Genomic DNA, 82,818 nt, shown 5'->3' with positions numbered 1-82,818 from the left:
ACGGCGAGCTCGATATGCGCACCCCGCTCGAGGTTGAGCAGGCGTACTACGCTGACCTCGAATCAGCCCAGCCGGCCCCTGCCAGACAAGGCTCCCGATAGGAACGAAAGTCAGGCCGATTCAGCCCTTGATCGTCCTCGCTCCGTTCGCTCTCAGGACCGAGTCCAGTTTCGGAATGAGGGTCGGCGTCCTCATCCTCGCGCTCGGCCTCGCCTGGGCGACCAAACTCCTTGTGGAGGACCGCGGACAGCGGTGGCGACGCTGGGCTGATTCGACTCGGCGCGCCATGGGATACATGGTGGTCGGGGTGGCGGTGGTGGTGGCATTGGCGCTGAGCCTCGCCGGCGGCTACGCAATCCGTTCTCTGAACGATGCGCCGCCCGAGGTGGTATCCACGGCTCCCTGCGTCGGTCCTCGGGCGCTCGAAGCGGGGGGGACCTGCGCCGACCCCTTCGGGCCGGCGCCAGATACCGTGATGACGACGCGGAATGAGTACTTCTACGCGCCGCCGGAATGCGACGAGGTCGTCGACGCGCTACCGGGAGTCGACGCAGGAACGTCGCAGGTATGCGACTTCAGGAGTGGCGCGCAGGGACTGGAGGTCTGGCTCGTCGGCGACTCCCATGCGCAGCAGTGGCAGGGTGCCGTGTTCGACCTCGCACGAGTCAACGGCTGGCGGGTGACCACCAGCTACCTCGGCGGGTGCCCCGCCGCCGATGTGGCGTTCCGCGGATTCCGCGTGCCTTGGAGTGAGAGCGATGTTTCCACCTGTCGTTCATGGTCGCGTGGGATCAGCGACGCGATCATCGCCGAAGCGCCGGACCTGGTCTTCACTTCGATGGCTGCGCGGCTGCACGTGATCGACGACGACGGCTCCGGGCGGTCCTCGATCGACCAGTATGCCGAGGGGCTTCGCAAGGACTGGGTGCGCTGGACGGCGGTCGATTCGACGGTTGTCGTTCTCGGGGACCCGCCGTTCAACCAGGAGGTCCGCAACCCAGACTGCGTCGCCGTCAACCGAGGTGCTCCGATCGAGTGCGCTCGTCCTCGAGAGCAGGCTCAGCCGGAGGACCCACTCCTCGCGGCCGCGGATCCGGCAGCAGTGCCCGGGGTGGTGCCGATCGACATGACGGACCGCTTCTGCGATGCGGAGTCGTGCTACGCGGTGGTCGGCGGAGTTCCGGTCTACTATGACGCCGACCACTTGAACCTCGAGTACGCCCGGATGCTCGGGCCGACGATCTGGTCGGCATTGCAGTCAGCGCCCGGGTCGCCGCTCGCGCCCTGACAGCTTGCGCGAAGGACCCCGTCGAGCGTGTCGCGGAGGGCCGGGTACCCTGGAAGGCGCCCATCCCCCCGTAGTCTCGGCCCCCGTCGAGCTTTTTGCATGAAAGCCACGACCATCATGGATCTTCTCATCGTCGGCTCCGGCTTCTTCGGCCTCACCATCGCCGAGCGCGCCGCGACCGCAGGCCGTAAGGTGACCGTCATCGATCGACGTCATCACATCGGTGGCAACGCGTACAGCGAGAACGAACCCGAGACCGGGATCGAGGTGCACCGATACGGCGCGCACCTCTTCCACACGTCGAACGCGACAGTCTGGGAGTACGTCAACCGATTCACCGCCTTCACCAGCTACGTGCATCGCGTCTACACCAACCACCGGGGCGTGATTTATCCGCTGCCGATCAACCTCGGCACGATCAACCAGTTCTTCCAGTCTGCCCACGGCCCCGATGCCGCCCGCCAGTTGGTGCACGAGCTCGCGGGGGAGTACGACCCGAAGAACGCACAGAATCTCGAAGAACGGGCGATCGGCCTCATCGGACGGCCCCTTTACGAGGCGTTCATCCGCGACTACACCGCGAAGCAGTGGCAGACCGACCCGAAGGACCTGCCGGCAGAGATCATCAGCCGTCTTCCCGTTCGATACACGTACGACAACCGGTACTTCAATGACACATGGGAAGGGCTCCCTGTCGACGGCTACACCGCATGGCTCGAACGTATGGCTGATCACCCGAATATCGAGGTGAAGTTGTCGACGGATTTCTTCGACGAAGCCCAGCCTCTGAACAAGCGGGCCACGGTCGGTCAGGTTCCGATCGTGTATACCGGGCCGATCGACCGCTACTTCGATCACGCGGCGGGTGAACTTTCCTGGCGCACCCTCGACTTCGAGGAAGAGGTTCTCCCGATCGGGGACTTCCAGGGGACCTCGGTGATGAACTACGCCGACGCAGACGTGCCGTACACGCGGATCCACGAGTTCAAGCACTTCCATCCGGAGCGCTCGGACAGCTACCCGTCGGACAAGACGGTCGTGATGCGCGAGTACTCTCGCTTCGCCACGCGGGACGACGAGCCCTACTACCCCGTCAACACCGCCCAGGATCGAGCCGGCCTCCTCGCGTATCGAGACCTCGCCGAGGGGGAGAGGGACGTACACTTCGGCGGACGCCTCGGAACCTACCAGTACCTGGATATGCACATGGCCATCGGAGCAGCGCTGTCGATGTGGAACAACCGTCTCGCGTGACGCCATGACGGTCCTCGAGCGCGAGCAGCGATCCCGCGGACAGGGGCGCGTGAGCAGCACGCCCTACCGGGCTGATATCGACGGTCTTCGTGCCCTCGCGATCGCGCTCGTGGTGGTCTACCACGTATGGTTCGGGCGCGTTTCAGGTGGCGTCGACGTCTTCCTGATGATTTCGGCGTTCTTCATGACTGCCTCCTTCGCGCGGCGGGCTGAGTCCGGAACGCCAGAGCCGGTGTTCGGGTACTGGGCGCGTCGGTTCGCGCGCCTTCTCCCCGCCGCCGTTGTCACGATGATCGGCATTCTCGTCACGGTATCGATCGCGTTTCCCACATCCTCATGGCCCGAGATCTGGAGCCAGACCTGGGCCTCGCTTTTCTATTGCCAGAACTGGGAGCTGGTCGCGTCAGCTGCGGACTACTACGACCGGGACACGCTGAGCCCGCTGCAGCACTTCTGGTCGCTGTCCATCCAAGGACAGGTGTTCCTCCTCTGGCCCCTTCTCATGATCGCGGCCGTCGCGATGGGACGAGTATCCTCAGCAAGCGTGCGGCGGTCGATGACGGTGCTGTTCACCATCATCTTCTGCGCATCGCTCGCGTACTCGATCATCTTCACGGCGACCGACCAGCAGGCGGCCTACTTCAACACCTTCGCTCGGCTCTGGGAGTTCGCCTTGGGGTCTCTGCTCGCCTTGGGCGTCGCGCGGGTCCGACTCCGGCGTTGGGTGGCGATCATCCTCGGATGGGCCGGGATCGTCGGTCTCGTCTCTTGCGGAGCGGTATTGGACGTGCAAGGCGGCTTCCCCGGCTACCTCGCCCTGTGGCCCACGCTCAGCGCAGCCGCAGTGATCATCGCCGGCACGTCCGGTGCTCCGGGCGGCCCGACACGCTTGTTGTCTTCATGGCCGCTCAGACGCTTGAGTGCGATCGCGTATGCGCTCTACCTCGTTCACTGGCCCATCCTCGTGACATGGATTCTCTTGTCCGGCACGAGCTCCGTGAGCCTGTCGGATGGCGCCATCATCGTCGGCCTTTCCATCGTGATCGCCTTCATAGTGACGTATGGGGTGGAGAGTCCGGTGCGCCGCCTCACCCGAGCGAGTCTCCGCCGCGCGATCGCCGTGGTGGTGGCGAGTGTGCTGGTCGTCGCTGTCCCGCTGGTGAGTTGGGAGACGGCCGAGGCGCAACGCGTAGCGTCGCTTCCCATCGGGGACCACCCGGGGGCTCGGGTCCTGATGCCCGGAGGATCCGAACTCGACGTCGAGGCGGATGAGATCATTCCGATCGGTTCCGCCCTCGAATCCGAATGGGTCACGCTTGAGGGCGAATGCACTGATGACCGCCGTCCGACGGTATCCCTCCTCGCGGAGACTTGTCGGGAACGTACGGCTGAGTGGCGTTCGAACGCAACGGTGTTCGTGATCGGAGATTCGCATGCTCAGCAATGGGCGGGTGCCCTCACCCCCATCGCGGAGCAAGAGGACTGGACGGTTGTCGCGCTTCTGAAGGGGGGCTGTTCGTTCGCCCCGGAGGAACCTGTTCTGGGAAGCGCCGAGGAATGCGAGCAGTGGCGGGAAGCGGCGCTCGAGTTCGCGCTTTCCCAGCAACCCGATCTGGTGTTCGTGATGGGTACGAAGACGGCGGCGGAAAGCGACGACGAACGCGTGCTTCGCGGTCTGAACGAGTACATCGACCCCCTGGTGGACAACGGGGCGGGCGTCGTTCTCCTCCGTGACAATCCGCGTTTCAGCGAGGACATGTTCGCGTGCATCGAGCTGCGGGGAAGCGAAGCGCCGGAATGCCGTCGCAACGCCGGCGATGTCCTTGCGGCGAGCAACCCGGCGGCGAGGGAGGAGCGGAATGGTGTCGCCGTCACGGATCTCACGCCGTTCCTCTGCCCCGACGGCCTATGCCTTCCGGTGATCGGCGGGGTCGCGGTCTACATCGATCACGGCCACATCGGCCAGACGTACGCAGAATCGATGGCTCCCGCATTGCGCGAACAGATCGAGGGATTCCTGAGCCGCCGGGGACTGTGACGCGCGAGCGGCGTCCTAGACTCTGACGGTGAGTTCTGCACCCGTCGGCGAACCGGGGTCGCCCCGACGCTACCTCCACTCGCTGTGGTTGCTCTCCGCCAGAGATCTGAGGGTGCGGTACTCCACGAGTGCTCTGGGCTACCTCTGGTCTGTCCTAGACCCTTTGGTCATGAGCCTCATCTACTGGTTCATCTTCACCCAGGTCTTCCAGCGGAGCGTCGGGCATGAACCGTACATCGTCTTCCTGATCACCGCGCTCCTGCCGTGGGTGTGGTTCAACGCAGCAGTCTCGGACTTCACGCGTGCGTTCAACAAGGACGCGCGGTTGGTCAGATCGACCTCGATTCCCCGATCGATCTGGGTCAATCGCGTCGTGCTGAGCAAGGGGACGGAGTTCCTCCTGTCGCTTCCGGTCTTGGTCGGCTTCGTCGTCGTCGCGGCCTTGACCAGTGAAACGCCGGTGGAGATGAACTGGGGTCTGCTGCTCTTCCCCGTCGCCATCTTGTTGCAGGCGATGCTTCTCGTGGGTATCGGCTTGATCATCGCTCCGCTCTGCGTCTTGTACTCCGATTTGGAGCGCACGACGAAGCTCGTTCTACGGGTACTCTTCTACGCGTCACCGATCATCTACTCGGTCTCGGACTTGCCGGGTGTCTTCCAGGAGCTCGCCGCCTTCAACCCCCTATCGGGAATCTTCACCCTCTATCGCGTCGGCTTTTTCCCGGAGGTCTGGGACACCCTCAGCGTGGTCGTCGGCGCAGGGATGAGTGTGCTGCTGCTTCTGATCGGAGTGGTGACTTTCCGACGCCTCGAGCGTCCCGTGCTGAAGGAGCTGTGATGACTGAAGTCGCCATCGAGGTCGACGGCCTCGGTGTGAAGTTCCGACGCAACCGGCGCGGGCGCCGCAGTCTCAAGGACCTCTTCGCCGACTCCTCCCGGCGTGCGCGTCCGGACGAGTTCTGGGCCTTGCGGGACGTGTCGTTCGACGTGAAGCCGGGCGAGTCCATCGGGGTCGTCGGGCGGAATGGGCAAGGAAAGTCGACGCTGCTGAAGCTGGTGGCGGGGGTTCTGCTCCCTGACGAAGGCCGAGTGACCGTGAATGGCGGTGTCGCACCGCTCATCGAAATCACCGGCGGCTTCGTCGGAGACCTGACCGTCCGAGAGAACGTGCGCCTGACCTCCGGGCTTCACGGCATGTCGCGCGGCGAGGTGTCGCGGCGGTTCGATGGGATCATCGATTTCGCTGAGATCGAGGACTTCGTCGACACGCCCTACAAGCATCTGTCGAACGGGATGAAGGTACGCCTCGCTTTCGCGGTCGTGTCTCAACTTGAAGAGCCCGTCCTTCTCGTGGACGAAGTTCTTGCCGTCGGCGACAAGGCCTTCCGTGAGAAGTGCTACCGACGGATCGACCAGCTTCTCGGCGAGGGGCGGACGCTCTTCTTCGTGTCACACAATGAGAGAGATCTCCGACGCTTCTGCGAACGGGGTCTTTATCTCGACCGACACCGGCTCGCGATGGATGCCCCGATCGCCGACGTTCTCGACCGCTACAACTCTGATCACCCGTCCGGCTGATCAGACCTGACGCCACCGGAGGCGGGTATCCGTGGAGCTCGTTGCGCACTGCATGAGGACCCCGCCGCTTGTATACCCGTACCATCCCGCGATATCTCTCGCGCAGAATGCGCCGGCCGATACCGTCCCCTCGATCAGCGGCGACGGCGGCGGAGCACACGTGTTGCCGGTGAGCGGCGCGGTGCCCCCGTTCTCCATGCGGTAGATGAATGCGGCCATCTCGGAGCGCGTCACGTTCTGGTACGGGCGATACTCGTAGCAGCCGTGGCCCACGTCCCACCCCGTCGAGATCCCGCGAGACGCCAGCCATAGAATCTCCGCGGAGAACACCATTCCCGGGTAGGACACATCGCGGAACGGACTCTCCCCTGGGGAGTATTCCGGGCGCCCCTGGAACCGGTGCAGGAAGGTCGCCATCACGTCGCGGGACGTGGAAAGGAACGGCCGAAACTCCGACCCCCGGGGGGTGGCCCACCCCTGCGAGATTCCGCTCTCGGCAAGCCATGCGATCTGCTTGTAGAAAACGAACTCCGTCGGCACATCGACGAAGGGCGACACCGCAGGCGGTGTGTAGTCCGGCTGTCCTGCCAGTCGGTACAGGAACGCCGCCATTTCCCCCCGACGGATCTGGATGTTCGGCCTGAACTCGTAAGTGTCTGGTCCGACCTGCCATCCGGTGCTGATTCCTTGACTTGCAAGCCAGGCGATCTGCGTCTCGAACACATGACCAGCCGTGTCAGTAAAGGTGATGGGGGTATCGAGCGGGTCTGCGGCAGAGTGAACGACGGCCGCAGTCGCAACCTCGGTGGCGCCAGCGCTCACTGAGGCGTTCGGGACCAGGAGAACGGTGGCGAGGATCGCGCTGGTGATCGCGGCCAGGCGTGTTCCAAGGGACATGGATCGGCCTTTCTTCATGGTCACAAGCGGCAAGAGCTGGAGGTGATGGGCAAGGTTCCGCCGTTCTCCATACGGAACAGGAAGGCGGCCATCTCCGAACGCAGGACGTTCTGCATCGGACGGTACTCACGGCAACCGGCGCCGACATCCCAGCCGGTCGAGATCCCCTCCGCAGCAAGCCAACGAATCTCGGGATAGAAGACGCGTCCTGCAGCAACGTCCCGGAAGGGAGAGGCCCCTTCGGGGGAGTAGGCGGACTCTTCCTGGTAGCGATAGAGGAATGCCGCCATCACGTCGCGGGCAGTCGAGGACTCCGCCCGGAACTCGACGCCCCGCGGGGTGTCCCAGCCTCGGGAGATCTCCTCGGCCGCCAGCCATGCGATCTCCTTGAAGAACACATGGTCCGTGGATACGTCGACGAACGGTGACTTCGCGGGCACGTTGAACTCCGGCTCGCCGGCGAGTCGATAGAGGAAGGCGGCCATTTCTCCTCGGAGAATCGGCTGCTGAGGACGGAACTGGACACTGCCATCGGGCATCGTCCAGCCGCGAGTCACACCCGTCGATGCCAGCCAGGCGATCTCGGCGTAGAAGTCGTGGCCTGCCGTGTCCGAGAACGGGGCACCCCCGAGCGCACCATTGATTCCGCTCGCTTCGGCTCCGGATCCGACCACGATGGGCGTGGCGCTGGCGAGCGACTGCTTCCCACGCCACCACTGCTCCGCTGCGGAGACCTCGGTGGTCGCGAAGTCGGTTTCGAATCCGACGGTGTACGTGCCGGAAGGCACTGCGATGCGGTAGGGAGTCAGCCCATCGGTATTGGTGTCGAATCGTGCCGCAGGCTTGCGGGCCCATTCGTTCCCGACCCGCTCGTACACCAGGGCGCTCGCGAGGATCCCGTCGATGGGAGCGTTGCTCAATCCCGCCGTGATCACGGTTCCGGACAGGACGGCGTCCGGCTTCCGCGCGACCAGACGCAGGTTCTGCTTGGTTTCGCCGACCTTGATTGTGATCGAGGACTGGGACCCGAAGCGCAAGAACTGCGACGACGTCGTTCGTAACGTCTCCGTCTCGCTGTCCCACTCCGATGTCTCGATTGCCAGCCGGTACGTGCCGGGGGCGAGGTTCGACATTTGGAAGGGGATCATGTCGGCGTACATGGGGTCGCCGAATCCATAGAACTCTGTGAGTCCAGTCGTGTCTGTGAGGCGCAACCCGAAGCCGCTATTCGGGAACATCTGACGCAAGGAGGACACATCCACCTCGCCACTGATCGCGCCTCCGTAGTCCAAAGCTGCGTCGACACTGCTGCGGTTGCCGGCCGTGGTGCTGACGATCGTCGCGTCGGCAACGCTGAACGCGTCGTCGTAGTACTCGGCCCCTAGATTCAGTTCGACGGTTCCTTCGTCAGACCAGTAGGAGAATGCCGAGAATCGGACGTGATAGTCACCGGCGGGAAGCCGGTTGATCGTATACGCGCCGGTGAGCGGATCGACCGACTGGCCGACAGAAACCGCCGGGAGAGTGGCGTGCTGAGCCGACACGTAGACACCGCGCAGCCAGTCAGCGGGGGCGTCACTAGGGAGTGAGACGGTTCCGGAGATTTCCGTTCCTCTGGAGAGGCTCGCGTCGATGCCTGACTTGCTCTCCTGCGTCACGTCGACGCGGTTGGCCTGGCTCGGAGAGATCGCGTTCTGCCAGTACTGCGTGACGAGGTTGGCACACGTATCTCCGGGCGGACAATACGAATCCGCGGCGAACTTCACCTCGTAGGTGTCCGGAGCGAGTCCGACGATCGCGAACATGCCTGTCTCAGGATCGACCTTGCTCGACGCGTAGGTGATCCCGGATGCGCTGACGGTGATGTCCTCGATCCACTCCGGGTCCGCATCGCTCGGAAGTGTGACCCGGCCTGAGATCGATCGACCTTCTGAAAGTTCTGCGTCGATCCCCTCGACGTCGCCTTCGCTGAGGTCGATCGACGAAGCCGCGCTCCAGTCGGCCGCGTTGTCGAAGTACTCGGCGACCAGGTTCGGGTGTTCGTAACTGCCGTCCGCCCAGTAGCTGGTGGCCTGAAACTGCACCTTATAGCTACCGGAGGGAAGGCCGACCAGTTCGTATGCGCCAGTCGAGGGGTCGACGAAGGTGGAGCTGTAGCCACCTCCGGATCCATCGGCGCTGTTCGCACTAACCATCACGCCATTGAGCCATCCGGTCGGCACGCTCTCGGGGAGTGTGACAGTACCCGAGAGCGACCGTCCTGAGGACAAGGAGGCGTCAACCCCGCCTGCGTCCTCCGTTGTCACGTCGACGAGCGTTGCGTCCGCGTACCGCGTCGTGCCGTCGAAGTACTCGGCAACAAGGTTCGGGGTGACACGCTCATCCCCGACCCAGAAGGACGAGGAGTAGAAGTGCACGCGGTACGCGTCCGGCAGGAGGCCGGTGATGGTGTACTGACCGGTCTCAGGGTCGACGGATGCCGATTGGCTCGCGCCGCTTCCGGCCGAAGCATTCACGGTGACTCCCTGCATCCACGCGGCCGGGACATCCTGTGGGAGTTCGACGACGCCGCTGATCGACCTCCCTTGGGCGAGCGTCGCATCGACTCCGTCGATATCTGTCGAGTCGACGGAGATCAGCTCTGCGGCCGTCCAGTCCGTTGTGTCGTTGAAGTACTCGGGGATGAGGTTAGGGGTGATCACCCCGTTCTCGGTCCACGTCGGGTCGGCCGAGAACTGGAGTCGATATGCATTCGCCGGGAGGTTGGGCAGAGCGTACTCGCCGGTGACGGGGTCCAGCTCCGCGGAGTAGTAGTGCTCTCCATCGATGGATTGGGCTGAGACCTGCACGGTTCCGAGCCACTCGGCTGGTGCGCCCGCTTCGAGAGTGACAGTGCCCGAGATCGTCGGCCCGGACGGGGCGTCTCCGGGATCAGACGGCTCCGCCGCGGCTGACGGCGCGAGCCCTGCGGCGACGAACGAGATGGCGACGGCGAAAGCTACGCCGCTGAGAGCGCGAAGGCGCATCGGTTTCCTCCTGTGGACGCATCGAGCGCCCCCCAATTGGCACCGATTCGCTCAACGTAGCAGAGGATCGCGACAGGCTTCGAGCGAAGATTGCCGTTCAGGAATGTGCGGCTGTCAGACTCCCAGCGGCGGCATCGGCTTCCACGCCCGGTCCCGCGAGATCTTCCCGCCGTCGCGCAACCCGCGGAAGAGATTGGACGTCCCCCGCACGGTCCGCTCGACGAAGAAGAGCCGGATGAGCTCCTTGCCGAAGGTCAGCGCCGTGCCGATCGCGAACGGCACCGGACGGTAGACACCGAGCTCGCGGTAGTAGTGCTTGATGTATGCCCGATTGCGCATGATGTAGTAGCGATACGCGTTGCTCGAGGCGTTCATGTGGCGGATGCCCATGTCCCACTGCTTGATCTCGCGCGTCCTGCGGAGGACGAATTCATCCACGATCACCGACGTCGTCTGACGCGACGCGAGCCAGCCGTAGAGCTGGTCGTCCCAGTAGATGAAGAACCGGGGGTCGGGCAGGCCGATCCGCGACACGATGTCGCGGTGGATGAACATCCCCTCGAAGCATCCGGAGTTCATCTCCTTGTACCCCGAAGCATCGAAGCCGGCGGGAGCAAAGGGGATCGGGATGCCGAGCGGCTCGGCCACGCGGTACTGCCAGTAGAACTCGCTGCCGTCGTAGTCGTAGCGGCGTCCCTGAATGCTCTGGAAGCGCGGAGCCCACTTGCCCATCTTCGCCAGGCCGTCGGGGATGACCTCGACGTCGTCGTCCATGAGCCAGATCCAGGTGGAACCGATCTCGTGGGCGACGCGCATGCCCTCGCTGAAGCCGCCGGATCCGCCGGTGTTCGTCTCCATGCGGCGATAGACCAGCTCGGCACCGATCTTGTCGCGGAAGGACTCCACGACGTCACCGGTGTCGTCGGTCGAGGCGTTGTCGATGATGACGACGTGTCCGGGCTTCGGGTCCATCGACGCGATGCTCCCGAGGAGCCGCGTGAGCAACCCCGAACGGTTGTAGGTGACGATCGCGATCGTCGCCGACGCCGGATCGAAGGTCTGGGCTGCCTGGACGGCGCGCGAGGAGGACTTTTCAGGCATGGCTCATGAATACTACCCGCGTCGCCTTCACAGCCCCGGTGCGGCGGGCGGAAGGCTCGGGTCGAGGCGCTCGCCGATGCGCTCGCGCCACGAGCGGGACTGTCCGGCGCGGACGGCGCAGAGGACGAGCATGAGCCAGCCGAGGCCGGTGAGGGTGAAGCTCTCGAACATCGAGTCGACGAGGAGGGCGACGAGGATGAGGGGCGTCCAGGCGTAGACGACCGAGCGGCGTTCGGTCGCCACCAGCCACGAGCGCACCAGCGCGATGCCGGCAAGGGCGAAGAAGAGGAGGAGGCCGAGCCATCCGAGCTGAAGGAGCACGTCGAAGTAGGCGTTGAGCCCGGTGGCGTGTTCCGAGCGCAGAGCGAAGTTCAGCGCGTTGAAGGGGAACTCGCCGTCCTCCCACGGGCCGTACCACCCCCACCCCTGGACGGGGCGGAAGCGCAGGTAGTCGACCATCAGGTTCCACAGGTCGACGCGCATCGAGAAGTCGGTGCCCGCGCCGAGGAGCGCGACGATCGGATGCCGCAGCGCGTAGCCGACGGCGATCCCCACGACGACCACCCCGCCGAGGCTGAACTGCACGGCACGTCGGCGGTCGGGGCGGACGCGGCGCACCAGCACCAGCGCGAGGACGGCGAGACCGACGGCGACGGCGAGGACGAGAACGGTGGGGGAGTCGCTGAACGCGGCGAGCGACCCCGCGAGGATCACCGAGGCGACCGACGCCCCCGTGCGCACCGACTGCGTGCGGTACTCGATGAGGAAGGTGATGAGGGCGAGCACCGCGACGAAGCCGAGCAGGTTGCGGGTGCCGAAGATGCCCTGGACCGGTCCGAGCGAGGCAAGATTCCCCTCGACGGCGAGGAAGCGGAAGGGGGTGTCGAGGAGGATGCCGGAAAGGATCTCCACGCCCAGCGAGATGCCGAGGAGCGTCCGCAGCACGTCGCCGAGCGCGCGGACGGTCTGCAGGGTGTCGCGGATGTGGCCGATGACGACGGCGAGGAGCCCGATCCCCGCGAGGGCGAGGGCGTTCCGCAGCGTGGCGGCGGCATCCGTGCTCCAGACCGCGCTGATCGTCGCCCACGCGATGAACGCGAGCACCGTGAACGGGACGAGCCGCAGCAGCGCGATCTCGTCGCGCCGCGCGATGAGGATCCCGATGCCGAGGAGGCAGAGCCCGGCGACGATCGTCACGTACGTGGTCGGGCTCATGAGCCGCTCGATCGCGAACGAAGAGAACACCGCCGCGAAGACGGTGAGCGTGTAGGCGCGGGCGAAGGATGCCGAGGCGAGGAGAGTCGTCACCCACCCGGAGGAGGGGGTGCCCCCGCCGCTCACGGGGCCTGCTTCGCCGGTTCGCCGCGCTCGATGGCCGCGCTCTGCTCGGCGGGGCCGACGCCGACGTGCGGCGACTGCTTGATCTTCGCGCCGAACATGACCACGAACATCCATCCCCACAGCAGCAGCGGCGTGGACTCGGCGAAGCCCTGGACGAGCACCACGGCTCCCACGAGCGTCGGCAGGAGGGTGAGCGCGGAGTAGGGGCGGTCGGCGCGGAGGTCCCAGCGGGGGCGGTCGACGGCGAAGAACCACGCCCGCCACACGAAGGCCAGGTACACGAGCCCGAGCAGGGCGACGCCGATCGCACCGAGCTGCAGGTAGACGTCCACCCACACGTTGTGGGCCTGCATCACCGTCTGGCCGTGGTCGACGATCCAGCGGTCGAAAGCCGGGTCGGAGGGGAGCCACGGCGTCGCGAAGCCCCACCCGATCACGGGGTGCTCGTTCGCGCGGGCGAGCACCTGCTCCCAGATCTGCTCGCGCCCGGTGAGGTCGGAGTCGCGCCCGAGCGCGCCGAAGATCGCGTCGCGGAGGGTCCACAGCGTGATCCCGCCGCCGATCGCGATCACGGCGTAGGCGATGTAGTAGCGGGTGCGCTCGCCGGGGCGGCGTGCGCGGCGCATGAGCAGCACGGTGACGAGCACGACGACGACCATCGCGCCGGCGACGAACGCGGTGGCCGACGAGGAGCGCACCAGCAGGTAGGCCGACACGGCGATCCAGATCCAGAGCGTGACCCGTCGGGGCGCGCGGGCACCCAGGCGCACCGCGAAGACGATGATGGCGAGGAGGGCGACCGATCCGAGGAGGTTGGCGTTGCCCATGATCCCCTGGATGCGTCCGCCGTCGAACAGGTTGTCGCGCGACCAGTACAGGATCGGATCCGCCGCGGGCTCGCTCGGGATGACGAAACCCGGGAGGAGCGGTCCGCCGATGAACAGCGACACCCAGAGCTCGAAGGCGAGTGAGAGGCCGATGACCCACTTCAGCGCCGACGCGACGGCGCGCACGAGCTCGGCCCACGTCAGAACGGTGCCGACGAAGAGGGCCTGCACGGTGGTGATGTACAGCAGCAGCAGCGTCAGCGCCGTCGTCCCCGGCCATGCCGACCAGAGGAGGGAGGCCGTCGCCCACGCGACGTAGGCCACGGCGAACCACGGCAGGCGCCGCCACTGGACCGGCGGCCGGACGATGATCCAGAGGATCACCGACAGGATGCCGGAGGCGATCGCCCCGACCGCGGCGACGGTCTCACCGAAGGCGTTGACCCACGCGGTGCCGCCCAGGGCGAGCACGAGCACGAGGATGCACCAGCCGCGGAGCAGGAGGTGTCCGGTTTTCTCGCGCACCGGAGCGGTCGGCGGTGCCGACGCGGGGTGCTTCGAGTGGACGGCCATCGCCCCTCAGGGTACCCCCGCCGCCCGCGCCCACCCTGCGCGCGCGACGGGCGCGCGAGGACCCGCGCAATAAAGTGGGGGCATGCTGGCACCCCTCCGCAATGAGCCGCGCGATTACGCCTGGGGCTCGACGACGCTGATCGCCGAACTCGAGGGACGCGAGCCCTCCGGACGCCCCGAGGCCGAGGTGTGGTTCGGCGCCCACCCCGGCGACCCGGCCGAGACCCCTGACGGGCGCCTCGACGAGGTCCTGGGGGCGACGGATGCCCAGGAGCAGGCGCTGCCGTACCTGCTGAAGCTCCTGGCGGCGGGGTCGCCGCTGTCGATCCAGGCCCACCCGTCGCGTCCGCAGGCGATCGAGGGCTTCGCGCGGGAGGAGGCCGCCGGCATCGACCGTGACGCGCCCACGCGCACCTACCGCGACGCGAACCACAAGCCCGAGCTCATCGTGGCGGTGAGTCCGACGTTCCGGGCGCTCGCCGGCATCCGTGACCTGGACGCCACGCGCCGCTTCATCGCCGAGCTCGGCCTGTCTGCGGCGCCGCTCGCCGAGCGCCTGGCCACGGCGGTCGATTCGCTCGCCGACGTCATCGAGTGGGTGCTCGCGCCCTCCTCCGACGGCGACACCCGCGCCGTCATCGACGCCGCCCTCGCGGCGACGTCGGAGGAGTTCGCCGCCGAGCTCGCCCTCGTGGCGGAGCTCGAGGCGGCATACCCCGGCGATCCCGGGATCGTCGTGGCGATGCTGATGAACCTCGTCGAGCTCCGCGAGGGGGAGGGGCTCTTCGTCCCCGCCGGCGTCCTGCACGCCTACCTGTCCGGACTCGGCGTCGAGCTGATGGCCGCGAGCGACAACGTCCTCCGCGGCGGGCTCACCCCGAAGCACATCGACATCGATGAACTCCTGGGCGTCCTGGACGCCCGGCCCTCCGCCGCGCCCACCGTCGCCGCCGAGACCGTTTCGGCCGGGATCGTGCAGTACCCGGTGCCGGTGTCCGACTTCGCTCTCGTACGCGTCGACCTCACCGGCGACGACGTCGTGCTTCCGGCATCCGGCGATGCGATCGCGCTCGCCGTCGCGGGCGACGTGGAGGTCTCCTCTGCGGGATCGGATGCCGTGCGCCTCCGCCCCGGACAGGCGGTGTTCGCGAGCGCCGACGAGGGGCCGCTGACCCTCCGCGGGACCGGCACCGTCTTCGTCGCGACGCCGGGACGGTGAGGTCGGACCGTTATCGAACGGTTCGACACGCCCGGCGCGTCGCAAAGGTTCAATACCGGGTTGAGGATTTACTATCCGCGACTTGACCTCCGGGAATGACACGGGTGTAATTACTCAAGCGCAAAACGCGTGATGGGGGATTCCCAGGGGGGAGAACGAGAGATGACGACTTCGCACTATCGTTCCGGCGTTCCAGAAGACTGGTTCGTCGATCCGGTCAACCTCGGTGTGCCGGGCGTGCGCCGACCGGCCGTCGAGGACGAAGAGAACGCCCTCGCCTGGCAGACCGACGCCCTGTGCGCCCAGACCGACCCCGAAGCCTTCTTCCCGGAGAAGGGCGGATCGACCCGCGACGCCAAGCGCGTGTGCACCACGTGCGACGTGCGCACCGAGTGCCTCGAGTACGCGCTGGCCAACGACGAGCGATTCGGCATCTGGGGCGGCCTCAGCGAGCGCGAGCGTCGCAAGCTCAAGCGTCGCGCGAGCTGAGCGGCAGCCGCTCCCGCCGGTACCGCGCTCTGCGCGCCACGGCGCGTGCGCCACGACCCCGTGCCGCCGCCGCCTAGGCTTTCCCCGTCATGCCCCTCCGAGTTCACGCCCTCCTCGTGGTGCGCCCCGACGGGCGCACGCCGGCCGCGTACCACCTGCGCCGCACCCTGGCGTCGCTGCGTGCACAGACGCGCCCGGTCGATGTCCTCACGATCGTGGTGTGCGGCGATGACCCCGGCGTCCGAGACGTCGTCTCGGCGGCCCCCGCGGAAGGCGTGATCACGGCGCCGGCATCGACCCGCTACGCCGAAGCCGTCGCTCTCGCCACCCGGCGCCTGGACGGCGATGCGGTGTGGCTCCTCGCCCAGGACACCGCCCCCGAACCGGATGCGCTCGAGCGCCTCGCCGGCATCCTCGAGCTCTCGCCGACGGTCGCCTACGTCGCCCCGAAGGTCGTCCGCTGGGACGACCGGACCGAGATCGTCTCGCTCGGCGTGACGATGACCCGCGGGGGACGGGCCGTGGGCGTCTCGGACGGCGAGCTCGACCAGGGCCAGCACGACGCGCGCGAGGACGCCCTCGGCGCCGATGTCCGCGGCATCCTCGTCCGGTCCGACCGCTGGCGCGCGCTCGGCGGCCTCGACCGTGCGCTCCTCGGGGCCGACGAGGGCCTCGACCTCGGCATCCGTGCGCGTCTCGCCGGCGATCGGGTGTCGCTCGTCTCCAGCGCGGTCGTGGCCACCGCCGGCGACGGCGTCGCGGGTGAACCCGAGCCGCTGACGGCCGGTCGACGTCGTGCCGCGGCCCTGTCGTCGCGCACCGCGCAGCTGCACCGCCGCCTGGCCTACGCGCCCTGGTTCGTCGTGCCGCTGCACTGGCTGTCGCTGCTCCCGCTCGCCGCGGTGCGCTCGCTGCTGCACCTCGTGCGCAAGGACCCCGGTCTCATCGTCCCCGAGTGGGCCGCGTCGATCCTCGTCACCGTGCGCCTGGCCGCCGTCTTCCGGGCGCGGCGCCGGATCGCGAAGAACCGCATCACGTCGTGGCGGCAGTTGGACCAGCTGCGGATGTCGCGCGCCGAGTTCCGCGAACGACTCGACCATGAACCCGTCGACGACCTCGTCGCGGGCGCGCACCGCCGCGGCGAGCTCCGCTTCTTCTCGGGTGGCGCGCCGTGGCTCGTCCTCGGCGCCCTCGTGGTGTCGATCGCCGCGTTCCCGGCGCTCCTGGCCTGGCCGGTCCTCGGGGGCGGAGGAGTGCTGCCGCTGAGCGCCGACCTCGGCCAGCTGTGGGCGCAGACGCGCTTCGGGCTCCGCGCCGAGGGCTTCGACACGATCGCGCCTGCCGACCCGTTCGCCGCCGTCGTCGCGATCGTCGGATCGTTCACGCCGTGGGCGCCCTCGCTGTCGCTGGTGATCCTGTGGGTCGCCGCCCTCCCGCTCGCCGCGCTGGGCGGCTGGTTCGCCGCGACCCGCCTGACCGAGCGGTCGTCGCTGCGCATGGTCGCCGGCGTCCTGTGGGCCCTCGCCCCGACGTTCCTCGCGGCGCTGACCACGGGGCGTCCGGCGGCCGTGCTGCTGCACCTGCTCCTCCCGTGGCTGTTCGTCGCGGGGTCCGTCGCGCACCGCTCCTGGACCGGCGCGGGCATGGCCTCGCTCCTCGTGGTCGCCGTCGCGGCGGCATCCCCCTCTCTCGTCCCCGCGCTCGTGGTGCTGTGGTTCCTGGCGATGCTCGTGGTCCTCACCGCGCTCGGCGGCCGCGGCGCCAGCCGGCTGGTGTGGGTCATCGTGCCGCTCGTCGTCTTCGCCGCGCCTCTGATCTGGCGCGCGATCGCCGACGGTGACGGGTGGGCGCTCCTCGCCGACCCCGGCGCGGTGTGGACGGGAGCGCAGGTGGCCGCCGATGCGGCGGGCCGCACCCTGCTCGTGTTCGGCATCCCCGCGCCGGATCTCCTCGGCTGGACGTCGTTCCTCGGTGACGTCCCGTCCTGGTGGGTTCCGCTCCTCGCCGCCCCGGTGCTGGTCCTCGCTCTCCTCGCCCCCGTCACCCGTCGGTGGCCGCAGGGCGTCGCGATGCTCGTGATCACGACGCTCGGCCTCGGCACCGCCTTCGCCGCGGTGGGGATCGCGGTGTCGTTCGCGCAGTCCATCCCCGTGGCGATCTGGCCGGGAGCGGCGCTCAGCCTCGCCTGGCTCGGGCTGGTCGGCGGAGCGACCGTGACTCTCGAAGCAGGGCTGCCCGCCCCCGCACGATGGACGCGGGTCCTCGTCGGTGCGGCGGCGTGCCTGAGCATCCTCGTCCTCGCCGTTCCTGCCCTCACCGCCGTCGCGCGCGGCACCTCGAACCTCACCGACGGCCCTGCCTCGACCCTCCCGGCCTACGTCAGCGCCGAGGGGCGCGGCGACCCGAATGTGGGCACCATGATCCTCACGCCGCAGAACGACGGCGGCCTCTCGGCGCGCGTCGTGTGGGGCGCCACCGAGACCCTCGACGGTCAGGCGACGTCGCTGCGCACGCGCACCACGGCCGCGCCCGCCGACGTCCTCGTCGCCGAGATCGCCGCCGACCTCGTCACGTCGTCGGCGGACGGCGCCGTCGAAGCGCTCGCCTCCCGCGGCGTCGGGTTCGTCCTCCTCGCCTCGGCCGCGCCGCCGGAATCCGACGTCGCGCGCGGTACCCGCCTGTCTGCGGCGAACGCGATCGCGCAGCGCGGCACGCTCGACGGGGTCGGCGAGACCGCCCGCGGCACGCTCTGGCGCATCACCCCTGAGATCACCCCGCGCAAGGCCGAGCCGACCGCGATCCGCGACATCGCCACGGGGATCGCCATCTCGCAGCTCGTCGTCGTCGGCATCGCGCTGCTGCTGGCCGTTCCGACCGCCGCGTCCCGGCGAGAGGCGCGCCGGACACCGCGCACCGTCGGCCCCACGACAGGAGCATCTGCATGAGCGAGGGACGGGGTCGCCGCGCCGCCCGCACCGGCGCGCGCCTGATCGGCGGAGGAGCGGTGGCGGCGGGTGTCGTGGTCGCCGTGGTCGCCGGGCTCACCGCGCCGTGGCCGACGATCCAGCGCGAGCCGGCCGAAATCGCCGCGGTCCCCGCGCCCGCTCCCGTGGTCCTCGCCTGCGGCGGAGGGCTCCTCTCTCTCGGGCGCGACCCCGTCGCCGCCGACGGGCTGAGCATCGCCGCGGCGGCGTCGGTCACGGCGGGCGCGCGCGCGGAGGTCGCCGTTCCCGATCCCGTCGCGCTCGATGCGCCGTTCCTGACCGAGGGCGACGGAGGTGCGGCGTTCACGGCGCTCCCCGAGGGCCGCACGCGCGCCGATATCGCCGCCGCCTCCTCCGCGCAGATCGCCGAGCCCGACCTCGCCGGGTACGCGGCATCCGCGTGTCGTCCGCCGCTGCTGGAGTCGTGGCTCGTGGGCGGCTCGGCTGCCACAGGAGCCGCCGACCTCGTGGCGCTGAGCAACCCGGGGGACGTCGCCGCGACCGTCGAGCTCGCCGTGTTCGGCGCGGAGGGACTCACCGTCCCGCCCGGCGGCGCGGGCGTCGTGGTGCCGCCGCGTTCGCAGGCCGTCGTCCCGCTCGCCGGCCTCGCCATCGGCGAGGAACGCCCGGTCGTGCGCGTGCAGGCGACCGGTGCGCCGGTGCAGGCGTCGCTGCAGTCGAGCATCACGCGCACCCTCACCGCCGGCGGCGTCGACCAGGTCGGCGCCCTCGCGCAGCCGGCGACGGACGCCGCGATCCTCGGCGTCACGGTCACCGGCGGAACGGTCGACGCGGCCCAGGTGCCCACCCTCGTGCGTGTGCTCTCGCCGTCCGCGGACGCCACGGTCCGCGTGACCGTCACGCCCGTGGGATCCCCGGCCCCCGCCCTCACCCCGACCGAAGTCGACCTCGTCGCCGGCGAGCCGCTCGAGGTCGACCTCGGCGGGCTCGAGAACGGCACCTACACCGTCGATGTCGCGGCCGATCAGCCGGTCGTCAGTGCCGTCTGGCAGGCCACGGGCTTCGAGGCGGGCGACGACTTCGCGTGGTACACGCCCGCGCCGCTCGTCGACGTCCCGAGCGTCTTCGCCACTCCGGCAGGCCCCGAACCGGTGCTGACCCTGCAGAATCCCGGCGACCAGGACGCCACGGTCGTCCTCGCCGCCGCGGACGGCGGTTCCCGCGTCGAGGTCATCGTCCTGGCGGGGGAGAGCACGACCCTGCGGTTGGCTCCGCAGACCGTGTACACACTGGACGCGGCATCCGTGCCCATCCGTGCGGCGGTGTCGCTCTCAGGTGACGGTGCCCTTGCGGGCTACCCGGTGTGGCCGGCGGATGCCGCGGCTCCGCCGATCATCGTCTACCCCTGAGACGGGGCGTCGCGTCAGTGGAAGCGGTCGTGACCGAGATCCCACGGATCACGGTCGAGGTACTGCGCGGCGGCACGGAAGACGGCGCCTTCGACGATCATGCGCCGGTGCAGGTCGTCGTCGCGGTGTGGGTGGCCGAGGCGCTCGATCGGCAGCCGGTAGAGCACGATGCGTCGCTCGTCCGATAAGACGCTCCAGCGCGGGATGCCGTCGGCATCCGCCGCCGTGGGCATGTCGGCGATCTCGAAGCGGACCTCGCGCAGCTCGGGCCACGCCGAGCGGAGGAACTCCACCGCGGTGCCGACGGCGAGGTCGAACCGCTCAACGCGCGTGTCCAGCGGCGGGAGCGGGGGACGGACGACGGCGCTGCGGCCCTCGCGTCCGTGCCGGCCGTGCCGGGAGCGACGGGCCGGAGTCTTCTCCGGGGTGCGCGTACGCCGCCATGCCATGGACACAGCCTACGTCGTGCGGCGCGGCATCCGTCCGACCCGGGTCCTCCGCGACTAGGGTCGAGGCGATGCGCGAGAGACTGTGTTCCAAGGTCGGGTGCGCCCGCGAGGCCGTGACGACCCTGACGTACGACTACGGCGACCAGATGGCGGCCCTCGGCCCGCTGGGAGCGGGCAACGACCCGCACGCCCACGATCTGTGCGCCATCCACACCGACCGGTTGTCGGTCCCGCGCGGATGGGTCGTCGTCCGCCACGAGACGCTGCGCGTCTGACGCACGCCGCCGGCCCCGATCCGGCGCGTGGGAGAATGGCGGAATGTCCATCGACACCGCCGCCGCTCCCGCTGTTCCCGCCCTCGACTTCGAGGTCGCCGATCTGAGCCTCGCCGAGGCCGGACGCCACCAGCTCCGCCTCGCCGAGAACGAGATGCCGGGCCTCATGGCCCTCCGCGAGGAGTTCGGTCCGCTGCAGCCCCTGAAGGGCGCGCGGATTGCGGGGTCCCTGCACATGACGGTGCAGACCGCCGTCCTCATCGAGACGCTCGTGAGCCTCGGCGCGCAGGTGCGCTGGGCCAGCTGCAACATCTTCTCCACGCAGGACGAAGCCGCCGCGGCCGTCGTCGTCGGCCCGACCGGCACGATCGACGCTCCCGCCGGCGTGCCCGTCTTCGCCTGGAAGGGCGAGACGCTCGAGGAGTACTGGCGCTGCACCGACCGCATCTTCGACTGGAGCGCCGAGGGCGCCGACGGTCCGAACCTCATCCTCGACGACGGAGGAGACGCGACGCTCCTGGTGCACAAGGGTGTCGAGTTCGAGCGCGCGGGGGCGGTGCCGGATGCCGCCGCAGGCGACTCCGGCGAATACCGGGTCATCCTCGACATCCTGCGCGCGAGCCTCGCCCGCGATCCGCAGCGCTTCACCCGCATGACAGAGGGACTCATCGGCGTCACCGAGGAGACCACGACCGGCGTCCACCGCCTCTACGAGCTGTTCGCCGCGGGCGACCTGCTCTTCCCCGCGATCAACGTCAACGACTCGGTCACCAAGTCGAAGTTCGACAACAAGTACGGCATCCGCCACTCGCTTCCCGACGGGATCAACCGCGCGACCGACGTCCTCGTGGGCGGGAAGGTCGCCTTCGTCGCCGGATACGGCGATGTCGGCAAGGGGGCGGCCGAGGCGCTCCGCGGTCAGGGCGCGCGGGTCATCGTCAGCGAGGTCGACCCGATCTGCGCACTCCAGGCCGCGATGGACGGCTACCAGGTCGCGCGTCTGACCGACGTCGCCGACCAGATCGACATCCTCATCACCGGAACCGGCAACAAGGACGTCGTGACGGTCGATGACCTGCTGTCGCTGAAGCACCTCGCGATCGTCGGCAACGTCGGCCACTTCGACAACGAGATCGACATGGCCGCTCTCGAGTCGCTCCCCGGCGCCGAGCGCATCGAGATCAAGCCGCAGGTGCACGAGTGGCGGCTGCCGAACGGCCGCAGCGTCCTGATCCTCAGCGAGGGACGTCTGATGAACCTCGGGAACGCCACCGGCCACCCATCGTTCGTCATGAGCGCGTCCTTCACCAACCAGGTGCTCGCCCAGCTCGAGCTGTACACCAAGCGCGAGGAGTACCCCACCGGGGTCTATGTGCTCCCCAAGCACCTCGACGAGAAGGTCGCGCGCCTGCACCTCGACGCGCTCGGCGTGCAGCTCACCGAGCTCACCCGTGACCAGGCCGCCTACATCGGCGTGCCGGTCGAGGGGCCCTACAAGCTCGAGCACTACCGCTACTGACGCCTGCGGAGAGCCCCGGGCACAGAGTCCGGGGCTCTTCGTTCGTGCAGCTCAGCGTGCCGGGAAGCCCCGCGGCGGGTCGCCGGCGTGCCGGGCCAGGGTGTCGACGCGCTCGGCGCGCAGCTGCAGCGCCCGCTCCTCGCGCTCGCGACGGACGGCGGTGATGCCGCGCAGCACGGTCTCGGCATCCATCGTGGGAAGCGGTGAGACGAACGCGCGCGACTCCTCGACGAGGGATGCGGCGAGCCGCGCACGCACGGCCGGATCGAGGTTCGGAGCCGACACCGCGAACCTCGCGATGCGGCGCGCGAGCGGGTCGGGGAGGCGCGCGACGTCGGCGATCTCGGCCCACGCGGCCAGCGGCGGCGGGACGGGGAGCGGGGCGTCGACGAGCTTCGGCGTCCGCGTGCGCTCGGAGTAGGTGCCGGCCAGCAGATCGCCGAGGCGCTGCGACCGCGGCGTGAAGGCCCCCACGATCGCCGCGAGTGCGCCGAAGGTGAACCACAGCTCGAGGACGCCGGTGAGCGCCCGGATGAAGGCCTGACGGAATCCGGATGCCCCGCCGTCGGCGCGGACGATCCGCCCGCCCACCGCGAGTCGGCCGAGGCTCCGCCCGCGCGTGGTCGTCTCGACGACGGTGGGGAGGACGACCAGGACGAGGACCACCATCACGATGGTGAGGATCGGCACGACGGTCTCTTCCACGACGCCGGCGCCGACCATCCAGGACGCCACGAGCGCGAAGAGCAGGAGGAGCACCAGGCTCGCCAGCATGTCGATGAGGACGCCGAGGGCCCGCAGGAAGAAGCCGACGGGCTGGACGTCAAGGGCGACGGCCTCCCCGGTGAGCACCTCGTCCTGGTGGATCTGGACGAGGATCGGGTCGGCGGCCATGGGTACAGTAAATCAAATGGACCTCGACGCCCTGACCTCCGCCCGGCGCGAGGAGTGGGCGCGCCTCGACGCCCTGAGTCGACAGCGCCACCTCACCGGAGCCGAGATCGACGAGCTCGTCGAGCGGTACCGCGCGGCATCCGCGGACCTCGCCGATCTGAAGACCTCCGCCGGTCGCACCACACAGGGCGACTACCTCTCCACCGTCCTCGCCCGCGCCCGGCTGAAGCTCACCGGTGCGCCGGAGAACGTCATGCGGCAGATCCCGCGCTTCTTCGTGCTCCAGCTGCCCGCGGCGCTGTACCGCGTGCGCTGGACCACGCTCGTGATCGCGCTCGCGTTCATCGCCACAGGCGCGGTCGTGGCGTTCTGGGTCTCGGGCGACCCGGCGCTCGTGGCGAGCCTCGGGCCGCAGCTCCAGCTCGAGCAGTACGCCGAAGAGCAGTTCACCGATTACTACAGCGAGAACCCCGCGGCCGTCTTCGCCGGGACGGTGTGGACCAACAACGCCTGGATCGCCGCCCAGTGCGTCCTGTTCGGCATCACCGGCATCTGGCCGCTGATGGTGCTGGTGCAGAACGCCGTGGGCGTCGGGACCGCCGCCGCCGTCATGCTCGCCTTCGACCGGGGTGACGTGTTCCTGCTCTTCATCCTCCCGCACGGGCTGCTCGAGCTCACGTCGATCTTCGTCGCGGGGGCGGCGGGTCTGCACATCTTCTGGGCGTGGGTGGCGCCCGGCCGGCGTTCGCGCGGAGAGGCCCTCGCCGCGGCCGGACGATCGCTGGCCACCATCGCCATCGGGCTCGTCATCGCGCTCGCCGTCTCGGGCCTCATCGAGGGTTTCGTGACCGCGCAGCCGTGGCCGTGGCCGATCAAGATCGGCATCGGCGCGGCCGCCCTCGCCCTGTTCCTCGTCTACATGCTGGTCGTGGGGCGACGTGCCGTCCGGCTGGGGGAGACGGGCGATCTCGAAGAGGCCGACGCCGGCACCCCGACCCTCGTCGCCGGGTGATCCGGCATCCGCTCTTCTTTTGATCTGATCAAAAAAGCGGTACGATGTCGGGGTGCATGACGACCACTCCGGACCCGACGCGAGCGCCGTTCTGCGCGACGCGGGCCTGAGAGTCACCGAGTCGCGACGAGCGGTGCTCGACGCGCTCGCGGCACGCCCGCACTCCTCCGTCGACGAGCTCTTCCCGCTCGTCGTCGAGCGGATGCCGGGCGCCAGCCGCCAGTCGGTGTACAACGCCCTCGGCGACTTCACCGACGCGGGCATCGCCCGCCGGATCGAACCGGCCGGGCGCGCGGGGATGTACGAGCTCCGCGTCGGCGACAACCACCACCACCTCGTCTGCTCGCGCTGCGGCGCGGTGGAAGACGTGGACTGCGTCGTCGGCGAAGCGCCGTGCCTGACCCCCTCCCACTCCCGCGGGTTCACCGTGGCCTCCGCGGAGGTCACGTTCTGGGGGGTGTGCCCCGCGTGCGCGGGCGCACCCGCCACCTGAACCGGCATCCGTCACCCCACCCCTCGAGGAAGGAACACCATGTCCCATCACGATGAGGCCACCGCCGGCGTCGGCGGAGAGGTCGAGCCCGAACAGTCCGTCACCGTCACCGACGAGCCCGAGGCCGCGGCCGGCGGCTGCCCGGTCGTCCACACCTCGATGCCCCACCCCACCGCGGGCGAGGCCAACCGCGTCTGGTGGCCGAACAAGCTGAACCTGAAGATCCTCGCGAAGAACCCCGCCGTGGCGAACCCGCTCGGCGAGGACTTCGACTACGCCGAGGCGTTCGCGAAGCTCGACCTCGCCGCGGTGAAGAAGGACATCGAAGAGCTGATGACCACCTCGCAGGACTGGTGGCCCGCCGACTTCGGACACTACGGCCCGCTCATGATCCGCATGGCGTGGCACTCCGCGGGCACCTACCGCGTCACCGACGGCCGTGGCGGCGGCGGTGCGGGTCAGCAGCGCTTCGCGCCGCTGAACAGCTGGCCCGACAACGTCAACCTCGACAAGGCCCGGCGCCTCCTCTGGCCCGTGAAGAAGAAGTACGGCCAGTCGCTGTCGTGGGCCGACCTCATGATCCTCGCCGGCAACGTCGCGCTGGAGTCCATGGGCTTCAACACCTTCGGCTTCGCCGGCGGACGCCCCGACGTCTGGGAGCCCGACGACGACGTGTACTGGGGTGGCGAGACGGAGTGGATGGGCAGCGACCAGCGCTTCACCGGATCCGACCGCAAGCTCCGTGGCCCCCTGGGCGCGACCCACATGGGCCTCATCTACGTCAACCCGGAGGGTCCGGAGGGCAACCCCGACCCGCTCCTCGCGGCGCACGACATCCGCGAGACGTTCGGCCGCATGGCCATGAACGACGAGGAGACCGTCGCCCTCATCGCCGGTGGGCACACCTTCGGCAAGACCCACGGTGCGGCGTCCGACGCGCACCTCGACGTCAACCCCGAGGCCGCCGGTCTCGAGGAGCAGGGCCTGGGCTGGAGCAACTCCTACGGCACCGGCAAGGGCGACGACACGATCACCTCGGGCCTCGAGGTGACGTGGACCTACCACCCGACCCGCTGGGACAACGAGTTCTTCCACATCCTGTTCGCCTACGACTGGGAGCTCACCAAGAGCCCGGCCGGCGCGCACCAGTGGCGTCCGAAGAACGGCGGCGGCGCCGACATGGTTCCCCTCGCCCACGACCCGTCGCAGCGTCGCGAGCCGCGCATGCTGACCACCGACCTGGCGCTTCGCATGGACCCGGCGTACGAGAAGATCTCGCGCCGCTTCCTCGAGGACCCGGTGGCGTTCGGCGACGCGTTCGCGCGCGCGTGGTTCAAGCTGACCCACCGCGACATGGGCCCCAAGGCCCGCTACCTCGGTCCCGAGGTCCCCGCCGAGGACCTCATCTGGCAGGACCCGATCCCCGCGGTCGACCACGTCCTCATCGACGACGCCGACGCGGCGGCGCTGAAGGCGCAGATCCTGGACTCCGGGCTGACCGTGGCCGAGCTCGTCTCGACCACGTGGGCCGCGGCATCCACCTTCCGAGGCAGCGACAAGCGCGGCGGCGTCAATGGCGCGCGCGTGCGGCTCGCCCCGCAGAAGGACTGGGCCGTCAACAACCCCGCCCAGCTGCAGAAGGTGCTCGGCGTGCTCGAGGGCATCAAGGCCTCGTTCGACGCCGACCGCACCGACGGCAAGAAGGTGTCGCTGGCCGACCTCATCGTGCTCGCCGGCAACGCGGGCGTCGAGAAGGCGGCGGCGGATGCCGGTGTCGAGGCCCAGGTGGTCTTCCACCCGGGTCGCACCGACGCCTCGATCGAGCAGACCGACGTGGAGTCCTTCGACTGGCTCGAGCCCGTCGCCGACGGGTTCCGCAACTACTACGGCCCGCTCGCCGAACTGCCGGCGGAGTACCTGCTGGTCGACAAGGCGAACCTCCTCACCCTCAGCGCGCCGGAGATGACGGTCCTCGTCGGCGGGCTCCGCGTGCTGGGCGCCAACTACGACGGTTCGCAGCTCGGGGTCTTCACCGAGCGTCCGGGAGTCCTCTCGAACGACTTCTTCGTGAACCTCCTCGACCTCGGCACCACCTGGAAGCCGCTCGACCCGGGAGCGCACGCGTTCCAGGGCACGAAGGACGGTTCGGGCGAGCTCGTCGGCATCGGCACGCGCGCCGACCTGCTGTTCGGCTCGAACTCCGAGCTGCGCGCGCTCGCCGAGGTCTACGCCTCGGACGACGCGAACGAGAAGTTCGTGCGCGAGTTCGTCAAGGCCTGGGGCAAGGTCACCGAACTCGATCGGTTCGACCTGCGCTGACACCGCGCCGACGTCTGATCGACACGAAAGGCCCGCCCCGGATCCCCCGGGGCGGGCCTTTCGTCGTTGGCAGGGCGGAGGGGCAGGCGCGGGCCGGGCCCGTCAAACCCCGGGGCGATTCTCGGCGTGTCGGCCCTCTTCGGTTGCGTTTCGCACGATTTCTCCCGCGTTCTTCACCGAGGGCTGTCGCGCGGGGCTACTTGACGCGCGCTTCCTTGGGAGCCGGGGGCACCGAGCCCTTGGGCTCGAAGAGCGCGCGGTGCAGGAGGCCCGCGACGAGCGCGCCCACGATCGGGAAGACGAGGAACACCCACAGCTGGAGGAGCGCCTCGCCGCCGCCGTACAGGGCGGTCGCGATGGACCGGGCAGGGTTCACCGAGGTGTTGTCGATCGGAATCGAGGCAAGGTGGATCAGGGTCAGGGTGAGACCGATCGCGATGCCGGCGAAGCCCGCCGTTCCCCGCTGCGGGTGGGTGACGCCGAGGATGATCAGCACGAAGATCGCGGTGAACAGGATCTCGGCGATGATCGCCGCCCCCAGACCGAAGCCGCCGGGGGAGGCGCCGCCGAAGCCGTTGCTGGCGAAGCCGCCGTCCTGCGCGGCGGTGAGCCACCCCTCCGGTCCGAACAGGCCGATGAGGACGATGAGCGTCGTCCCGAGCGCCCCGCCGATGATCTGGGCGATGATGTAGCCGGGGGCGTCCTTCCAGGCGAAACGTCCCGCGGCGGCGAGCCCCACGGTGACCGCGGGGTTGAAGTGGCCGCCCGAGATCGGGCCCCACGCGTAGATGCCCGCGAGGATCGTCAGGCCGAAGGCCAGCGAGATCCCGAGCACTCCCACGACCTCGCCGGCGACGAGCGCCGTACCGATCGCACCGAAAACCAGCAGAAACGTCCCCAGGGCCTCCGCGACGAGCTTGGTGGCCGTAGACGGGGTGGTTGCGGCATCCGACATGGCGGACTCCTTTCCTCGTCGTGAGAGTACCGAGGCGCCCAGGTTTTTCCCAGACTCGGCGCGCGAAATGACCTCGCGTGTCGGTGCCCAGCTACAGGCGGCCGGCGGCCTTGAGGGCGAGGTAGCGGTCGGCGATCCGCGGGGGGAGGTCGTCCGGTGAGCCGGCGATCGCATCGGCCCCCGCACGGACGACCGCCGCGGCCACCGCGGCAGCATCCCTCTCGGCGCGCGCGGCGGCCGCCTGCGCATAGAGGTCGTCGACATCGGGACGGTCGGGAACGGATGCCACATCCTCGGTCACCGACCCCACGAGCACCACCGCATCGCGGGTCAGCGCCGGCAGCGTCGCGAGGAACCCGCGCGCAGCGCCCACGGCGTCCTGTGCGGTCAGCAGCACCACGAGCGAGGGGCGGGAGGTGAGGGCGCGGACCTGCGCGATCGCGGCGTCCCAGTCGGTGTCGATGAGCTGCGGTTCCACCGGTGCCATCGCGTCCACGAGCGCGGGCAGGAGCGCGGGGCCGTCCACGCGGCTCACCCGTGCACGGACGGCGCGATCGAACATGACCAGGTGCACGTGATCGCCCGCGCGGGTCGCGAGCGCCGAGAGCAGCAGGGCCGCCTCCATCGCGGCATCCATGCGCACGCCGTCGCCGACGCGCGCGGCGGAGGTGCGCCCGGTGTCGATGACGATGACGATGTGCCGGTCGCGCTCGGGCCGCCAGGTGCGGAGCATCGTCGTGCCCGCGCGTGCGGTGGCGCGCCAGTCGATCGAGCGGACGTCGTCGCCGCGGACGTACTCGCGGAGGCTGTCGAACTCGGTGCCCTGTCCGCGCACCTGCACGCTGGTGTTGCCGTCGAGTTCGCGCAGACGCGCGAGGCGCGAGGGCAGGTGCCGGCGGGCGTGGAAGGGCGGGAGCACCCGGATGACACCGAGGGCGTCGAGGCGGCGCTGGCGTCCCGCGATCCGCAGCGGCCCCTCCGCGCGGACGACGACGAAACGCGAGGTGAGTTCGCCGCGGCGGCGGGGGAGCAGTGGGATGCCGAGGGTCCTCGCCTCGCCGGCGGGGATGTCGATGCGCGGTCGATCGGCCGGCGCGCCCGCGGTGGGCTGCCAGGCATCCCGCACGCGGCCGCGGATGCGCCGCGATCCGGTGTTGCGGAGGGTCAGGTCCGTGGCCACCGGCGTGCCGAGACGCGCCCTGCTCGGCAGGGAGCGCTCCACGCGCAGGTCGCCGGGATCGGGGGCGGCGAAGGCGTCGACGAGGGTCACGGCGACACACAGGAGCAGCCACGCCCCGGCGGCGATCCAGGCGTCGATGCCCGCGAGCGACAGCAGCACCACCGGCACGGCGCCGGCGGCGACGAGCAGGGGGAGGCGGGCGGTGACGAACACGGCGGATCAGACGGGGACGCGGGTCTGCTGCAGCACCGACGTGAGGACGGCGTCGACCGAGACGCCCTCGAGCTCGGCATCCGCCCGGAGACGGATGCGGTGGCGCCACGTCGGCACGAGCATGGTCTGCACGTGGTCGGGGGTGATCGCGGGATAGCCGCCGAGCCACGCCCACGCTTTCGCCGCGGCGAGGAGGGCCGTGGTCGCGCGGGGGCTCACACCCACCTGCACCGAGGGGCTCCGGCGCGTTGCCTGGGCGAGGTCGACGACGTAGCCGAGCAGATCGTCGGAGACGTCCACCCGCGCCGCGGCGCGCTGCGCGGCGTGGACCTCGTCGATGCTCGCGGCGCGCACGAGGCCCGCAGCGGCGAGGTCGCGCGGGTCGAAGCCGCTCGCGTGGCGGCGGAGCACCGTCATCTCGGCCTCGCGGGACGGCGCCTCCACGATGAGCTTCAGGAGGAACCGGTCAAGCTGCGCCTCGGGGAGCGTGTAGGTGCCCTCGTGCTCGATCGGGTTCTGCGTGGCCGCGACGAGGAACGGATCGGGGAGGCGTCGCGAGACCCCGTCGGTCGACACCTGGCGTTCCTCCATCGCCTCCAGGAGGGCGGACTGCGTCTTGGGCGGGGTCCGGTTGATCTCGTCCGCGAGCACGATGTTGGTGAACACCGGTCCGTCGCGGAACTCGAACTCGCCGGTCCGCGCGTCGTAGACGAGCGAACCCGACACGTCGCCCGGCATCAGGTCCGGGGTGAACTGGATGCGCTTGGTGTCCAGGCCCAGGGCGGTGCTGAACGCGCGCACGAGAAGCGTCTTGGCCACCCCCGGCACACCCTCCAGCAGCACGTGGCCACGAGCCAGCAGCGCGATCAGGAGCCCGGTGACGGTGCCGTCCTGTCCGACGACGGCCTTGCCGACCTCGGTGCGCACGCGGTTCATGGCCTCGCGGAGCGCCGCGTCGTCGACAGCGACGGATGCCGCGGCGTCGGCGGCGGGGGTGAGCGGGGAATCGGTCACGGGGTGTTCCTTTCCGGTCGGACGGCCGCGTGCACGGCCTCCTCGAGGTCTCGCAGGGACGCGGCGACGGCGACGAAGCGCTCGTCGGTGCCGGGGAGGTCGTCGATCAGGATGCCGCGGGCGACGCCGCGGTCGGTGCCGGTGCGCAGCGCCGCGGCATCGGCTATCTCCGCAGCGGAAGCCGCGGGGCCGAGGCCGAGCGCGCGGGCCAGGCGCCGGAGGGCTGCGATCCGCAGCTCGTCGAGAGCGTGGGTGCGGTCGCGCGTCTGGGCGTAGAGTCGCGCGCGTCCCTGGGTCGTCTCGGCGGCGCGGACGGTCACGGGAAGCCGCTCGGCGACGAGCGGGCCGAACCGGCGCCCCTGCCAGATCGCCGCCGCGACGCCCGCCGCGAGGAGCAGCACGATGACGGGGCTCACCCACGGGGGAGTGAGCTCGCCGAGCGACAGGTCGCCGGGCGCCAGGTCGGAGTCGGCGACGTTCGGGACGTACCAGACCGCCACCGGGTTCTGCCCGAGGAGAGCGAGCGACAGGGCGGCGTTGCCCTCGGCGGCGAGGTTCTCGTTCGTCATGATCGACCGGCCATCCACGGCGCTGCGCGAGGCGTCGCCGTCCGCGGTGACGAGCAGGGCCTGGGCGTCGTCGACCGGATAGCAGGCGGTGGCGGCATCCCCCGCGAGATACAGGACTCCGGGCGTGATCGCGCCGGCGCGCTCTGCGGCGGGCAGCGCGCAGGCGGGGGCGACCGCGTCGCCGTCGGCGACTCCGCCGGGTGCGGCATCCGCGAGGAACATCGACAGGGTGCGCGAACGCGGCTCGATCAGCACGACGTCCGCGGCCTCGTCGGCGAGGGCCTCCAACGCCTCATCCGACAGGGCGGGGGCGTCGGGCAGGACGAGAGTCGCCGCCCCGGCCGCGAGCAGCTCGGCGGCGTCGTCGCGCGACCGGGCGACGCGCACGTCCACACCCTGCTCCCGCAGGATCTCCACGACCGCGCGGGTGCCCTGGGGTCCTGCCGACTCCGGGTCCAGGACCCCGCGCTGGCTCCACTCGGACAGGCTCGAGATCGCGGCGCCGGCCGCCCCGACCAGGAGCAGGACGAGCGCGATCACGACCCACGTGCCGATGCGCCGTCCGCGCGTGGTCGTCCGCTCGGAGACGGATGCCGCGCTCATGCCGGGACCACCGCGGCGGTGCGGGGGGTGGCGCGGCGGATCTCGTCGTCGACCTCGCTCACGCGGCGGTACGCCTCGGCCGACCCGGGCTTCCGGAGGTAGCGGACGTCGTCGAAGTCGTCGGCGACCCGATCCAGGCCCTCGCGGGAGGCGGGGAAGGATGCCGATGCCGCGCGCGCGAAGGCGTGCACCGTCGCACCGGGCGGGAGGTCGACGACCCCGCGCTCGAGGCATGCGCGCGCGAGGGCGCGGAAGCGCAGGACCACCGCGGCGTCGAAGTCGCCGGCGCGGGCCCCCTCTTCCGCTGCCCGTCGGAGGTCGTCCGCGGATCGGTCTTCCCGCTCTCCGAAGAGGATCGTCGGCGCCGCGGGTGCCCGAGGGCGCCGGCGCGGCATCCCCCACACGGCGAAGGCGGCGCCGATGAGGAGGACCGCCACGATCGCCGCGACGAGCGCGACGGTCGGGCCGAGGCCACCGTCCAGCGGCGTGGAGAAGAGGTCGGTGAAGAAGTCCACGACCGCCCGAGCGGCACGATCGAGCGGTGTCGGTTCGGCGATCCGATAGGCGGGGTCGGCGAGCTCGCGCTCGGCCCACTCCCGTGCCTCGTCCCCGTCGGGGAGGAGCGGCGGCACGGCCGTGACGGTCAGCGGCGGCCTCACTCGCGCGGGGCCTCGGATCCGGAGGTGCCCGGAGCCGCCCACTGGGTCGGTGCCGGCGCGGCCGGAGACTCCGGCGCCGACTCCGGTGCCGGCGCGGCCGGTGCCTCCGGCGCCGGGGGAGCGGGCGCCGCTGCCGGTGCGTACCCGGCGGGGGGTGCGTACGTCGCACCCGGGGCCGTGTACCCCGCGCCGGGATATCCGGCCGCGGGCGGGTACGGCGCGGCACCGGGCACGGGCGCCGGCGCCGCCGCACGCGGGGCGATCTCGCGTCCGATGTGGGCCCGGTAGGGGTCGCCGAGGCCTGTGGCACCCGCATCTCGCTGCTCGACGTAGGCCATGAGGTCGAGGTCGAGGCCCTCGCGCCGCATCCGTGCGTCGATGTAGATGAGCGCCGTCGCGGTGGAGGTCACCACAACCGCGACCGCCTGGATGAGGAGGGTGAGCACCTGCGCGAGGAGCAGCGTCACGATCGTGCCGATGATCACGGCCGGGGCGGGGTCACCCGTGGGGGAGATGATCGTCGTCAGGCCGCTGGAGAGAAAGGTGAAGGGGATCGAGATGACCTGTCCCACGGCTCCGAAGACCAGCGAGATGAGGAAGATCACGCCCAGGGCGGGCCAGAAGCGTCCCTTGGTCAGGCGCCAGGACCGGCCGATGGCCCGACCGATCGTGGCCTGCTCCATGAGGATGACCGCCGGCACGAGGAGGAGCTTGATCGTCAGCCACCAGACGAGCGGGATCATCCCGAGCACGATCAGGATGCCGAGGATGACCGCGACCGGAACGGCGACGAGCGCGAGCGAGACGATCACCAGCGCCACGATCGCCAGCGCGCCGACGATCACGACGAGGATGAGGGCGGTGTAGCCGATGAGCCGCCAGGCGACGGGCTTCACCCGCTGCCACAGCTGTCCCAGGCGCAGCTTCTCGGCGACGGCTGCGTGGGTGACCTCGGTCACCACGATCGCCTGCACCAGAACCCCGAGGGCTCCGGCGGCCAGACCCAGCACGAGGGAGGCGATGGCGGTGATCGCGATCGAGCCGACGAGAATCGTCTCGAACTCCTCGCTTCCCGGTCGGACCGTGTCCAGGCGGGCGAAGGTCGCGAACGCCACGCCGCCGATGGCGACGAGCACGACGAGATAGGCCACCGTCTGCACGACCAGGGCGAACCCGAGCAGCACGCGCGGGTTCTGCCGCAGCGCCGTGAACGAGCGGCCGAGGATCGTGCCGAAGGAGAGCGGATGCAGGGGGATGATCCCCGGGCGAGAAGCCGGCGTCCAGGCCGGGTACGCGGTCACGGTGCCCCCTTGTGCATGGTTTCCCTGTGCTCGGATCCCGTCCTGTCTCGGGGACCGGACGGGTGGTCCTATCGTGTCACACGCGCCGCGGCCGCTCGGCGACACCGGCCCGGTGTGCGGCGGGTATCCAGACGGGTCGACTACTCTGTGACAAGCGCACGGGGACCGCTTGATCGGCGACCCCGCCGAACGTGGAGGACGAACCCGCGAGATGACCTCACGCATCCTGGTGGTCGACGACGACACCGCCCTCGCCGAGATGATCGGCATCGTCCTGCGCACAGAGGGTTTCGAGACGGCGTTCTGCGCGGACGGCGGGCAGGCGGTCGAGGCGTGGCGCACCGAGAAGCCCGACCTGATCCTCCTGGACCTGATGCTCCCGGGCATGGACGGGATCGAGATCTGCACGCGCGTGCGCGCGGAGTCCGGCATCCCTATCATCATGCTCACCGCGCGCACCGACACCGCCGACGTGGTGAAGGGCCTGGAGTCCGGCGCGGACGACTACATCGTCAAGCCGTTCAACCCGAAAGAGCTGGTCGCCCGCATCCGCACGCGTCTGCGTCCGGCCGGTCAGCCCGCGAGCGACACGCTGCGCATCGGCGACCTCACCGTCGATGTCGCCGCGCACGAGGTCCGGCGCGGTGACGAGGTCATCCCGCTCACGCCTCTGGAGTTCGAGCTCCTCGTGGCCCTCGCCTCGAAGCCGCAGCAGGTCTTCTCGCGCGAGATGCTCCTCGAGCAGGTCTGGGGCTATCACTACAAGGCCGACACGCGACTGGTGAACGTGCACGTCCAGCGCCTGCGCGCCAAGGTCGAGCTCGACCCCGACAACCCGCGGATCGTCACGACGGTGCGCGGTGTGGGCTATCGAGCGGGCACGGTCGTGTGAGGTGACGCTGTCGTCCACCCCGGGCGCGGCTCCCGCGGGGACCGTCACCACCGGGGTGATCACCACCGCGACGCCCCTCAGCCGCCGTGTGCGATGGCGGGTGTGGTGGCGGAACCTCCGGACCCTCTGGCGACGGAGTCTGCGGTTCCGCACGATCCTGGTGACGCTCGGTCTCACGGCGCTCGCGGTGACCGTGGCCTGCGTCTGGATGGCCCTGGCGATCCAGAACGAGCTCTTCGAGTCGCGCAAGGACCAGGTGCTGCGCGACGCCCAGCGTGCGACCGTCGCCGCGCAGCGGACGATCGACGCGTCGGTGCAGGGTGACGGCGTCCAGCTGCAGAACGTCTGGACGGTCGTGCGCAACACCCTGGCACAGCAGTCGGCGAGCACGGTCAGCGCGGCGTTCCGCATCGGGCCGCCCACCGCCGACGCCCCGCAGGACTTCACCTCCCTCCTCGGCATCGAGGACATCGTCACCGACGGCCTGCGCGATCGGGTGCAGCTGGATCCGGATCAGCAGTGGTGGCAGTCGGTGGCACTCCCGGCCGGTGACGGCACCACGGTCCCCGGCATCCTCGTCGGGCAGCAGCTGTCCGTCCCCGAGATCGGTCCGTACGAGCTGTACCTCGGCTACGACCTCGCCGGCGCACCCCAGACCCTGGGCTTCGTGCAGAGCACCCTGTGGATCGTCGGCATCGGGCTGGTGCTGCTCATCAGCGGCATCGCATGGTTCGTCCTTCGCTCGGTGACCACGCCGATCGGCGAGGCCGCCGACACCAGCGCGAAGCTCGCCGCGGGCGAGCTCGGTGTGCGGCTTCCGGTGCGGGGTGAGGACGAGCTGGCGACGCTCGGGCGCTCCTTCAACGCGATGGCCGACAGCATCGAATCGCAGATCAAAGAGCTCGCCGATCTCTCCCTCGTGCAGCAGCGCTTCGTGTCGGACGTCTCGCACGAACTGCGGACGCCGCTGACGACGATCCGCCTGGCCGCGGACATGATCAACGACCGACGAGAGGAGTTCGATCCGGCCACTGCCCGCGCCGCCGAGCTCCTGAACGCCCAGGTCCAGCGCTTCGAGACCCTCCTGACCGACCTCCTGGAGATCTCGCGCTACGACGCGGGGTCGGTGCAGCTGGAACTCGAGCCGACGAGCCTCGCCCATCTCGCGGAGGATGTCATCGCCTCGATGCAGCAGCTCGCCGACCAGAACGGCACTGACGTCCGTCTGGTCGCTCCGGGAGGATATTCCCCGGTCGACATGGATCCGCGCCGGGTGCGCCGGGTGGTCCGCAACCTCCTCGGCAACGCCATCGAACACGGGGAGGGCCGTCCCATCGTCGTCACCGTCGACAGCGACCAGCAGGCGGTGGCGCTCGGGGTGCGCGACTACGGTCTCGGCATGAAGGCCGCGGATGCCGAGCGGGTCTTCGACCGGTTCTGGCGCGCCGATCCGTCCCGGAAGCGGACCATCGGCGGCACGGGTCTCGGACTGTCGATCTCGCTCGGCGATGCGCGCCTGCACGGCGGCGACCTGGCGGTGTGGACCGAGGTCGGCCGCGGTTCGCACTTCGTCCTCACCCTTCCGCGGCGCGGAGGAGTGCTCACCGGGCCTTCGCCGATCGCGCTCGATCCCGGTGACGACTCCGCGGCTCCGCTCGACGCCCTCGGCGGCACGCAGCCGATCGACGTGCTCCTGCCCGACGGTTCCCAGACGGAGGGCGCACGATGACCGCGGGACGTCGCCTCTTCGCGTGGCTCGGCGCCGCGCTCCTCGCCGTCGTGCTCACCGCGTGCGCCGGTCTCCCCACGAGCGGCCCGGTCAATCCGGGACGCGCGCCCGGTGAGGCCGAGGGGTCGCAGGAGGTCTTCTTCCGGCCGGTCGGTCCGCTTCCCGGCGCGACGCCGCAACAGATCGTCGAGGGCTTCATCCGCGCCGGGTCCGCCCCGGGCGCGGGCGCCCGGTGGGAGCGCGCGCGGGAGTTCCTCGCGCCAGGCTTCCGGTCGGCGTGGCGTCCGTCGGCGGGTGTGATCATCGACCTCGAGAACGACCGCGTGCCGGTCGAGACGGGGGAGGGCCTCGTCTCGGTCTCGTTGACGGTGGTGGGCACGACCGACGCCCGCGGCTCGTACCAGCAGGCCGACGAGGCGGCGACCACCCTGTCGTACGAACTCGCCCAGCAGGACGACGGCGAATGGCGGATCACCGCCGCCCCGGACGGCGTGGTTCTCGACCGCGCGCTGTTCCCGAGCGTCTTCCACGAGTACGCGGTGATGTACTTCTCGCCCGGGTGGGAGTACCTCGTCCCCGACGTGCGGTGGTTCCCCACCACGACCGCCGCGACGAGCATCGTCGACGCGCTGGTCAACCGCAGCAAGAGCGACTGGCTCGACGGCGCCGTGTTCTCCGCCTTCCCCGAGGGCGTCGAGGCCCGGCCGACGGTGCCCGTGTCCGCGGGCGTGGCCGAGGTGGAGCTCACCGAGAGCGTCCTCGCGTCCGACACGCAGGCACTCGATCGGATGCAGGCCCAGCTGGAGGCGAGTCTCGCGACGGCGAACGTCACGGCCGTGCAGATGAGCGTCGACGGCACGCCGCTCGAGGCGACCGCCGCGCCCGTCCGCTCCACGCGCATCCCCGGCGCCCCGCTCGTGCTGACCGAGCTCGGCTTCGGCTACCTCGCCGGTGACGAGCTCGAGCCGGTCGCGGGACTGAGCGACGTGATGACGACGGTAGACCCCGTGGCGATCCAGACCTCCGCCGATCGCGACCTCGCCGCGCTTCTGCTCCGGACCGGCGAAGTCGCGCGCGTCCGCGACGATCGGACCAGCGTGGTCCTCGACGAGCGCGCGGGTCTCCTCGACCCCACGATCGGTCCCGGCGGCGGGGTCTGGAGCGTCCCGCGCGAGGACCCGTCGGCGCTGCGCGTCTTCCCCCTCGCGGGGGAGCCGATCGATGTCGAGGGTGCGTTCCCCGACGCGACCGGCATCGAGGCCTTCTCGCTCTCCCGCGACGGCACGCGACTCGCCGCCGTGGTGACCGCGGGAGGCCGGTCCGTGCTGTGGGTAGCGGGGGTCGGGCGCGGTGCCGACGAGGGCACCATCGTCCTGGACGAGCCCCTGCTCCTGTCGGTCCTCGGCGGGTCGGGCGTCGACGTCGCCTGGCTCGACGACCAGACCGTCGGCGTCCTCGTGCGACAGGACGACACGACCGTCGTCCTCGAGCAGGCCGTGGGGGGTCCGGGTACGACGGTGGTGGCGCCACGGGACGCAGCCTCCCTCGCCGGCGGAACGTCGCTGTCGAATGTGCGCCTGCGCGGCGAGGACGGCGCGCTGTACGTTCGGCGCGGGTCCACGTGGCAGCAAGCGGCAGCCGGCATCCGTGTCCTCGCGACGCAGCAGGGCGCACCCCAGTAACCCTTCACCGGCGCCCTCCTCCCCAGGCGCGGCCCCGGCGCTCCGAGGCCGCGTTCTTCCACGGATGCCGCACCCGCGCGGCGTGAGGAGCACACCGGGCGCGAGGCTCGGCGGATGGATGCCCCTCGATGGTCCGCGACGGTGCGCGGCGCGCTCGCCGACGCGCTCACCCTGCTGCTCCCGGTCGAGTGCGCCGGGTGCGGCGCCGAGGACATCGCCCTCTGCGCGACGTGCGAGGCCGCCCTCGCGCCCGCCGTGGTGCACGGGCGCGTGCCCGGTACCGACCTCGTGCTGGCGAGCGCCCTGCGGTTCGAGGGGGTCCCCGCGCGCGTGATGCGCGCGTTGAAGGAGGAGGGGAGGACGTCGATCGCGCGCGCGCTGGGACCCGCTCTCCGTGCCGCCGTCGAATCCGTCGCGCACGACGCGACGGTCTTCGCGCCCATGCCGACCTCGCGAGCGGCGTTCCGGCGCCGCGGCTACCGGGTTCCGGAGCTTCTCGCCCTCCGCGCCGGCCTCCCGATCCGGCGCTGCCTGCGGCTCGCGCGGGCGACCGCGGATCAGCGGGGGCTCGACGCCGAGGGGCGACGCCGGAACGTCCGGGGAAGTCTCGTGGCGGCGGGTGTGCGGGGGCTGTCGGTGATCGTCCTCGACGACGTGGTGACCACCGGCGCGTCGCTCGAAGACGCGGTGCGGGCCCTGCGCGCGGAGGGCGCCCATGTCGTGGCAGCGGTCGCCCTCGCGGCGACACCGCGGCGTCACCACGCCGTCGCCCGAGACGGGGCGGGCGGATTCGGCGCATCGGAAACTGCCAGGTGACTTCGGCCTCGCGCGGCACTAGCGTGGAGTGCACAAGGCGACTGAAGGTCCGCCCTTGACCGGGAGGACCGGAACAAGGAGGTCAGGGATGGAAACCAGCATCGTCGGCGTGGGTGTGAGCATCACCGAGCGATTCCGCTCGGTCGTCGAAGACAAGGTCACCCGGATCGAGCACCTCGCTCCCCGCGCGCAGCGCGTGGACGTGAAGGTCACTCACCGCGCGTACCACAATGGTCGGGTCGAGGACGACACCGTCGAACTCACCGTGACCGGCAAGGGACCCATCGTGCGGGCGGAGGCCACGGACGGGGACAAGTTCACCGCCCTCGATCTCGCCGTGGACAAGCTGTGCGAGCAGCTGCGTCGCGCGAAGGACAAGCGCATCGACGCGCGGAACCACCCGCGCGGGGCGAAGTTCGAGAAGGAGAGCGGCGAGCTGCACGGCATCGACGTGCAGCCGGCATCCGTGGAGATGCTCCGCGCCGTGGCCACCGGGGAAGTCCCGGTCGTCGCTGCGGAGGAGGAGGCGGATTACACCCCGGTCGTCATCCGCACGAAGAGCTTCGACGCGGAGTGGATGACCGTGGAGGATGCCGTCGACCGCATGGAGCTGGTCGGGCACGACTTCTTCCTGTTCATCGATGCCCGGAGCGACCAGCCGAGTGTGGTGTACCGCCGCAAGGGATGGGACTACGGTGTCATCGCGCTGACGACGCAGACGGCCCCGGAGGTCGTGGCGTCCTGACAACCCGCGTGTGCCCCGGCCGTGTGCCGGGGCACACGCGCGTCGGGGCGTGGACGCCCGGACGGTACGCCGACGCCGGGGTCAGTCGAACATGCCGTCCAGGAGGCTGCCGATCACGAGGCCGCCGAGGAGGCCGCCCATCACGCCCGAACCGCCGTCGCGGCGTCCGCCACCGCCCCAGCCGGGTCCGCCGCCCCACGAGTCGGGGTTCTGCGGACGGGATTGGTCGATGTCGCGCTGGGCGAGCTGCAGCGCTTCGCCGGCGAGGAACGCCGCGCGCCGGGCGTGCGCCATCGCGGGCTCGCGGTCGTCCTCCGCGATCGTCACCGCGGTCGACGCGCTCGTGCCGAGGGCGCGATCGAGGTCCTGCCGGACGCGCTCGGCCTCGGCCAGGCGGGTCCGGGCGTCTGCGCCGATCCATCCGCGGTGGCCCGCGATGACGTCGCGTGCGACGGCGAGCTGACGGTCGGCGTCGTCGATGGCATGCCGGACGTGCTCGAGAGGCGGGATCGGGCGCGCGGCGCGCTCGCGGGCGGCGGCGATGGCGGCATCCAACCCGGAATTGGCCTCGCGGAGGCGGGACAGCTGCTCGAAGGGGTCCGTGTTCACGCCCGCCGCGGGCAGGGCGGCGAGGGCGGCCTGCAGATTCCCGATCGCGGTGCTCACCGCGGGGGAGTGCGGTTCACGCAAGGCCACGGCGATGTCCTCGCGCGAGTCCTCGATGATCGCGGCGAGGAGGGATTCGGCCCGGAGCGCTTCGACCTCGAACGTCTCGACCGCATCGATCAGGGTCTCGGCGCGACGCACCGATTCCGTCGCCGCTTCGAGGGCCATGTTGGCCTGCTCGCGGTTGCCGGCGTCGCGTCGGCGCTCGGCGACCGACGCGCTGTGCTCGGCGAAGCCGAGGAGCTGCTCCGCCTCAGCGGGGTTCGAGCGCACCTGGGCGAGAGCGTGGTCGGAGTAGCGGGCGGCCAGGCGCTCCACGGTGTCGCGCGCGTGGGGGAGACGGGTGCGCAGGGTGGCGGCATCCGCTCGCACGCGCGCGATGATCTCCGGGGCCCGGCGAGCCCGCGCGATCGCCTCGGACAGTGCGCCGGTCCGGTCGTCCAGCAGCGCACCGGCCCACTCGCACAGCTGCACGATGCGGGCGTTCCGGGTGCGGAGCTCCTCCGGGGTGTCGGGGATCTCGTCGTGGTTCAGCTGGTGGAGGTGGAAGGCCTCCTGCAGGTGCGTGCGCACGGCGTCGAGGGCGTCGCGGAGATCCTTCGTGGCGTCGTTCCCGAGCTCCGCGACGGCGAAGACCAGTTCGTCCGACGTGGTGCGGATGCGCTCGTCCGCCTCGACAAGCGCCGTCTGCGCGTTGCGTGCGAGGTCGGCATCCGCCGCGGCGAGCTCCTCGCGCTCTTTCTTACGACTGCCCCAGAATCCGGCCATGCTCTCGATCCTATGCAGGCGACCGCCCGCTCGGCGGGACCACCCTCGCGCTCTCGGCGAACGTGAAGGGGCCCCGCCGAAGCGGGGTGGCGTCGTCAGTCGCGGGGGCTGCCGTGGCGGGGCTTCCGGCCGCGCGCGTCGTCGTCACGGTCGCCGTCGCGTCGGCGGGGGCCGCCGGTGTCGGGGCGTAGCTCGATCAGCCGGCCGGAGATCCGGGTGTCGCTGAGGCGCTCCAGGGTACCGGCGGGCAGGGGCGACGGCAGCTCGACGAGCGAGAAGTCGGGGCGGATCTGGATCGCACCGAAGTCGTCGCGACGCAGGCCTCCCTCGTTCGCGAGCGCGCCGACGATCTGGCGGGGCTCGACACGGTGGCGCTTGCCGACCGCGATGCGGTACATGGCGAACCCGCCGCGGGGCGCCTTGCGCGGGCCGCGCTCGCCGCCGCGGTCCCGGTCCGTGCCGCGGTCGCGTGCAGTCCCCGGGCGCTCGCCGTCGCGCGCCGCGCGGGCAGGACGCACGGAGGGCTCGGGATCGGGCTCGAGCAGCAGCGGGGTCTCTCCCTGCGCGACGATCGCGAGCGCGGCCGCGACATCGACCTCGGGCACATCGTGGTTGCGCACGTAGTGGGCGACGATGTCACGGAAGCGGTCCACGCGCTCCGTCTCGGCGAGCGCGGCCGTGATTCGGTCGTCGAACCGGGTGAGGCGGGTCTCGTTGACCTCGTCCACGCTCGGCAGCGACATCTCGGTCACCTCCTGCCGCGTGGCCTTCTCGATGGCCTTGACGAGCCAACGCTCGCGCGGCGTGACGAAGCTGATGGCGTCGCCGGTACGACCCGCACGACCGGTGCGTCCGATGCGGTGCACGTACGACTCGGTGTCGGTGGGGATGTCGAAGTTCACGACGTGGGAGATCCGCTCGACGTCGAGCCCGCGGGCGGCGACATCGGTGGCCACGAGCACGTCGAGCGCGCCGGACTTCAGCTGGTTCACCGTCTTCTCGCGCATCGGCTGCGCGACGTCGCCGTTGATGGCGGCGGCGGAGTATCCGCGGGCGCGGAGCTTCTCGGCGATCTCCTCGGTCACGCTGCGCGTGCGGCCGAAGACGATCATGCCGTCGAAGTTCTCGACCTCGAGGATGCGGGTCAGGGCATCCATCTTCTGTTGCCACGAGACCATGAGGTAGCGCTGGCTGATCGTCGCCGAGGTGGTCGTCTTGGTCTTGACCGTGATCTCGGCGGGATCGTTCAGGTACTGCTGCGACATCCGTCGGATGGATGCCGGCATGGTCGCCGAGAAGAGGGCGACCTGCTTGGTCTTGGGCGTGTCGGCGAGGATCGTCTCGACGTCCTCCGCGAAGCCCATCTTCAGCATCTCGTCGGCCTCGTCGAGCACGAGGTAGCGCAGCTCGGAGAGATCGAGCGTGCCCTTCTCGAGGTGATCGATGATGCGGCCGGGGGTGCCGACGACGATGTGCACGCCGCGGCGGAGGGCCGACAGCTGCACCCCGTAGCCTTGCCCCCCGTAGACGGGGAGGACGTGCACGCCGTCGAGGTGGGAGGCGTACTTCTCGAACGCCTCGCAGACCTGGAGGGCGAGTTCGCGGGTCGGCGCGAGCACGAGGGCCTGCGGCGTCTTCTGGGTCAGGTCGAGACGATCGATGACCGGCAGGGCGAACGCGGCGGTCTTGCCGGTGCCGGTCTGGGCGAGGCCCACCACGTCGCGGCCGGCCAGCAGGGGCGGGATGGTGGCCGCCTGGATGGCGGAGGGGGTTTCGTATCCGACGCCCCGCAGAGCTTCGAGGACGGCCTCTCCGAGGCCGAGGTCGGCGAAGGTCGGCGAGGCAGGCTCCTGGGGAGCCTCGGCCTCGATCTGGGGGTCGGAATCGGGCGAAGGCTGTGTTTCGGTCACGCTTCAGGGTAGTGTGCGCGGCCTGTGAGGCGACAGCATGCCGTCCGAGGACCGGTGTGTTCAGGCCACCGAGGCGGTCACCGGACGCCCGCGCTTTGGCGTCTGCGTCGACAGGGACAGGCCCATCGCGGGGGTGGGATGCTGCGCCAGGAGGCCGGCGAGGTGGTCCAGCCAGCGCACTTCGGCCTCGGCTTGGAAGACCACCGCCTCTTGGACGAGCGAGCGGGCGAAGTCCTCCGCGTCGTCGGTCGCGGCATCGAGGAGGTGCGATGCGCGCAGCTCCTCCAGGATCCGGGCGGAGACCTCCCGCTGACGGCGGACGAGGTCCGCGGCATCCACTCCGGGGAGTGTGGCGGCGACGGCGAGTTTGATCGCGAGCGCGTCGCGTGTGCCGGCGGTCCGGGCGACGGGTTCGTCGAGCCACGTCCGCACCTCGACGCGCCCCGGTTCGGTGATGTGCCAGTAGACGTGCCCGAGTTCGTCGGCTTCGCCGCGGCGGACCAGACCGTCGCGCTCGAGCCGGTCGAGGGTGTTGTAGATCTGCCCGACGTTCAGAGGCCAGGTCGATCCGGTACGTCGGTCGAACTCCGCGCGCAGCTGATAGCCGTAGCACGCGCCCTGATCGAGGATCGCCAAGAGGCTCTGACGCACCGACATCGACGACTCCTCGACTCCGCCGTCGCGGCGGTCTGCATACCGGGTATGTGTTTTCCGAGTATAGGGATGCGTCATCCTCGCCCCGTCCAGCACACCTCAAGGTCACAGGTGGATAACATGGGCGAGTATGCCCGGGCGTCGCCCGGGGGCCCGACGCCTCGCGTCGCACCCGACAGATGGAGATCTTTTCGTGGCCAACCCTCTCGAGAAACTGCTTCGCGCCGGCGAGGGACGGATCCTTCGGCGGCTCCACCAGGTCGTCAAGGCCGTCAACGCCCTCGAAGAGGACTACGAGGGCCTCACCGATGAGGAGCTCCGGGGCGAGACGGCCGAACTGCGCGCCCGCTACGAGGCCGGTGCGACGCTGGATCAGCTGATGCCGGAGGCATTCGCCGCCGTGCGCGAGGCGGCCAAGCGCACGCTCGGTCAGCGTGCCTACGACGTCCAGATCATGGGCGGCGCCGCCCTCCATCTCGGCAACATCGCCGAGATGAAGACCGGTGAGGGCAAGACCCTGACCGGTGCCTTCCCGGTGTACCTCAACGCCATCGCCGGCCAGGGCGTGCACGTGATCACCGTGAACGACTTCCTCGCGTCCTATCAGTCCGAGCTCATGGGTCGCATCTACCGCGCCCTCGGGATGACGACCGGGACGATCGTGTCCGGGCAGACGCCGGAGGTGCGTCGTGAGCAGTACAACGCCGACATCACCTACGGCACGAACAACGAGTTCGGCTTCGATTACCTGCGCGACAACATGGCCTGGCGGAAGGAGGATCTCGTTCAGCGCGGTCACTTCTTCGCCATCGTCGACGAGGTCGACTCGATCCTCATCGACGAGGCGCGCACGCCGCTGATCATCTCGGGTCCGTCATCGGGCGAGGCCAACCGCTGGTTCGTGGAATTCGCGCGGATCGCCAAGACCCTCGAGGCGGGTGTCGACTACGAGGTCGACGAGAAGAAGCGCACCATCGGCGTTCTCGAACCCGGCATCGAGAAGGTCGAGGATTACCTCGGCATCGACAACCTCTACGAATCGGCCAACACGCCGCTGATCTCGTTCCTGAACAACTCGATCAAGGCGCTGGCGCTGTTCAAGCGCGACAGCGACTACGTCGTGATGAACGACGAGGTCATGATCGTCGATGAGCACACCGGTCGCATCCTGGTGGGTCGCCGGTACAACGAGGGCATCCACCAGGCCATCGAGGCGAAGGAGGGCGTGCCGGTGAAGGCTGAGAACCAGACCCTCGCCACCGTCACCCTCCAGAACTACTTCCGCCTCTACGACAAGCTCGCCGGCATGACCGGTACCGCCGAGACCGAGGCGGCGGAGTTCATGTCGACCTACAAGCTCGGCGTGGTCCCGATCCCCACGAACAAGCCGATGGTCCGCAAGGACATGCCCGACCTCGTCTACAAGAACGAGCAGGCGAAGTTCGCGCAGGTCGTCGAGGACATCGTCGCGCGCCACGAAAAGGGCCAGCCGGTGCTGGTCGGAACCGTCAGCGTCGAGAAGAGCGAGTACCTCTCGCGGCTCCTCGCGAAGAAGGGCATCAAGCACGAGGTCCTCAACGCGAAGAACCACGCCCGTGAGGCCGAGATCGTCGCTCGGGCCGGACGCCTCGGAGCCGTCACGGTCGCCACCAACATGGCCGGTCGTGGCACCGACATCATGCTCGGCGGGAACGCGGAGTTCCTCGCGGTCCAGGAGATGAAGTCCCGCGGCCTCGACCCGGTCGAGACGCCCGAGGAGTACGAGGCGGCCTGGGACGAGGTCTACCAGTCCACGAAGGCCACGGTCGACGAGGAGGGCGCACAGGTCGTCGCCGCCGGCGGGCTCTACGTCCTCGGCACCGAGCGCCACGAGTCGCGCCGCATCGACAACCAGCTGCGCGGCCGTTCGGGCCGTCAGGGCGACCCGGGGGAGAGCCGGTTCTACCTGTCGCTCACGGACGACCTCATGCGGCTGTTCCAGTCGGGCGCGGCCGAGGCGATCCTGGCGCGGACGAACTTCCCCGACGACGTCGCGATCGAATCCGGCATGGTCTCGCGTGCCATCAAGAGCGCGCAGTCGCAGGTCGAGGGGCGCAACGCCGAAATCCGCAAGAACGTGCTGAAATACGACGACGTCCTGAACCGGCAACGCGAGGCGATCTACTCGGATCGCCGTCAGATCCTGCACGGCGACGACATCGCCGACCGTGTGCAGCATTTCATCGAGGATGCGATCAACTCGCTCATCGACGACCACACCGGCACCGGGCACAACGAGAGCTGGGACTTCGACGCGCTGTGGACCGAGCTGAAGACGCTCTACCCCGTCGACGTCTCGATCGACGAGGTCGTGGCGGAGGGTGCGGGACGCAAGGGCGGCATCACCCCCGAGGGGCTGAAGCGCGAGATCCTCTCCGACGCGCGGATCGCGTACGCCAAGCGCGAGGAGTCGCTCGGTGAGCCGGCCATGCGCGAGCTCGAGCGTCGCGTCGTCCTGCAGGTGCTCGATCGTCGCTGGCGCGACCACCTCTACGAGATGGACTATCTCAAGGACGGCATCGGATTGCGCGCGATGGCACAGCGCGACCCGCTGATCGAGTATCAGCGCGAGGGCTACCAGATGTTCCAGGCGATGATGGGCCAGATCAAGGAGGAGTCGGTCGGCTACCTCTACAACCTCGAGGTCGAGGTGCGCCGCGCCGACGCCGGCGAACCGCAGGTCGAGGCGAAGGGTCTGGGGGCCACTCCCGTCGAGAACGCACGGCTGGAGTACACCGCCGCCAACGACGCGGGCGAGGTCGAGGTGCGCAACGAGCGCGGCCAGGTCCAGCAGGCATCGACGAACCGGATGCGGCAGGCGGCCGCAGCGTCGGCGCCCGGCGCCGCTCCGGCGGAAGAGGTCCGCGGCGCGTTCGGGCAGAAGGTCGAGTCCGGCGAGGACGCCGGTTCGGGTGCCCTGAACCGCGCCCAGCGACGCGCCGCCGACAAGAAGAAGTGATCGCGGTCCTCCGCTGACCGCGAGCGGGCCACCGTCGGTCGATTGGCCCGGTGGCCCGCTCGATATCCTGGGGCGATGAGTCCCCTGCGTCCGCTCGATCAGTCGAGCAAGCTGAAGAACGTCCTCTACGAGATCAGAGGACAGGCGCTCATCGCCGCCGACCAGCTCGAGGCCGACGGGCACACCATCCTGAAGCTCAACACCGGCAACCCCGCCGTGTTCGGATTCGAGGCGCCGTTCCAGATCGTGCGCGACATGATCGAGGCCGTGCCGCAGGCGCACGGCTACAGCGACAGCCGGGGCATCATGCCCGCGCGGCGCGCGGTCGTCTCGCGGTACGAGCAGGAGCCGGGCTTTCCTCACGTGGACCCGGATGACGTCTACCTCGGCAACGGTGTCTCCGAACTCATCACCATGACCATGCAGGCGCTGCTCGACGAGGGTGACGAGGTCCTCATCCCGGCTCCGGACTATCCGCTCTGGACGGCGATGACGAGCCTCGCCGGCGGCGATCCGATCCACTACCGGTGCGACAACCTGAACGGGTGGCAGCCGGATCTCGACGACATCCGCTCGAAGGTCACACCGCGCACCAAGGCGATCGTGGTGATCAACCCGAACAACCCCACCGGCGCCGTGTACACGCGCGAGGTGCTCGAGGGCATCGCCGAGATCGCCCGCGAGAACTCGCTGCTCCTGCTCTCCGACGAGATCTACGACCGCATCGTCTTCGACGACGCGCGCCACATCCCGATGGCCACGATCGCACCGGACCTGCTCTGCCTGACGTTCAACGGCCTGTCCAAGACCTACCGGGTGGCCGGGTATCGCTCCGGCTGGCTCGTCATCACCGGTCCGAAGGCGCACGCCGCGGGCTTCCTCGAGGGGATCCAGCTCCTCGCCTCGACGCGTCTGTGTCCCAATGTCCCCGCGCAGTTCGCGGTGCAGGCGGCGCTCTCCGGCATCCAGTCCATCGATGCCCTCATCGCCCCCGCGGGCCGTCTCCACGAGCAACGGGATGCCGCGTGGAATGCCCTCGAGTCGATTCCGGGCGTCGCCTGCGCCAAGCCGCAGGGCGCCCTGTACGCCTTCCCCCGGTTCGACCCGGAGGTGTACGAGATCCCGGACGACGCGAAGTTCGTCTACGACTTCCTCATCGCCGAGCATGTGCTGCTCGTGCAGGGGACCGGTTTCAACTGGCCGACCCCCGATCACGTCCGCATCGTCACCCTTCCGGAGGCTCGCGTGCTCACCGAGGCGATCGAGAGGCTCGGGAACTTCCTGGCGTCGTACCGGCCGTGAGGCGCCGGGTGCGCCGGCCCTCAGAGCACCGCGAGGGAGGGCGAGCGCCAGCGGCCGTCCATGCCCTCGAGGCGAAGGGCGACCGCGCGCGTGCGCGCCGGTCCCTGGACGATCACCACGGCTTCGACGACACCGTCCGCCGGGCGGGTGGCCCGGACCGAGAGGATCGTGTGCACCGGCCGCATCGCCGGGACGCCACGGGCACTGCGCGCACGCGTCGCCATGGCCGCACGGGTGACGAGCTTGCGGTACGCGTCCTCGGTGAGCCAGCGTGCCAATTGCTCCACCTCGCGGACACCGGCGAGGACCTCGAACACTCCGACGGTGATGTTCCGGAGGAACGGTTCAGGATCCGGGAGCGCGTGGGAAGAGGTGCGCTGCGGGGCGAAGAACTCCGAGAGCTCGGCCGCCCCCGGAGCGAAGGAGTCGCGGGGTCGTTCGGCGGGCGAGGGTGACATGTCGGCCAATCTGGACGGGGAGGTTTGTGCCGGTAGTAGAACACAGAGGCAACTCCCAGGAACATGCCCCGACGGCTCCTGTGGACAACTTCTCATCGACTCCTCACGATTGGCCTAACCTGCCCAGGTGCGATGGGATCGCTTTTTCGACGACCTGGAAGACCAGGTCGCTTCGGAGTGGGAAGCCGAGCGGGCCGCGCTCGACACGGAGGCGGAACGGCTGCGTCTGTCGACCCTCGGCTTCGCCGCCCGCCTCCGCGCGCTGGCGCCGGGCTCGCCGGATGCCCGGGGTGTGGAGGCCACGATCGACGCCGCGTCCGACCGGCTTCGCGGCACGGTCACCTCCGCGGGATCGGACTGGCTGGCACTCGATCTCGCCGAGTCCGCAACGGTCGCCGCGCTCGTCCCCTTCGCAGCCGTGCGGGGCCTCGCCCTCACCCACGCCGCGATGCTCGCGACCGCCCGCCCCGCCGACCGTCCGCCGGGCCTGAGGGATCGCATGTCATTCGGGTTCGTCCTGCGCGACCTCGTCCGTCGCCGCCTCACGGTGACGGTCCACCTGCGTGACGGTGCGGCGCTCAGCGGCACGATCGATCGGGCGGGAGCGGATCACCTCGACCTCGCCCTGCACGACCCGGGATCCCCGCGGCGGGCGGCATCCGTCACGGGGTTCCGCATGATCCCGTTCGACGCCGTCGCCTGGGTGCGGCTCGAGGCCGCCGCCGTCCTCCGCTGACGGTGGTCAGTCCGGGTTGCGCACGATGCCGGTGCCCCAGAGCTCCGGGAAGCTCGCGGTCTGCGACTGGTGCCACAGCGCGATGCGCCGGGCCTCCTCGGCCTGATCGTCGAGATATGTCGAGATGCTGGCCTCTTCGACCCGCCACTGCGCGGGCGCACCCACGCGCATGCCGCGCAGTCGACCGTCCATCACGAGGGCGATGACCTCATCGACGCCCACTCCGAGGATCTCGGCCACCTGGCTGGGCGCGAGAAGGCGCACGGCAGGGGTGGAGTTCTCGGGCATGCCCCCATTATCGACCCGCCGCACCCGCTGTCCAGGGGCACGAAACACCCCCTGTGGATAACGCCGGAGCGGAATCATCGCTCTGCGCGAACATGGGGTCATGACCGCCGCCGTCTCCTCGCGTCCGACCCGGGCCTCCGCGCGCCCCGATCTGCGTCTGATCCTCGGGATCATCCTGGTCCTGGCCTCGATCCTCGGGGTGTGGTTCACGGTGCAGGCGGCGCGCACGACCGCACCCGCCTACGTCGCGACGCGCACCATCGTCCCCGGTGAGGCGGTGACCGCCGACGTCGTGCGGAGCGTCGAGGTGTCCCTCGGAGGCCTCTCCGAGAGCTACCTCTCCACCGCCGACGTGGAATCGGGCCTCGTGGCGACGCGCACGATCGAAGTCGGCGAGCTGGTTCCGGCCGCTGCGGTCGGCAGTGCGGATGCGGCCCGAACGACCCGCGTGGTGGTGCGCAGCGCCGTCGACGTCCCGGCATCCGTCGCCGCGGGAACCGTCGTGGAGGTGTGGGCCGCGCCTCAGCGGGAACGGGGGGTCTACGACGCGCCGCGGATCCTCGTCGCGGACGCCACCGTCGTGTCGGTCGCGCGCGATGAGTCGATGATCGGCGGGGGAGCGGCGCAGCTGGAACTGGTGATCCCGCGATCGGATGTCGCCGCGGCGCTCACCGCCATGAGCGATCAGTCCGCACTGTCGGTGGTGCCGGTGGCGGGAGCAGGCTCGTGAGAGCGCTTGTCGCGGTGGTCGACGGTGATCGGCGGGCCGTCGAGCTGATCCACGAGGGCATCGAGGTGGTCGGCGTCCTCGCGCCGGAGGCGCTCGCCCTGCTCGCCCGCGACGACCTCGCCGAGCCGGACGCCTCGCGGGCTCTGCGCGCGCTCGCCGACGCCGACGTGGTGATCCTGACGGTCGACCGGACGCACACCGACGTCGCCGTGGTGGCGCTGTGCGACCGTGCGCGCACGCGTATCGTGCCGTTCGCCGCGAGTGCGGACGACCTCCGCACAGCCGAGGCGCTGGGCCTCGAGAGCCCGCTCGCACCGGACGTGCCGGTGTGGCGGCTGTGCGAGGTCCTCGCGGCCGAGCCGGTCAGCGCCGCCGCCGCGCCCTCGACGACCGGGCCGGCGGTCATCGCGGTGTGGGGCCCGGCGGGAGCGCCCGGACGGTCGACCGTCGCGGTCGGGCTCGCCCTCGAACTCGCGCGGGGCGGGCGACGCACGGCGCTCGTGGACGCCGACACCGCAGCGCCTTCCCAGGCGCTGAGCCTTTCGCTCCCCGACGAAGGTCCGGGGTTCGCGGCGGCCTGCCGCAGTGCCGAGCGGGGCGCGCTCGACGCCGCCGAACTCACGCGGATCGCCCTTCCGCTCGGCGATACGGGAGTCGAGGTGCTGACGGGGCTGAACAGGCCGTCGCGGTGGCCTGAGCTGTCCGCTGCGCGGGTGGGGGCGGCCCTGTCGGCGTGCCGCGGGTGGGTCGATCACGTCGTCGTGGACGTCGCCGCGCCGCTCGAGCGCGACGAGGAGATCGTCAGCGACCTGGAGGACGGTCCGCGTCGCAACGCCGCGACCGTGGCCGCGCTCCAGGCGGCGGACCTCGTGGTGGCCGTCGGCTCGGCCGACCCCGTCGGCATCGCGCGGTACCTGCGTGGTCACGCCGAGCTGAGAGCGATCGTCGGCTCCACCCGGGTGGTGTCGCTGATCAACCGTGTGCGCCCGGGAGTCCTCGGTATCGATGCGCGGGGCCAGGTCCGTCGAGCCCTCGACCGGTTCGGCGGCATCGAGGACGTGTGGTTCCTCCCGCACGACGGCAGATCTGCGGATGCTGCGCTCCTCGCCGCACGACCCCTCGGCCTCGTGGCCCCGCGGTCGGGCGTGACCCTCGGCATCCGTCGCTTCGTCGGCGAGGCGGTCCTCCCACCGACCCCGACCGGGCCCGCAGGCGCGGACGCTCCGACCCGCCGGGTCCGGGCGGCCCGACGTCGCCGACCGGAGCGCGCGGCGCTGCCGACCCGGGGCTGAACCCTAAGCTGGAGGGGTGTCCACGCTCAGCGATCTCGTCTATGCCCAGGGCCGTTCCAGCGCGCAGGACGTCGAGTGGCTGCACCGGCTCGCCGGCGACGGTCAACTGCTCGCGGACCTCGCCTTCGCCGACATCGTGCTGTGGGTTCCGACCCTCGACGACTCGTTCGTCGCCGTGGCGCACACCCGGCCCAGCGGCGCGGCGACGCTGTTCTATCGGGACATCGTCGGTGACCGGGTCCGGCCCCAGTGGCGGACGCAGGTGCGCGACGCCTTCCACACCGGACGCATCGTCGATTCCGCGTCGCCCGATTGGTTCGAGGAGACCCCGACCCGGGTGCGCGCGGTGCCGGTCGCGCGTTCCGGCGGCGGGCGCAGCGAGACGATCGCGGTGCTCACCCGTCACACCAACCTCGGAGAGGCGCGGACCCCCTCGCGGCAGCAGATCACCTTCAACGACTGCGCCGACGACCTCTTCGGCATGATCGCCTCGGGTGATTTCCCCGATCTCACGGCTCCGACCTCGCCGCGCCGCGGCGCACCGCGCGCGTCCGACGGACTCGTCCGGCTCGATGTCGACGGCGTCACCACGTTCGCGAGCCCCAATGCGCTTTCGGCGTTCAACCGCCTCGGGTTCGGCGACGAACTCGAAGGCGAGTCCCTCGTCGAGGTCGTCACCCAGATCCTGCCGGGCAAACGTCAGTTCGACGAGTCGCTCCCGGTGGTCCTGACCGGTCGCGCACCGTGGCGCGCCGACGTCGAGGCGCGCGGCGTGACGGTGTCGCTGCGGACGATCCCGCTCCGCGACCGCGGAACGCGTATCGGCGCGATCGTCCTGTGCCGAGACGTCACGGAGATCCGCCATCAGGAGCAGGAGCTCATCACCAAAGACGCCACGATCCGCGAGATCCACCACCGCGTCAAGAACAACCTGCAGACGGTGGCGTCGCTGCTGCGGATCCAGGCTCGCCGGTCGCACTCCGAAGAGGCCCGTGAGGCTCTCACTCAGGCCATGCGGCGCGTGTCGGCGATCGCCGTGGTCCACGACACGCTGTCGGAGGGCCTCGCCCAGAACGTCGACTTCGACGACGTCTTCGACCGTGTCCTGAAGCTCGTCGCCGAGGTCGCCGCGGCACCCAACACGCGCGCCAAGACCCGGTCGACGGGCCGCTTCGGGACGCTGCCGAGCGAGTACGCCACGCCCCTCGCCCTGGCGCTGACCGAGTTGGTCACCAATGCGGTGGAGCACGGCCTGGCCGGCCAGGAGGGCGACGTCGAAATCATCGCCGAGCGCACGGGGGAGACCCTCGAAGTCCGCGTCCGCGACACCGGGTCGGGTCTTCCCGAGGGTCAGGTCGGTCGGGGACTCGGGACGCAGATCGTGCGCACACTCATCCAGGGCGAGCTGGGCGGCACGATCGACTGGCACACGATCATGGGCAGCGGAACCGAGGTCACGATCGAGATCCCGTTGCGCTACATCGAGCGCGCCCGGGGCTGAACGCCCTCCCGGGGCAGCAGGCGCCCGCGCGGATCAGGACGCGCGGCGGGCGCGAGCGGCGCGGCGCTTCAGCGCGCGGCGCTCGTCTTCGGAGAGACCTCCCCAGACGCCCGAGTCCTGGCCGGACTCGAGGGCGTACTGCAGGCACACCTCGGTGACGGTGCACCGTGCGCAGACGGACTTGGCCTTCTCGATCTGGTCGACGGCCGGACCGGTGTTCCCGACGGGGAAGAACAGTTCGGGGTCGACGGTGAGGCAGGCGGCCTTGTCGCGCCAGTCCATAGGGGTGCTCCTTGATGCGGGGGGATTGGGGAAAAGACGAGGGACGGATTCGGGTCCGTTACTCTGGTGAGGGTGCGAGATCGACTCGCCCCACGTCGCTGTGGGAGCACACGGCTTCACCAATCGTCCCACAGCGGTTTACCTGAATCAAGGGTTGACCGGCAGGTTTGTGCGGAAGACGCTGATGAATCGCGTCTAGCACATGATGCTTCCTACAACCCCGACCGTTCGGAGAAGGAGTCGCGCGCATGCTGGCGAGAACGACGGGACGCGCTGCCGCGGTCCTCCTGGTGGCGGAGGGACTCGGCATCCTGGCGCTCCTCGTGTGGCAGATCGGCGCGCTCTTCGCCGGCGACACCGCCGTCCTCACCACCGCGATCGCCCTCGCCGTCCTCACCGCGATCGGTGCCGCCGCCGTCCTCGCCTTCGGCGTGGCGACGTGGCGCGAACGCAGCTGGGGCCGCTCCGGGGGAGTCGTGACGCAGCTGCTCATCCTCGCCGTGGCGATCGGAGCGATCACCGGCGCCTTCTCCTCCCCGGGCATCGCGCTCGCGCTCGCGGCGCCGGCCGTCGTCACCCTCGTCCTGCTGGCGATGACGGTCCGCGCGAGCGCCCCACCGCGAGAGGATCGTGCGGGCGGCGACGCCTGAGAGCTCTTCGGTGCAGGCGGGTCCTGATCAGGCGTCGAGACCGAGGAGCGAGCGCACCCGTGCGACGTGCCCGGTGGCCTTGACGTTGTAGAGGGCGTGCTCGACACGGCCCTCACCGTCGATGACGAAGGTCGAGCGGATGACCCCGAGCACGGTCTTGCCGTAGTTCGTCTTCTCGCCCCACGCGCCGTAGGCCTCGTGCACGCTGTGATCCGGGTCGCTCAGCAGGTCGTAGGTGAGGCCGTCTCGCTCACGGAACTCGCGGAGCTTCGCCGGCTCGTCGCGAGAGATGCCCAGCACCGTGTAGCCGGCCGCCTGGAGCGGGGCGAGGCTGTCGCGGAAGTCGCAGGCCTCCGTCGTGCACCCCGGGGTCATCGCCGCGGGGTAGAAGAAGAGCACGACGCCCGTCCCACGGCGCTCCGAGAGGCGCACGGGGGTGCCGTCCTGGTCGACGAGGGTGAAATCGGGGGCGGTGTCGCCGGTGGAGAGACGCGTCATCCTCTCAGCCTATGGGACCTCGGCGGCCCGCGGCGAAGGTCTCCAGCAGGCGCTGGAGGGAGTCCAGACGCGCCGCGCCACCGGGCCCGAGTTCGTCCGCCGCGACCGCCTCGACGATCGCGCAGTCCGGCGCATCGGGGAGGTGCGTGCAGCCGCGGGGACAGCGCCGGGCGACATCGTCCAGATCGGTGAACGCGCGGAGGATGTTCGCGGGGTCGACGTGTCCGAGGCCGAAGGAGCGGACGCCGGGCGTGTCGATCACCCAGCCGTTGCCCGCGGCACCGCGATAGCGCAACGACACCGTCGAGCTCGAGGTGTGCCGGCCCCGTCCGGTGACCTGGTTGACGTGGCCTGTCGCGCGTCCGGCGTCGGGGACCAGGGCGTTCACGAGAGTGGACTTGCCGACGCCGGAATGCCCGACGAACACCGTGGAATGACCGACGAGGGCGTTCCCGATCTGCTCCAGCGGCATCTGTCCGGCGCCCTGTCCGCTGGTGAAGACCTCGAGGTTCAGTCCTTCGAAATGCGCGAGGAACTCGGTGGGGTCGGCGAGGTCGGTCTTCGTCACGACGAGGAGGGGGCGCACACCGGCGTCGAGCGCGGCGACGAGGTAGCGGTCCACGAGGCGGGCCCGTGGTTCCGGATCCGCGGCCGCGACGACGACGAGCATCTGGTCGGCGTTGGCGACGATGATGCGCTCGACCTGGTCGGTGTCGTCGGCGCTACGGCGGAGGAGGGAACGGCGGTCGAGGATCCCGACGATCCGGCAGAGCGTCCCTTCGGAGCCGGAGAGGTCGCCCACGACCCGTGCCCGGTCTCCGGTGACGATGGGGGTCTTGCGCAGCTCGCGCGCGCGCACCGCGAGGATCGTCCGCTCCTGCGGAGTGTCCTCGTCGACGAGCACGGTGTATCGGCCGCGGTCGACGCCGAGCACGCGCGCCACTGCGGCGTCCGCGTGGGCGGGGCGCCGCTTGGTGCGCGGACGGTTGGCCTTCGGGTTCGGCCGGACGCGGATGTCGCCCTCGTCGAAGTCCGCGTCGTCCTCGTCATCGAGGTCGTCGAGCCAGCTCATGCGCCCTCGAGCATGCCTCGCCACAGCTCCGGGAACTGCGGCATCGTCTTGGCGGTCGTGCCGATGTCGTCGATCTCGACGTCGTCGACCGCCAGCCCGATGAGCGCGCCGGTGGTGGCGAGGCGGTGATCGTGGTGTGCGCGCCAGAGGCCGCCGCGCAGCGGGCGGGGGACGATGCGGATGCCGTCCTCGAGCTCATGAGCCTCGCCGCCGAGGCCGCGGAGCTCGCCCACGAGGGCTGCGATGCGATCCGTCTCGTGGCCGCGGATGTGGCCGATGCCGTAGAGAGTGGTCGGCGCATCGGCGAAGGCCGCCAGCGCGAAGATGGTGGGGGTCAGCTCGCCGGCCGCGGACAGATCGAGGTCGACACCGTGGATTCCTGCGCCCGCCGTGACGGTGAGCGCGCCACCGCGCCGCGACACCCGAGCGCCCATGAGGGAGAGGATGTCGCCGAGCATCGCGCCCGGCTGCGTCGAGTGCGCCGGCCAGCCCGTCACCGATACCGACCCGCCCGCGATCATCGCCGCGGCGAGGAAGGGGGCGGCGTTGGAGAGGTCGGGCTCGATGGCGATGTCCTTCGCGCGGAGCGCCCCCGGGGGCACGATCCACTCGCCGGGGCGCGGGCGCTCGACGTGGACGCCGCGGTGCGCGAGGCTCTCGACGGTCATGTCGATGTGCGGCATGCTCGGCAGGCGATGACCCGAATGGACGAGGTGCAGTCCCACGTCGAAGCGCGGAGCGGCCAGCAGCAGGCCTGACACGAACTGGCTGGAGGCGCTGGCGTCGATGGTCACCTCGCCGCCGCGCACATGACCGTGGCCGCGCACCACGAAGGGGAGGGCCCAGCTGCCGCCGTCGTCGATGTCGACGCCGACGTCGCGGAGGGCGGAGATCATGGCGCCCATCGGTCGGTGCAGCGCGCTCTCGTGCGCGGTGAGGGTCACCTCGCCCTTTGCGAACCCGGCGGCCGCCGCCGCGAAGCGCATGACGGTACCCGCCTGCCCGCAGTCCACCACCGCGTCGCCGCGGAGGGGCCACACCGGCTCGATGAGGAGGTCCGACCCGAAGGGGCCGGAGCCCTTTTCCTCGGTGACGCCGACGCCGAGCGCTCGGAGGGCGTCGACCATGCGCGCAGAGTCGTCCGAGTGCAACGGGGCGAGCAGTCGTCCGGGGCCGTCGGCGAGGGCGGCGAGGATCAGTTCGCGGTTCGTCAGCGATTTCGAACCCGGGACGGTCACGGTCGCGTGCAGGTCGGACTCCGCCCTCGGCGCGAGCCAGGTCGCGGACGTCGAGGTGGCAGGGGAATACCGATCGGCGCTCATCGGTTCCTAGCCTACTGACACCCACCGCCACGCCCCACGCGCGGCGGAGCCGGCCGGAAGGGAGTGCCACCGTCGTGACCGTCATGCTCGAACGCGAGGACGCCGCCGTAGACTGGCGCCTGATGAGCGAACAGCCCGACCAGGCGCCCGATGCGCGCACCCAGTTCGAGGAGCAGGCGCTCCCGTTCATGGATCAGTTGTACGCCGCCGCGATGCGGATGACGCGCAACCCCGCGGACGCCGCCGACCTCGTCCAGGAGACGTTCGTCAAAGCCTTCGCCTCCTGGCAGACCTTCACGCAGGGTACGAATCTGAAGGCGTGGCTGTACCGGATCCTCACCAACACCTACATCAACATCTATCGCAAGAAGCAGCGGGAGCCGTATCAGGGCACCATCGACGAGCTGGAGGACTGGCAGCTCGGCGGAGCGGAGTCGACCACGGCGCGGGCCAGCCGGTCCGCCGAGGCGGAAGCGATCGATCACATGCCGGCATCCGTGGTGAAGGATGCCCTGCAGGCGATCCCCGAGGACTTCCGGTTGGCGGTGTACCTCGCCGACGTCGAGGGATTCGCCTACCAGGAGATCGCCGACATCATGAAAACACCGATCGGCACGGTCATGAGCCGCCTGCATCGCGGCAGGCGCATGCTGCGTGATCTGCTGGCCGACTATGCGACGGAGCGCGGCATCGCCGGTGCCGCCACGAGGAGTGCGAAATGACCGATTGCGGTTGCGAGAAGGCGCAGCGCGAGCTGGAGGAGTTCCTGCGCAACGAAGTGTGCAAGACCCAGCACACCGACATCGCCGAGCACCTGGAGAACTGCCAGGGATGCCGGGACGAGGCGCTGGTGGCGCGCACGCTGACCGAGGTCGTCGCGCGCGCCTGCAAGGAAGCCGCGCCCGAAGAGCTGCGCGACCAGGTGCTCGAGCGTCTGCGCGCGATCCAGGCGACCCACTGACGACGACGCCGCCGGCATCCCGAGGGATGACCGGCGGCGTGACGTCCTGCGCGTCGCGTCTGCGACGACTCAGAGGGTGAGAGCCGCCGTCATGATCGCGGCCTGCTCGACGGCGTGGACCTTCGGCGAACCGGTCGCCGTCGACGCCGCAGCGGACCGGGACACGACCCGGATGGTGCGGCCGTCGAGCTGCGGCACGACATCCAGCGCGATGAACGGCCAGGCCCCCTGGTTCTCGGGCTCGTCCTGGACCCACACGAGCTCGGCGTCCGGGTAGCGCCCAAGCACACCGCGCAGCTCGTCGATGGGCGCCGGGTAGTACTGCTCCAGGCGCACGAGGGCGATCGCGTCGTTCGGATTCTTCTCGAGCTCGGCCTTGAGATCCCAGTGGATCTTGCCGGCGTGCAGGAGCACGCGCTTCACGCCCGAGGCGTCGATCGAACGGGTGTCGTCGACGACCGGCTCGAAACGACCCGACAGGAAGTCCTCGACCGGGCTGGTCGCTCCGCGCAGACGCAGCATCGCCTTCGGAGTGAAGACCACCAGCGGGCGGCGCGGACGGGCATAGGCCTGTCGGCGCAGGAGGTGGAAGTAGGACGCGGGCGTGGACGGCCGCGCGACGGTCATGTTGTCCTGCGCGCACATCTGCAGGTACCGCTCGATCCGTGCGGACGAGTGGTCCGGTCCCTGACCCTCGTAGCCGTGGGGGAGGAGGAGGACGACGCTCGACTGCTGCGCCCACTTCTGCTCCGCCGACGAGATGAACTCGTCGATCACGGACTGCGCGCCGTTGCCGAAGTCGCCGAACTGCGCCTCCCACAACACCAGAGCGTCGGCCCGCTCCACCGAGTAGCCGTATTCGAAGGCCATCGCGGCGTACTCGCTCAGGAGCGAGTCGTAGACCCAGAAGCGCCCCTGGTCTTCGCTGAGGTTGGTCAGCGGGATCCACTCCTGGCCGTTCGCACGGTCGTGGAGCACCGAGTGGCGCTGCACGAACGTGCCGCGGCGCGAGTCCTGACCGGCCAGACGCACGTTGGTCTTCTCCAGCAGCAGAGACCCGAAGGCCAGCAGCTCACCGAAGGCCCAGTCGATCGACCCGTTGCGGCTCATGTCCGCGCGCTTGTCCAGCAGCTGCTGGAGCTTGGCGTGGACGGTGAACCCCTCCGGCTTGTTCACGAACGCGTCGCCGATGAGGTGCACGACCTCGCGCGAGACGCCCGTGGACTCGGGCTGGCCGGATGCCGGCTCGACGTCGGCCTCGGCATCCACCACCGGAGAAGAGCCGGTCTCTGCGGCGTGCGTTTCGGCGAAGGCGACCTCGAGACGGTTCTGGAAGTCGCGCTTGGCCTGCTCGTACTCTTCCTCGGTGATGTCGCCGCGACCCACGAGGGCCTCGGTGTACAGGCGTCGGACCGACCGCTTCGCCTCGATGAGGTTCGTCATGAGGGGCTGGGTCATCGAGGGGTCGTCGCCCTCGTTGTGACCGCGGCGGCGGTAGCAGACGAGGTCGATGACGACGTCGCGGTGGAACTCCTCGCGGTAGGCGAACGCCAGCTGCGCGACGCGCGTGACGGCCTCGGGGTCATCGCCGTTGACGTGCAGGATCGGCGCCTGGATCGTCTTGGCGACGTCGGTGGCGTAGACCGAGCTCCGGGCATCCTGCGGAGTGGTGGTGAAGCCGACCTGGTTGTTGACCACGACGTGGACCGTGCCGCCTGTGCGGTAGCCGCGCAGCTGCGACATCTGGAGGGTCTCCACGACCACGCCCTGGCCGGCGAAGGCCGCGTCGCCGTGCACCAGGATCGGCAGCCACGAGAAGGTGCCGATGGGCTTGCGGTCCTGCTTGGCGCGGACGATGCCCTCGAGCACACCGTCGACGGTCTCGAGGTGCGAGGGGTTCGCGGCGAGGTAGACCGGGAGCTCGGCGCCGTCGTCGGCGGAGAAGGTCCCCTCGGTGCCGAGGTGGTACTTCACGTCGCCGGACCCGCTCTTGGATCCGATCGCCACCTGGCCCTCGAACTCGCGGAAGACCTGACCGTACGTCTTCCCGGCGATGTTCGTCAGCACGTTCAGGCGTCCGCGGTGGGCCATGCCGATGGCAGCCCCGTCGAGCCCCGCCTGCGCGGCGCCCTGGAGGATCTCATCGAGCAGGGGGATGAGCGATTCGCCGCCCTCGAGGCTGAAGCGCTTCTGGCCGACGTACTTCGTCTGCAGGAACGTCTCGAACGCCTCGGCCTGGTTGAGCTTGTCGAGGATCCGCAGCTGCTCGTCGTGCGTGGGCTTCTGGTACTTCTGCTCGACGTTGCGCTGGAACCACGCGCGCTGCTCGGGGTCCTGGATGTGCATGTACTCGAGGCCGATGGTGCGGCAGTACGAGTCGCGGAGGACGCCCAGGATGTCGCGCAGCTTCAGCTGGCGCTTGCCGCCGAAACCGCCCGTGACGAACTCGCGGTCGAGGTCCCAGAAGGTGAGTCCGTGGTTCTCGATCTCGAGGTCGGGGTGGGTGCGCTGAACGTACTCGAGCGGATCGATGTCCGCCATGAGGTGCCCGCGGACACGGAAGGAGTTGATGAGCTCCTGCACGCGCGAGGTCTTGTCGACGCGCTCTGCGAGGTCGACGTTGATGTCGTTCGCCCAGTGGATCGGTGCGTAGGGGATGCGCAGTTCGGCGAAGATCGCGTCGTAGAAGCCGCGCTGCCCGATGAGCAGCTCGTGCACCTTCTTCAGGAACTCGCCGGAACCTGCGCCCTGGATCACGCGGTGGTCGTAGGTGGAGGTCAGCGTGATCGTCTTGCCGATCGCCAGTTCGCTGAGCGTCTTCTCGCTCGCACCCTGGAACTGGGCCGGGTACTCCAGCGCTCCGGCGCCGACGATGCAGCCCTGCCCCTTCATCAGGCGCGGCACCGAGTGCACGGTGCCGATGCCGCCGGGGTTCGTGAGGGAGATCGTGGTGCCCTGGAAGTCCGCCGCCGTCAGCTTGTTCTTGCGGGCGCGCGTGACGAGGTCTTCGTAGGTGCTGAGGTACTCGCCGAAGGTCAGCTGGTCGGCGCGCTTGATGCTCGGAACGAGCAGCGCGCGGGTGCCGTCGGGGCGGGGCAGGTCGATGGCGATGCCGAGGTTCACGTGCGCCGGTGCGACGACCGACGGCTTGCCGTCGACCTCTGCGTAGAAGACGTTCTGGCTCGGGAACTCCTTGAGCGCCTGGATGATGGCCCAGCCGATGAGGTGGGTGAAACTCACCTTGCCGCCGCGCGTTCGCGACATGTGGTTGTTGATCACGATCCGGTTGTCGATCATGAGCTTCGCCGGCACGGTCCGCACGCTCGTCGCGGTGGGGACGGTGAGCGACTCGTCCATGTTGGCCGCGAGCGCCTTCGGCATGCCCTTGAGGACCGTCACCTGGTCCTCGGCCTGCTCGCTCGCCTCGGCCGGCGCCGCGGCCGGAGCCTGGGCGGGGATCGGCTGCGGCGACGCGGGGCGTGCCGTGGTGCGCGCGACGGGCTGGGACCCGGACCCGACGGTCGGAATCGCCGCGGTCACCGGCTTCGGCTCCGTCGCCGAGGGGGGAGCGGCCTCGGTGACCGAGGCGGTGGGAGCGGCAGGGGCCGTCGGTGTCGTCGACGTCCCGGCGCCGTCCACCGGCGTGTAGGACTCGAGGATCGGCCACCAGGCCTTATCGACGGAGTTCGGATCGACGCGGTACTGCTCGTACAGCTCGTCGACGAGCCATTCGTTGGCTCCGAACTCTCCTTCGTTCGAAACTCCAAGGCCCGTCACCTGGCTCGACACGCTGGATCGCCTGCTTTCATCGATGAATGTCCGTGGGTCGCGGGGGCGCGGACGCGCTCACGCGCACGACCTGACAAGCCTAACCCCATCCGGGCACGGCGTTCGGGGCGGAGGGGCCCTCATCAGGGATAAGAATCCGCAGAATCACCCGCACAGGAAGGGTCACTACTCTTGGGCGCCATGGAGTTCTACGGAGCGCAGCCCGACGTCGATCTGACCTACTCCGACGTGTTCCTCGTCCCGCGCCGTTCGGCGGTGAGCAGCAGGCTGGATGTGGACCTGTCGCCCCGGGACGGCACGAGCGCCACGATCCCGCTCGTCTCGGCGAACATGAATTCCGTCACGGGCGCTCGACTGGCCGCCACCCTCGCCCGCCGCGGAGGGCTCGGCGTCCTGCCGCAGGACATGCCCCTGCAGGAGCTGGATGCCGCGATCCGGTGGGTCAAGAGCCAGCCGGTGCGCTGGGACACCCCTCTCGTCCTGCCGCCGGAGGCGACCGTCGCCGATGCGGCGCGTCTGCTTCCGGCCACCCCCGGCCACCGGATCGTGGTGGCCCCCTCCGCGGAGACGCCGGATGCCGGCATCCCGCACGATCGGATCCTCGGGGTCGTGCCCGCCGAGCGCCTCGGCACCGCGCTGGCGGATGCGCGGCTCGGCGACCTCGTCCGCGGGCATGCGATGTCGATCGAGGCGGAGGACATCGGCTCGCCCCGCGACGCCTTCGACGTGCTCGTCGCCGCGGGGGCGGCGACGGTCTGCGTGACGGAACGCGGCCACCTCGTGGGGACGCTCTCGCCGCGGACCGCGCTGCGCGCGACGCTCTACCGCCCCGCGGTCGACGCCGACGGGCGCCTGATCGTGGCGGCCGCGGTCGGCATCAACGGCGACGTGGCCGCGAAGGCGCGAGCCCTCGTGGCCGCCGGCGTGGACGTCCTCGTCATCGACACCGCGCACGGGCACCAGGAGGGGATGCTGCGGGCGCTGCAGACCGTGTCGGGTCTCGGCCTCGGTGTTCCGATCGCCGCCGGCAACGTCGTCACCGCGGACGGGGTCGCCGACCTCGTCGACGCCGGCGCCGGAATCCTGAAGGTCGGGGTCGGACCCGGCGCGATGTGCACCACGCGCATGATGACGGCCGTCGGCCGGCCGCAGTTCTCCGCCGTGCTCGAGACGGCCGAAGCCGCGCGCGAGCGTGGCGCGCACGTGTGGGCGGACGGGGGCGTGCGCTACCCGAGGGACGTCGCTCTGGCGCTCGCGGCGGGAGCGGCATCCGTCATGATCGGCTCGTGGTTCGCCGGCACGATCGAGGCGCCGGGGGAGGTGCGCACCGACGCCGACGGACGCGCGTACAAGGAATCGTGGGGCATGGCCTCGACGAAGGCGGTGCACGAGCGCTTCGGACGGCTCGACCCGTACGAGCTCGCGCGCAAGGAGCTCTTCGCCGAGGGGATCTCGTCCTCGCGCATCTACATCGACCCGCTGCGGCCGAGCCTGGAAGATCTGCTGGACATGATCACCTCCGGCGTCCGCTCGTCGTTCACCTACGCGGGTGCGGCCACGGTGCCCGAGTTCCATGCGCGCGCCCGCGTAGGCCTGCAATCCGCGGCCGGATACGAAGAGGGCAAGGCCCTGCCGGTCAGCTGGTAGGCGCGCGGGCGGGCGCGGTGCCCGCGTCCGCGCGTGCGCAACTCCTCTGATCCGCGCACCCCGGGGCCGATCCGCCCGTTCCGGGCGGTTTCGGGTGCGGATGAGAGGAGTTCGGCCCGGGGCGCCGGGGCGACACCCGTTCGGCGGCGTCCCGTACACTTCTGCTCCATGGACGACCCTCCTAGTTGCAGACCCGTGCCCCACCGCTCCGCCTCCCCGAACGAGGGAGGTGACGTGTGATGGATTACGTCATGTTGGGCGTGGGGCTGCTGCTCACCATCGGGACAGGACTGTTCGTCGCCAGCGAATTCGCGCTGGTCAACCTCGACCGCGCCGACCTCGAAGCCCGCCGCGAGGCGGGGGAGACCCGGCTGTCGCTGACCATCAGCGCGCTGCGGATCACCTCGACGCATCTCTCGAGCGCACAGCTGGGCATCACCCTGACCACGCTCCTCACCGGTTACACGATGGAGCCGGCCATCTCCAACCTTCTGCGCCCGGTCTTCACCGCGTGGGGGATGCCGGAGGCACTCGTCTCGCCCGTCGCGGTGGTCGTGGCCATCAGCGTCGCCACGATCTTCTCGATGATCATCGGCGAGCTCGTCCCGAAGAACTTCGCCCTCGCGGTGCCGCGTCAGACCGCCAAACTCGTCATCCCCTTCCAGGTCGCGTTCACGACCGTGTTCCGTCCCGCGATCCGGATGCTGAACGGCAGCGCCAACGGCGTGCTCCGCGCCCTGGGTGTGGAGCCGAAGGAAGAGCTGTCGGGTGCACGCACCGCCGAAGAGCTGTCCAGCCTCGTGCGCCGCTCGGCCAGCGCCGGCGTCCTGGAGAAGGACACCGCGTCGCTCCTGGACCGCAGTCTCCGCTTCTCGCGGCTGACCGCTGCCGACGTGATGACCCCGCGCCCGAGCATCCACGCCGTGGCGGCCGGCGACTCCGCGGAGGATGTCGTCCAGCTCGCCCGCCGGACCGGACACAGCCGCTTCCCGGTCTACGACGACTCGATGGACGACATCACCGGCATCGTGCACCTCAAGGCGGCGATCGGCGTCCCGCGCGATCGGCGCGCCGACGTGCCCGCCGCGGCGCTGTCGACCGAGCCGCTGCGCGTCCCCGAAGCGGTGCACCTCGACGCCCTGGTCGCCGAGCTCCGCGCCCGCGGCTACCAGATGGCCGTCGTCGTCGACGAGTACGGGGGAACGGCGGGCGTCGTCACGCTCGAGGACCTCGTCGAGGAGATCGTCGGCGAGGTCCGGGACGAACACGACCGTCGCCGTGCGGGCGTCGTCCGCAGCGGCGATTCGATCCTCCTCCCCGGTGACCTCCGACCCGACGAGGTGCGCGACCGCACCGGCATCCTGATCCCCGAGGGCGAGGTCTACGACACCGTGGGCGGCTACATCATGAGCGTGCTGGAGCGCATCCCCGCCGTCGGCGATCGGGTCTCGATCGACGACGGACAGCTGGAAGTCCACCGGATGGACGGACGCCGCGTGGACCGGGTCCGGTTCACGCCTTCGCCGGTTCCCCTCGCCGCGCCCGGCAGTCCGCGCGCGGCCGAGTCGAAGGCGGGTGAGCGTCGATGAACGATTGGGCGGGACTCGCCTGGCTGGTCGTGCTGCTCGCGGCCAACGCCTTCTTCGTCGGCGCCGAGTTCGCCGTCATCTCCGCGCGGCGCTCCCAGATCGAGCCGCTCGCGGAGAAGGGCTCGCGCGCGGCGAAGACCGCGCTGTACGCCATGGAGCACGCGACGCTGATGCTCGCGACCAGTCAGCTCGGCATCACGATCTGCTCGCTGCTGATCCTGAACGTGTCCGAGCCCGCGATCCACCATCTCCTCGCCGAGCCGCTCGGTCTCACGGGCCTGCCGGAGGCGCTCGTGGACACCATCGGGTTCGTCGTGGCTCTGCTCATCGTGTCCTACCTGCACGTCGTCTTCGGTGAGATGGTTCCGAAGAACCTCGCCTTCAGCGTCCCCGATCGCGCCGTGCTGATGCTCGCACCCCCGCTCGTGTGGGTGTCGAAGCTGTTCCACCCGGTCATCGTCACGCTGAACTGGATCGCGAACCACATCGTGCGCCTGGCGAAGGTCGAACCGAAGGACGAGGCCGCGTCGACGTTCACCCTGGAAGAGGTCGCCACGATCGTCAACCAGTCCCGCATCGAGGGCGTCCTCGACGACGCCGCGGGCACGGTGGCGGCGGTGATGGAGTTCACCGACAAGAAAGCCGCCGACATCGCCGTGCCGATGAGCGATCTGGTGACCCTCCCGCAGCGGACGACCCCGGTCGAGATCGAGCGGGCCGTCGCGAAGCACGGCTTCTCGCGTTACGTGATCATCGACGACGACGGCCTCCCCGTCGGATACGTCCACCTGAAGGACGTGCTGCGCGCGGCGGAGGATCCGGACCTGGTCGCCGACGTCGCCCGGCCCATTCCGAGCAAGCGGATCCACCACATGGTGCCGGTGCTGGAGACGACCGATCTCGAGGATGCCCTGGCGGTCATGCGCCGTGCGGGACGCCACCTCGCGCAGGTCCGCGACGCCGACGGCGCCACCACGGCGGTGCTCTTCCTCGAGGACGTGATCGAGGAGCTCATCGGCGAGGTTCAGGATGCCACGCGGCGGGGAGTGCGGTGACCTGACATGACTGACCGGAACGGGCACACGGTTCCGCTGTGGACCGAATCGGACGTCCGGGCGCACGTGCGCGCGCCCCGCTCCGACGACGACAAGTACCGTCGCGGAGTCGTAGGGATGCGCACCGGCGCCGACGCGTATCCGGGCGCCGCGGTCCTCGGGGTCGAGGCCGCGTGGCGGTCGGGCGCGGGCATGGTCCGGTACGCCGGGCCGCGCCGTGCGGAAGACCTCGTCCTCGCGCGACGGCCCGAGACGGTCACCGCTGTCGGTCGCGTGCAGGCGTGGGTGCTCGGGTCAGGAACGGATGCCGCAACCCGGACGCCCGAGGAGACCTCGGTCCTCCGCGACATCCTCGCCGGGGACGTCGCGGTCGTCGTCGACGCGGGCGCGCTGGACCTCGCACCGGAGGGCTCGGCGCCGCGCATCCTGACGCCGCACGCGCGAGAGCACGATCGGCTGCGCGCTGCGCTCGGACTCGCCGCCGCGGACGCCGATCGCGGGGCATCCGTCGTCGAGACCGCGCGCGCCGTCGGCGCGGTGGTGCTGCTGAAGGGCGCCCGCACCCTCGTGGCGGACCCGGACGGCACGCTCGTCGCCGTCGAAGCGGGCACGCCGTGGCTCGCGACCGCGGGGACGGGCGATGTGCTCGCGGGCATCATCGGCGCCCTCGTGGCCGCCGCGGCGGCCGATCAGCCCCGGCTCGACCCGCGCCGGCTGGCGGGACTCGCCGCGACCGGCGCGTGGTTGCACGGTCACGCCGCCCGCCGTGCCTCGACCGAGCGCGCGGGCGGTCCGATCACGGCGCTGGACGTGGCGGATGCCGTCCCCGCGGTCATCGGCGCGGTTCTCGCCCCCGTTGCGTAGCATCGGCCGGATGCCCGCCGCTCCCTAGGATGGGACCGTGTCGAGGCGGGCGGCGTTGTGGTGCGGGTTCGCCCTCGTCCACGCCCTCGCGATCGTCCTCGGTCTCGTCGACGGACGCGCGGCCTCCTGGGACGTCGATCAGCTCTACCGCTGGTGGGCCGGCACGACGATCAGGGGCGACGCGATCCCCGGGCTCACGATGGAGTGGATCTATCCGCCCCTCGCGCTGGTCCCCATCGTCTTGGCCGGGTTCCTCGGTGCCGCCGTCGACTACACCCTCGCGTGGGGCCTGCTCGTCACGGCGGCGGATGCGGTGGCCTTCGGCATCCTGATCGGAGCGGCGCGGTCGCGCGGCCGCGTCGTCGCCGCCCTCTTCTGGCTCGCCGCGATCCTCGCCCTCGGCGGTGTCGGCATGTACCGCCTCGACGCGATCACGGTGCCGGTGGCGATCCTCGGCTGTCTCTGGCTCGTCGGACGCCCGTGGCTCGCCTCGGCGCTGTTGGCGGCGGCGACCTGGATCAAGGTCTGGCCCGCAGCGCTCCTGCTGGCCGCAGTGATCGCCGTCCGCCGGCGCGGGGCGATCATCGGCGCCGGCGCGGCGCTCAGCGCGGTCGTCGTGGCCCTCGCGCTCTCGGCGGGTGGCGCGACCCACCTCCTCGGCTTCGTCGGGGACCAGACGACCCGGGGGCTGCAGCTCGAGGCTCCGGTCAGCTCGGTCTACGTCCTGCTCGCGCTCGCCGGATCGTCCGGGGCGGCGGTGTACTACGACCCCGACATCGTCACCTTCCAGGTCACGGGCCCGAACGTCGACGTCGTCATCGCGCTCATGACGCCGCTCCTCATCCTCGTCGCCGCGGCGCTCGCCGCCGTCGGTGCCGTGAAGGTCGCGCGCGGCGCGCGCTTCGTCTCCCTCTTCCCTCCGCTCGCGCTGTCGCTGGTGCTCGCCCTCATCGCGGTGAACAAGGTCGGCTCGCCCCAGTACATGGTGTGGATCATCGCGCCGTTCGTGCTCGCGCTGGTCGTCGATCGACGGGCGTGGGCGGCGCCGGCGCTGCTCGCCCTGGTCATGACCGCGGCGACCCAGGTGCTCTTCCCGTGGGCGTACGACGCGTTGCTGGCTCTGCAGCCCGCGGCGGTCGCGCTGCTGCTGGGGCGTAACCTGCTGGAGGTGGTCCTGTTCGTCTGGATCGCGGCGCGGCTCGTCGCCGTCCCCACCGCCGTCCGCGTCCCCGCGGGCGACCCCCGACCCGCCACTCCGGAAGGATCCCCATGATCGTCGCCTTCTCCGTCGCCCCGAGCGGGACCGGCCGCGCCGACGGCTCCGTCCACGATGCCGTGGCCGCGGCGGTGCGGGTGGTGCGCGACAGCGGGCTGCCTCACCGCACCTCGTCGATGTTCACCGAGATCGAAGGCGAGTGGGATGAGGTCTTCGACGTCGTCAAGCGCGCCACCGAGGCCGTCGCGCCGTTCGGCTCGCGCGTGTCGCTGGTGCTGAAGGCCGACATCCGTCCGGGGTACACCGGAGAGCTGGACGGCAAGCTCGCCCGCCTCGAGGCGGCGATCGAAGGCTCCTGAGCCCGGTCGTCAGGCCTCCAGCAGTCGGCGCAGGTGCGCCCCGACGGATGCCGTCTCGATGAGGAATCCGTCGTGGCCGAAGTCGCTTGTCAGCACCACCGCGTGATCTCCGTCGATGGTGTGACGGATGCCGCGGGCGATGCGATGCTGCCCGTCGACGGGGAAGAGGCGGTCGCTGTCGATGCCGAGGACGAGCGTCCGCGCCGCGACCCGCTGCAGGGCCTCCTCGACCCCGCCGCGGTCGCGTCCGACATCGTGGGAGTTCATCGCCTCGACGAGGATGAGATAGGAGTTCGCGTCGAAGCGTCGCGTGAACTTGTTCCCGTGGAAGTCGAGGTAGGACTCCACGGCGAAGCGTCCGCCGTGTCCGAGCGGGCTGACCCCGGACTGCCAGGAGCGCTGGAAGCGCTGGTTCAGCTCCGTCGGTGAGCGGTAGTTCAGCAGCGCCATACGGCGCGCGAGGGCCAGGCCGCGGTGCGGACCGTCACCGTCGCCGGCGTCGTAGTACTGCCCGCCTGCGAAGCGCGGGTCGAGCCGGATCGCCCCGAGCTGGACAGAGTTCAGAGCGATCTGATCGGCGGTGTTCACCGGCGGTGCCGAGAGGACCGCGAGACGCGCGACCCGCTCAGGGAGACCGACCGCCCATTCCAGCGCGTGCATGCCGCCCATCGACCCGCCGATCACGGCGGCCCACGTCTCGATGCCGAGTGCATCGGTGAGGCGGGCCTGTGCGGCGACCTGGTCGCGGACGGTCAGGTACGGGAAGCGCGCCGCCCACTCGTAGCCGTCGGGGGCGATGCTCGCGGGGCCCGTCGATCCCTGGCATCCGCCCAGCATGTTCGGCGCCACGACGAACCACCGGTCGGTGTCGATCGGGCCGCCGGGACCGACGATGTCATCCCACCAGCCGCTGGTCGGATGCCCGGGTTCGGCAGGTCCTCGCACGTGCGAGTCGCCGGTGAGGGCGTGGAGGATCAGGATCGCGTTGTCGCGCGCCTCGTTGAGCGTCCCCCAGGTCTCGTACGCGAGACGCACAGCCGGGATCTCGTCTCCGCTCTCGGTGCGGAGCGGGCCGAGGGGTGCGAACAGACGCCGCCCGGGCGGGTCGCCGTCGCGCCACGCACCCGTCGCGGGCGGGCGACCGAGGAGCGATCGGGCGTCGGCCTCCGTCACCGGCGCGGAGGGCACCGTGTCTTCGGAGGTCTGCCAGTCCATCGCTCCATTCTCGCCCGCGCGTCGGGCGTCGGCGTTCCTGTTACGCCGGGGAACTTCCCCGCGACGACCCCGGGCCCCTGACCGGGCCGTCAGAATGTGGTCATGTCCCGCTTCCTCCTCATCGCCGCCTCCAGCGGCATCGGTCAGGCCACCGCCGAACTCCTGCGCAGTGCAGGGCACGACGTGGTCACCACCGCTCGCAACAGCGAGAAGATCACACCGGATGCCGAACTGGACGCCACCGACTTCGACGCCGTCGATCGCGTCATCGCCGAGGCCGGCGACGTCGACGGCGTCGCGTGCTTCGCCGGGTCGATGCTCCTCAAGCCCGCTCATCTGACCTCGCGCGCGCAGTACGACGACATCGTGGCGGCGTCGCTCACGACCGCCTTCGCCACGGTCCGCGCGGCGGGACGTCACCTTCGAGGCGGTGGCTCCGTCGTCCTGGTGTCCTCCGCCGCCGCGATGGCGGGACTGTCCAACCATGACGCCATCGCCGCCGCGAAGGCCGGGGTCATCGGACTCACCCTGTCGGCCGCGGCGAGCTACGCGGCGCAGAACCTGCGCATCAACGCCGTCGCCCCGGGGCTCACCCAGACGCCGCTGACGGCCGGACTCACGGCGAGCGAGCAGTCGCGGAAGGTGTCCGAGGCGATGCACGCTCTCGGCCGGCTGGGCGAGCCGGAGGACGTCGCGCGCGCCGTGGTGTTCCTCCTCGATCCGGCGAACCACTGGATCACCGGCCAGGTCCTGGGCGTCGACGGCGGCCTCGGACACGTGCGGCCGAAGATGCGCGCGTAAGCTCTCGCCCATGGACGATGCGCGCCGCCGCTCCCGCAGCCGGCTGCCCGATCGCGAGTCCGAGCCGGCCACGTACTCGGCCTACCTCCGTGAGCGGATCTACGCGTCCTTCACGGGACTCGCCATCGTCCTGGTCGTGTCCGGCTCGGACCATCCCGAGCCCGAGCACGCGTTCCTCGCCCTCCTCCTGGGAGTCGTCGGGATCACCGTCGCGGGGTTCGTGTCGGAGGTCATCTCCACCATGCTCACCGAGCAGACGGCTCCGCACCGCGCGGAGTGGCGCCATATGCTCCGCGTCGCCGGGGGAGGGTTCGCGACGGTCGTGACGCCGGCCGTCCTCCTCGCCCTCGCCTGGATCGGGGTGCTCGATCTCGGCTTCGCCCTCGACCTCGCCGCGTTCGGATACATCGCCACCCTCGCCGTGATCGGCTGGCTCGCCGTCCGGCGTTCCCGCCTGACCGTGCCCGCACGCCTGGGTGTCTTCGCGCTGCTCCTCGGTCTCGGCCTGCTCGTGATCGCGCTGCAGACGCTCGCGAAGTCCGTCTGATCGCGACGGCCCCCGACACGACGGATGCCCCGGACCTGAGGCCCGGGGCATCCGTCGTGTGCGCGGCGTCCTGCGTCAGGCGCGTGCGGCCTCCGACACGCGACGCGCGGCGGCGAGGGCCTGGTCGAGGTCGGCCTTCAGGTCGTCGATGTTCTCCAGACCCACCGACAGGCGCACGAGGCCCGGTGTGACGCCCGCGGTGAGCTGCTGCTCGGGAGTCAGCTGCGAGTGCGTGGTGGATGCCGGGTGGATGACCAGTGAGCGCACGTCGCCGATGTTGGCGAGGTGGCTGAACAGGGACAGGGAATTGACGAACTCGCGACCGGCTTCGACACCGCCCTTGAGCTCGAACGACAGCACCGCACCGACGCCCTTCGGCGCGTAGGTGTTCGCCGCGGCGTACCACGGGGAGGTGGGCAGGCCCGAGTAGTTCACCGAGGCGACGTCGTCACGACCCTCGAGCCACTCGGCGATCTCCTGGGCGTTCTGCACGTGGCGCTCGATGCGCAGTGACAACGTCTCGATCCCCTGGATGAGCAGCCACGCCGACTGCGGCGAGATGGCCGCGCCGAGGTCGCGGAGCAGCTGCACGCGGGCCTTGATGATGTACGCGAGGGGGTCGCCGACGGCGGCGGTGTAGCTGGCGCCGTGGTACGAGGGGTCGGGGACCGTGAGGCCGGGGAACCGGTCGACGTTCTGCGACCACGGGAAGCTGCCGCCGTCGACGATGACGCCGCCGATGACCGTGCCGTGCCCGCCGAGGAACTTCGTCGCCGAGTGGATGACGATGTCGGCGCCGTGCTCGAACGGCTTGATGAGGTAGGGCGTCGCGATGGTGTTGTCGACGATCAGCGGCACACCCGCCTCGTGGGCGACGTCGGCGACGGTGCGGATGTCGAGCACGTTGATCTTCGGGTTGCCGATGGTCTCGGCGAAGAACAGCTTGGTGTTCGGGCGGACGGCCGCGCGCCACTCCTCGGGGTCGTCCTGGTTCTCCACGAACGTCGTCTCGATGCCGAGCTTGGCGAGGGTGTACTTGAAGAGGTTGTAGGTGCCGCCGTAGATCGAGCTCGACGAGACGATGTGATCGCCGGCCTCGGCGATGTTCAGCACCGCGAAGGTCTCCGCCGCCTGGCCGCTCGCGACCAGCAGCGCTCCGGTCCCGCCCTCCAGCGCCGCCAGACGCTGCTCCACGACATCCTGCGTCGGGTTCTGGATGCGGGTGTAGATGTTGCCGAACTCGGCCAGGGCGAAGAGGTTCGCGGCGTGGTCGGCGTTGTCGAAGACGTACGAGGTCGTCTGGTAGATCGGGGTCGCACGAGCCTTCGTCACCGGGTCGGGCTGCGCGCCCGAGTGGATCTGCTTGGTCTCGAAACGCCAGTTCTCGGGTGCGGACATGGCTTGCTCCTGCAGGGTCTGGGCGCCGGGGCGGACGCACCCGGTCGTTACCGACAGTAGGGAACGGATGCCGCGGCGACAACGATCGGGAAATGTGACGTAACGAACCGGCCTCCCGGCCGCGCCGTCCGCGATGGGTAGCGTGGAGGCCATGACGATCAGACGTGCGGTGGTGACCGGAGCGAGCTCGGGGATCGGTGAGGCGACGGCGCGGGCCCTGCGCACCGCCGGATGGGACGTGGTCGGCGTCGCGCGCCGCGCGGAGCGCCTGCGTCGCCTGGAAGAGGAGATCGGCATCCGTGCGTACGCCGCGGATCTGACCTCGGCAGCCGACGTCGACGCTCTCGTCGGCTGGCTCGCCGAGACCGGGCGCGTCGACGCGCTCGTGCACGTCGCCGGTGGTGCGCGCGGGGCGGATCGCGTCGAGGACGGAGCCGCCGAGGATTGGCAGTGGATGTTCGAGGTGAACGTGCTCTCCGCCCAGCGCCTCGTCGCCGGCCTGCTGCCGCAGCTGCGCGCCGCGGCGGATGAGAGGGGTCACGCCGACACCGTCTTCGTCACCTCGACCGCCGCGCAGACGGCGTACGTCGGTGGAGCCGGCTACAACGCGGCGAAGGCGGGGGAGGCGATGCTCGTGCATGCGCTCCGTCTGGAGCTGAACGGCGAGCCGATCCGGGTCGTGGAGGTCGCCCCGGGCATGGTGCAGACCGAGGAGTTCACCCTGAACCGCCTGCGCGGCGACGCGCAGAGCGCCGAGCGCGTCTACGAGGGCGTGGAGGCGCCGCTCACGGCGACCGATGTCGCCGACGTGATCGCCTACGCGCTCGCCGCGCCCGCCCACGTGAACCTGGACCTCGTGACGATGCGCCCCGTCGCGCAGTCGGCGCAGCATCTTCTGGCTCGCGGGCCGCTCCGCCCGCGCACGGCGTAGCCCCTGCCCGCCGGGCGGCGCTCACGCGCTCCCGATCACGCGCTCGCGGTGACCTCGGCGGAGACCTCATCGGCGAACGCGACGCGGGGGACGAAGACGAGCAGCACCGCGGCGAGGAATCCGCCCGCGGCGCAGATGGACCACACCGCCATGTAACCGCCGAGGGACGCCGCGGTCTCGCTCGCGACGATCCCCGCCCCGGCGGCGAGGACGACGCCGAAGACGGCGGATGCGAACGTGCCGCCGATGGTCTTGGTCGTGTTGGTCAGCGCCGATGCGACGCCCGTCTGGCCCTGGGGTGCCGCGGCGGCGGCCGCGGCGGGCATCGCCCCGACGAGGGCGCCTGAGCCGAGCCCGGCGATCGCGAGGTTGAGCAGGACCTGCCAGAGCTCCTGATGGAACGGCAGGAAGAGTGTGTACCCGATGCCGACCAGCGCGGCGGAGCCGATGAGGATCAGGCGCGGACTCGCCCGCCGGGAGGTCACGGCGAACAGCACGGCTCCGACGATGAGGGAGACCAGGTACACGCCGATGACGTTCGACCGCCCGGTCGCGTCCAGGCCCAGCCCGTATCCGAGCGCCGGATCGGTCCCGGCGTAGGTCGACAGCGGTCCCTGGGCGCCGAGGAGGCTGATCCCGACGAGGAAGGCGGTGGCCTGGACCGGCCACATCTCCGGCCGGCGGAGGACGCGGATGTCGATCGCCGGGTCGTCCTGTCGCAGCTCGAAGCGCACGAACACCACGAGCATCGCGATGCCGAGCGCCAGCAGGATCCACACGACCGGAGAGCCCGCGCCGTTCAGTCGCAGGAACGTCAGCGCGCTGGTGAGGAGGAGCAGGGCGAGGGTGAGGATGACGAACCCCCACGTGTCCAGTCGTCGACCCCGCACGGGCTCGGACTCGGGGACGGCGACGGCGATGACGACGCACGTGAGGGTGACCGCGATCGCCGGGATGGTGAGGGTGAGCGCCAGGTCGCCGCCGGTCGCGGCGAAGATGCGTCCCGCGGCGAGCGCCCCGATGATCGCGCCGGCCTGGAGCCCCACCACGAGGAGCCCCGCGGCGCGGCGGGTCAACGAGACGCCGCGGTTCTGCCGGCGTCCGCGTTCGAAGATGAGCGCGATCTCGAGCGGCAGCCACACCACGTAGAAGCCCTGGAGGGCCCACGCGATGAGGAACGACCAGAAGTCGCCCGCGAAAGCGAGCCACCAGCTGGCTCCGGCGGTGAGGATCGCCGAGACGAGCAGGATCTTCTTGTGCCCGTACATGTCGCCGAGCTTGGCGAGGATGGGCACCACGATCGCCGACAGCAGCAGCTGTGCCGCCTCGAACCAGTTCACGTCGGCGTCGGTGACCCCGAGACGGATCACGATGTCGCTGAAGAGGGGGACGTAGAACCCCTGCAGGATGCCGCTGGTGACCTCGACGAGGACGAACCAGCCGATGAGGCCGGCGGTGATGCCGAGCGCGGAGCCGCGCAGGCGGTCGGCGGCGGCGGAGGCGCGGGACACGCGCTGAGGATAACACCGCGGCTCGCTCTAGGCTGGGTCCCCGCGCGCGCACAGCCGCGAGGAAGGACGGGTCGTGGGACACGACGAATCGACGACGGGGGATGCCGCCCTCGAGCCCCGGGATCTCGCAGGACTCGCCGCGGACGGCCTCATCGATCCCGGGTGGGCGGAGGCGCTGGCGCCCGTCGCCGACGACATCGCCGCGCTCGGCGACCGCCTCCGCGCGGAGACCGCGGCCGGCCGGGGGTACCTCCCCGCGGGCCGCGACGTGCTGCGCGCATTCGCGGCCCCGTTGTCCGAGGTGAAGGTGCTCATCGTCGGGCAGGACCCGTACCCGACACCGGGGCATCCGATCGGACTCTCCTTCGCCGTGGACGCCGCCGTCCGCCCGCTGCCGCGGAGTCTCGGCAACATCTCGCGCGAACTCGTCGACGATCTGGGGGCCGAGCCCCTGCCGCACGGCGACCTGTCGGCGTGGAGCGCGCAGGGCGTCATGCTGCTCAACCGCGTGCTGACGGTCGCACCGGGTGCGCCGGGCTCGCACCGCGGGTGGGGGTGGGAGAACGTCACGGACTGCGCGATCCGCGCGCTGGTCGCGCGCGATCGCCCGCTCGTCGCGATCCTGTGGGGGAAGGATGCCGCTTCCCTCCGTCCGCTCCTGGGGGAGACCGCGATCATCGCCTCCGCGCATCCGTCACCGCTGTCCGCCCGGCGCGGATTCTTCGGCTCCCGGCCGTTCTCCCGAGCCAATGCGCTCCTCGAGGAGCAGGGCGCGTCGCCGGTGGAGTGGCGGATCCCGACCCCGGATCCCGCAGCCGACGCCGGTCCCGCCGGCGCCGCGTAGGCTTTCGCCATGCTCGAGGAGGAATACGACCGCGATCGCCGCCGTCTGCCCTGGCACCTGCGCCGCCGCCCCGCCCCGGAGCCGGCCTTCTCGTACGTCATCCGTCCGGTCGAAGACCGCGATGTCCCCGACATCCGCGAGATCTACAACTACTACGTCACCAACTCGGTGGTGACGTTCGACGAGAAGAAGTGGTCGCTCGCGCAATGGCGAGACAAGGTCGCGCACCTGCGCAAGCTCGACCTGCCGTTCATCGTCGCGCAGTCGCCCTCCGGCCAGATCCTCGGCTATGCCCTGGTGGCGCCGTGGTCGGGCAAGTCCTCGTACCGCTACACGGTGGAGAACTCGATCTACCTGGGCCAGGCCGCCACCGGGAAAGGACTCGGACGAGCCCTGCTGGAGGCGCTCATCGAGGCCTGCGAGGAGCAGGGGATCCGCGAGATCGTCGCCGTCATCAGCGACAAGGGCGCGGAGGGCTCGGTCGCCCTCCACGAGAAGCTCGGCTTCACCGAGGTGGGCCGCATGGGCCGCGTCGGCTTCAAGTTCGGCCGGTGGCTCGGGACGATCTATCTGCAGAAGTCGCTGAGCCCGAAGAAGAAGCGCAAGCTCTTCGGGCGCTGAGGATCAGGGGCGCTCCGCGGCGGACTGAACCGCCCGGACCACCTCCAGCCACGGACCGACGAGCGCCGACTCCGGAAGGCGGGCCGTCCGTTCGGGCGGCGCCTCGCCGGGGAACGACGCCCGGATCCGCCACACGAACCGGTCGGCCCCCGCCGTCTCCTCCGGTGCGTCCTCCCACGGACAGCGCGCGAGGAGCGCGTCCCACCGGGGCCGATCGTCGGCGACGGCGACGGCGTGCCATCGACGGCGGATGCCCGCCATCCCGCCGGATCGCGTCACCTCGACCTCGAGCGCGCCCGCCTCTGCGCGTTCGGCGTCGGTCGGTTCAGGGGACGGGTCGTTCATCGCTGTCGACGCCGACCTCCGCCCACGCGGCCCGGACGGCGCGTGCCTCCTCGGACTGCCCACCGTACTCCCTGACGGCGGTGCGCACGGTGGCGGCCGCGAACGCCGCAAAGTCGGCGTCCGTGGGGAGCTCCCGCGCCGCGAGCGTGCGGTACCAGATCCGCCCGGCACGCTCCCACGCGAATCCGCCGAGGGTGAGGGCGACGAGGTGGAACGCCCGATTGGGGATGCCGGAGTTGATGTGCACGCCGCCGTTGTCGTCGTCGGTGACGACGAAGTCGCGCATGTGCGCCGGCTGGGGGTCGCGACCGAGGACGTCGTCGTCGTAGGCCGTGCCGGGTGCGGCGAGGGAGCGGAGCGCACGCCCCTGGACCGCGGCGGTGAAGATGCCCTCCCCGATCAGCCAGGACGCTTCGGCGGCGGTCTGCCCGCGCAGATGCTGTTCGGCGAGGGCCCCGATGACATCCGCGAACGACTCGTTCAGCGCGCCGGACTGCCCCCGGTAGTCGAGACCTCCCTCGGCGTCGATCACCCCGTGGGCGAGTTCGTGGGCGATGACCGAGAGCGAGCGGGTGAATCCGGTGAACACCTCGCCGTCGCCGTCGCCGAAGACCATGCGCTCGCCGTTCCAGAAGGCGTTGTCGTAGTCGACGCCGTAGTGGACGGTGGCGGGGAGTTCGTCGCCGCGCCCGCTCAGGCCGTCGCGCGCGAACGCATCCCACAGCAGGTCGTACGTGGCGCCGAGACCGTCGAAGGCCTCGTCGACGGCGGTGTCGGAGGTCGCCGGGTCGTCCTCGCGTCGGACGAGACGGCCGGGGAGACGCTCGCGGTTCTCGGTGTCGGAGATCGCGCGGTCCGGGCCCGGCGCGGTCTCGGCCACGAGGGCGCCGTCGGCGTCGATCGACAGGCGCAGTCGGGTGCGTCCCGGGCGGTACTCGCGCACCACCGCCAGCGTCGCCCGCGCGGCGTGGGCGGCGTGGGCGAAGCGCTCGGGCGGCGCCGCGGCGAGGCGGGCCAGGAGGTACGGGGGAACGATCGCGGCGACCATGGACCGACCTTAGTCGCGGCGGCCGACATCCTCTCGGTCGCGCGCAGCGCCGTCGGGGGCCGGCGGGAGCACGGGAGCCGCCGCGAGGAGCTCGCGCGTGTACGGATGCCGCGGGCGTTCGAGGACGTCGGCGGTGCGTCCGCGCTCGACGATACGCCCGTCCTTCATGACGGCGATCTCGTCGCACACGTGGGCCACGACGCCGATGTCGTGCGAGACGAGGACGAGGGTCAGATCCTCCTCCGTCCGCAGCCGCGCCAGCAGATCGATGATGCGCGCCCGCACGCTCACGTCCAGCGCGGACAGCGGCTCGTCGGCGAGGAGGAGGCGCGGGCGGTGCACGATCGCCCGTGCGAGTGCGATGCGCTGACGCTGGCCGCCGGAGAATTCGTGGGGGAAGCGCTCGGCCGCCTCGGCATCCAGACCTACGCGGAGGAGGACCTCCTCGACCCGGGCGCGGTGGTCGCCCGGCGCGCCCAGCGCCCACAGCGGCTCGCCTACGATCCGGCCGACGCTCATGCGGGGATCGAGGGAGGCGTAGGGGTCTTGGAAGACGATGCCGGTGAGCGCGCGGAGCCAGTGGAGCGACCGGGCCGACCCCGCAGCATCCACCGGACGCCCGTCGACCTCGACGGTGCCGGACGTCGGGGCGTCGAGGGCGGCGAGGAGCCGCACCAGTGTGGACTTGCCGGATCCGGACTCGCCGATGATGCCGAGGGAGGATTCCGCGCGGATGTCCAGGTCGACGTCGTGGAGTGCCGTGGTGACCGGGCGCGGGCCGAACGGCCGCTCCCGAGCGCCGGCATAGGTGCGGGTCAGGGCCCGGGCGCGTACCAGGGGCGATGCGGAGACGGGGGTCATCGCCGCTCCTCGCCCTGCGGTGTCTCGGACGGTGTCTGCGTCTGCGGCGACCAGGACGTCGCCCGGGCATCGCGGAGGAGTCCCCGCGTGATCTCCGAGGCGGGGGCGGTGAGGAGGGCCTGCACCGGCGCGTCCTCCACCACGCGTCCTCGGTGCAGGACGACGCCGCGCGTGGCGACCAGCGACAGGACGGCGAGGTCGTGCGTGATGAACAGCAGCCCGCGTCCCTCGTCCTCGACGAGGTCGCGCAGGAGCGTCAGGATGCCGGCCTGCACCGTGACGTCCAGGGCCGTGGTCGGCTCGTCGGCGATGATGAGGCGCGGTGCGCAGGAGAGGGCGGCCGCGAGGGCGACCCGCTGACGCTGACCGCCGGAGAGCTGGTGCGGGTAGCGGCGGACGATCCGGGCGGGGTCGGGGAGCGCCATCCGCTCCGCGAGCTCGATCGCGCGCGACGCGGCGTCCGCGCGCGACATCCCGGTGTGGATGCGCAGCGACTCGGTCATCTGCCGCCCCACTCGCCGGACGGGGTTCAGCGCCGTCTGCGGCTCCTGGAACACCATGCCGATCTCACGACCGCGGATGCGGGCGAGCGTGCGGTCGTCGAGGTCGCGGAGATCGCGATCGTCCCAGAGGATCCGACCGCCGACGGTCGCGCCGTCCGGCAGCAGTCCCAGGATCGCAAGGGCCGTGAGTGACTTCCCCGATCCCGACTCGCCGATGAGGCCCACCCGTGCACCGTCGGGCACGGTGAAGGACACGCCGTCCACGACCCGGCGTCCGCCGATGTCGATCGTCAGGTCCTGCACGGAGAGGCTCATGCCACCACCTCCGGCATGTGGGTCCGCGCGGCGCGGGCGGCGCCCCGTGCGGTGCGCAGCGTCGGGTCCGTCGCCTCGCGGAGGCCGTCGCCGAGGAGGTTCAGGCCCAGCACGGTGCCGGTGATGGCCAGCCCCGGCCACAGCACCGACAGCGGGTAGACCGTGAGGTACTGCTGGAGCTCGGCGAGGAGGAGCCCCCACGACGGGTCGGTGACGGGCGCACCGAACCCGAGGTACGACAGTCCCGCCTCGGCGAGGACGGCGACGGCCATGCCCCACGACAGCTGGACGATGAACACCGGGGCGACGTGGGGGAGGAGGTGGCGCGCGAGGTTCTGGACGGGCGTCAGGCCCGCCGCTTTCCCCGCCAGCACCACGTCGCTGTGGAGGACGCGGCGCAGCTCCGGCCGGGTGACACGGGCGATGTTGACCCCGAACCCGATGCCGACCGACCAGATGACCACGGCGAGGGATCCTCCCCAGACCGCGGAGATCATCATCGCGATGAGGAGCACGGGGAACGCGATGAGGATGTCGATCAGCACCGCCACGGACTCCCGGACGACCCGGGTCGTGAGCGCGCCGAGCGCGGCGAGGACGAGGCCGAGCGCCGTCGCGATCAGGCCCGCGCCGACAGCGACGAAGATCGTCGTGCGGGCTCCCGCCATCAGCAGGCTCAGGATGTCGCGCCCCGACCCGTCCGTCCCGAGCGGGTGGTCCAGACCCGGCGCGCTCCACCGCGCGGCGAGGTCCACCTGTTGCGGGTCGAACGGCGTCCAGACGGCGGCGACGAGAGCGGTGAGGGTGACGGCGGCGACCACGAGCAGTCCGAAGCGTCCCGTTCCGAGCGCCCACAGGCGCCCGAGCCAGCCCCAGCGGCGCGCGCGGAGGCGGGCACGGCGCTGTCGGCGGAGCACGGCGCGGCTCATGCGGTCTCCCGCTGACGAGGATCGAGGGCGCGGTGCGTGAGGTCGACGACGAAGCCGACGAGGAGGACGAAGCCGGTCAGAGCCACCAGCGCGCCCTGCACCTTGGGGAGGTCGCGGGCCGCCACGTCGGCCACGAGCATCCGGCCGATCCCGGGGAGGGTGAACAGCTGCTCGATGACGACCGCGCCGACGATGATGCCGGCGATCTGCAGACCGAGGACCGTCACCACCGAGAGCCCGACGACCGGGAGGCCGTGGCGGACGAGGGCCGCGGTGCGGGTGAGTCCGCGCGCGGCCGCGGCGCGGACGTGGTCCTGGCCGAGCGCCGAGAGCGTCGCGGACCGCACGAACCGCAGGAGCATCGCGCCTTCGATCAGTCCGATCGTCAGGGCGGGGAGGATCAGCGCCCGGAGCGCGGCCCCGGGGTCCGCCCACCCCTCGCGAGGGAAGCCCTGCGCCGGAAGCCATCCGAGCCAGACGGCGAAGACGACGACGAGCATCATGCCCGCCCAGACCACGGGGACCGCCGCAAGGGCCTGCGCGCCCACGCTCAACGCCACGCCGTCGGCCCGTGCACGTCGGACCGCCGAGACGACGCCGAGGGGGAGGCTCACGGCGAGGGCGATCAGCAGCGACAGGATGCCGAGCGGCACCGTGACGGCGGCTCGGCGCACGAGCTCCTCGCCGACGCCGGTGCCGGTCAGGAGCGAGGTGCCGAGGTCGCCGCGCAGGAGGCCTCCGAGCCACTCGAGGTACTGGAGCGGCAGGGGGCGGTCCAGGCCCAGCCGGGCGCGGATGGCCTCCTGCTGCTCCGGGGTCGACCCGGTGCCGGCGATGAGCTGGGCGACGTCGCCGGGAAGCACCCGCAGGGTGAGGAAGATGACCGCGCTGGCGACGAACAGCCCGAGCAGGAGCAGGGCTGTGCGCGTCAGGGCGTATCGGATCACCCGTCGCTCTTGGTGAGGGCGGTCAGGTTCATCCGCTCGTTGACGTTGGTGGTCGGCATCCCGTCGATCCCGGTGCCGACGGCCACGACCGAGGCGCCGTTGTAGAGCCAGTCGGCCGCCGCGTCCTCGGAGACGATGCGCGCCGCCTCCGCGAGGAGGTCTTCGACCTCGGCGGGGTCGGTCGCCGCCAGGGCGTCGGCGTAGAGCTCCTGGACCTCTGCGTTGTCGTAGGTGAAGTAGTAGTCGGGGTTCGCCCAGTTCTCGAAGTCCCGCGCCTCGGTGTGGAGCACGAAACTCAGGTCGTAGTCGCGGTTGACGTAGACGTCGTTGAGCCACGTCGAGAAGTCGACCGACTCCACACGCAGCTCGATGCCGACCTCGTTGAGGTTCGACACGAGCACCTGGGGGATGGTGGTCGGGTAGAAGTTCGGGATCGTCAGGGTCAGCTCGAGATCTTCCGCGTCGGCGGCGATGAGGAGCTCACGGGCCGCCTCCGGGTCGTAGGGGGCGAGGTCCGACAGGTCCTCGTAGCCGGGGTCCAGCTCCGGGATCGGGCCGTACTGCGTCTCTCCCGCGCCGAGCGCGGTGACGAACGCCTGGTGGTCGATCGCCTGACGGATCGCCTGGCGCACGCGCTGGTCCGCCAGCGGCGATCCGGCCTGCTGGTTGAACGCGAGCGTCGCCTTGTCGGTGGACGGCCCGATCTCGAGGGCGAAGGTGCCCTCCGCCTCGATCTGCGGCGCGAGGTTCGCGTCGAACCCGGTGACGACGTCCACCTCGCCGGCGAGGGCGGCGTTCAGTGCGGACTGGTTGTCGGGGATGTAGTCGAAGACGACCTCGGCGACGCCGGCCGGCTCGCCCCAGTAGTCGGCGTTCCGCGTGAGCACGATGCTGTCGCCGCGGAGCCAGGACTCCAGGGCGAAGGGACCGGTCCCGTTCGCGGCGGTCTTGTAGTCGACGTCGGTCTGCTCGTCGAGGATGATGCCCGCGCGACCGGAAAGGTTCCACAGCAGCGAGGAGTCGGGCTCGGCGAGGGTGAGGGTGATCTCCTGGCCGTCGGCGGTGATCTCCTGCACTCCGGCGAGCCGGGCGGAGTCGCGCCATTCGGCGTCGCCGCGGCGCGTCGTCAACGACCACACCACGTCTTCCGGGGTGAGCTCCTGCCCGTTGTGGAACAGGATGCCCTCGCGCAGGGTGAACGTGTAGGTGAGGCCGTCGGGCGAGATCTCCCAGTCGCTCGCGAGCGCGGGAACGATCTCCTGCTCGGGCGTGCGTGCCACGAGTCCCTGGTAGACGTTGTCGACGAGGACCTGGTCGAGGGCGGCGCCGGCGGTCAGACGGATGTCGAGATTGCTCGGCTCGAGCACGAGGCGGATGGCGACCGACGCGTTCGGATCGGGGGTGCCCGTCGACGTCGGGGCGGGCGCCGGGGGGACGGTGCAGGCGCTGAGGGCCAGGGCGCCGACGAGGGTCATCGTCGATGCGGCCAGGGTGGTGCGGCGGAGCATGCCCGTCCTTTCAGGGGGCCGTGTCATCCGGACACGACGGGACCGAGGGGGCGCGGGCCGCTCGGGTGCAGACCGCGATAGACCAGCCTAGATGCTCTGAACGAGGGCGGCGAGGGTCCGCGGCTGATCCTCCTGCACGTTGTGACCGGCATCCATCCGCACGATCCGGGCGGCCGGGAGGTGCGCACGGAACTGCTGCTCGTCGTCGTCGGTGAGGAATCCCCGTTCGGCGCGCACGAGGGTGATCGGCGCGGTGACGGCGGCGAGGTCCTCCCATCCCGTCGTTCCGAGCACCGCCGCGACGGCGTCGGTGCGCTCGGCGCGAGGGCTGTCGGAGAGACCGCCGGCGTCGGCGGCGTCGTGGGCGAGGCGGGCGAAGTGGTGCTTCCACTCCACGCGGCCGTCGGGGCGGATCCGGGTGTTGAAGAAGACGCCGCGCGCGACCTTCTCACGCGCCCCGCCGCCCAGGCCGAACGCGAGCGCCCGGTCGACGACCTCGTCTCGGCTGGCCCAGTCCGTCGGGCCGGCGAAGAAGGCGCGCAGCTGGGCGGCGCCGCCGTTCGGATCGATGCCGGGGGTGATG

73 protein-coding genes (1 of these 73 cut by a window edge) are annotated in these 82,818 nt (G+C 70.6%); 39 read left to right on the top strand and 34 right to left on the bottom strand.

Annotated features, from left to right (window positions below):
* The first annotated feature begins 307 nt into the window (after positions 1-307).
* The 5 genes from KZC50_RS15245 (at position 308) to KZC50_RS15225 (ending at position 6,158) form a co-directional block, all read left to right on the top strand.
* Complete coding sequence (locus KZC50_RS15245) at positions 308-1,288, top strand: SGNH hydrolase domain-containing protein (protein ID WP_310892208.1); 981 nt, start codon at positions 308-310, stop codon at positions 1,286-1,288.
* Between the two features lie 117 nt (positions 1,289-1,405).
* Positions 1,406-2,542, top strand: coding sequence for a UDP-galactopyranose mutase (glf, locus tag KZC50_RS15240; protein WP_310892217.1), 1,137 nt, complete (start codon positions 1,406-1,408; stop codon positions 2,540-2,542).
* 4 nt (positions 2,543-2,546) lie between these two features.
* Entirely contained in the window at positions 2,547-4,580 is a 2,034-nt protein-coding gene (locus tag KZC50_RS15235; protein ID WP_310892207.1) for an acyltransferase family protein, read from the top strand.
* 28 nt (positions 4,581-4,608) lie between these two features.
* Positions 4,609-5,418 carry an ABC transporter permease gene (locus KZC50_RS15230; RefSeq protein WP_310892206.1) on the top strand — a complete coding sequence of 270 codons (810 nt, stop codon included), beginning with the start codon at positions 4,609-4,611 and terminating at the stop codon, positions 5,416-5,418.
* Complete coding sequence (locus KZC50_RS15225) at positions 5,418-6,158, top strand: ABC transporter ATP-binding protein (protein WP_310892205.1); 741 nt, start codon at positions 5,418-5,420, stop codon at positions 6,156-6,158. The genes KZC50_RS15230 and KZC50_RS15225 overlap by 1 nt, the downstream gene beginning before the upstream one ends.
* On the opposite strand, the gene KZC50_RS15220 is transcribed toward KZC50_RS15225, so the two are convergent.
* The 5 genes from KZC50_RS15220 to KZC50_RS15200 form a co-directional block, all read right to left on the bottom strand.
* Positions 6,159-7,055: an S-layer homology domain-containing protein gene (locus KZC50_RS15220; RefSeq protein ID WP_310892204.1), complete on the bottom strand. Its 897-nt coding sequence runs from the start codon at positions 7,053-7,055 to the stop codon at positions 6,159-6,161.
* Between the two features lie 20 nt (positions 7,056-7,075).
* Positions 7,076-9,904, bottom strand: coding sequence for an S-layer homology domain-containing protein (locus KZC50_RS15215; protein ID WP_310892203.1), 2,829 nt, complete (start codon positions 9,902-9,904; stop codon positions 7,076-7,078).
* A 291-nt stretch (positions 9,905-10,195) separates the two neighbouring features.
* Positions 10,196-11,182 carry a glycosyltransferase gene (locus KZC50_RS15210; RefSeq protein ID WP_310892202.1) on the bottom strand — a complete coding sequence of 329 codons (987 nt, stop codon included), beginning with the start codon at positions 11,180-11,182 and terminating at the stop codon, positions 10,196-10,198.
* Positions 11,183-11,209: 27 nt separating this feature from the next.
* A complete protein-coding gene (locus tag KZC50_RS15205) occupies positions 11,210-12,523 on the bottom strand; it encodes an O-antigen ligase family protein (protein WP_310892201.1) in 1,314 nt (437 codons plus the stop codon).
* Positions 12,520-13,923 (bottom strand): O-antigen ligase family protein, encoded by a 1,404-nt coding sequence (locus KZC50_RS15200; RefSeq protein ID WP_310892200.1) that lies wholly within the window; start codon positions 13,921-13,923, stop codon positions 12,520-12,522. Before KZC50_RS15200 ends, KZC50_RS15205 begins: the two co-directional genes overlap by 4 nt.
* Positions 13,924-14,005: 82 nt before the next feature.
* On the opposite strand from KZC50_RS15200, the gene manA reads away from it, so the two are divergent.
* The 4 genes from manA (at position 14,006) to KZC50_RS15180 (ending at position 19,985) form a co-directional block, all read left to right on the top strand.
* Positions 14,006-15,142 (top strand): mannose-6-phosphate isomerase, class I, encoded by a 1,137-nt coding sequence (gene manA, locus KZC50_RS15195; protein ID WP_310892199.1) that lies wholly within the window; start codon positions 14,006-14,008, stop codon positions 15,140-15,142.
* Between the two features lie 162 nt (positions 15,143-15,304).
* A complete protein-coding gene (locus tag KZC50_RS15190; RefSeq protein ID WP_272877917.1) occupies positions 15,305-15,631 on the top strand; it encodes a WhiB family transcriptional regulator in 327 nt (108 codons plus the stop codon).
* A gap of 89 nt (positions 15,632-15,720) precedes the next feature.
* Positions 15,721-18,576 (top strand): glycosyltransferase, encoded by a 2,856-nt coding sequence (locus KZC50_RS15185; RefSeq protein ID WP_310892198.1) that lies wholly within the window; start codon positions 15,721-15,723, stop codon positions 18,574-18,576.
* Entirely contained in the window at positions 18,573-19,985 is a 1,413-nt protein-coding gene (locus KZC50_RS15180) for a DUF5719 family protein (RefSeq protein WP_310892197.1), read from the top strand. Before KZC50_RS15185 ends, KZC50_RS15180 begins: the two co-directional genes overlap by 4 nt.
* A gap of 14 nt (positions 19,986-19,999) precedes the next feature.
* On the opposite strand, the gene KZC50_RS15175 is transcribed toward KZC50_RS15180, so the two are convergent.
* Positions 20,000-20,434: a metallopeptidase family protein gene (locus KZC50_RS15175; protein WP_301132529.1), complete on the bottom strand. Its 435-nt coding sequence runs from the start codon at positions 20,432-20,434 to the stop codon at positions 20,000-20,002.
* A 68-nt stretch (positions 20,435-20,502) separates the two neighbouring features.
* Between KZC50_RS15175 and KZC50_RS15170 the strand changes: the two genes are divergently transcribed.
* Complete coding sequence (locus KZC50_RS15170) at positions 20,503-20,709, top strand: DUF3499 family protein (protein WP_053547717.1); 207 nt, start codon at positions 20,503-20,505, stop codon at positions 20,707-20,709.
* Positions 20,710-20,752: 43 nt separating this feature from the next.
* On the top strand, positions 20,753-22,228 hold the full coding sequence (ahcY, locus tag KZC50_RS15165; RefSeq protein ID WP_310892196.1) for an adenosylhomocysteinase: 1,476 nt from the start codon (positions 20,753-20,755) through the stop codon (positions 22,226-22,228).
* A gap of 51 nt (positions 22,229-22,279) precedes the next feature.
* On the opposite strand, the gene KZC50_RS15160 is transcribed toward ahcY, so the two are convergent.
* Positions 22,280-23,122, bottom strand: a complete 843-nt coding sequence (locus tag KZC50_RS15160) for an RDD family protein (RefSeq protein WP_301132532.1) — start codon at positions 23,120-23,122, stop codon at positions 22,280-22,282.
* A gap of 16 nt (positions 23,123-23,138) precedes the next feature.
* Here KZC50_RS15160 and KZC50_RS15155 point away from each other — a divergent pair, with 16 nt between their 5' ends.
* Genes KZC50_RS15155 through katG form a run of 3 tightly spaced genes read left to right on the top strand, consistent with a single transcriptional unit; the run spans position 23,139 to position 26,946 of the window.
* Entirely contained in the window at positions 23,139-24,134 is a 996-nt protein-coding gene (locus tag KZC50_RS15155; RefSeq protein ID WP_310892195.1) for a stage II sporulation protein M, read from the top strand.
* 52 nt (positions 24,135-24,186) lie between these two features.
* On the top strand, positions 24,187-24,627 hold the full coding sequence (locus KZC50_RS15150; RefSeq protein ID WP_310892194.1) for a Fur family transcriptional regulator: 441 nt from the start codon (positions 24,187-24,189) through the stop codon (positions 24,625-24,627).
* Positions 24,628-24,666: 39 nt separating this feature from the next.
* Positions 24,667-26,946 (top strand): catalase/peroxidase HPI, encoded by a 2,280-nt coding sequence (gene katG, locus KZC50_RS15145; protein ID WP_310892193.1) that lies wholly within the window; start codon positions 24,667-24,669, stop codon positions 26,944-26,946.
* A gap of 196 nt (positions 26,947-27,142) precedes the next feature.
* Here the strand turns inward: katG and KZC50_RS15140 are convergent, their stop codons facing one another.
* From KZC50_RS15140 to KZC50_RS15115, 6 genes are all read right to left on the bottom strand, one after another.
* Positions 27,143-27,901, bottom strand: coding sequence for an aquaporin (locus KZC50_RS15140; RefSeq protein WP_310892192.1), 759 nt, complete (start codon positions 27,899-27,901; stop codon positions 27,143-27,145).
* 91 nt (positions 27,902-27,992) lie between these two features.
* Positions 27,993-29,294, bottom strand: coding sequence for a DUF58 domain-containing protein (locus KZC50_RS15135; protein WP_310892191.1), 1,302 nt, complete (start codon positions 29,292-29,294; stop codon positions 27,993-27,995).
* A 6-nt stretch (positions 29,295-29,300) separates the two neighbouring features.
* Positions 29,301-30,230 carry an AAA family ATPase gene (locus tag KZC50_RS15130; RefSeq protein WP_236968426.1) on the bottom strand — a complete coding sequence of 310 codons (930 nt, stop codon included), beginning with the start codon at positions 30,228-30,230 and terminating at the stop codon, positions 29,301-29,303.
* Positions 30,231-30,304: 74 nt separating this feature from the next.
* Positions 30,305-31,480 (bottom strand): DUF4350 domain-containing protein, encoded by a 1,176-nt coding sequence (locus tag KZC50_RS15125; protein WP_310892190.1) that lies wholly within the window; start codon positions 31,478-31,480, stop codon positions 30,305-30,307.
* Entirely contained in the window at positions 31,477-32,112 is a 636-nt protein-coding gene (locus KZC50_RS15120; RefSeq protein ID WP_310892189.1) for a DUF4129 domain-containing protein, read from the bottom strand. The genes KZC50_RS15125 and KZC50_RS15120 overlap by 4 nt, the downstream gene beginning before the upstream one ends.
* Before the next feature lie 23 nt (positions 32,113-32,135).
* Positions 32,136-33,440, bottom strand: coding sequence for a glycerophosphoryl diester phosphodiesterase membrane domain-containing protein (locus KZC50_RS15115; protein ID WP_310892188.1), 1,305 nt, complete (start codon positions 33,438-33,440; stop codon positions 32,136-32,138).
* A gap of 211 nt (positions 33,441-33,651) precedes the next feature.
* Here KZC50_RS15115 and mtrA point away from each other — a divergent pair, with 211 nt between their 5' ends.
* From mtrA to hpf, 5 genes are all read left to right on the top strand, one after another.
* Positions 33,652-34,332, top strand: a complete 681-nt coding sequence (gene mtrA, locus KZC50_RS15110; protein WP_310892187.1) for an MtrAB system response regulator MtrA — start codon at positions 33,652-33,654, stop codon at positions 34,330-34,332.
* A 55-nt stretch (positions 34,333-34,387) separates the two neighbouring features.
* Positions 34,388-36,061 carry an MtrAB system histidine kinase MtrB gene (gene mtrB / locus KZC50_RS15105; RefSeq protein ID WP_372461332.1) on the top strand — a complete coding sequence of 558 codons (1,674 nt, stop codon included), beginning with the start codon at positions 34,388-34,390 and terminating at the stop codon, positions 36,059-36,061.
* Positions 36,058-37,743, top strand: coding sequence for an LpqB family beta-propeller domain-containing protein (locus tag KZC50_RS15100; RefSeq protein WP_310892186.1), 1,686 nt, complete (start codon positions 36,058-36,060; stop codon positions 37,741-37,743). The genes mtrB and KZC50_RS15100 overlap by 4 nt, the downstream gene beginning before the upstream one ends.
* 114 nt (positions 37,744-37,857) lie before the next feature.
* Positions 37,858-38,559, top strand: coding sequence for a ComF family protein (locus KZC50_RS15095; RefSeq protein ID WP_310892185.1), 702 nt, complete (start codon positions 37,858-37,860; stop codon positions 38,557-38,559).
* An 88-nt stretch (positions 38,560-38,647) separates the two neighbouring features.
* A complete protein-coding gene (gene hpf / locus KZC50_RS15090; protein WP_053547703.1) occupies positions 38,648-39,304 on the top strand; it encodes a ribosome hibernation-promoting factor, HPF/YfiA family in 657 nt (218 codons plus the stop codon).
* Positions 39,305-39,385: 81 nt separating this feature from the next.
* Here the strand turns inward: hpf and KZC50_RS15085 are convergent, their stop codons facing one another.
* The 3 genes from KZC50_RS15085 to KZC50_RS15075 form a co-directional block, all read right to left on the bottom strand.
* Positions 39,386-40,738 carry a hypothetical protein gene (locus KZC50_RS15085; protein ID WP_310892184.1) on the bottom strand — a complete coding sequence of 451 codons (1,353 nt, stop codon included), beginning with the start codon at positions 40,736-40,738 and terminating at the stop codon, positions 39,386-39,388.
* A gap of 95 nt (positions 40,739-40,833) precedes the next feature.
* Positions 40,834-42,648: a DEAD/DEAH box helicase gene (locus KZC50_RS15080; RefSeq protein ID WP_375294616.1), complete on the bottom strand. Its 1,815-nt coding sequence runs from the start codon at positions 42,646-42,648 to the stop codon at positions 40,834-40,836.
* 60 nt (positions 42,649-42,708) lie between these two features.
* Complete coding sequence (locus KZC50_RS15075) at positions 42,709-43,305, bottom strand: PadR family transcriptional regulator (RefSeq protein ID WP_310892183.1); 597 nt, start codon at positions 43,303-43,305, stop codon at positions 42,709-42,711.
* A 190-nt stretch (positions 43,306-43,495) separates the two neighbouring features.
* On the opposite strand from KZC50_RS15075, the gene secA reads away from it, so the two are divergent.
* Positions 43,496-46,300: a preprotein translocase subunit SecA gene (gene secA, locus KZC50_RS15070; RefSeq protein WP_310892182.1), complete on the top strand. Its 2,805-nt coding sequence runs from the start codon at positions 43,496-43,498 to the stop codon at positions 46,298-46,300.
* A 75-nt stretch (positions 46,301-46,375) separates the two neighbouring features.
* On the top strand, positions 46,376-47,602 hold the full coding sequence (locus KZC50_RS15065) for a pyridoxal phosphate-dependent aminotransferase (RefSeq protein ID WP_310892181.1): 1,227 nt from the start codon (positions 46,376-46,378) through the stop codon (positions 47,600-47,602).
* Between the two features lie 20 nt (positions 47,603-47,622).
* Here KZC50_RS15065 and KZC50_RS15060 read toward each other — a convergent pair whose 3' ends face one another.
* Entirely contained in the window at positions 47,623-48,060 is a 438-nt protein-coding gene (locus KZC50_RS15060; RefSeq protein WP_053547695.1) for an Rv3235 family protein, read from the bottom strand.
* Positions 48,061-48,187: 127 nt separating this feature from the next.
* Between KZC50_RS15060 and KZC50_RS15055 the strand changes: the two genes are divergently transcribed.
* On the top strand, positions 48,188-48,796 hold the full coding sequence (locus tag KZC50_RS15055) for a hypothetical protein (protein ID WP_310892180.1): 609 nt from the start codon (positions 48,188-48,190) through the stop codon (positions 48,794-48,796).
* Between the two features lie 6 nt (positions 48,797-48,802).
* Here the strand turns inward: KZC50_RS15055 and KZC50_RS15050 are convergent, their stop codons facing one another.
* Complete coding sequence (locus KZC50_RS15050; protein ID WP_053547693.1) at positions 48,803-49,084, bottom strand: helix-turn-helix domain-containing protein; 282 nt, start codon at positions 49,082-49,084, stop codon at positions 48,803-48,805.
* 100 nt (positions 49,085-49,184) lie between these two features.
* On the opposite strand from KZC50_RS15050, the gene KZC50_RS15045 reads away from it, so the two are divergent.
* From KZC50_RS15045 to KZC50_RS15035, 3 genes are read left to right on the top strand one after another with little or no spacing between them, the layout of a single operon-like run.
* Entirely contained in the window at positions 49,185-49,814 is a 630-nt protein-coding gene (locus KZC50_RS15045) for an SAF domain-containing protein (RefSeq protein WP_236968298.1), read from the top strand.
* The gene (locus KZC50_RS15040) at positions 49,811-51,106 is read left to right on the top strand and encodes a CpaE/TadZ family protein (RefSeq protein ID WP_310892179.1); all 1,296 of its coding nucleotides are present in this window, start codon (positions 49,811-49,813) and stop codon (positions 51,104-51,106) included. Before KZC50_RS15045 ends, KZC50_RS15040 begins: the two co-directional genes overlap by 4 nt.
* Before the next feature lie 16 nt (positions 51,107-51,122).
* Positions 51,123-52,607, top strand: coding sequence for a sensor histidine kinase (locus KZC50_RS15035; protein WP_053547691.1), 1,485 nt, complete (start codon positions 51,123-51,125; stop codon positions 52,605-52,607).
* 33 nt (positions 52,608-52,640) lie between these two features.
* Here the strand turns inward: KZC50_RS15035 and KZC50_RS15030 are convergent, their stop codons facing one another.
* The gene (locus KZC50_RS15030; RefSeq protein ID WP_013583608.1) at positions 52,641-52,889 is read right to left on the bottom strand and encodes a WhiB family transcriptional regulator; all 249 of its coding nucleotides are present in this window, start codon (positions 52,887-52,889) and stop codon (positions 52,641-52,643) included.
* A 248-nt stretch (positions 52,890-53,137) separates the two neighbouring features.
* Here KZC50_RS15030 and KZC50_RS15025 point away from each other — a divergent pair, with 248 nt between their 5' ends.
* Positions 53,138-53,539 (top strand): histidine kinase, encoded by a 402-nt coding sequence (locus KZC50_RS15025; protein ID WP_310892178.1) that lies wholly within the window; start codon positions 53,138-53,140, stop codon positions 53,537-53,539.
* A 27-nt stretch (positions 53,540-53,566) separates the two neighbouring features.
* Here the strand turns inward: KZC50_RS15025 and bcp are convergent, their stop codons facing one another.
* Genes bcp through aroA form a run of 3 tightly spaced genes read right to left on the bottom strand, consistent with a single transcriptional unit; the run spans position 53,567 to position 56,431 of the window.
* Positions 53,567-54,037, bottom strand: a complete 471-nt coding sequence (gene bcp, locus KZC50_RS15020) for a thioredoxin-dependent thiol peroxidase (protein WP_053547689.1) — start codon at positions 54,035-54,037, stop codon at positions 53,567-53,569.
* Positions 54,038-54,041: 4 nt separating this feature from the next.
* Positions 54,042-55,109: a ribosome small subunit-dependent GTPase A gene (rsgA, locus tag KZC50_RS15015; RefSeq protein ID WP_310892177.1), complete on the bottom strand. Its 1,068-nt coding sequence runs from the start codon at positions 55,107-55,109 to the stop codon at positions 54,042-54,044.
* Positions 55,106-56,431, bottom strand: a complete 1,326-nt coding sequence (aroA, locus tag KZC50_RS15010) for a 3-phosphoshikimate 1-carboxyvinyltransferase (RefSeq protein ID WP_310892176.1) — start codon at positions 56,429-56,431, stop codon at positions 55,106-55,108. The genes rsgA and aroA overlap by 4 nt, the downstream gene beginning before the upstream one ends.
* Before the next feature lie 122 nt (positions 56,432-56,553).
* On the opposite strand from aroA, the gene KZC50_RS15005 reads away from it, so the two are divergent.
* Positions 56,554-57,153 (top strand): sigma-70 family RNA polymerase sigma factor, encoded by a 600-nt coding sequence (locus KZC50_RS15005; protein WP_310892175.1) that lies wholly within the window; start codon positions 56,554-56,556, stop codon positions 57,151-57,153.
* Positions 57,150-57,392, top strand: coding sequence for an alpha-ketoglutarate decarboxylase (locus KZC50_RS15000; protein WP_053547686.1), 243 nt, complete (start codon positions 57,150-57,152; stop codon positions 57,390-57,392). Before KZC50_RS15005 ends, KZC50_RS15000 begins: the two co-directional genes overlap by 4 nt.
* 69 nt (positions 57,393-57,461) lie before the next feature.
* Here KZC50_RS15000 and KZC50_RS14995 read toward each other — a convergent pair whose 3' ends face one another.
* Complete coding sequence (locus KZC50_RS14995; protein WP_310892174.1) at positions 57,462-61,181, bottom strand: multifunctional oxoglutarate decarboxylase/oxoglutarate dehydrogenase thiamine pyrophosphate-binding subunit/dihydrolipoyllysine-residue succinyltransferase subunit; 3,720 nt, start codon at positions 61,179-61,181, stop codon at positions 57,462-57,464.
* Positions 61,182-61,361: 180 nt separating this feature from the next.
* Here KZC50_RS14995 and guaB1 point away from each other — a divergent pair, with 180 nt between their 5' ends.
* The 6 genes from guaB1 (at position 61,362) to KZC50_RS14965 (ending at position 67,911) form a co-directional block, all read left to right on the top strand.
* Complete coding sequence (gene guaB1, locus KZC50_RS14990; RefSeq protein WP_310892173.1) at positions 61,362-62,828, top strand: GMP reductase; 1,467 nt, start codon at positions 61,362-61,364, stop codon at positions 62,826-62,828.
* A gap of 239 nt (positions 62,829-63,067) precedes the next feature.
* Positions 63,068-64,417, top strand: coding sequence for a hemolysin family protein (locus KZC50_RS14985; RefSeq protein ID WP_310892172.1), 1,350 nt, complete (start codon positions 63,068-63,070; stop codon positions 64,415-64,417).
* Positions 64,414-65,472 carry a hemolysin family protein gene (locus KZC50_RS14980; RefSeq protein WP_053547682.1) on the top strand — a complete coding sequence of 353 codons (1,059 nt, stop codon included), beginning with the start codon at positions 64,414-64,416 and terminating at the stop codon, positions 65,470-65,472. Before KZC50_RS14985 ends, KZC50_RS14980 begins: the two co-directional genes overlap by 4 nt.
* A 6-nt stretch (positions 65,473-65,478) precedes the next feature.
* Positions 65,479-66,336: an ADP-dependent NAD(P)H-hydrate dehydratase gene (locus tag KZC50_RS14975; protein ID WP_310892171.1), complete on the top strand. Its 858-nt coding sequence runs from the start codon at positions 65,479-65,481 to the stop codon at positions 66,334-66,336.
* A 37-nt stretch (positions 66,337-66,373) separates the two neighbouring features.
* Positions 66,374-67,609 carry a glycosyltransferase 87 family protein gene (locus KZC50_RS14970; protein WP_310892170.1) on the top strand — a complete coding sequence of 412 codons (1,236 nt, stop codon included), beginning with the start codon at positions 66,374-66,376 and terminating at the stop codon, positions 67,607-67,609.
* Complete coding sequence (locus KZC50_RS14965; protein ID WP_236968308.1) at positions 67,606-67,911, top strand: thiamine-binding protein; 306 nt, start codon at positions 67,606-67,608, stop codon at positions 67,909-67,911. Before KZC50_RS14970 ends, KZC50_RS14965 begins: the two co-directional genes overlap by 4 nt.
* A gap of 9 nt (positions 67,912-67,920) precedes the next feature.
* Here KZC50_RS14965 and metX read toward each other — a convergent pair whose 3' ends face one another.
* On the bottom strand, positions 67,921-69,126 hold the full coding sequence (gene metX, locus KZC50_RS14960) for a homoserine O-acetyltransferase MetX (protein ID WP_310892169.1): 1,206 nt from the start codon (positions 69,124-69,126) through the stop codon (positions 67,921-67,923).
* Between the two features lie 102 nt (positions 69,127-69,228).
* On the opposite strand from metX, the gene KZC50_RS14955 reads away from it, so the two are divergent.
* Complete coding sequence (locus KZC50_RS14955; protein WP_310892168.1) at positions 69,229-69,927, top strand: SDR family NAD(P)-dependent oxidoreductase; 699 nt, start codon at positions 69,229-69,231, stop codon at positions 69,925-69,927.
* 10 nt (positions 69,928-69,937) lie between these two features.
* Positions 69,938-70,474 carry a hypothetical protein gene (locus KZC50_RS14950; protein ID WP_310892167.1) on the top strand — a complete coding sequence of 179 codons (537 nt, stop codon included), beginning with the start codon at positions 69,938-69,940 and terminating at the stop codon, positions 70,472-70,474.
* A 75-nt stretch (positions 70,475-70,549) separates the two neighbouring features.
* On the opposite strand, the gene KZC50_RS14945 is transcribed toward KZC50_RS14950, so the two are convergent.
* The gene (locus KZC50_RS14945; RefSeq protein WP_301132584.1) at positions 70,550-71,872 is read right to left on the bottom strand and encodes a bifunctional o-acetylhomoserine/o-acetylserine sulfhydrylase; all 1,323 of its coding nucleotides are present in this window, start codon (positions 71,870-71,872) and stop codon (positions 70,550-70,552) included.
* Positions 71,873-72,023: 151 nt separating this feature from the next.
* On the opposite strand from KZC50_RS14945, the gene KZC50_RS14940 reads away from it, so the two are divergent.
* Positions 72,024-72,803, top strand: coding sequence for an SDR family oxidoreductase (locus KZC50_RS14940; RefSeq protein ID WP_301132586.1), 780 nt, complete (start codon positions 72,024-72,026; stop codon positions 72,801-72,803).
* A 35-nt stretch (positions 72,804-72,838) separates the two neighbouring features.
* On the opposite strand, the gene KZC50_RS14935 is transcribed toward KZC50_RS14940, so the two are convergent.
* Complete coding sequence (locus KZC50_RS14935) at positions 72,839-74,314, bottom strand: MFS transporter (protein ID WP_310892166.1); 1,476 nt, start codon at positions 74,312-74,314, stop codon at positions 72,839-72,841.
* Positions 74,315-74,387: 73 nt separating this feature from the next.
* Between KZC50_RS14935 and KZC50_RS14930 the strand changes: the two genes are divergently transcribed.
* Positions 74,388-75,158, top strand: a complete 771-nt coding sequence (locus KZC50_RS14930; RefSeq protein WP_310892165.1) for a uracil-DNA glycosylase — start codon at positions 74,388-74,390, stop codon at positions 75,156-75,158.
* A gap of 9 nt (positions 75,159-75,167) precedes the next feature.
* On the top strand, positions 75,168-75,779 hold the full coding sequence (locus KZC50_RS14925; protein WP_310892164.1) for a GNAT family N-acetyltransferase: 612 nt from the start codon (positions 75,168-75,170) through the stop codon (positions 75,777-75,779).
* 3 nt (positions 75,780-75,782) lie between these two features.
* Here KZC50_RS14925 and KZC50_RS14920 read toward each other — a convergent pair whose 3' ends face one another.
* The 8 genes from KZC50_RS14920 to KZC50_RS14885 form a co-directional block, all read right to left on the bottom strand.
* Positions 75,783-76,124: a protealysin inhibitor emfourin gene (locus tag KZC50_RS14920; protein WP_310892163.1), complete on the bottom strand. Its 342-nt coding sequence runs from the start codon at positions 76,122-76,124 to the stop codon at positions 75,783-75,785.
* On the bottom strand, positions 76,105-77,172 hold the full coding sequence (locus KZC50_RS14915) for a M4 family metallopeptidase (RefSeq protein ID WP_310892162.1): 1,068 nt from the start codon (positions 77,170-77,172) through the stop codon (positions 76,105-76,107). Before KZC50_RS14915 ends, KZC50_RS14920 begins: the two co-directional genes overlap by 20 nt.
* Before the next feature lie 9 nt (positions 77,173-77,181).
* Positions 77,182-78,033, bottom strand: a complete 852-nt coding sequence (locus KZC50_RS14910) for an ABC transporter ATP-binding protein (protein ID WP_310892161.1) — start codon at positions 78,031-78,033, stop codon at positions 77,182-77,184.
* On the bottom strand, positions 78,030-78,851 hold the full coding sequence (locus KZC50_RS14905) for an ABC transporter ATP-binding protein (protein ID WP_310892160.1): 822 nt from the start codon (positions 78,849-78,851) through the stop codon (positions 78,030-78,032). Before KZC50_RS14905 ends, KZC50_RS14910 begins: the two co-directional genes overlap by 4 nt.
* On the bottom strand, positions 78,848-79,780 hold the full coding sequence (locus KZC50_RS14900) for an ABC transporter permease (RefSeq protein WP_310892159.1): 933 nt from the start codon (positions 79,778-79,780) through the stop codon (positions 78,848-78,850). The genes KZC50_RS14905 and KZC50_RS14900 overlap by 4 nt, the downstream gene beginning before the upstream one ends.
* Entirely contained in the window at positions 79,777-80,727 is a 951-nt protein-coding gene (locus KZC50_RS14895) for an ABC transporter permease (RefSeq protein WP_236968319.1), read from the bottom strand. The genes KZC50_RS14900 and KZC50_RS14895 overlap by 4 nt, the downstream gene beginning before the upstream one ends.
* The gene (locus KZC50_RS14890; RefSeq protein ID WP_310892158.1) at positions 80,724-82,235 is read right to left on the bottom strand and encodes an ABC transporter substrate-binding protein; all 1,512 of its coding nucleotides are present in this window, start codon (positions 82,233-82,235) and stop codon (positions 80,724-80,726) included. The genes KZC50_RS14895 and KZC50_RS14890 overlap by 4 nt, the downstream gene beginning before the upstream one ends.
* An 87-nt stretch (positions 82,236-82,322) precedes the next feature.
* Positions 82,323-82,818: the 3' portion of an alpha/beta fold hydrolase gene (locus tag KZC50_RS14885; RefSeq protein WP_236968321.1), read on the bottom strand. Its footprint extends 449 nt past the window's final position; only the last 496 of its 945 coding nucleotides appear in the window; its start codon lies off the right edge, out of view; it ends in the stop codon at positions 82,323-82,325.

It is taken from the genome of Microbacterium aurantiacum, from assembly GCF_031625015.1.
GTDB classification, from domain to species: Bacteria; Actinomycetota; Actinomycetes; order Actinomycetales; family Microbacteriaceae; genus Microbacterium; species Microbacterium aurantiacum.
Note: the sequence above shows the minus strand (reverse complement) of the source record. Positions and strands in the feature narration are given on the sequence as shown.

Excerpts from the sequence above, each read along its gene's own strand:
- KZC50_RS14950 (WP_310892167.1), top strand. The coding sequence starts at position 69,938 with ATGGACGATGCGCGCCGCCGCTCCCGCAGCCGGCTGCCCGATCGCGAG.
- manA (WP_310892199.1), top strand. The coding sequence starts at position 14,006 with ATGCTGGCACCCCTCCGCAATGAGCCGCGCGATTACGCCTGGGGCTCG.
- KZC50_RS15100 (WP_310892186.1), top strand. The coding sequence starts at position 36,058 with ATGACCGCGGGACGTCGCCTCTTCGCGTGGCTCGGCGCCGCGCTCCTC.
- KZC50_RS14980 (WP_053547682.1), top strand. The coding sequence starts at position 64,414 with ATGAACGATTGGGCGGGACTCGCCTGGCTGGTCGTGCTGCTCGCGGCC.
- KZC50_RS14945 (WP_301132584.1), bottom strand. The coding sequence starts at position 71,872 with ATGTCCGCACCCGAGAACTGGCGTTTCGAGACCAAGCAGATCCACTCG.
- KZC50_RS15220 (WP_310892204.1), bottom strand. The coding sequence starts at position 7,055 with ATGTCCCTTGGAACACGCCTGGCCGCGATCACCAGCGCGATCCTCGCC.
- KZC50_RS15065 (WP_310892181.1), top strand. The coding sequence starts at position 46,376 with ATGAGTCCCCTGCGTCCGCTCGATCAGTCGAGCAAGCTGAAGAACGTC.
- KZC50_RS15160 (WP_301132532.1), bottom strand. The coding sequence starts at position 23,122 with ATGGCCGCCGACCCGATCCTCGTCCAGATCCACCAGGACGAGGTGCTC.
- metX (WP_310892169.1), bottom strand. The coding sequence starts at position 69,126 with ATGGACTGGCAGACCTCCGAAGACACGGTGCCCTCCGCGCCGGTGACG.
- hpf (WP_053547703.1), top strand. The coding sequence starts at position 38,648 with ATGGAAACCAGCATCGTCGGCGTGGGTGTGAGCATCACCGAGCGATTC.
- KZC50_RS15130 (WP_236968426.1), bottom strand. The coding sequence starts at position 30,230 with ATGAACCGCGTGCGCACCGAGGTCGGCAAGGCCGTCGTCGGACAGGAC.
- glf (WP_310892217.1), top strand. The coding sequence starts at position 1,406 with ATGGATCTTCTCATCGTCGGCTCCGGCTTCTTCGGCCTCACCATCGCC.
- KZC50_RS14965 (WP_236968308.1), top strand. The coding sequence starts at position 67,606 with ATGATCGTCGCCTTCTCCGTCGCCCCGAGCGGGACCGGCCGCGCCGAC.
- KZC50_RS14910 (WP_310892161.1), bottom strand. The coding sequence starts at position 78,033 with ATGACCCCCGTCTCCGCATCGCCCCTGGTACGCGCCCGGGCCCTGACC.
- KZC50_RS15050 (WP_053547693.1), bottom strand. The coding sequence starts at position 49,084 with ATGCCCGAGAACTCCACCCCTGCCGTGCGCCTTCTCGCGCCCAGCCAG.
- KZC50_RS15185 (WP_310892198.1), top strand. The coding sequence starts at position 15,721 with ATGCCCCTCCGAGTTCACGCCCTCCTCGTGGTGCGCCCCGACGGGCGC.
- KZC50_RS15095 (WP_310892185.1), top strand. The coding sequence starts at position 37,858 with ATGGATGCCCCTCGATGGTCCGCGACGGTGCGCGGCGCGCTCGCCGAC.
- KZC50_RS14955 (WP_310892168.1), top strand. The coding sequence starts at position 69,229 with ATGTCCCGCTTCCTCCTCATCGCCGCCTCCAGCGGCATCGGTCAGGCC.
- KZC50_RS15170 (WP_053547717.1), top strand. The coding sequence starts at position 20,503 with ATGCGCGAGAGACTGTGTTCCAAGGTCGGGTGCGCCCGCGAGGCCGTG.
- KZC50_RS14925 (WP_310892164.1), top strand. The coding sequence starts at position 75,168 with ATGCTCGAGGAGGAATACGACCGCGATCGCCGCCGTCTGCCCTGGCAC.
- KZC50_RS15140 (WP_310892192.1), bottom strand. The coding sequence starts at position 27,901 with ATGTCGGATGCCGCAACCACCCCGTCTACGGCCACCAAGCTCGTCGCG.
- KZC50_RS15060 (WP_053547695.1), bottom strand. The coding sequence starts at position 48,060 with ATGTCACCCTCGCCCGCCGAACGACCCCGCGACTCCTTCGCTCCGGGG.
- KZC50_RS15005 (WP_310892175.1), top strand. The coding sequence starts at position 56,554 with ATGAGCGAACAGCCCGACCAGGCGCCCGATGCGCGCACCCAGTTCGAG.
- KZC50_RS15045 (WP_236968298.1), top strand. The coding sequence starts at position 49,185 with ATGACCGCCGCCGTCTCCTCGCGTCCGACCCGGGCCTCCGCGCGCCCC.
- KZC50_RS14905 (WP_310892160.1), bottom strand. The coding sequence starts at position 78,851 with ATGAGCCTCTCCGTGCAGGACCTGACGATCGACATCGGCGGACGCCGG.
- aroA (WP_310892176.1), bottom strand. The coding sequence starts at position 56,431 with ATGAGCGCCGATCGGTATTCCCCTGCCACCTCGACGTCCGCGACCTGG.
- KZC50_RS15235 (WP_310892207.1), top strand. The coding sequence starts at position 2,547 with ATGACGGTCCTCGAGCGCGAGCAGCGATCCCGCGGACAGGGGCGCGTG.
- KZC50_RS14915 (WP_310892162.1), bottom strand. The coding sequence starts at position 77,172 with ATGGTCGCCGCGATCGTTCCCCCGTACCTCCTGGCCCGCCTCGCCGCG.
- bcp (WP_053547689.1), bottom strand. The coding sequence starts at position 54,037 with ATGACGCGTCTCTCCACCGGCGACACCGCCCCCGATTTCACCCTCGTC.
- KZC50_RS15125 (WP_310892190.1), bottom strand. The coding sequence starts at position 31,480 with ATGAGCGCGGCATCCGTCTCCGAGCGGACGACCACGCGCGGACGGCGC.
- KZC50_RS15190 (WP_272877917.1), top strand. The coding sequence starts at position 15,305 with ATGACGACTTCGCACTATCGTTCCGGCGTTCCAGAAGACTGGTTCGTC.
- guaB1 (WP_310892173.1), top strand. The coding sequence starts at position 61,362 with ATGGAGTTCTACGGAGCGCAGCCCGACGTCGATCTGACCTACTCCGAC.
- ahcY (WP_310892196.1), top strand. The coding sequence starts at position 20,753 with ATGTCCATCGACACCGCCGCCGCTCCCGCTGTTCCCGCCCTCGACTTC.
- katG (WP_310892193.1), top strand. The coding sequence starts at position 24,667 with ATGTCCCATCACGATGAGGCCACCGCCGGCGTCGGCGGAGAGGTCGAG.
- KZC50_RS15175 (WP_301132529.1), bottom strand. The coding sequence starts at position 20,434 with ATGGCATGGCGGCGTACGCGCACCCCGGAGAAGACTCCGGCCCGTCGC.
- KZC50_RS14985 (WP_310892172.1), top strand. The coding sequence starts at position 63,068 with ATGGATTACGTCATGTTGGGCGTGGGGCTGCTGCTCACCATCGGGACA.
- KZC50_RS14975 (WP_310892171.1), top strand. The coding sequence starts at position 65,479 with ATGACTGACCGGAACGGGCACACGGTTCCGCTGTGGACCGAATCGGAC.
- KZC50_RS15025 (WP_310892178.1), top strand. The coding sequence starts at position 53,138 with ATGCTGGCGAGAACGACGGGACGCGCTGCCGCGGTCCTCCTGGTGGCG.
- KZC50_RS14920 (WP_310892163.1), bottom strand. The coding sequence starts at position 76,124 with ATGAACGACCCGTCCCCTGAACCGACCGACGCCGAACGCGCAGAGGCG.
- KZC50_RS15180 (WP_310892197.1), top strand. The coding sequence starts at position 18,573 with ATGAGCGAGGGACGGGGTCGCCGCGCCGCCCGCACCGGCGCGCGCCTG.
- KZC50_RS15030 (WP_013583608.1), bottom strand. The coding sequence starts at position 52,889 with ATGGACTGGCGCGACAAGGCCGCCTGCCTCACCGTCGACCCCGAACTG.
- KZC50_RS14890 (WP_310892158.1), bottom strand. The coding sequence starts at position 82,235 with ATGCTCCGCCGCACCACCCTGGCCGCATCGACGATGACCCTCGTCGGC.
- KZC50_RS15085 (WP_310892184.1), bottom strand. The coding sequence starts at position 40,738 with ATGGCCGGATTCTGGGGCAGTCGTAAGAAAGAGCGCGAGGAGCTCGCC.
- KZC50_RS15075 (WP_310892183.1), bottom strand. The coding sequence starts at position 43,305 with ATGTCGGTGCGTCAGAGCCTCTTGGCGATCCTCGATCAGGGCGCGTGC.
- KZC50_RS15210 (WP_310892202.1), bottom strand. The coding sequence starts at position 11,182 with ATGCCTGAAAAGTCCTCCTCGCGCGCCGTCCAGGCAGCCCAGACCTTC.
- KZC50_RS15225 (WP_310892205.1), top strand. The coding sequence starts at position 5,418 with ATGACTGAAGTCGCCATCGAGGTCGACGGCCTCGGTGTGAAGTTCCGA.
- KZC50_RS15155 (WP_310892195.1), top strand. The coding sequence starts at position 23,139 with ATGGACCTCGACGCCCTGACCTCCGCCCGGCGCGAGGAGTGGGCGCGC.
- mtrA (WP_310892187.1), top strand. The coding sequence starts at position 33,652 with ATGACCTCACGCATCCTGGTGGTCGACGACGACACCGCCCTCGCCGAG.
- KZC50_RS14900 (WP_310892159.1), bottom strand. The coding sequence starts at position 79,780 with ATGAGCCGCGCCGTGCTCCGCCGACAGCGCCGTGCCCGCCTCCGCGCG.
- KZC50_RS15000 (WP_053547686.1), top strand. The coding sequence starts at position 57,150 with ATGACCGATTGCGGTTGCGAGAAGGCGCAGCGCGAGCTGGAGGAGTTC.
- KZC50_RS14940 (WP_301132586.1), top strand. The coding sequence starts at position 72,024 with ATGACGATCAGACGTGCGGTGGTGACCGGAGCGAGCTCGGGGATCGGT.
- rsgA (WP_310892177.1), bottom strand. The coding sequence starts at position 55,109 with ATGAGCTGGCTCGACGACCTCGATGACGAGGACGACGCGGACTTCGAC.
- KZC50_RS15200 (WP_310892200.1), bottom strand. The coding sequence starts at position 13,923 with ATGGCCGTCCACTCGAAGCACCCCGCGTCGGCACCGCCGACCGCTCCG.